Consider the following 115,343-nt stretch of genomic DNA (forward strand, 5'->3'; position numbering starts at 1 on the left):
CCACATCGCCAGAGGCGCGGTGCGTAATGCGCATGCTCACTTGCGCTAGTATGGTGGCGCATTGTTGGGTAGGGTATTGCTGCGCTACTTTGGCAAATAAAGGGTACGGGTTTTCAGGTTGAGTTAACGCATATTTTGTATCGTCAGTAAATGCTAAATCTAACTGATGAATAGCTAACGTGTAGTCACTGTTTTTGCTATCAGTCACTTCTAAGCCTTTATCGTTCAAGGCTTGGGTTATTTGCTTTAATAGCGTGTCTGTTACGCTTGCTTTATCGGTTGTAATACGCACTGTTTGGCCGCGTGTTACTTTGTGCGCCGGTAACTGTACAGACTTAACTTTTGGCGATGCGTGCTCTGTTTTGTACTCAAGCTGGTAAGTTTCGCTCTTTAATGTTGGCTTTAACGGTAAAGCCAAAGGCTCGGCCGGCTGTTTGGTAATTGCACAACCTGCTGATAATAATATAAAAAGTGATACAACTATAAAACGCATAAATACTTAACATCCACTTAAAAAGCCAATAATCGCAACATTGTACGTTAGTCCTATCAAAACTTCATGATATTATGCACATAGATGTAGTTAAAAAAAGAATAAATTTGTAACGAATGAAGTATCTCACTAATTTTATGTATGTTTGGGTCGCTATTTGTCTATCTTTACCGCTTCAGGCAATAGCTAAAGCAGACTCAAGCTGGGATGGATTCGTAAAACAGTATGGACGCTACGCAGAAAAAAAACTCAACAGTAAAGGTATTCCTGGCGCTGCGCTTTCGATAGTGAGTATTGGTAACGCTGATTATATCCACACCATGGGCCGCACTAAGGCAAGAAGTGGCACACAGGTTAACCGCCACACCCGCTTTAGGTTGGCTTCTGTGTCAAAAACATTTGCAGGGTCGTTAACTGCAAAGCTTGCAAGTGAAGGGTTAATAGATTTATTTAAACCGGTAAGTGAGTATATACCTGCCTTTAAAGGCACGGTTTATAAAGATAATTTAAAAGTGTTTCACTTATTAAGCCACTCCAGCGGTTTGGTTCCTAATGCGTATGATAATTTAATCGAATCAAGAATGAATTACCCCGATATTGTCGAAAAGCTATTAACAGTAAAGCCCATTTGCGAACCAGGCCAATGCTATGGCTATCAAAATGTGATGTTTAGTTTAATTGATGATGTAATTTACAGCAGTACCAATAAAAAATATGACCAGTGGCTGCAAGAGGGGATTTTTACACCATTAAAAATGAGCGATACCAGCTTAGGCTACGATGCAATGGTGCAGGATAAAAATTATGCGATGCCGCACGTTAGAGGCAAAAAACGTTGGTACACAGCCAAGCTGAAAAAAAACTATTATAAAGTCGGCCCAGCTGCGGGCGTAAATGCAAGTGCCACCGATATGGCAAAATGGTTAAATGCGCAATTAGGGCAAAACCTAGAAGTACTCTCTTTAGATGCACTTGCTACACAAACACGTCCTTATACACTTACAAAAAAAGAGCGTTATAGACGAGTATGGAAAAAGGAATTAGAACAAGCTTATTATGGATTAGGCTGGCGTGTTTATAACTATAACGATGAAACGCTTTATTATCATAGTGGCTGGGTGCAAGGCTATCGCAGTGATTTGGTGGTTTTACCGCATTTAAATGTGGGTTTTAGCTTGATTGTTAACGCGGAAACAGGCGTGATAAATGAATTAACTACTGAATTTTTAGACCGTTTATTAAAATACAAACGCACTAAATAAAACAGGCCTAAAATTGCTTAAAAAGCGCCGTGCTTTAAATTTATTGTTTAAAGGTAAAAAGCATAAATAAGCGCATATAATAAAAAAACCAGCTTAATGCTGGTTTTTTTATAAAAAGACTCACTGCACAATTAACTTATGCGCGTGGTAATTGAATCTTTTTTTCTGCACTTTGACGATACAATACAACAGTGTGACCTATTGTTTGTAGCTTAGTAGCGCCGGTTTCACGAACGATTGCATCAAAAATAAGTGCTTTTGTTTCACGATCGTCAGTAGGTACTTTTACTTTAATCAATTCGTGAATTTCTAATGCACTTTGAATTTCGACTACTACGCCCTCGGTTAAACCGTTAGAACCTAGTAAAACTACAGGCTTAAGGCTATGCGCCTGACCTTTTAAAAACTGCTTTTGTTTGTTTGATAATGTCATGTTTATACAAATTTTGCTGAATATGGCTTGAATTAAGGGTATTCTAACGCCATCTAAAGAATATTACTAATTAGTTGCGTGTTAATTTATGACAAATAAAAAACATTCAGCCAGTTCAAAGCGATGGCTGAAAGAACATTTTGATGATCAATATGTTCAGCAAGCGCAAAAAAAAGGCTGGCGTTCTCGAGCTGTTTTCAAATTAGATGAGATCCAAAATAAAGATAAACTGCTTCGCCCTGGTATGACCGTTGTTGATTTAGGTGCTGCACCTGGCAGCTGGTCACAATACTTAGCCGAGAAAGTATCTGATAAAGGTCAGGTTGTTGCGTGTGACATATTACCTATGGACTCACTTGCGGGGGTTGACTTTTTACAAGGCGATTTTCGTGAAGAAGCCGTACTTGATGCATTGTTAAAACGCATTGATGGTAAAAATGTTGATGTGGTACTCTCTGACATGGCACCAAATATGAGCGGTAATAACTCGGTAGATCAAGCGGGTAGCATGTATTTGGTAGAATTAGCACTTGATATGTGTCATCAAGTATTAAAGAAAAATGGTGCATTTGTTGTTAAAGTGTTTCAAGGTGAAGGCTTTGATCAATACTTGCAAGACGTTCGTAATAGTTTTAAAGCAGTGAAAATACGCAAACCTGATGCCTCACGTGCCCGTTCTCGGGAAGTATATATAGTAGCGACCGGCTACAAACTGTAGTACAGTTGCTTGGCGTTTAGTTGAATTTAAATTAATTGGATACAAGAGGTTAACCCCTTGAGCGATATGGCGAAAAATCTAATACTCTGGCTGGTTATTGCAGTTGTGCTAATGTCAGTATTTCAGAGCTTTAATGGCGGCGATCAAGTTGATCGTCAAACAAGTTACACTCAATTTGTAAAAGACGTGCGTAGCGGCTCTTTACAAGAAGTTATTATTGACCGTGGAACAGGTAATATTACAGGTACTAAAAGCAGTGGTGAGCGTTTTCAAACCACAATGCCAATGTACGATGAAGACTTAATTAATGATTTACTTAAAAATGATGTAAATGTGAAAGGCGTTCAGCCTGAAGAACAATCGTTTTTAGCAAGTATTTTTATCTCTTGGTTCCCAATGTTGCTGCTTATAGGGGTATGGATATTCTTCATGCGTCAAATGCAAGGCGGTGGCGGTAAAGGCGCAATGTCGTTTGGTAAAAGCAAAGCGCGCCTGATGAGCGAAGACCAAGTTAAAACAACTTTTGCTGATGTAGCAGGTTGTGATGAAGCAAAAGACGACGTAACAGAGTTAGTAGACTTTTTACGTGACCCTTCTAAGTTCCAAAAACTTGGTGGTAGTATTCCTAAGGGCGTACTAATGGTAGGTCCTCCTGGTACGGGTAAAACATTACTTGCAAAAGCCGTAGCCGGTGAAGCAAAAGTACCGTTTTTCACCATTTCAGGTTCTGACTTTGTTGAAATGTTTGTTGGTGTGGGCGCATCGCGTGTACGTGACATGTTTGAGCAAGCTAAAAAGGCTGCACCATGTATTATCTTTATAGATGAGATTGATGCTGTAGGTCGTAAGCGTGGCGCTGGCATGGGCGGTGGACACGACGAACGTGAACAAACACTAAACCAAATGCTAGTAGAAATGGATGGTTTTGAAGGTAACGAAGGTATTATCGTTATAGCGGCAACTAACCGCCCTGACGTACTAGACCCTGCATTACTTCGTCCTGGTCGTTTTGACCGTCAAGTAGTGGTTGGTTTGCCTGATATTCGTGGCCGTGAGCAAATTCTTAAAGTACATATGCGTAAAGTGCCATTAGGCGATAACGTAGAAGCGGCAGTTATTGCACGTGGTACGCCTGGTTTCTCTGGTGCTGATTTAGCAAACCTTGTAAACGAAGCTGCACTTTATGCCGCACGTGGTAATAAACGTGTTGTAAGTATGGCTGAATTTGATGCTGCTAAAGATAAAATCATGATGGGTGCAGAGCGCAAGACCATGGTGATGAGTGAGCAAGAGAAAGAAATGACGGCTTACCATGAAGCGGGCCATGCTATTGTTGGCCGTATGGTGCCAGAGCACGACCCAGTTTATAAAGTGTCGATTATTCCACGTGGCCGTGCCCTTGGTGTAACTATGTACCTGCCTGAACAGGACCGTGTTAGCCATTCTAAAGAGCTTTTAGAGTCAATGATTTCAAGCCTTTACGGTGGCCGAATTGCTGAAGCACTTATTTATGGCAAAGACAAAGTAACAACGGGTGCGAGTAACGACATTGAGCGTGCAACAGATATTGCACGTAAAATGGTAACGCAGTGGGGCTTGAGTGAAAAACTAGGTCCGTTACTTTACGCTGAGGATCAAAACGAGATGTACATGGGTGGCGGCGGTGGTCGCGCAATGAGCATGTCTGATGAAACAGCTAAAGTAATTGATGCCGAAGTACGCTTATTCTCAGACCGTAATTATCAAAGAGCAGAAGATATATTAAAAGAAAATATTGATATTCTTCATGCGATGAAAGATGCATTAATGAAATATGAAACAATTGATGCTAAACAAATTGATGATTTAATGGCGCGTCAGCCTGTGCGTGAACCACGTGATGCACACGACCGTTTAGACGATAAGCCAACTAAAACAGTCGCACCTCAAGAAAAGCCGGTTGATGAAAGCCAAAAACCGGATGATTCATCAAAAAAAGATGAAACAAACCTTGATGATAAAGCTGAATAATCGTTAAAATAATACTTTAAAAGCCCCGTACTTCGGGGCTTTTTTGTATCAAATAACTAAAAGGTTGGCGATGACTAACATAATAAACCTTCCCCGTGGGCGTAAACTTAATTTGGAAAAACCATGTGTGATGGGTATTTTAAATGTGACCCCTGATTCATTTTCTGATGGTGGAAAGTTTTTAGATACAGCGCACGCGGTGCAACAGGCAATGCAGTTGCTAGACGAGGGTGCAACTATCATTGATATTGGCGGGGAGTCTACACGTCCAGGCGCGCCAGATGTTGATTTAGACGATGAACTTAATCGTGTGATACCTGCAATAAAAGCAATTAGAGCTAAAAGTGACTGCGTTATATCGGTAGATACCAGTAAAGCGCAGGTCATGGAGCAGGCGATTTTAGCAGGTGCTGATATAGTTAACGACGTACGTGCATTACAAGAGCCCCACGCACTTATCACACTTGCTAAGTATCGCGACGTAGCAATTTGTTTAATGCATATGCAAGGGCAGCCACGGACAATGCAAAGTGAACCCACTTATACTGACTTGCTAGCGCAAATTAACCTCTTTTTTGAGCAGCGCATAAGCGCATGCGAAACAGCGGGTATTAAGGTGGAGCAACTTATCCTCGACCCAGGTTTTGGCTTTGGCAAAACCCTAGAGCATAATTTTGAAATACTTGCTAAATTTAATGCATTTAATAAATTTGAACTACCGCTTTTAGCAGGTCTTTCACGCAAGTCGATGATAGGTAATTTGCTAAACAGAAAAACAGATGAGCGATTAGCGGGCAGCTTGGCCGGTGCGCTAATTGCCGCGCAAAATGGCGCAAAAATTATTCGTGTACACGATGTAAAAGAAACAGCAGATGTGCTTGGTGTACTCCAAGCTTGCGAAAAAGGAGCTTTATAATGAGCGAAAGAAAATATTTTGGTACCGATGGGGTACGTGGTTTAGTGGGCACAGCTCCAATTAACCCTGAGTTTGCAATGAAATTAGGCTGGGCCGCAGGTCGAGTTTTGTCTCTAAGTGGAACAAAAAAAGTAATTATAGGTAAAGATACCCGTATTTCAGGTTACATGCTAGAAACCGCGCTTGAAGCTGGTTTAATTGCCGCAGGAATAGATGTCGTACTGCTTGGGCCAATGCCAACGCCCGCTGTTGCATATTTAGCGCAAACGTTCAGAGCCGAAGCAGGTATTGTAATTAGTGCATCGCATAACCCATATTACGATAACGGGATTAAGTTTTTTAATGGCCAAGGCTTAAAATTGGATGACGACGTTGAGCTACAAATTGAAGCGATGCTTGATGAACCAATGACCTGTGTTGCCTCAGATAAACTTGGTAAAGCCTCGCGCTTAGTAAGTGCTGATGGGCGCTATATTGAATTTTGTAAAAGCCAATTTCCACAAGGCTTATCACTTGAAGGTTTAAAAGTTGTACTAGATTGTGCCAATGGCGCAACCTACCATATTGCTCCGTCGGTAATGCGTGAGCTAGGCGCTGAAGTGATTACTCATGCATGTGAGCCTAATGGGGTGAATATAAACCATGAATGTGGTGCTACACACGTTGATACGTTAAAGCGCAAAGTGCTAGAGCACAAAGCTGATGTGGGTATTGCTTACGATGGTGATGGTGATCGCGTAATGATGGTTGATCACAACGGTCGCGTATTTGATGGTGATGACTTAGTTTACATTATTGCCTGTCAAGCGGCTGAAGATCATATGCTAGGTGGTGGTGTTGTTGGCACGGTTATGTCGAACATGGGGCTTGAAAATGCATTAAAAGCAAAAGGAATTGAATTTGCGCGCAGTAAAGTTGGCGACCGTTATGTAATGGAAATGCTGCAGCAAAAAGGGTGGAGAATTGGCGGTGAAAGCTCAGGCCATGTATTAAACCTCGATTTAATCACCACGGGTGATGGTATCATTTCAAGCCTTCAGGTATTGGCTGCAATGGTGGCTCAAAATCGCACATTACAAGATTTAGGGGCTGGTTTTACAAAGTACCCAATGAAAATGATCAATGTACGTTACACACCTGGCACAGACCCTACACAAGCACCAGAAGTACAAGATGCGGTTGCGCAAGTAGAGCAAGCTTTAGGCGAAAAAGGCCGTGTTTTACTTCGTAAATCAGGCACTGAACCGGTAGTACGTGTTATGGTTGAAGCCGAACAAGAAAAAATAGTCATAGACAGCGCGCAAAAAATTGCAGCAGTTGTCGAATCTATGAGCAAATAAACTGATTGAGAACAATAACCTCTTGTAACTTAGGGCGAGAAAAGTTAATATCTCGCCCGCTTTCTAATCTGGAGTGGAAAATGGCAATACGTAAGGCAATGGTCGCAGGCAACTGGAAAATGAATGGCTCTTTAGAGCTTGTCACTCAACTGTCTGATGCCATTAACAGTGTTAAATCAAATGAGATAGACATTGTTTTATTTCCTCCATTTCCATTAGTATCAGCACTGGTTGACAGTGGTGTTACCACGGGTACTCAAACGCTAAGTGAAAATACCCCAGGCGCCTTTACCGGTGAAGTGGATGCTCAGCTTATTAAAGATTTAGGTGCTAAGTATGTACTCGTAGGTCATTCAGAGCGACGCAGTATTTACAAAGAAAGCAATGCAACCGTAGCCGCAAAATTTGCCCGTGCACAGCAAGTGGGACTAACACCTATCTTGTGTATTGGCGAAAGCGAGAGCGAACAAGAAAACGGTCAAACCGAACACGTGGTTGCTGCACAAATTGATGCAGTAATTGAGAAATTAGGTGTAGCAGCACTGAAAGATTCTGTGATAGCATACGAGCCCGTTTGGGCCATAGGCACAGGTAAGACTGCATCGCCAGAACAGGCACAAGCTGTTCATAAATTTATCCGTGACAAAATTGCATCATTAGATAGCGATTTAGCACAAGGGCTTACCATCTTGTATGGTGGTAGCGTTAACGAAAAAAATAGCGAATTATTATTTGCACAACCAGATATAGACGGCGGCCTTATTGGCGGTGCTAGTCTAAAAGCAGATTCGTTCACTGCAATCTGTAACAGTGCAAAAGGGACCGTATAAGATGTACGAAATTTTATTAGTAGTTTATTTAGTTGTTGCTTTAGCTTTAGTTGGTATGGTTTTAATCCAGCAAGGTAAAGGCGCAGACATGGGTTCTTCATTTGGCGCCGGTGCTTCGGGCACAGTTTTTGGCTCATCAGGTGCAGGTAACTTCATGACCAAAACAACAACAAGCTTAGCAACAGTGTTTTTTGTTTTAAGTATTGTGTTAGGTAACTTAACTGCCGGTCAAATTAAAAAGACCGATGAGTGGGAAAACCTTGAAGCAGCACCTGCAGTAGAAACTGTAGCGCCAGCAGAAGAAGACGTACCTGTTACTCAACAGCAGAGCTCTGACGTACCAAACTAATTTAGCGTAAAGCTAACGTTAAACGACTTATACTCCTCAAGTAAGTCAATAAGTTTAACACCTAAGCGAAAGCTTAAAAATGCGGATGTGGTGGAATTGGTAGACACGCTACCTTGAGGGGGTAGTGCTTTCGGGCGTGGGGGTTCAAGTCCCCCCATCCGCACCAAATTATAAAACCAGTAGCAGCAATGTTACTGGTTTTTTTATGGGAAATTTTCAACCTGCTCGCTTATTAATCGCTTATTCCTTTTAAGGTTTATTAACTTACAATGCTTTGTAGGCACATAATTTAAAAAGCATAATTTACTGTAGTATTGTTTAATGAACTAGCCTGCGTACATTGCTTCTCATTGGCTCCCTCATCAGATAATAAAGCGCTGCTATCACTATATTTATAAGTAACTTACACCTAATCAAAAGTAACGCCATAGCTATCTTTATCACGCACAATTATTTCCGCTGATCATTTCCTGAAGATTGGCAGATAACTATTAATGCAAATATACCCACATTTTTAAATGAGATATCGTCATCAGACCCGTATAAAGTTTGATCCCTGTCTAGACTTTTGCCACCCACTATAGATGCAAAGCCATTTATACAAACTTCAGCACTCGTGTAACTAGGTGCAAGTACGGCATATCTTGCTACTGCTACAGATAGTTTTTTAATATATATTTCTTACTTGTCATTTAGCTGTTGATTTCATGGGGATTATAGAAGTGATTTTAGTTTTTATCTAATAATTTTAGCTAGTTAGTAAAAAAGAATTAAGCATTTTGTTTATATTGAAGTTTACAATTGTTGGTTATCGGCTTTTGGCAATCAAAGTTGTTGATTTTATTGAAGTTAAAAATTACTTAAATTTATCAAAGTTGTTTATCTAATTATTTATAAAGTTGTAACTGTTGTTTAATTGGTTGTTTATCCTTTATTCAACTTATGTTTTGCTTGTTTATAAACATTAAACATAGCGCTAAAGCGGACTTTAAGAGAGTGATAATAATAAAGAGGCTACCTTTATCGATTACGAATCACTTAAATGTTTATACCAAACGGTATGCTTAGCTACAGTGTATTTAGTCTTACCCTCTGTTTTGTAATCAAATAACAACTTTCTAAACCTGAATTTTAGCTTAACATTACCACTGTATTAGCAAGGTAGTTCAAAGGAAGTGACAGTGATGAAGAGGCTTGCATGGTTAGTATTATGTTGCTTTGCATCCAATGCATACAGTAACGATGAAGTAAGTATTACATTGTTGGGGCATATTTCTCCGGTGTGTGAATTTACCTCACAAAATAATAACCTAGAGTTTTCTTCTAGTGGCGTTGCTAATACAACATTAGAGATTAACTGTAATTCGCCAATAAGAATATCAATGCAGTCTCTTAATGGTGGTTTAAGTCATGAGCAAAGCAGTAGAGTAAGTTCATATAATATTAACTGGTCATTGGAAGGTGCCAACAAAAGTGTGTCTGTATCGGCACAGGCAACCAAATCGACATATAGTTTTAATATTAATGATATTTTATTTGATAGCATTGCTGAGATTCAGTTAACTCTAGATGACCCCTTGATATATGCAGGAAGCTACCAGGATGTGATCCGCATAGAAATGACACCATCAGTAGTATCGGGTGGCGTGCTTTAAACGCACATTTATTTAACAAAACAAACTATATGTCACATGGATAAGGAATATAACAATGAAAAAACTAATCGTAATTTCAGCAATCGCAGCAATCTCATCTGGTTCAGCACTAGCAGATAACTTAAACGTAGGCGGTGCAGTCGCATCCGTATGTGAAGTAAGTAATATTGCAACAAATCACTACTTTCCAACTCTTGCAATGGGGGATACAACAAGCGTTAACTTTGATTTGAAATGTAATGATGTGGATGGTGCAACACTTACTTTAACCACTTCTGAGGGTCATCTTCAAAACGCTGATCATGAAGACAGAGGGATAGGGTACACCGCTCGCTTAACAGCAGGCGCATATGACTTTACTTTGACAGCTGATAATGGCATCAATGATCAAAGCGTTTCTCAAAGTAATGGCGGCAACAATACATTAGCAACGTCGGGCGTTGCAGGAATGATTGACTTAGAAGTAATTGAGACACCGGTATACGCAGGTACTTATGCTGATACTCTAATGCTAACTGTTACAGCAAACTAAAGTTAAATAAATTAAATAAAAAGGCAGTGACTATGCACTGCCTTTATTTAGGAGGGAATTCTATGCATGTTTTATTTATCTTTATATTTTGTTTGCTTTCTTTTTCAGTCAGTGCCTTTCAGGTGATACCCATGGTAGCCGATCTCAGCTCGCAGGGGAGTCAGTCACAGCAAACACTTCGAATTACAAACCCATCTGATAAACCATTAACTATTGATGTTTCAGCATTTAATATGAATATAAGTGATACTGGTGTTGAGTCTTTAGAGATAAATGAAGAAGATTTCTTGATTATTCCTATGACAACAATTATCCCACCAGGAAATAGCCAGTCGGTTATTGTTAGATATATTGGCGAACCTATTATTGAACACTCCAAATCTTATCGAATTACAGTAGAGCAAGTGTCGGTTGATTTGAACGATAATGCGCAGTCTGGGGTTGGTATGTCACTCAGTTTTCGAACGCTATTTAATGTTGTGCCAGATAACGCTGAAGCAAAACTAATAATCAAAGACAAAAAGCAGTTAGCAGAAAATCAATGGGGTGTGTTGCTAGAAAACCATGGAAATAAATATGTACGCCTTTCTAAAGCTCAGTGGAATATTAAATCTAAGGGTAAAGTGTTAATTTTAGAAGGAATGGATCTAAGTAGAGCCCTATCAGGTAAGATTTTACTTCCAAATTCAAAAAGCAATATTTCAATTTCAATACCAAAAGAGTTTCAAGCTGCTGATAGTGAGTTAGAGGTTATATTCTAATGTTTTGTGTTCAGTGGTTCTCCCGATGTTTAATGATACTAATATGTAGTATTTCTATTTCGGTAGAGGCTCTGGAAGTAACACCTATGGTGATCACATTATCACCGGATAAACCCTCAAAAATACCTTCTAGTTTTATTTACAATCAATTACCTAGAGAGATTGCATTTGATATTGAAGTGTTTGAAATTAATTTTTCTGAATCTAGCCCATCGTTAAAAAAGTTGGAAGATTCTCCATTATGGGTCTTTCCTCCCTCTTTATTTTTACAAGAGGGGCAAGGTCAGAAAATTCAATTTAGGTGGGTTGCTGAGAGTTTTCCGAAATATGATAAAAGTTATCAAGTAAGTTTAGTTGAGCAGCCTTTGGCTTCTAATATTGGTAGTGATACCTCGCAACTTAAAATATTAATGAATGTAAATTTAGTTGTTCATGTAGACAGAGATATATATTCACCTAGCTTAAAAATACTGACTTCTAAAATAGAAAGTGGGGAGATTTTAGCCCAAATCAAAAATGAAGGAGAAGGGGCTGCGCGGCTCAGTGACTATAAAATTAAAGTAACTACAAATAAATCCGTTGTAACTACTTTTGAAAAACAAGCTTTATTGGAGAAGGGGTACGATGTTTTTTTTGCGCCTTATGCCACACAGACCATAAAAGTTAAGCTACCTGAAAATATTGAGAGCCGTGAGGTAGGGCATTTAAGTTTAGATCTGGTGCAATGAAAACTTCAGCAGTGTTCCTCTTCGCTATATTTTTTTTACCACTTAGCGTGTTAGCACAAATAAACCCTTCTAGCAGGACAATTGAACTTAATGTGTCAGTTCAATTAAATAATAGTCCAATAGGTCAAGTCTCACTTAAAGTCGATAAAGATGATGCACTTTTTTTACAGTGGAACGAGTTAGAGCCACACCTTAGCGAAATTTTACTTGAAGAAAAAGAGAGAGAACTATTTAAGGTATTAAAAGACAATACTTTAGCGGTAACTTCATTAAGGGAACTGGGTTTTAGCGTTGAGTTTGATATGAGCGATTTTAGTTTGGACGTTGTTGTTCCCGTAGAGTTAACTCGCCCACAAAAATTAAGTGCACAAAAACGAAGGAAAAAGTTAAAGGCTATCGAGCCAGCTAACACTAGTGGTTTTATTAACGCTTATGCAAGCTACGTACATCAAGATGATAAGGAACAGCAGCAAGTTCAAGAGCAATATGCATTACGCTCAGAAATTGTAGCTAGTTGGCAAGGGTGGGTGTTAGAAAATGAATTTGAATATAATAAAATATCGCAGCCTGCTTCATCAAACTTTAAGCGGCAAGGAACTAGGCTTATTCATGATCTACCTAGCTTAGGCATGCGCCTTTCTCTAGGGGATAACTTTAGTTCAGGCGGTTATTTCCAAAACTCCTCTCGCTTGTTAGGTTTTTCAATAGCACATGACTTTTCTCTATTATCAGACAGGCCCATAAGGCCAACCGCTTCACGTAGCTTTATTCTTCAAAGCCCTTCAAGTGTAGAGGTATATGTCGATGAACGAATTATTCAGCGCCTTAATTTGGTTGCGGGTATTTATTCTTTAGATGACATACCTTTGAGCGAAGGCAGCAATAATATCTCTCTAAAAATTACTGATATAGCTGGCGTTGTGCGCTATGTAAACTTTGATGTTGCAACTGGCTTAGATCTATTTGCACAAGGGCAGCTTGAATATGAAATTCACTTAGGCGTTCCTGCTGAGGCTGGCGATAAACTCGAGTATGAACCAGATTCTCCCTTCCTCAGTGCCTATCTGGATTATGGCCTGACCCCAAGTTGGACTGCAGGGGTTACAGCGCAGGGAGATAAATACGCGCAACAAATTGGCTTTAAACAAATCTATGCAGCTCAAATAGGCCAACTGGCATTTGAGGGCGCATTTAGCTTCGCGGAACGCCAAGGATACGCTTACCGTACTGTTTATAGTAGCTATAATATGAGCAACTTAGGAAGTGAGCTAACGCTCGGTTATGAATACAGTTCAAAAGACTTTACAGCTTTAGGTTTTAGGTCTCAAGATACGTTTAATAACCGCTATAGAGAACACTATGCACAGGCGAGTTATAGTTATTATGTTAACGATAGAACGTTAGCCTCTTTTTTTACAAATATTTCCCGAGATCATCAAAGTGTTCAATTTGATAAATCGCTGGGAGTCAATTTCTCAGGCGACTTGGTAAATAGTCAGTGGAGATATACTGCAGGGGCGCAATGGGATGAGTTAAAAGGTGAGCGAGAGTGGGGTATAAATTTATCATTTACCTATAAATTTAATAATCAGCATAGAGTTAAACTATCCCACCAGTCTAGACGTGATAAAACGAGACTAGAATTTACTCAAGACAATAATCAGCGTTTTGTCGGTGCTTTGAACTTTCGAGCTGGCTTAGAGAGCAACGAATTAAATAAAACTATCTTTGATTTAAACATGCAATATAACGCAAACCGTTTTGCTGCTAACCTTGAACATGCAAGTTTTTATAAAGATTTAAATGCTCGCTCTGCTTATCATCAAAGTCGTGTAAGCCTCTCATCTAGTATAGCTTTTGCAGATGATGCATGGGCATTTGGAAAGCCTATATACGATAGCTTTGCTTTGGTTAACGCCCACAAAAGTTTAGAAAATAAAGTGATTACATTAGGCCGAGTTGAAAATGACTATAGAGCTGATAATAGAGATTTCAAAACTATATTACTTAATGATTTGAGCTCTTATGACAATATCAACATTCCTGTTGATATTGATGATCTAGCCCCTGGCTATGATATAGGCTCTGGCATGCTTAGCTTTTACCCTAAATACAAAACTGGACATAAAGCAATAATTGGGACTGCAGCAAATATTTCTGTTATTGCAACTCTTCGGAGTAAGGACGAGATCCCCTTAGCCTTAATGGTGGGAAAGGCTATTTGTCAAGATAAAGCATCGGCCAAAGAGTATACATTCTTCACAAATAAGCGGGGCCGCTTTGCAATAACTGGCCTTGCTCCTTGTCAGTATAAAGTGACCTTACAAAATAAAGATAGTACTACATTTTTAATAGAGGTTCATGATGCAGAGCAACTTCAACGAAAAGGGGTTATTTATGTTCATTAAAATTGTGTATTTAGCAATAAGTATATTTTTACTAACTATGGCAAGTAGAGTTCATGCTCAGTGTGATGCAAGTATTGGTGAAATTGAATATTTGTTCGATGACCTGTCATTTTATCACGTAAAATCACAAGTCGATGCTGAGAAGACAATTCGAGTAGACACAATAAATACGTCGGATTGTACTTTGTATTTTAGTCTTTCTTCGCAAAACCAAGGATACCTTAAAAGTAACTCTCAATTTATTGACTATCAAATTCGTCTAGAAAATCAGTTGTTAAGTAGGAGCATTAATCAGGTTAAGCTTAACAATAGCAAAGTAGATATCAGGCTAGTGATCCCCGCAGGGACGCCAGTAAAAGCAGGGTATTACACTGATAGGCTTGAGTTGAGGCTCTATGATGAAAATAAGCAAACCGTAGATGAAATAGAAATCGAGATTGAAACTAATATTCAACCCCGAACTAGTTTATCTTTATTAGGTTATAACACTTTTTCTAATACTGTTTATTTGGGAGAATTGAAGCCAGCAGAAAAATACACCATGTTACCTAGCTTACAAATAGTGACTAATACGGATGTTCAACTTAATGTAACCTCAGAGAATAAAAGTCGTTTATTACACTCTATTTTTAGTAATAAATATGGTATTAGCTATACATTGCAGTTAGGCTCAGAAGAAATTAACTTAGTAAAAGCTTCAAGTCTAAACTTTTCGTATTCTGGCCAGACTGAGTTTTACATTCCGCTTAGCATTCAATTGGAGGACTTCACACGTCAAGCCGCTGGAGAGTATTCAGATGTTATTCGTTTTCAAATAAGCCCACTCAATTATTGACTTTACTTAAGTTTTTTTGGCACCACAGCAATGCTTGTTGTTTGTTTTTTACAGATATTTTTTGATAAATTTTATGTAAATGCACTCTGACAGTGGCTTCACTTATAAATAAGCTATCTGCAATAGCGGTGGAGTGTAGACCGGAGAAAAGCAAGTTTAATACTTTAATTTCTTTACAAGTAAGGTTACTTGATTGCAGGGTGGTTTGCTGTTCACTGGCTAACATTTGTCTCATCCAGCTGTCTGTCACATCACGGGGAAACCAGAGCTTACCTTGTTCAATAGCTTCAAGGCCTTGTTGAAAAAGTGAGTCATCTGAACTTTCGTAAAAAAGTCCCTTTAAATTAGGCCATTCTTTTAAAGCTAATACGTCACTATTTTTTGGAACATCAAAAATAACTAAGCTTTTATAACCGTTATCTTGCATAAACTTATTGATAAGTTCATAAGTTGTGATTACATTAAGTGCTTGGTAATTAACCAATAAAATGTTGTAGTTAGCTGCTACACAGAAAAGTGAAGTATAGTCTGGACTATTAAAGCACTTTACATAGCGTATTGGAGTATTTTTAATATCCATAATTTCTGTCCCTAGATGCAATAGTAATACTATATTGCTATTTTTGGTTAATATCAATCATAGAGCGTAGTTTGATAAGCGATACGAAGCTGTGATTAATGTGCTTTATGGAATAATGGTTCTCTTATATGTAAACATAAAAGGTGCACGAAATTAGAATGTGTATAACGTGATTACTTTTTAGCAAAAGGCCCATTTTTTTGTGTAGGTTATCCAACAATAATCAAAGATTATAATTAATTTGTACCTGTATGTTTATTAAATGAAAATTTTTATACGTTTCTTCACAAATATGTAATATAATACCCTTCCAGAGGAAAGATGCTATTAGGCGTCTTTTTTTATGCCCAAAACTTATTGCCCAAGCCAATAAGTTCGCATAACTAAATTATACGGTATCCTTTGGAGAATATTTTGAAACTACGCAAACTCTCACAGTTAAGCCTCGCAGTTGTCGCTGCACTAACTACCTCAGTAAATGCTGAAGAAGCTAAAACAACAGCAAAACAAGACGCGTTTGAAAAAATCGAAGTTACAGCTCGTAAACGTACAGAGAGCTTGTTTGAATCTCCAACCGCTATCACATCAATTGGTGCTAACCTAATTGATAAAGCCAATATGAGTAACCTAGAAGATATTGGTAAATACGTTCCAAACTTAAATATCACTCGCTACGGTGTAGGTAATGCGGCGCATGCCTCTGTATTTATTCGTGGTATTGGTCTACAAGATCACATAATTACAACCGATCCGGGTGTAGGTGTTTATTTAGATGGTGTTTACTTAGGCCGTCAAATGGGGTCAAACTTATCGTTACCAAATGTAGAGCGTGTTGAAGTTCTACGTGGACCACAAGGTACATTATATGGTCGTAATACCTTAGGTGGCGCAGTAAATGTAATTACTAAGCAACCAGGTGATGAAGGGATTGTTTCAACTACAGCTAAAATTGGTAGCCGCGGACGTATTGCTGGCGATGTATACTTTAATAACTCGCTAACAGATGAAGTAAGTATGTCTGCAAGTGCATCATACAAAACGCGCGATGGTGTGGGTGAAGCTGTCAATTTAGCTAACCCAGAAAAAGAAATTGGTGAAGAAGAAGAGTTTAGCGGTCGCGTAGCCCTTAAATGGCAAGCCAATAGCGATTTAGCGTTTACTTTTTCACTTGACGGTGTTGATAATGAGTCGGGTCAATCGCCTTACACTATTGAGTTAACTGAGCCGCTTGATGCAAATGATGTATTTAATGGTGACTTTCCTTTATTAACACAGGATATGATCCCATCTGACCCCGATGATTTAGGCACTACCGTTGCTGGTATTGAATCTACGTCTTACTCAGGGTGGGGTACGTCATTTACTGCTGATTGGGCAATTGATGATACGTACACGGCTAAATTTATTTCAAGTTACCGTACTTCTGAATACGAAGGTGGACTTGATGATGATGCCTCACCACTTAATTTATCTGAGTTCCCAGAAGAGGGTGGTGCAGACCAATACTCGTTTGAAATTCAACTAAATGCGACTTATGACAATATGGACTTTGTATCAGGTCTTTACTTCTTTAATGAAGATGGCTTTACACGTTCAGGTCCATTTGTATTTAGCCCATTCAATACTCCTAATGGCTTATTAAACGATGGTGTTACACCTTCATTTGGTGGCTATGGCGATTTTGAAATTAACCAAGAAACAAACTCATACGCTGTATATTTTAATACAAGTTACGATTTAACAGATGATTTAAGTATTGGCGGTGGCCTTCGATACTCAAAAGATGAGAAAGATGCCGATGCGATTTTCCCAACATTTGCTGAACGTAAATACGTAAGTGCAGAGTTTGACGCTGTAACATGGGATGTAAACGCATCATATCAAATCAGCAATAACATGAATGTTTATGGTCAAATTCAAAAAGGTTACCAAACAGGCGGTTTCCCTCCACGTCCATTTGGCGGCCCCGATCAGTTTGTATCGTTTGATGAAACTAAAGCAATTAACTACGAAATGGGCGTAAAAGGCCAAGTACATGAAAATGTATCTATGATGTTAGCTGTATTTGTAACAGATTACACTGACCTTGCTTTACCATTTTCTGACCCTACTGCAGGCGGTGGTTTTGTAACGATTGTTGAGAATGCAGGTGAATCTAAAGCGCAAGGTATTGAGCTTGAAACTACCGTTGCCATTACAGACGATTTCACAATTCGCAGCTCTGTAGGTTACTTAGATTCTGAAATTACAGAAGTAGATGCAGGCGTACAAGGTATTGGTAAAGGTGATTCACCAGCATTAACACCACGTTGGACTGTAATGATTGCCCCTTCTTACTTTATGGATTTAGACAGCGGTGCAACCGTTGCATTTAACGCTAACTACTCTTTCAGAAGCGAAATGCAAGGCCAGTCGGTTTACAATGAAAGCGAGACTATTGATTCGCGTGAGTTAGTTGGTTTTAATATTTCTTACACTAATCCTTATGGCGATATGGAAGTAACCTTATACGGTGAAAACGTATTAAACGAGGTTTACGATGTAGGTCGTTTACAACAGTCAGGTTTTGTTGGTGTAATGCGCAGTAATGACCGTAGCGAGTTTGGTTTAAAGTTCAAAAAAGACTTTGAACTTTAATAACCCGCAATGAGTTAATTAAAAGGTAAGCTTAGGCTTACCTTTTTTTCACCTGTAAAAAGAAAAACTTAGATCAACAGTGAATCTCTTTAGAACAAGCGCTATACAAGCATGTAGTGCAATTGCTATTGTTATATTCCGTGTGATGCGAAGGCTAATCGCTAAGTATTAAAAAGCGCCACAGGCATCAACTAGCCTTATTTTTAGGCAATAAAAAAGCCCTCAGAGAGGGCTTTTAAACAATCAACATAGGTTTAAATAAAAACCTCTGCCATTCTTATTTGTTAGATTCATTGTATTCACGCGTTAGTCTTGCGTGCTCACTTAAATCTGTCAGGCCAAGCTTTTCGTAGCTTTTTTCCATCATCTCAAGTGCAGGCTCTAAATAGCTGCTTTGCGAGTAATGCTCAACAACGTACTTACCACGATTAGCGGCCGCTAGGTAAGCTTCACGTTCGTAGTAGTAATTAGCCACTTTTAGCTCGTAACGCGCCATACGGTTTAAAAGCCACACTAAACGGCGTTTAGCCTCTGGTGCGTAATCACTTTTTGGAAAGCGTTTTACAAGCGTTGATAAATCGGTAAATGCAACACGTGTACGGTTTGCATCGCGGTCAGCTCTGTCTATACCAAAATACTCTTGGAAGGCATTTTTATCTGCTTTAATGTTAACCAAGCCACGCATGTAGTACATGTAATCTAAATCTTTGTGGTTTGGGTTTAAACGAATAAAGCGGTCAATGGTCGCTAAGGCTTGCTCTGTATTACCTGATTGGTAATGGGCATACACTAAATCCATTTGTACTTGCTTTGAGAAAGGGCCAAATGGGTAGCGTGAATCAATAGCGGTTAACAGCTCAATTGCTCGGGCGTATAAACCAGAGTCGAGCGTTTGTTTTGCATCTTCATACAAAGCGTGTGCAGATTTGTTAGGAACGCGTTGGATATCTTCTTGGTCAGGCGCAGAAGAACAGGCCCCTAAAGTAAGTACAGAAGCTGAAAAAACAATGGCGAATGCACGTTTCCCTATTTTATTTATCATTTTATTTGTTACCTTCGATGTCTTCGGCTAGGCCACGGCGGTAAAACCGAGTAAACTATGCGTATTATATTATGCTTTTATTAAAAGCGATTCTAACCCAGTCAGGCACAGCTTGCACTGGTAAATTGGGTAAAGTTACTAATGTCAGAACAAATTTCACTTCAAGCCGAGGTTCCTACCGAGTTAGGTGGTAAACGTCTAGACCAAGTATTAGCGCAATTGTTCCCTGATTATTCACGTTCACGTATAAAAACATGGATATTGGATGATAAAATCACCGTTGACGGTGAAATCTATAACACACCTCGAGAAAAACTACTCGGTGGTGAAGTTGTAAATGTTGAAACCAGCATTGAAGCACCACGCGAATACGAAGCACAAGATATCAAATTAAACATTGTTTATGAAGATGATGATATTTTGGTTATCAACAAACCTATGGGCCTAGTCGTTCACCCAGGTGCAGGTAACCCAGATGGCACAGTGCTAAATGCATTGCTGCATCATTTTCCGGATATTATTAACGTACCGCGTGCTGGTATTGTGCACCGTCTAGATAAAGACACCACAGGCTTAATGGTGGTGGCTAAAACTATTCAGGCGCAAACACACTTAGTTAAAGCACTGCAAAAGCGCGAAAACTTCACACGTGAATACGAAGCTTTATGTAATGGTACCATGACCGCAGGTGGCATGGTTGAAAAGCCGATTGGCCGTCATCCAACGCAGCGTACACACATGGCAGTTCACGAAATGGGTAAGCCTGCTATTACACATTACCGTGTTGCTGAAAAATTCCGTGCTCATACACGTTTACGCCTTCGCCTAGAAACCGGACGTACACACCAAATTCGTGTTCATATGGCGTATATAAACCACCCGTTAATTGGCGATAGAGCCTACGGCGGCCGTCCGCGCCCACCTAAAGGTGCTACGCCAGAGCTGTTTGAAATGTTACGTACATTTAATCGCCAAGCCTTACACGCAGTAAAATTGAGTATTGCGCACCCTATTACGGGCGAGATGATGACCTGGCAAGCGCCTATTCCAGATGACATGGTGGCAATGACTCAGGTGCTTAGAGAAGATACCAAAGCTAACCCTAACATAGAGTATTAATGGCTTTTTTGTCAGCACCTTGGCCTAATTTAACCTCGGTAGGTACGCTCAGTACCACCCGAGAAGGCGGCGTGTCAAAGCCGCCTTTTAATAGCTTAAATTTAGGCCTACATGTTGATGATGATCCAGAGCATGTGCTAAAAAACCGTGCTTTGGTTGAGCAATCCCTGCCAAACCCGCCACTGTGGCTTAATCAAGTGCATAGTGGCGATGTGCTCTGCGTTGATGCAGATTTTAATTTTCAAACATTACACAGTGCTGATGCGTTGTATACAAAAGTTAAAAATCAGCCTCTTGCTATTATGAGTGCAGATTGCCTGCCTATTCTGTTTGCAAGTCATGATGGCCATGAAGTTGCAGCAGTGCATGGTGGTTGGCGCGGCCTTGAAAAAGGGATCATAAAAAATACGCTTGCCTGTTTTAGCGCGCCTAGTAAGCAAATATATGCGTGGCTTGGGCCTGCTATTGGTGCTGAGCAATTTGAAGTTGGTGCCGAGGTTGCTACGCGATTTATTGCAAAATCCTCGTTGTTTAAAGAGGCGTTTAAATTACAAAGCAATAATAAATACTTGTGCGATATTTACCTAATCGCTCGCATTGAGCTTGAGCAATTAGGCGTTATTAATATTAGCGGAGGCGATTATTGTACTGTTTCTCAGCCATCATTGTTTTTCTCTTATCGGCGAGAAGGTAAAACAGGACGTATGGCAAGTTTGATCTGGCGCAAATAAAACACTATTTCCCCACAATATTCTTCTTAACACCTTGAACAATTCTATTAACATACCCATTTATTAAGCAATTAGTTTATTAAATAGGTAAACCCTCATGCGTTTAGATAGATTCACAAGTAAATTTCAATCTGCGCTTTCAGATGCTCAGTCGCTAGCATTAGGGCGCGATCATCAATTTATTGAACCCGTACATTTAATGTATGCGCTTTTACAGCAAAATGGCTCTAGCGTACGCGCCTTGCTTGCCCAAGCAGGCGTGAGTGCGGATGAGCTCAACACCAAGCTTTCTCAAGAAATAGAAAAACTGTTTAAAGTCGAAGGAGTAGGGGGCGACGTACAGCTTTCTAATAATATGGCTTCGCTTATTAACTTATGTGATAAGTACGCGCAAAAGCGTAAAGATAAGTATATTTCGAGCGAATTATTTGTATTAGCTGCCTGTGACGACAAAGGCCCTTTAGGTGATATTTTTAGAGCGCTTAATATCACTGCAACTAAAATAGAAAGTGCCATAAAAGCAATTCGCGGTGGCCAAAAGGTCGATGACCCTAACGCCGAAGAAACCCGACAAGCACTTGAAAAATACACCATTGATTTAACCGAGCGCGCAGAGCAAGGTAAGCTCGACCCCGTTATTGGGCGAGATGACGAAATCCGTCGCACGATTCAAGTTTTGCAGCGCCGTACTAAAAATAACCCCGTGCTTATTGGTGAGCCAGGGGTAGGTAAAACGGCCATTGCAGAGGGGTTAGCGCAGCGCATTATAAATGGCGAAGTGCCAGAGGGCCTAAAAAGCAAGCGTGTTTTATCGCTAGATTTAGGCGCGCTGGTGGCGGGTGCTAAATACCGTGGTGAATTTGAAGAGCGTTTAAAATCGGTGCTCAACGAGCTGGCTAAAGAAGAAGGCCAAGTGATTTTATTTATTGATGAAATTCACACTATGGTGGGCGCAGGTAAAACCGACGGCGCTATGGATGCTGGCAATATGTTAAAGCCAGCGCTTGCTAGAGGGGAGCTACACTGTGTGGGCGCCACTACGCTTGATGAATACCGCCAATACATAGAAAAAGATGCCGCACTTGAGCGTCGTTTTCAAAAAGTATTGGTTGAAGAGCCCTCAGTTGAAGACACCATTGCCATTTTACGCGGCTTAAAAGAGCGCTACGAGTTACATCACTCGGTGGATATTACTGACCCGGCAATTGTCGCCGCTGCGCATTTATCGCACCGTTATATTAGTGACCGACAATTACCAGATAAAGCCATTGATTTAATTGACGAGGCTGGCTCGTCAATTCGTTTGCAAATAGATTCTAAGCCTGAGTCTTTAGATAAGCTTGAGCGCCGTATTATTCAATTAAAACTTGAAGATAACGCTTTAGCTAAAGAAAAAGACGATGCAAGCCAAAAGCGGCGCAGCGAAATGCAGCAACTCATCACCGACTTAGAAGCGCAATATCGAGAGCTTGATGAAGTATGGAATGCAGAAAAAGCCTCGTTACAAGGCACGCAAGTAATTAAGGCTGAGCTTGAACAAGCGCGCCTTGATTTAGAGGTTGCCCGCCGAGCAAGCGATTTACAGCGTATGTCGGAGCTGCAATACGGAAGAATTCCAGAGCTTGAGCGAAAACTTGATTTAGCCTCGCAAGCTGAAATGCAAGAAATGAGCTTACTAAAAAACCAAGTAGGCGAGGACGAAATTGCAGAAATACTTTCTCGTTGGACCGGGATCCCTGTATCGCGAATGCTGCAAGGTGAGCGAGAAAAACTGTTAAAAATGGAAGAGCAACTTCACAGTAAAGTGATAGGGCAGGACGAAGCAGTTGTTGCGGTCGCGAATGCGATACGACGCTCTCGTGCGGGGCTTGCCGATCCTAATCGACCAATAGGGTCATTTTTATTTTTAGGACCAACTGGGGTGGGTAAAACAGAGCTTACTAAAGCGCTTGCAGGTTTTATGTTTGATACAGAAGATGCCATGGTGCGTATCGACATGTCAGAGTTTATGGAAAAACACGCTGTAGCACGTTTAGTGGGTGCGCCTCCCGGTTATGTTGGTTACGAAGAAGGCGGTTATTTAACCGAAGCCGTTCGCCGTAAGCCTTATTCTGTAATTTTGCTTGATGAGATAGAAAAAGCGCATCCCGATGTATTTAATATTTTATTGCAGGTACTCGATGATGGCCGCCTTACTGATGGGCAAGGGCGCACGGTTGATTTTAAAAATACGGTTATTATTATGACCTCAAATTTAGGCTCAGATATTATTCAAGAGCAAGCGGGCACGAACGACTACGCAACGCTTAAGAGCAAAGTTATGAATGTGCTCGTTAATGAATTTAGGCCAGAATTTATAAACCGTATTGATGAAACTGTCGTATTTCATCCACTTGCCAATGAGCATATTAAAGAAATTGCCGATATTCAGCTTGTTAAATTGCGCGAGCGTTTAACAGAAATGGGCTACTTATTAGAGATCAGTGATGCGGCGCTTGAAAAAATAGCCTCTAGCGGGTTCGACCCTGTTTACGGTGCTCGGCCATTAAAACGAGCTATTCAGCAAACAATCGAAAACCCACTGGCTCAGCAGCTATTAGGGGGAGAGTACAACCCTGGCGATATTGTCGTGATAGATGCAAACGAGCAGGGCCTGATTTTTTCAAAACGCTAATCTAGACGCACAATAAGCCGCCAAGCAGGCGGCTTATTGCATTGCTTTATACTTTAAATGTATAAAGTAGGTTGTTTACTTTTTGAGAGCCGGCAACTAATTCTGCGGCATCTTTAGCAACGTCAAAACTTAAAGCTAAGTTTTCGTTACTCACCTCTTTTATATTATCTACATTATTAGCAATATCATGGCTCACCATCTGCTGCTCCTCTGCAGCCGTCGATATACTATTTGTTAGCAAAGCTATTTCACTAATTTGATTGAATATACTATCGAGCTCTTGGTGTGTTTGCTCGGTTGTTTGTACGCAGCCCTCAGCTTGTAGTTTTGTACTTTGCATTACCTTTGACCAATTAACCAATGTATCTTGTATATCTTTAATCGAGCTGTGAATTTGCCCCGTAGCACTTTGCGTACGAGAAGAAAGGGCACGTACTTCATCAGCAACTACGGCAAAACCACGGCCATGCTCGGCTGCTCTTGCGGCTTCTATTGCAGCATTAAGCGCTAGTAAATTAGTTTGCTCAGCAATACCTTCTATCTCATTCATTACTTGGCCTATTTTATCTGCTTCCTGCGCGAGGTTATTAGCCGTATTGGCAGCATGATCTACGTGGGTTGCCAGCTCCGATACCATTTTTTTGTTATCAGCAATATGTTGTTTTATATCCGCGCAGCTGTGCTGAGTCGAATTAACTTTGTCGGCGGTAGTTGTTGTACTATTCGAAATCTCACCAATAGTGGCGGTCATTTGCGCCATAGCAGTGGCGATTTGTGTAAGCTGTGTGCTTTGCGCCTCAATGCCTTTTTCGGTGAGCGTCGATTTATCATCTAGGTTTTCAGCAATGTTATTAAAGGCATAGGTAGCATCTTTTACGCGCCCCAATACAGTTCTGAGCTTAGCAAGTAACATTTGCTCTTTATAGTCACTCACACTTAGCGGCGAGTTATCGCAAAAAACATAGCGCGAGATAGAGTCAGAATGCTGTTTATAGGTGTTTAATTTAGCAGGGGTTGCCACTAGCTCTTGATAATTTAAGGCCAAAATAAACACGCAAATTAATACGTTGATAACCGCTGCCATGGTTGAAAAGGCAAACCCACTCATTATTAGCCAGCTAAATACAACGGCTAACGTAAGCATTTGGCGCAAGTGTGTGCGCTCTTTAAAATTAAAAGCGGCTTTACCGCTATTTAATTTTTCGTATAGTTTATGGGCTGTTAAAACATGTTTTTTATCTGGTTTTGTACGTACAGATTGATAGCCAACTAACTGATCACCTTCAAAGATAGGGGTTACAAATGCATCAACCCAGTAATAGCGCCCATCTTTACATCTATTTTTTACTATGGCGCGCCATGAGTGGCCGCTTTTTAGCGTACTCCACATTTCTTTAAATGCTGCTTTGGGCATATCTGGGTGACGCACAATATTATGATTTTTACCAACGAGCTCCTGGGCATTAAAGCCTGCTACATCGCTAAATGCCTTATTTGCATACGTAATGACTCCTCGTAAATCGGTCGTGGATACCAATTGCTGAGCATCACTAAAGTGAACCTCTTCATTTATTAAGCTTTGATTATGACGCATGTTAGTTTTAACCATCCTTTTTAATTAACTTGTCATTGTATTGGGTAAACAAAAGGAGGTGAAGTAAAGGCGCTGCGCTAAATAAAATTGTCATCAAAATTGCGACTTTTTATGATCTATATCAAATACTGCGTTTAAAATGTTAAAGCTTATGAAGTGAAATCTATTAATTCAGGGTCTTTATGTTTGGGGCGTGAGGGTTTTTGGTGGCTGAATTTACAGCAGTGTGTTTGGTTTTTAGGCAAGGGGTAAGAGCAGGACGCGAAAGCTTTGTTCGGTTTTTACTTATTCTTACATGGATGTAAGTCATTAGAATAACGCAATCGAGCCCATTAGGTTACAAATATCGCGCCGCAATTGAATCGCCCTTAGTTTGGACAAATTTCAATTCACAAAGGCCAACACGCCCTAGCAAAGCGATTGTATATTAGCGTGAGCAGTGGCAAGATTAGCTTGCTGGTTGATGCTTATTGTATCAAGCGCATGCTCAACAGGGTAAATAGCTAAAAATTTTGAAAAATTATATTGTTCTTAACAATTTAATCTTGAGTATGGGCAATTAGCCCCCATAACCCTATGATTAAGCCACGTGGCCGAGGAAGCATTTTTTGACTATACATGATTTATCTAGCGCGCTAAACGCGTTATCAGCAACACCGCATCAGCACGCAATTAAAGGGATCAAACGGGGTATTGAGCGAGAGTCGTTGCGTATTAAAGGTAATGGCGCCATTTCCACTTTAGGACATCCTAAAGGCGTAGGTAGTGCATTAACAAACGGACATATTACTACCGACTTTTCAGAGTCATTACTTGAATTTATTACCCCTGTTAGTGAATCAGCAACAGAAACCTTAGCGCAATTAAAAGACCTGCAAAAGTTTACACTTGAGCACATGGGTGATGAGCTTTTATGGCCCATCAGTATGCCATGCTTTATTGAAGATCAAGATGACATCGTACTGGCTCAATTTGGTAACTCAAATACTGCGCGTATGAAAACCCTATACCGTGAAGGATTAAAAAACCGTTACGGTAGTATGATGCAAGCGATTGCGGGTGTTCATTTTAATATTTCTTTTCCAGAAACACTTTGGCAATCTTTACACACCTTAAAGCAAAGTGAGCAAAGCCTAGAAGCATTTATTTCGGATGGTTATTTAGCGCTTATTCGTAATTTTAAACGCGAGCTTTGGTTAATTAGTTACTTGTTTGGTGCCTCACCTGCATTATGTAATTCTTTTTTACAAGGTCGCAAAACTGACCTACCGTTTAAAAAGCTAGGTAAAGGCACACTTTATTTAGAAGTAGGCACCGCGCTACGCTTGGGTGATTTAGGTTACACCAACAGTGCGCAATCTTCATTACGCGTAATGTATAACTCGCTTGATGAGTACGTTGCTGGGCTTAAAAAAGCAATCAACACGCCTTCTGACTTATACGGCGATATTGATGACTACACCACAGCAACACCTAAGCAGCTTAATAAAAATATTCTGCAAATCGAAAACGAATTTTATTCGCCGATCCGCCCTAAACGTAATGCTAAAAGTGGTGAAAAACCAACGGATGCATTATTAAGAGCAGGCATTGAGTATGTTGAAATTAGAGCGCTGGATGTAAACCCGTTTAGTGAAACGGGCATTGATATAGAGCAAATTCATTTTTTAGATGTGTTTTTAACGTATTGTTTGTTGAAAGACTCTCCAGAAATGCAGTGGAAAGAGCAAGCCCGCAGCACCGAGAATTTAGACACAGTGGTTAATCAGGGGCGTCAGTTAGGTGTTATGCTTAACGACAACAACCAACAGCGTACGTTACAAAGTTGGGGGGGAGAAATTTTTGACCAACTAAGTGAAGTCGCTGAGCATATGGATAAGGCGTATGGGGTGACCTATTACAGCGAAACCATCGCACAAATGGCTACTTGGGTTGATAACCCTGCGCTGACTTTTTCAGGGCGTTATGTGCGCGAGCTAGAAAGTGCGGGTATAGATAACGGTTTATTTGCTATTCAATTGGCTAATAAATATAAGCAAAGCCATGCGCAAGCCAACTACAATGTGTTTTCTAAAGAATGGCTAGAGCAACAAGTTGTTCTCTCGGATAAAGCGCGAGAAGAAATAGAGCGCGCCGACAAGCTAAGCTTTACTGACTTTTTAGATGAATATTTTAATGCCAAAGCACCCGCTTAAGTTTTTTTAAGCAAAAAAAACGCAGCCCAAGGTGGCTGCGTAAATATTCTTCAGGGATGAAACAATGCTATACTGCTGCATTCATATACTCAGACCCACGCTTTTTTAAAAAGTTCAGTGAGATAGATCTTATAAAAATGAAAAAAAATGCAATTATTTTATCTTTTGCCCTCTCTTTAGCTGGGTGTGCCACTGCGCCGCCAAAGCAACCTAATGATCTTTGTAAAATTTTTGAAGAAAAGTCAGATTGGTACTTTGATGCAAAAGATGCACAAGAAAAATGGGGCTCACCTAAACATGTTCTTATGAGCATGATGTACCAAGAAAGTTCGTTTCGTCATGATGCCGCACCACCCATGGAGTATTTTTTATGGATAATTCCTACTGGGCGTGCCAGTGATGCTTACGGGTACTCACAAGCAAAAACTCCAACTTGGTCTGACTATATTCGTGAAACGGGTAACAGTGGGGCTGACAGAGATGATTTTGACGATGCAATCGACTTTATGGCATGGTTTGTTTATAAAACACATAAAGTAAATGGTATCTCTAAATGGGATGCTTATGCCCAATACTTAAATTATCACGAAGGGTGGGGCGGTTATAAACGCGGTACCTATAAAAAGAAAAAGTGGCTAATGAGTGTGGCTAATAAAGTAAAACACCGTGCAAGCCGTTATGGTGCGCAGCTTAAACGTTGTGAAGAGGAGCTTGATAAAGGCTGGTTTGAGCGACTGCTTTTTGGCTAACAACATATCTTAAAAGCAAAAAAAGGAGCCAAGGCTCCTTTTTTAATGCATTATTTACACTTACAACTTACGTTGATTTGGCTTAATTTTTACCTGTTTTATCATATTCTCTTTTACCTCTAACACCTCAACAGGGTAGCCGGCTATTTTAAGGCTTAAATTAGCATCTGGAATATCTTCTAGGTATTCCACAATTAAACCGCTGAGTGTCTTAGGGCCATCAAGAGGAAACTCCCAGCCCATCTCTTTGTTTAAGTCGCGCACGTTAGCGCCGCCATCAACAAGGTAAGAGCCATCGCTTTGTGTGGTCACTTCTTCACTTGGCGTACGTGTTTGCGTGGTAGTAAAATCGCCAACCACTTCTTCAAGAATATCCTCAAGGGTTACGAGACCTTGTATGTCGCCATATTCATCAACCACTATACCAATACGTTCTTTTGATTGTTGGAACTTTAATAGCTGGGTATTTAGGGATGTCCCCTCAGGAATAAAGTAAATCTCACGTACAGCACGCAATAATGACGGTTTATCAAATTGCTCTTTGGTTAAAAGACGAAGAGCGTCACGCGAATGGATAAAACCTACCGCGTCATCAATATTGTCGCGATAAAGTAATACACGGGTGTGCTGAGCATGAGTTAATTGGCGGCTAATGAGCTTCCAATCGTCGTTAATATCAATCGCCACTATTTCGTTACGAGGGATCATAATATCTTCAACGGTCACTTGCTCTAAGTCTAAAATAGAGGTCAGCATGCTTTGGTGACGAGCTGGCAGTAATGCGCCTGACTCATTTACCACTGTTTTAAGCTCTTCTTTACTCATGCTGTGCTCATCTATTTGTGCTGAGCTGATACCAAATAGACGTAAAATACCGTTGGTCATCCAGTTAACAACAACCACGAATGGGAATAGTATTTTGAGTAACCCTTTGAGAATAATAGAGCTTGGAAAGGCTACTTTTTCAGGGTACAACGCAGCAAGCGTTTTTGGGGTTACTTCTGCAAATATTAGTACCACTAGCGTTAACACACCGGTTGCAATACCAATACCTAAATCACCGTATAAACGAATACCAATGATAGTGGCTACCTGGGCGGCAGCGATATTTACAAGGTTGTTACCAATTAATATTAGGCCAATGAGTCTATCAGGACGGCTAAGTAATTTACTGACTCGTTTAGCTGCGCGATGTTCCTCTTTTGCAAGGTGGCGCAAGCGTATACGATTAATTGACATGATCCCGGTTTCTGAACCCGAGAAATAAGCAGAAAAAAGCACCAATAAACCTAAAATGATAAACAAGGTACTTGTCGATATGTCGTCCAACGATGGATCCTTTTTTTATAAACCAATGCGTATTAAGCTAGAGTGAGCTGACAGAGTCAAGTTAAAACTTATTTAACACCACTTCTTGTATAAAACGGCTGCCAAAATAAGCAAGTGTGAGGATAAATGCAGCGACCATGATGGTAATAACCACAGGTTTACCACGCCAGCCTTTTTTCATGTGCCCAAGCGCAACAGTGACAAAAATAACCCATGCGACAAGCGATAAAATGGTTTTATGGATAAATTCTTTTGCAAACATCCCATCTAAAAACACAAACCCTGTTAATAAGGCAAAGGTAAGTAACACCGTACCTAAGTTTAATAGTTGATAGAGCTGACGTTCTACCACCATTAATGGTGGTAAATGGCTATGCACAATTGCTAAATCTTTACGTTTTAAGCGTTTATCAATAAAGTAAAACTGCACGCCGTATAAAGTGGCAATAATTAACACGCAATATGCTAACAGTGATAGCGATATATGTGTGATAAGGCCTATTTCAATATTAAAGCTTTGTAATAAAATATGGTGCGGTATAAACAAACTCGCAATGGTGAGTAGGGCTGCAAAGCCATAGACGACCGGTAACAGCAATGTAGCAGGGAACTTTAACGACACCGCAGTAACCGACACCACAATAACCCAGCAGGTCAGCAGTGCAACATTAACAATACTTAAATCTTGCCCGTCGGAGCGAAACACCGAATTAACCAACAGCAGCATGTGCGCTAGTATAGCCACGGTACTTAAAATAACCGTTACCTTTTGGCTAGGACCTTGTTGATGAAACAGGCGTGTTAACACGTGAGACGTTGCTAACACATAAAATAAACTGGCAATAATAGTTAAACTAATAATCAGCATTGTGCTTGGGCCACTTATAATTAGAGTCAAATAATTCTTGTTGTTATAAGCACATTGTATTTTATAGCAAAGCAATTGCATAGACCTAAAAAAAGAAACTCAATAAGCTGTGCTTCAATACTGTATTGTGCGCCATCATTTACGGTATACTGTTTTTAATTGAAATTTAATACTATTGCTCCCATCTAATAAGTAAAATGCAAATAAGCGTGAGCTTATTGGGTCAATATAAACGTCTTATCGGAACCGTTACATGTTTGAGAACCTCCAAGAACGATTAGGTAAAACCTTAAAAAATATTAGTGGCCGCGGCCGTTTAACAGAAGACAACATTAAAGACACGCTACGTGAAGTACGTATGGCGTTTTTAGAAGCTGACGTTGCGCTGCCTGTTGTTCGCGAGTTTGTAAAGCAAGTTAAAGAACGTGCCGTAGGTGTTGAAGTAACTAAAAGCTTAAGCCCTGGCCAAGTATTTATAAAAATAGTGCGCGAAGAGCTTGAAAAAGCGATGGGTGAAGCCAACGAAGAGCTTAGCCTAAATGCACAGCCGCCAGCCGTTGTTATGATGGCTGGTTTACAAGGTGCGGGTAAAACAACCAGTGTTGGTAAGCTTGCTAAGTTTTTAAAAGAGCGTAAGAAAAAGTCAGTGCTAGTTGTTAGTGCCGATGTATACCGTCCGGCTGCTATTAAACAGCTTGAAACACTTGCCAGCGAAGTTGACGTGGATTTTTTCCCAAGTGATATTTCGCAAAAGCCAGTAGATATCGCCACCGCTGCTATTTCTCATGCTAAAAAGAAATTTATAGACGTAGTTTTAGTCGATACCGCCGGCCGTTTGCACGTGGATAACGAAATGATGGGCGAAATTAAAGACCTTCATAAAGCAATCAACCCAATCGAAACATTATTTGTGGTTGATGCAATGACGGGTCAAGATGCGGCGAATACCGCTAAAGCATTTGATGAAGCGCTACCTCTAACCGGTGTTATTTTAACTAAAACAGATGGTGATGCACGCGGTGGTGCTGCTTTATCTATTCGTCATATTACCGGCAAGCCAATTAAATTTATGGGTGTGGGTGAGCGTACAGATGCACTAGAGCCGTTCCATCCCGATCGTATCGCATCGCGTATATTAGGCATGGGGGATGTACTTTCATTAATCGAAGAAGTCGAAATGAAAGTCGATAAGGAAAAAGCAGCTAAGGTCGCTGAAAAAGTATTTAAAGGCAACGGCTTTACCCTTGATGATTTTGCAGAGCAATTAAAGCAAATGAAAAATATGGGTGGCATGATGTCGATGCTAGATAAGCTGCCTGGTATGCAAAACTTACCCGATGCTGTAAAAGGCCAAATGGGTGACAAAACCTTCATTCAAATGGAAGCAATCATCAGCTCTATGACCAAACAAGAGCGTGCGCGTCCTGAGATTATTAAAGGCTCTCGTAAAAAACGTATAGCCGCAGGCTCTGGTACACAGGTACAAGAGATAAATAAACTGCTAAAACAGTTTACGCAAATGCAAAAAATGATGAAAAAAATGAAAGGTAAAGGCGGCATGCAAAAAATGATGCGCGGCATGAAAGGCATGTTACCACCTGGAATGATGGGTGGCGGTGGCCCTAAATTTTAATGTAGCGCTTAAATAGCCGCTATATAATGTATAACAAAAGGGCTAATTGGCCCTTTTTTGTTGAATAAATTATGCGCGTGGTGCATGATAATCTATTAATTGTGGCTCAGATCACAGTTTAACCTACTAAAGTGGCTTTTTGCTTCACTTCTTACTTGCATTGTTGCTAAAAACTCGTACAATTCCCCAGCTCCCCATACTGGGGAGTAAATCTTATTAATGAAAACAGTCAATCTATTTAGAGGACGGTATGGTAACTATTCGTTTGCAACGTGGTGGCGCTAAAAAACGCCCTTTCTATCAAATTGTGGTTGCGGATAGCCGTTTCTCGCGTGACGGTCGCTTCATCGAGAAAATTGGTTTCTTTAACCCAATTGCTTCAGGTCAAGAAGAAAAACTTCGTTTAGATTTACCTCGTGTTGATCACTGGGTAGGTCAGGGCGCAGGTCTTTCTGATCGTGTAGCTAAGTTAGTTAAAGACGCTCGTAAAGCGGCTTAATAGGCGTAAGTGTAACCATGAGTCAAGAGAACACCTCATCAATTATTGTCGTAGGAAAGCTCGGTGCCCCATATGGTATAAAGGGCTGGCTTAAGGTACATTCATTTACTGATGATCCCCAAGGGATCTTCGATTTCAGCCCGTGGTTGATAGGGCAACAAGGTAAATGGCAGACCTTAGAAGTGGTCGACTGGCGTCGCCACAACAAAGGCTTTATCGCTAAAATTGCGCAAGTAAACGACAGAGACGAAGCAATGGCTTATACCCATGCAGAAATATCTGTTGATTCAGCGCAATTACCAGAACTCCCGCAAGGCGAGTTTTATTGGCGAGATCTCATTGGCATGTCGGTTGTAACTGATAAAGGTTACAATTTAGGCACTGTTGATGACCTGATGGAGACAGGATCGAATGACGTACTGGTTGTTAAGGCAAACAGTAAAGATGCATTTGGTCAAGCTGAGCGTTTGATTCCTTTTTTAACTGATTCAGTAATTAAAGAAGTTAAATACGAAGCGAGAGAAATTACCGTAGACTGGGATCCTGGGTTTTAATGACTCAAACTAGTTCATTATGGGTAGGGGTGATAAGCCTTTTCCCAGACATGTTTGATGCTATTACACACCAAGGTGTCACTGGTCGCGCAGTGAAAAATGGCTTAATTGACTTTAACTGCTGGAATCCACGTGACTATGCTTTAGATAAGCACAGAACCGTAGATGACCGTCCTTACGGGGGCGGCCCAGGTATGTTAATGATGGTTGAACCATTAAAACAAGCCATTCTTGACGCTAAAAAAGCGGCAGGTGATGGCGCAAAAGTAATTTATATGTCCCCGCAAGGGCGCAAATTAGATCAGCAAGGGGCTAGCGAACTCGCAAACTCTGAAAAGCTGATTTTGATTGCCGGTCGCTATGAAGGTATAGACGAGAGAATAATAGAGTCATACGTTGACGAAGAATGGTCAATTGGTGATTTTATTTTGAGTGGTGGTGAATTACCTGCCATGACATTAATTGATGCAGTAGCGAGATTAGTGCCAGGCGTGTTAGGTCATAACCAGTCAGCAGAGCAAGACTCATTTTCGGATGGCTTGCTAGATTGTCCTCACTATACACGGCCAGAAACATTGGACGACAAACAGGTGCCTGCTGTACTACTCAGTGGAAACCACCAAGAGATTGCAAAATGGCGGCTTAAGCAGTCATTAGGCAGAACTTGGCTACGACGTCCTGACTTGTTGCATAACCTAGCTCTGACTGAGGAGCAAGCGGTATTACTCGCACAATTTCAGCAAGAGTACCAAAAAGCTTGTGGCTAGAAGACAGTTACACCTAGGAAAGTGAGAAACATAATGGCAAAAGTAAACCAAAATATTATTAAAGCGCTTGAAGAAGAGCAGCTTAAAACAGACGTACCAGCATTCGGCGCTGGTGATACAGTAGTTGTACAGGTACGTGTAAAAGAAGGTAACAAAGAGCGTCTACAGGCCTTTGAAGGTGTTGTAATCGCTAAGCGTAATCGTGGTCTTCACTCAGCATTCACAGTTCGTAAAATTTCGAGCGGTGAAGGTGTTGAGCGTGTATTCCAAACGCACAGCCCTCTTATTGATAGCGTAACAGTTAAGCGTCGCGGTGCGGTTCGTCGTGCTAAGCTTTACTACCTACGTGAGCGTTCTGGTAAATCTGCACGTATTAGAGAAAAACTTAACTAATACGCGCTGTTTATCAACGCAAAGAAAACGGGTTGCAGCCTCACGGTTGCAACCCGTTTTGGTTTTTAAGCATTAAATAACATACTACCTCTTCACAAAAGCATCCCTCAGTATTACGTAATCTTCACTCGCGTTGCTACATTAGCCTTTTAACCCATACTTGATCCTGTTAGTATTTAACGTATTGATTAGTTTACTTAAATGTAAATATATATTTACGAAATGAGTTGTTTATAGGTGGAATGAGAAACGTGGCTGAATTAAGTGATTTATCACAATTACGAGATGGCATAGATGAGTGCGATGCGCAATTAGTTGCTTTACTTGCAAAGCGAAATGCAATAACCCAAAAAATTGGTGCTATTAAGCAGCAAAATGGCGCCCCCCTGCATGCCCCTGAAAGAGAAGCTGCTTTGCTCGCTGCTCGTCGTGATGAAGCGATTAAACAAGGAGTCAGCCCTGAACTTGTTGAAGACATATTAAGGCGCATGATGCGCGAAGCCTATCAAAACCAACAAGCTAAACTTGCCTGTGCAGCTCCTGATTTATCACCTATTGTAATTGTAGGTGGGCAAGGGGCAATGGGCCAGTTATTTGCTCAGCAGTTTATTCGTTCAGGTTATGAAGTTAAGATTTTAGATAAAGATCAGCAAAACGATGCTAAAGCCATTTTAGCTGGCGCAAAATTAGTGATGATCAGCGTGCCTATCAATGCACTTGTGGCCGTTGTTGCTAAGCTACCTAAACTTGATGATGACTGTTTGCTTGTTGACATTACCTCAGTTAAGCAATCACCCATTAAGGCATTAAAGGCGGCGCACTCTGGGCCCGTTGTTGGCCTGCACCCTATGTTTGGCCCTGATATTTCTCACTGGGTTAAACAAACTGTTGTTGTGTGTGAAGGCCGAGCGCATGATGCTGCAAAAGGCTTACTGCAGCAGTTGCAAGTATGGGGTTGCCAACTTGTTGAGCTAGATGCTAAAAAGCATGATGAAGCTATGCAAATAATACAAGTAATGCGCCACTTAACGACCTTTGTTTATGGGCAGTTTTTAGCAAAGCAAAGCCATACGCTTGAGGAACTAAGAAGCTGCTCGTCTCCTATTTATCAGTTAGAGTTGATGATGGTAGGGCGCTTATTTGCGCAATCTCCTGAGCTATACTCAGATATAATGTTGGCCCAGTTTGATAATGTTGAGAGTTTATTAGCGCAGTATCAAGAGACCTTTGCACAAACTCTTGAAAAGCTAAAAGCGGGAGATAAAGGCGCACTCATCGATGCATTTGCTGATGCTAAAGCGTATTTTTCAGACTCTACCGCGCACTTTTTAACGCAAAGCCGTAGCCTGCTAAATAAAGCAAATGACGCCAAGGTATTAGATTAAAAGGGTTAAAAATGTGTAGTTACTTAAGCTATACGTTGAAAGCATTTTAAATGAGCGATTAAAAAAGGGCCTACTTAGGCCCTTTTTAGTATTTGCGTGTTAGGTTAGGTATTTACACTCACAGCTTGTAAAGACTCACTTTGATAACAGCCTAAAACGCGCACATATTGAGTATGCTCTTTTAGCTCCTCTAAGGCATGTTGTACTTGGCTATCGGCAAGGTTTGCCTCTAAGTCTACATAAAACACTTCTTCCCACGGGTTACCCGGTACAGGACGAGACTCTAGTTTAACTAAGTTTATTTGATGTTGCTTAAACACCATTAACGCATCAGCCAATGAACCTGCTTGTTGTTTAGTAGCCATTATAAGGCTGGTTTTAGTCGGTATTTGTTTAGATACTTGCAGAGGTTTGCGCGCCACAACGATAAAGCGGCTGTGGTTTTCACTTTGATTCGCAAGGTTTGATTTAATCACTTCAAGGCCAACGTTTTTACCTGCCTGCGCTGAGCCAATAGCCGCACTATTTGGCGTATTTAAAGCTGACTGTAGAGCACTTGAGGTTGAATCACAGGTTTCATGTTGTAAATCACCGAGGCCTTGTAAAAAGCGACTACATTGAGCAAATGGCTGAGGATGAGCATAAATTTTGGTTAATTGGCTTAATTCAGTATCTGGGGTAGCAAGTAAGCAGTGCTCTACACTGTGTGTAACTTCACCTACAATTGATACTTGAGCATGTTGTAATAAATCAAATACTTCGTTAATACTGCCCGAGCTCGTGTTTTCTATAGGCAGCAAACCAAAATCTGCTTGGCCATTTTCTACTTTGCCCGTAATTTCATCAAACGAGGTACAGCCAATTTCGACTAACTTGCCAGGGCGGCGGCTAAAGTATTTATGACATGCTAGTTGACTGTACGTGCCTTGCCCGCCTAAGTAAGTAACGCGATGTGTTTCGCTTAATGCATCGGGGTTTAAGTTTTTTTGCAGCATGGCTTGCTGATGCAGCACAGAGTCTTCCAAAATGGTTTGAAAAACGTTATTTACATAATACGCATCTAGACCAAGCGACTTGCCATAACCAATCAGCTTTTCGAGTAAGGCTAGTTCGCGCGCTTCATCACGAATCGGTTTGTTATTCGCAATTTTATACTCAACAACACCGTGGCTAATACGGCGGCGCTTAGCTAATAACACCAATAGATCAGAGTCTATTTCGTTAATATCGTGTCTGAGCGCGTTTAAAACATCGTTGGTCATTTTGGTTTCCTCATTCCAAAAATAAGTTGCTTAGTGCAACTAAAACAAAAAAGCCTCCCAAGTGGGAGGCTTTGCTATTCGATTGATTTTATCTCACAAACAGTTCAGCCTCTTTTATATAAAGAAGCTAAAAAAAGAAAAAAAAGTGCAAGATAAGATAATTTTCATGCTGTTAATGTATGAGGTGTTACTAGCAAAGTCAACAAGCAAGCCAGTTTAAATAGACATAATGAATAATTATCAGCTCCTAGCTAACATTTAGATAAAATTTACAAATAGTTTATAAATATGAATAGGGATCTGGTATATTTCAGGTATTAGCTAAAAATAACAACAACTAAAATAGTAAGGTTGGCCTGTGGTGTATAGACGCCCTCCATCGCGTTTTGGACTAAATTCTTTAAGTGTAAAGCTGTCGTTGCTTATATCTGCAATTTGTTTAATTGCCGGTGTGTGTGCTGCCGCGCTGATGCTTAAATCTGAAGAAAAACAATTAGTTTTCGAAGAGCATGAAGTACTTAAAAGCTCCACCGAATTACTTATCAGGCAATTTGACGCACTAATCAAAACAAAATCAGCCGTTGCCAAACAGGCTAATAATGTTGTGTCGGAGCAGCTATTTAGTGATAGTTCAGCAATCAATTTATCTAACAAAACCCAGTTACAATTTAATAGCGACGGCACTATACGCAGTGCATCGAGCGACGGCCTTTCAGCCGCATTTCTTCCTCAGCAGCATTATTCTCCTTTTTATAAGCGTTTATTTAATAACTCAGAGTCGTTATGGAAAGTCATTTCACCAACCTTAATTCACGACTTTTTTAATTTTTATATGATCACCAAAGACGATTTCATCCGTGTCTCGCCTCCCAATTGGGCGTTAAACGCACCGGCTGAACTCAGAGGCTCTAATGGTGCAACATTTAAGTATGTACAAAGTGATTTAAACCCCAGCAGAGAACCTGTGTGGTCTAAGGTTTATTACGATAAAGTATGGCATAAATGGGTTATTAGTTTGCTTGTCCCCTTGTATGTTGATAATGAATTTTTAGGGGTGACCGGCAGCGATATAGATTTAAACACGTTGATTTCATTTTTACCTGTGGGCGATAAAGAAAAACATTTACTGGTATTTGATAAAAAAGGCCAACTGCTTGCGCACCCGAGTCTTAACCCAGCGCTACAAGCAAGTTATGGCAGCAAAGATAAAACAATAACAACAAACGAATTTGTTAATCCGCAATTGCAAGCCATTATAAATGAAGCAATTACCATGAAATTACCAGAGTATGCTAATTCGTTTGTACAAAACGATGAAGCACACATTATTAATATTCGTAAAATTGATAAATTAGACTGGTATATTGGGGTTTATAAAAAACGCTCATCAACGCTCTCTGCTCTGCAAGATTTAAAACTGAAGTTTTTTGGCTTGTTTGTGCTTTATGCGGTCTTGGTTGCCTTATTGTTACACCAAGCGCTGTATCAGCTAGTGCTTCGCAGAATTCACACATTAGTACATGCAGTTACTGGCTTTGGTAAAGGGCAATTACTAACCGAATTCCCGCCAGAGAACAAAGACGAAATAGGCACGCTAAACGGCTCATTTAGAGATATGACCGTAGAAATTCGTAAGCTTATAGATGGGTTAAACCAGCGAATTACAGAAAAAGAAATTGCCGAGAAAGCCGCTAATAGGCTCTCTAAAGCCGTTGCCTTCTCAGGAACCGGTGTGGTGATCACCGATGAAAACTTTGTTATAGAATACGTTAACCCCAAAATGCTTGAGATGACAGGCTACCCAGAGAGCCACTTTAACCGCGCGCCGCTGTTGAATATTATCGCATCTGAGATGGCCATTTTGGTTGAAGATATCAATATCGACCTTCGCAGTAGAAACTACTGGCGTGGTGATACCTTGATTCAGGGCAATGATAAACAGCCTATTTGGGTATCGTTAAGTGTTTCTCCTATTCGCGAAGATGGCGGTGAGATCACCAGTTATGTAGCCTCCGCACAAGATATTTCGTTTGTTAAAGAAAGCCAGCGCAAAATGGAGCAGCTTGCGTACTTTGACACGTTAACGGGCTTAGCAAACCGAACATTTTTTAGAATGCAGCTGCGTAAATCAATGGCTTTGGCTGAGCGCGGCCATTATGCGTTTGCACTTTTTTACTTTGATTTAGATGAATTTAAGCGCATTAACGATACGTTAGGCCACGATGCAGGCGATCAGTTACTAATTGAAGTTGCTAACCGCCTTAAAGCACGCTTACGCGCCGAAGATACAATTGCCCGCCTAGGGGGCGACGAATTTGCTGTATTACTCAGTGGTATTGAAAGCCAAGAGCATGCCAGTGATGTCGCAAATACTATTCAAAAAACACTTAATGTGCCTATAAAGCTTGGCAATAACGAAGTAATAGTCAGCGCTAGTATTGGTATTACAATGGCCCCTTACGATAGCCTAGAAGAAGATCAGCTTTTAAAACATGCTGATTTAGCAATGTATGAGGCAAAAGCCAAAGGGCGTAATACTTACCACTTTTATAGCCAAGAGCTTAACGCGGCTGCCAATGAAAGGCTGTTCATTGAAAACGAATTACGCCATGCGATTAAAGAAAAACAGTTTGAGGTTTATTATCAGCCGCAAATAAACTCTTTAACTCAGCACGTTGTAGGCTATGAAGCGCTACTACGCTGGTTCCACCCAGTAGAAGGGCTTATATCGCCGACCAAGTTTATTCCTATTGCTGAGGCAACAGGGCTCATTGTGGAACTCGGTGAGTGGGTATTACAGCAATCGTGCGAGTTTGCCGTGCGTTTAGCGCAAGCTGGACGAGATAACAACGTATCTATTAATTTATCGGCACGTCAGTTTAAAGACGCTAATTTAGTGCCCATGCTCAGCAGTATTATAAAACAAACAGGGGTAAGTGCTAAGCGGTTACACTTGGAGCTTACCGAAAGTATGCTAATGGGCAATGTTGAAGCTGCCATTACGCAGTTACACGAACTAAAAGCACTGGGTATTTCAATATCGATTGATGATTTTGGTACTGGTTATTCGTCGCTAAGTTACTTAAAACGATTCCCGGTCGACATATTAAAAATTGACCGCTCGTTTGTAAAAGATATCCCTGCAGATTCTAATGACATGGAAATTACCGCCGCTATTATAGCCATGGCGCAAAAGCTTAAATTAGACGTAGTTGCAGAAGGGGTTGAAACGATTGAACAAGTAGAGTTTTTGCAAAATAATAATTGTTATATTGTGCAAGGGTTTTATTACAGCAAACCGATTGCTGAGAGCGAACTGCCAGCGTTATACAAAAAACTAAACGATACGCCTAACATTGCTAGTAGCAAATAAAAGATTGCGGGTTTAGCCACCCGCAATTTTTACTTTAAATTTAAGGGTTTCTAAAATCCCTTTTAATTTTTCGCGATCATCGCCTTGAACTTCAATAATGCCTTCTTTTACCGCGCCACCTTGGCCCATTTTACTTTTTATGGTTTTAGCTAGCTTTTTTAGATCGTGCGCTTTTGGATCTATACCCACAACCAACATCACCCCTTTACCTTTTCGGCCCTTAGTTTGGCGCTCTATGCGGATAAAGCCATCTTTAAATAGTTTTGCAGTGGGTTCTTGCTCAACCTTTGGCTGGCTAATTCGGCCCATATCGGTTGAATATACTAAGCGGTTATCACTCATAATTTACCTAAATAAACGTTTTTATTGATGTATGAAATAATAACAAATTTGCTGGCGAGTGTTTTTATTTTTGCTAAATACTTTTAACAGGTTATATTTAGGTCAAAGGAAATATTATTGGAGTTTATAATGAGTTTAACAAAGAGTTTATCGGTTGATGAAAGTACTTTAACGATACAAATTAAAGGCAAATTTGACTTTAATTTAGTGCAATCATTTCGCCAAGCCTATGCCCAAATTGAGCCTAAAACAAATAAAGTGATTATCGATTTAAGAGAGACCGACTACATGGATAGCTCTGCTCTTGGTATGTTGCTTAACATGAAAAAAACCATTGAAAGCCAGGTACAAACAATAGAGATCAGTAATTGTCAGCCTCAGCTTAAAAAAATACTGCAAATATCACGTTTTGATAAGAAGTTTGATATTAACTAATGACCCACGTACTTATTGTTGACGATCAGGCGCTTAATCGCATCCTGCTCGAAAAAATGCTGCTCGAAGAAAACTATAAAATATCAATTGCGTTTAACGGCCTAGAAGCACTTGAGGTGTTAGAAAAAGAAGCGATTGATATTGTTCTACTCGATGTACTTATGCCGGTAATGGATGGCTTTGAAGCTGCAAAGCTGATAAAGCAGCGATACAACGACGTTTATCTTCCCATTATTTTTATTACTTCGCTTGAAGATCAAAGCAGCTTTGAGCGTTGTTTAGAAGTAGGCGGGGATGACTTTATTCAAAAGCCGTTTGAAAAAGTAATTTTAAACGCAAAAATTAAAGCGCACAGTCGTACGCGCGAATTAAGTAAAAAAGCCCATCAACAAAACTCCTTACTTGAGTATCATCGCAATCAAATAGAGCGCGAGCACGAAATAATTGAGCACATTTTTAATAACTCGCTCGAAAACCAAGATAAGTTTAAAGACCATTTAGACTTTAGCCTTTCTCCTGCTTCTATGTTTAACGGTGACATGTTTTTAGTCGCGCAAAGCCCAATAGGCAATCTATATTGCATGTTGGGTGATTTTACCGGGCATGGGTTAGCGGCCGCGATTGGAGCATTACCTGCCTCACGGGTGTTTTACACTATGGTGCAAAAAGGCATGGCTGTTAACGATATCGCCTCTGAGATCAATATATTACTGCATAACTTACTGCCAGAGCACATGTTTTGCGCGGCGACTATTATTGAGCTCAGTGCCTCGGGCAAAAGTATTTCAGCCTGGCTTGGTGGCTTACCAGATGCGTACTTAATAAATACTGATGGTGAAGTAAAGCAAACGCTTGAGTCGCAACACATGGCACTGGGGATTTTAGACAGCGATGAATTTGAATATGAGCTAATTAATTTAGAAGTTGATAAAAACACCCGCTTGGTGCTTTCAACCGATGGCATAATAGAAACTAACAACGACGCCGATATTTTTTATGGTGAGCAGCGCTTTTTAGCAGCACTTAAAAGCAAGCCGATGATCAGCAGTCAGCGTGTTATAGATAATGTAAATACCTTTGCCAATGGCAGTGAGCAATTAGACGACTTAAGCTTAGTGCTGCTTAATTGTTTGCCGCTAACCCCAGAGCCTGAGGCCAAAGAGGCGTATTCTAATTTGGCATTTAACTTTTCACTTAGCTTGAACGCGCAGCAAATTAAATGCACAGACCCTGTGTATGATGTTGTTAATGTATTAAGCAGTGTTGAGGGGCTTAGGTCGCATCGCTCAAATATATTTTTATTGCTTTCTGAGGCGTATAACAATGCACTTGATCATGGTGTGTTAGGCCTTGATTCAGACATAAAAAAACAAGACGATGGCTTTTTTAAATACTATGAATTAAGAGAGCAAGCACTGAGTAAAATGAAAGAGGCGATGATTATTATTGATATGCGTTATTGCCCAGATACCTTGTGCTTGTACTTTATTATTTGTGACTCGGGTAGGGGGTTCTCAAGTGACTCCTCTACACGTACCGAACTCAACGCAGAGTTTGGCCGTGGCTTATCGTTACTCGAAGAAGTGGCAGAAAAAGTCACGTATAACGCAAGTGGTAACCAAGTCGAAATGTGTTACAAGTTGCTATAGCTCAGAAAAAATTTCCATGTTATTATCTAGAAAATTTTAGATGTATGGATGGCCAAATGATTTCTTCTTACCTTGATATTGCGCAATTAAATATAGACCCACAATTAATTGCCAAAGAGCTAGAGCAGCTAGAACAGTATATTGCTGCAAGCGCGCTGCCGTCTGTACGTTGGGAATATCAAATTCCTGAACTCGGTGAAGGCGGTGCGTGTAGTTTGTTTGGTTATTTACAAGATGAGCCATTTAAACTTACTGATCACGTGAGCGCGACTTCTCAAAACGAGCAAAAACTAGCAAACCTACAAAATATAGTTAATTACATAGAGCAGCAAACACAGGTCGATTGGTATGGTATTTATCAAGCGGTTGACACTGAGCAAGGTCCGCAATTATTAAAGCTGGCGTATCAAGGTGCGCCAAGCCGTCCACTGTTTCCTCTTACTGAAGCATTTGCAGCAGGCAGCAATAATGTACAAGTTGCATTGTCTAAGCGCGGGCGTGTAATTAACAACGTAGAAAACTATTTAGCACAAGGTGGCGAGTACTATACGTGCGACCCTAAAGTGAAAGCTGAAACCTGTTTACCCTTATTTAATGAGCAACATGAATGCGTCGGTATTATAGATGCAGAGGCATTTAGTAACGACTTTTTTGATAGCCGTACACTGGCTGTATTAGTTGCGTGCTGCATTAAAATTCCTCACTTTCTAGTGTAAATATCACTAGCCAAGAAGGTAAGCTTTTATGTTAAGCTTACTACAACAGCCAACCCCTAATTAATGATAAGAGATAGCTAATGTTCTCAGAATTAAAACCATTACCAACAGATCCTATTCTTGGCCTTATGGCAGCCTATAAACAAGATACAAACCCTAACAAGATTGATTTAGGTGTAGGTGTCTATAAAGATGAGCAAGGCAACACACCGGTATTAAAAGCGGTAAAAAAAGCTGAAGCATTTCGTTTAGAAAACGAAACAAGCAAATCTTACATTGGTTTAGCGGGTAACTTAGACTACTGTCAAAAAATGGAAAACCTATTACTAGGTGAGCATCAAGCACTTTTAGCAAACCGCGTACGTACTGCACAAGCACCAGGTGGTACAGGTGCACTTCGCGTTGCCGCTGAATTTGTTAAGCGTTGCAATAAAGACGCAACAGTGTGGGTAACTACGCCAACATGGGCAAACCACATTAGCTTGTTTGAAGCTGCGGGCTTAAACGTTAAAGAATACCCGTACTACGATTACGAAAACAAAGATTTATTGTTCGACGACATGATAAACACCCTTAAGCAAGTACCAAAAGGGGATATTGTGCTACTTCATGCTTGTTGTCATAACCCAAGTGGTATGGACTTAAACGAGACACAGTGGAACACAGTTGCTCAGCTTGCAAAAGAAGTTGGCTTTACACCACTTATTGATATTGCTTACCAAGGCTTTGGCTCATCACTTGAAGAAGATGCACGTGGACTGCGCATTTTAGCTGATGCAGTAGAAGAGCTAATTATTTGTTCATCATGTTCTAAAAACTTTGGTTTATACCGTGAGCGTATTGGTGCGTGTTCAATTATTGCAAAAGACACTGCAACCGCAGATATTTCAAATTCAGTGCTATTAAGCGTTGTTCGCAGTATTTACTCAATGCCTCCAGCGCACGGTGCTGACATTGTAAACACTATTTTAAGCAGCACAGAGCTTACACAAATGTGGCACAGTGAGCTTGATGAAATGCGTAATCGTATTAATGGTTTACGTAGCTTAATTAAAGAAAGCTTAGCAGCAAAAGAGATAGAGCAAGACTTTTCGTTTATTGAACGTCAACACGGTATGTTTTCTTTCTTAGGCATTAATAAAGAGCAAATTGCGCGCCTACAAAAAGAATACGGTATTTACATTGTTGGTTCTAGCCGCGTAAATGTAGCGGGTATTAGTGATACTAACATTGAGTATTTCGCAAACGCCGTTGCTGACGTTTGTAAATAACGCTTTTACTTAGCAGTAATAAAAAACCGCCCAGCCTAAACTTTAGGCTGGGCGGTTTTTTTAGCTGTTATTTATACCAATTAGCTAATACCAATCCGCAATAATACTTAATTATTTTGCGGGGCTAAACGTGTCGCTACCTGCGTTAAAAAGCTCTCATTTAGAACACCTAAATAGCGATTTTTTTGCAGAGCTATCAACACGTTTATCTACTCTCAAAGTAGATCACTTAATTAAGCGAATTGGTATAACTATAATTACAGCACTATTCGCTATCGATTAAGTCTTCTACGCCTACAATCAGCCACGGTGCATCTGAGGTGGTAGCACGCTCAAGGTGCCAAATCTCTAAAATAGGCTCTTCTTTTTTATCGTCTAAGTCGCGGTATTTGCCTTTAAATTGCACACTTACTTGCCACGAATTTGCTGTTGTTTCAGCGCGTACAAGCTCGGCATCAATAAACATCACCTCAGTCGCTACCCGTTCAATCGCTTCGCGCTCAGTTTTAAACTCTTGAGCTAACGATGGGCTTAAATACTCAGCCATCGTGGCGTAATCGGCATTATTCCACGCAGTTTGCATAGTGTGATAGTGGCTACGTGCGCCTTGTAAAAAGCCATTTACGTCAAAATTAGGGGGTAAATTGAAAGGTACTTGCTCAGTGTGTGCGCTTTGCTGGGTAAAACCACTGCTGGTAGGTTGCTCTGTGGCTGCTTGCTTAAAAGCAGTGTGCCCCGTAGCGTGAATACCGGCTAATTGCGGGGAGTGGCGAGCGCGCATAAACCCCGTAATAAGTTTAAACAAAATAAAGGCAACGCCTGCTAATAAAATAATTTCTAATAGCTGCATGCCCTCAAAATTATCTCCTAGCATAGCGGCAATTAAACCGCCGGCTAACAATCCGCCTAATACGCCGGCCATAATGCCTTTTTTACTGCTTTTTGTCTTGGCTGCAGGTGCTGTGGTATCGGCTTTTTGCTTTTGTGTGGTTTGTTGTGTTGCTGGGGTTGTACCGCGTTTACTACTACCAAACTTTTTGCGTGCGTGTGCATCAAAACTTGCTGTACACAGTAGTGCAAGTAATGAAAATATAACGATGATGTTCTTCATGTAATTCCCTAAGTTAAACTGAGCGGTGAGTATAATTAACTTTTCAGTAAAAATTAATAATTACATTTAAAATCAATTGTTTTGGATGAAAAATGAGCGCAGAATAGGCACAAAAAAACCGCTCAGTGTTACTCAGCGGTTTTTAGTCGTTAAGCGCTAGTTACAGCCAGCGAATAGCATTGGTAACCCGTTCGTTGTAAACGTTAATTGGCGCGCCGGTATTAGCCACTAAAATAGTATCGGCTTTGTCGCCTCGATTAATATGACCTGCAAAGCGCGCATCATGAAAATCATCTTCGCCAAACCCAAACGACTTATTCTCAGAAGGAACAATAAAGACCGTCATGGGGCCAAAGTCCGACTCAAAAATTAAGTGCAGACCTTTTTCGCCTTTAAAGTCGCAAAACATCGCATAAGTAATTTTACCTGGCAGCTCTTCTATATGAGCGCCTAGCAGTGCAAGCTTATCGTTAACGCTTTGTAGGCTAATAGCATTGGTTTTTTCAAGGGCGGTAATTTCATGGTAAACATGGGTTAAAGCATGTTCGCCTGCTTCATGGGCAATGTGTTGCTCTGTGCTAAAAAAGAATGCGCCAATAGCTACAAAAAAAGACGCGGCTAGGGCTAAGTGAACACGGTCAAACTTAAAACGTGAGCGTGCATCTACAACGTTATCCCCAGTTGCTTGCTCTTCTTGCATTGCTTTTTCTTTTAACGAGGTGTTTAAAAGAATACGCTCAGCAAGATTGTCAGGCACAGGCACATCTAACGCATCTTGAATTTGTTTATCAAAGTCTTTCATATCGCTTATAAAGTTTTGTCGCTCAGAGCTCTCTTTAGCAAACTCTAAAAGCTCCTTATCTAAATCGTTTGGCTGCGCAATAGTGCGTCGACGAAACTCAAGTTCATCCATTATTTTGATGCCCCTTTAAGTTGTTCATCATCACGGCTTAAAGCCTCTTTAAGTTGGTTTCTGGCACGGTACAAACGAGTCATAACCGTGTTTTTATTTAAATCGAGAATCTCTGCTATTTCTTCACCAGAGCACCCCATAACAACTTGCAGAAGTAAGGGTTCTCTGTATTCATCAGATAGCAGCGCAATTTGGCGTTGGATAACCGTTTGCTCCATTTCATCATCTAACGAATGGCTGGTTTCATCGACAAGTGTATCGTTTTCTACATCGCTGTAGTCAAACTGCTTGCGCTCAAAGCGACGTGCATTTTCTCTGCGCAAAATAGTCAGCAGCCACGGCTTGGCGGCTTTTTGATCCAATAATGAGTCAAGCGAGCGCCAAGCACGTAAAAACGTTTCTTGTACTAGGTCATCTGCAATATGTGGGTCACGGCATAACCAATAAGCAAAGCGATAAAGCTCCTTATTATATACATGGACCAAGGCTTCATAGCGCTTTTGTTTCTCTGCCATATCAACTAAGACCTGATTATTTGATTTTTTCTTTCCAAGCATAAGTACTTTTTTAATTAAAATTTATTATTTAATGCATGAAAAGACCTAAATTTATCAAACTAGTTAATAAAGGTCTTTTAATACAGCTTGTTGCGACTTTGTACGTTGAACTTGGTGCTGCTCAATTATGTTAATAATAGCATTAAGATCGACATCCGCACTGCTATTTGCATAAAGAGCTGACTGTAAACGGTTAACCTGAGTCGCCAGTTCATCATTATTGATGTTGTGTATTAACGTATCTATCGCAGTCACTTTTTTGCCCGTTAGCTTAATCGCTACCGCATTTAGTTCGCTATAAAATGCATTGAGATTATTTGATTTAGCTGTATTTTTAAGCGCGTTTAATGAAAGTGGCTGGGCTTTATTTACAGATACACTGTTATTTTTTAGCTCATTATTAGTAGAACGGCTTAACCAATAAAAAATTGCAGTGATTATCCAAAAAATATACCCAAGCACGGCAACAATAATTAACCAAAGCGGAATAACACTTTGCGGCGCGGCTATTGCTGTATTGGGCTGCTGTGTATTACTTACTTTATTAGCAGGCAAAGTTGGCTCACCTGTATTAAGGTTGTCGTTTGCAATAGCACCTGGGTGTATAGCATTGGCGCTTGGTGTTACCGTTATAGTGCGCTCAGGCAATGTAGCGTAGCTAATGCGGTTCATTTTGGTGTTATACCAAGGCAGTGTTATTTCTGGGAGGGTATAAGTGCCTGCTTTTTGTGGTAATAACGCAAATGACGCTGTTTGCTGAGATACAACCCGTCCGTTTCTTACGGCATTGTTTGTTTCTACATCATCGGGGTAACTGCGAATTCCCGCAATGCTTTTCATATCAATTTCGGGCAGTTGCTCTTTAGTAACCCCTAATGCGGTTAAGGTAATAGTGCGTGTAATAGGCGTGCCAACTTCTACTGTATTTTCATCAGGCTGCCACTGCTCATCAATATTAACTAACTCACTGGGTAGCCATGCGCCTTTATAGTTTGCCGGGATAGGTTTTATCTCAAGTTGCTGATCATCCCCTAAAGCCGACACCTCTAATTGGCGGTAATTTTGCTGTACACGGCCTTGAAACGTAGGGCCAACAATGGTGTATACACCACTTTTTTGCGGTTGTAGTAAGTATTCTCGGGTGATCACTAAATAACGTTTACCATCTACAAGCTCATAGCTTTCGGTTTGTTTACCTAATTGAGTAAGCTGTGCATCTTGCATACTGGGCGTACTTAGGCTGCCATCAAGCAGCTCTTTTGCTAGGTAGAGTTTAATCGTATATACGCCAGCTTCTTGAACAAACAACGAGTCACTTGAGAGCGATGTTTTTAAAAAAATATCGTTATTTTTATCAGCATCGGCAGCGCGTTTTGCCACTTTTAATTTTATTGGCTGAGAGCTTAAACCGGCCACGTTAAATGCCGGAATGGTGTATTCACCTTCATTACGGGTCATTAACTTAACAGACCAGGTTGTTTGCTTATTAATGCTGCCATTTATAATGTTGGTACGCGTGCTTAAACTTGTTGGCCCAACTACAAAGTCTTTAAGTAACACCGAGGTGTCGGGTTGCTCGCTTTTTATTGTGTCGTCAACTGAAATGTTAAGCATAAAAAATTCGCCAGCAAGGACTGGGTTTTTATCTACACTTGCCTCTAATTTGGTGGCGGCCCATGATGGCATCGCACTTAATAGCAATAAACAGCAAAATAATCGCATTACCATGATTTTTCTACTCCTGTAGGGCGACGTTGATATTGTCTTTTTTGGGCTTCTAATTGCATTTTATTCCGTAATAAAATTGCCGGATCGTCCGGTACTTTTCTTAATAACTGGTTAAGCTGCTGGGCTTTTTCTTTCTCTTCGTTGGTGAGCTCACGGGTTTGTGCTTGCGCGGCTTGTTGTTGAGCATTTTGCTTTTGCTCATCGGTTAACGTTTGCTGCTGCGCTGTTTGCGGCTGAGTATTTTCAGCCTGTTCTTCGTTTGTTTGCTCAGGCTGTTTTTGCTCTTGATTAGCTTGTGGCTGAGTTTGTAGTTCTGGCTCATTTTGTTTATCTGATTGTGAACCCGACTCAGCACTTTGTTGGTCTTGCTCAGTGTCAGACTCATCACCTGGCTCACCTTGCTGCTCTTGTGATTGCTCGCCTTGATTTTGCTCTGATTGAGAATCGCTATTTTCACCTTGTTGGTTTTGATCTGATTGCTGATTGTTTTGTTGCTCACTTTGATCAGATTGTTGCTGGTTATCTTGCGAATCACCCTCTTGCTGTTGCTGCTGTTGTTGCTCGAGCAACTGCTCAACCAAAGCTTGGTTATCAGCGGCTTCGCTAAAGTTAGGTTGTAGCGTTTGTGCTTGTTTGTAAGCATCTATGGCTTGTTCTAGCTGTCCTGATTTGGCAAGCGCGTTGGCATAGTTATAAAAACCAGTGGCTGATTTATCTTTACTAAAGGCTTCTAGTGCGGCATCAAAATTACCTTGTTGGTACAATGCAGACCCTTTTAAGCTGCTTGAGTCGGCATTGACGGCCCGTTCAAAATCTTTATTTTTATAAGCATCAAGCGCTTGCTGATCAGTGTTTTTTAAAAAAGAGGGGAGCTCTAATGCACTTGCCTGTTGGGTTGGCAAAACGCTGAGTACTAAAAAGGCACCTATAAATGCTGCACTTCTAAATAAATAAAGGCCTAAGGGCAGTAAAATAAGTAACCCATATATACCTGCGTCTATGCGCCACAGGGCATGGCTTTGTTTTTCATCTTTTAATAACTCACTGTTGGCACTTGGTGCAAAAGTGGCTATGTCACTGCTGCTTGGTTGGTAAAGGGCAAACTTTCCACCACTGCGGGTCGCTAGGCTTTTTAAGCGGCTTATGTTAATGGTGGGGATGACTATTTGACCGTAGCTGTCTTTTAAAAAACCGCCTTCAGGTAATTTAATAGGAGCGCCTTGCTCTGTGCCTACGCCATAAATATTTAGCCGATAAGAAGAATTACTGGTAAAGCTAGTAATATCGCTTTGCTCTTCTTGGTCTATGCCATCGGTGACTAATATTATATCGCCATCAATATAGCCTGCTTGCGTTAAAAGCTCGTTTGCCATATCAAGGCCAGCTAAAACATTAGAGCCTTTGTCGGGCATAATGTCTGGGCTTAAACTCGGAATTAAATTAGTAAGCGTAGTGGCATCGTTTGTAAGTGGCGAAATAGTAAATGCACTACCGGCATAGGCAACTAAAGCGGTGTCGCCTTCTTTAAATAGCTCAATCATATCGAGTGCTTTAAAGCGTGATTGCATTAAACGATTTGGTGCTATATCGGTACTGTACATTGAGTACGACATATCCATTACAATCACACGAGCACTTTTACTTTGAAATACAGGGACCTGTTTTTCTTCAAAACTAGGGCCTGCACTAAAAATAATAGCTAAACAGCAAAATACAGCGACCAGCCAAAGTGGCTGGCTGGCTTTAGTGTTTGACTCGTTCATAATAAACGGCGCCAAATGAGGGGCAATTAGGTTATCTGCGCTTTGTTTTTTATGCTTAATAAAGGCTATAAAAAACAACGCAAGTGCAGGTATTAAAAGCCACAAAACAGCGGGACGAATAAATGTAAAGTCCATTAGTTAGGCTCCTTTAATGCACGTAAGGTGCTTAACATTACTTTTAAACTAATGAGTAAAATAGCAATAAGTAGTGGGTAGTAAAACAATGAGCTTTGCGGGCGAAATGTTTGCTCATCTGCGCTAATTGGCTCTAACTTATCCAGCTCTGCGTAAATTTGCTGAAGGCCAGCAACATCTTTGGCTCTAAAATATAACCCACCGGTTTGTTCGGCAATGTCTTTTAACAAGCTTTCATCTAAGCTGCCCCCACTCATACCGCCCATATTAAATAGGCTAAATCCTCGGGGGTTATCTGAGCCAACACCTATGGTATATACTTTTATGCCTTCTTCGCGGGCAAGGAGTAGGGCATCTTCAGGTTTTAAATTACCAGCGGTGTTTTGACCATCGGTTAATAGCACCACAATACGGTTACTTTTATCTTTGTTGGCAAAACGCTTTACTGATAAACCTAGCGCATCGCCAATAGCAGTGGCACGTCCAACTAAGCCTATTTGAGACTCACTGAGCATTTTACTTACGGTTTTAACATCGCGAGTCAGTGGCGTTTGTAAAAATGCGGTGTCACCAAATAATATTAGGCCTAACCTGTCGCCTTGGCGCTGTTCTATAAAGTCACTCAATACCGCTTTTACCATAGTGAGGCGATCAACATATTGGCCGTTGTAAGCCATGTCTTGTTCGGTCATTGAGCCAGATAAATCGACCGCAAGCATTATATCGCGCCCTTCATTAGGTAATGAAATGGGGTCGTCTAACCATGTCGGGTTGGCTGCAGCAGTGACCAGTAATAGCCAAAGTAGCCATTCAAAAATAGTTAGTTTACGTGCGCTTTTTTCAAGGCTTTGGCTGGCTAAGTTATGTTTGGCAAAGCTTGGAATACGTAACCGGGTATGTGCGTTACTGGCAGCAGGTTTTAATAATAAAAGTAATAAGGGCAGCGGTAGTAATAAAAACAACCATGGCCAGCTAAATTCAAACATGTACTGGCTCCTTTAGTTTAAATTGCTTTATGCCTTGGCGTAATTTTTCGTTAAGCGCGTCATTGGTTTGCTGCGCATTATACAGGCTTAAAAGCTCATGCTCGGTAAAGCTTAAACCGGTTAAGGTATTAAGTGTGTTACACCAGTTAGCAGTTGATTGCGTTGCTAGGCGTTTATCGTAATACTCTATTACTAAGCGCTTTAAAATAATATGAAGTGTTTGCGCGCTTTGCTCGTTGTGGCTTAAATCGATTGCGTAGCGCTTAGGCTTTTTAAATTTATAATTTTTGTAAAACCAAAAAGCAGCTGCACAGATTGCTATAAACAACAGGGTAATAATAACCCACCAAGCAGGGGCGAGTGGCCACCAACTAACTTGGCTTGGCGCTATTATATCGTGCAGGCCATCGAGTGGATTGGTTTGCATGGTTATTTTCTCACTAATTGCAGCTCAAGCGGGCTCGCTGCATTGAATGATATTAAGTTAAGACCCGATTTAGTTAAGCGATTTAGACGTGTGCTAAATGCTTGCTCGGCGTTTTTTGCAAAGCGTTCTCTAAAGCTTTTATCCATAAGCGGTAGCGCAAAATCTTGGCCGTTGGCATTAACAGTGACAGCGTTTTTAAACGCGGGGAGCGTATGTTCAAACGGATCACTTATATGACAGCCTATCAGCTCACAGTGGCGGCTTAGTATTTCTAATTGTTTAAAGCTTGCATCATCTAAGGCATTAAAGTCAGAGACTAAATACACTAAGCTGCCAGGTTTAGCTAGGTGGTTAAGTCGTTTTAAATTATCGCTAAAGTTGTTGGTTGCTTGTTTATCTATATTGTTAAGTGCTTGCTGGTGGCTGTCGCATAGATTATGACACAGCTTTAATACCGCTTTTTCGCGGGCGCTGGGCTTTAGTTCTAAATGCGAGTGTTCATTAAACACAATACCGCCAATTCTATCTCCGCGTTGACACGCCGACCACGCAACTAGCGCGCTAATGTGCGCAGCCTGTACCGACTTAAGCAGCAGCTTTGAGCCAAATAGCATAGAGTTTGAAAAATCAGTAAATACAAAAACTGGGCGCTCTTTTTCTTCTTGAAAAAGCTTTGTATGGGTTTCGCCGGTACGCGCTGTTACTCGCCAGTCAATAGAGCGAATGTCATCACCTTGCTGGTAATGACGCACTTCGGCAAACTCCATGCCTCGGCCTTTATGGGGCGCAAGGTATTGCCCAGTTAAACTGTTTTTAATTTTAACTTTTGGTGCCAGCTCTAATAACTGTGCTTTAGCTTTGTAATACAGCAGTTCTTTTAGCGCTAAATTTACACCGTGGCTGTGGCTTTCTTTTAGCCACGCCTTTGAGTCTAATTGTGTTTGCATAACTTAGGGTACGGCTACAAGTTCAACAATGCGGCTTATAACCTGATCTTTAGTAATGCCATCAGCCTGTGCTTCGTAGCTTAAAATAATACGATGGCGCAGTACATTATGTACAACGGCTTGAATGTCATCAGGTGCTACAAAATCGCGGCCATGTAACCAAGCGTGGGCACGGGCACATTTATCAAGTGCAATGGTGGCACGCGGGCTTGCGCCAAACTCAATCCAACGGCCAAGTTGCTCATCAAATTTAGCCCCTTCTCGAGTGGCAATAATAAGCTGTACTAAATATTGCTCAAGCGGCTCGGCTAAATACAAACCTAAAATAGCTTGGCGAGCGGCAAATAAGTCGCTTTGGGTAATTTGTTGCATTACCGCTTGGTGTTCATTAAGTGCTTCACCACGGGTTAACCGGAGTATGTCTAGCTCGTGCTCTGCACCTGGGTAATCAATGCTTAGATGTAATAAAAAGCGGTCTAATTGTGCCTCTGGCAGCGGATAAGTCCCTTCTTGCTCCAGCGGGTTTTGGGTAGCCATTACCATAAACAAATCGCTTAGCGGGTAGGTGTTTTTGCCTACCGTTACTTGGCGCTCTGCCATGGCTTCTAGTAGTGCTGATTGTACTTTTGCTGGGGCACGGTTTATTTCATCGGCTAAAATAAGGTTATGAAATAAAGGGCCTTTCTCAAACACAAATTCACTGGTTTGTTGGCGGTAAATATCGGTGCCGGTTACATCGGCAGGTAATAAGTCGGGCGTAAACTGTACGCGCTGGAACGAGCCTTCAATACCTTTAGCAAGGGCGTTAACAGCACGGGTTTTTGCAAGCCCTGGCGGGCCTTCTACTAATAAATGGCCATCAGCTAAAATGGCAATAAGGAGTGCTTGAGTAAGCTCTGGCTGGCCAATAATTTGTGTATCTAAGTACGTTTTTAATTGTTTGAATGCGTTAGCTGCCATAATAAATAGACTTCCTCGTCAGCTGGGTTTGTACCTAATTTATTTTAGGTGATTAATACTGACCTAGTTATAAGGTTTATAAGTGAGTAACTCAAGAGTTAGACTGTATTTTTAAAAATAGTTCGTTATTTTTTAACGGTTTTTAGCGTACCACAAAACTTTGTAAAAACGCGTAAAAAAGCCTATTGTGGTAGTCAATATTAAGCACTATGTATATATCTACCTTTAGTGCTTTTGTATAAATTTGTGTTTATCTATTGGCTTTAGCACACGGGTTGTTTAGAATCGAGGAAAACAAACAGGTCAGACCTGTCAGCGGGAGAGCATAAATGTCTGAGCAAAACATACTAAAAACACCAAAAGGCGACCGTATTGCCATCGTTAGCGGCTTACGTACTCCTTTTGCAAAACAAGCAACAGCGTTTCACCATGTACCAGCCCTTGATATGGGTAAGTTGGTGGTTAACGAAATGCTTGAACGATTAAATTTCGACAAGTCAGAAATCGATCAACTTGTATTTGGTCAAGTAGTACAAATGCCAGAAGCGCCAAATATTGCACGTGAAATTGTTTTAGGTACGGGTATGCCAGTAGGCGTAGACGCGTATTCAGTATCGCGTGCGTGTGCTACCAGCTTTCAGGCCATTGCTAATGTAGCTGAATCTATTATGGCAGGCTCTGTAAATGTAGGTATTGCCGGTGGCGCCGACTCATCTTCAGTATTACCTATTGGCGTAAGTAAAAAATTGGCAGGTAGCTTAGTTGATTTAAACAAAGCACGTACCTTAGGCCAGCGTTTACAAATATTCTCAAAACTGCGTTTAAAAGATTTATTACCAGTACCGCCTGCGGTTGCTGAGTACTCAACAGGCCTTTCAATGGGGCAAACTGCTGAGCAAATGGCTAAAACACATAATATAAGCCGTGAAGATCAAGATGCACTAGCGCATCGCTCGCATTCACTTGCAACCCAAGCATGGGCCGACGGCAAGTTAAAAGATGAAGTAATGACGGCACATTTACCGCCATATAAAAGCTTTATTGAAGAAGATAATAACATTCGTAAAAATTCTACAGTTGAAGGCTACGCTAAGCTTAAACCAGTATTTGACCGCCAACATGGCTCGGTTACCGCTGCAAATGCAACACCATTAACCGATGGTGCAGCCGCCGTACTGATGATGAGCGAAAGCAAAGCAAAAGCACTAGGCTACGAAATTTTAGGTTATGTACGTAGCTTTGCGTTTTCGGCAATTGGTGTAGAAAAAGACATGCTAATGGGCCCAGCGCATTCAACGCCTATCGCACTTGATAGAGCAGGTATTACACTTGCTGATTTAGATTTAATTGAAATGCACGAAGCCTTTGCATCGCAAACACTCGCCAATATGAAAATGTTTGCATCAGATAAGTTTGCGCAAGAGCAACTTGGTCGTAGCAAAGCAATTGGCGAAATTAACATGGATAAGTTTAACGTTAACGGCGGCTCACTGGCATATGGTCACCCATTTGCAGCAACCGGTGCTCGCTTAATTACGCAAAGCTTACACGAGCTTAAACGTCGTGGTGGCGGTTTAGCATTAACAACAGCGTGTGCTGCTGGTGGTTTAGGTGCAGCCTTTGTATTGGAGAGCGCGTAATGACAGATTCAGTATTTAATTTAACGGTAGATGAAAACAAAATTGCCGTAGTAACCATTGATGTGCCGGGTGAGAAAATGAATACCCTGCGCGACTCATTCGCAGATGACTTAAAAGCTTTACTTGAACAAGCGAAACAAGAGTCAGTAAAGGGGATGGTATTTATTAGTGGTAAAAGCGATAACTTTATCGCGGGCGCTGATGTAAAAATGCTTGATAGCGTGCAAAAGCGTGAAGATGCGTTAGCAATTAGTGAACTTTGTCATCAAGCCTTTTTTGATATGACAAAACTACCTTATACAACAGTAAGTGCAATACATGGTGCTGCGCTTGGTGGTGGTTTAGAGTTTGCTTTAGCGTGTGATTACCGCGTAGGCACAGATAGCGATATGACTAAAGTAGGCCTGCCAGAAGTACAACTTGGTTTATTACCAGGTGGCGGCGGTACGCAGCGTTTAACTAAAATTGTAGGCATTCAAAAAGCACTTGAATGGATGCTAACAGGCAAGCAGATTCGCCCTAAGCAAGCTAAAAAAGCAGGCGTATTAGATGATGTAGTACCACAAAGCGTATTACTAAAAGTCGCTAAAGAATTTGCCGCTAAGAAAAAGCCAGCAGATAAAGAACCAAAGCTTGATAAAGTAAGTAAATTATTAGAGTCAAACCCGTTTGGCCGTAACTTTATCTTTAAAAAAGCCAAAGAAAACGTCCTTAAAAAAACCGGCGGACATTACCCTGCGCCGCTTGCAATTATTAAGGCTGTGCGTGCAAGTGTAGAGCTTGATAAATTAAAAGCATACAAAACAGAAGCTGAAAGCTTTGCAACACTTGTAATGAGTGATGAATCTAAAGCGCTTCGCGGTATTTTCTTTGCAACCACTGAAATGAAAAAAGAGTGGCGCAACGACGATGCGCCAGCAATCAGTAAAACAGCTGTTTTAGGTGGCGGCCTAATGGGTGCCGGTATTGCGCATGTAAGCGCAGTAAAAGCCAAAGTACCTGTACGTATTAAAGATGTAGCAGAGCAGGGCATTAGTAATGCTATGAACTACACCTACAAAATTTTAGATAAGCGCCTTAAACGCCGCATTATGTCTAAAGCTGATATGCAGTTAACAATGAACCGTATTACCGGTACTACCGACTACAGTGGCTTTAAACACATTGATTTAGTAGTAGAAGCTGTTTTTGAAGATTTAGCCTTAAAGCAAGGTATGGTTGCCGATATAGAGCAGCAATGCCAAAGCAATACTATTTTTGCAAGTAACACGTCATCACTGCCTATTTCACAAATTGCAGCACAGGCACAGCGCCCTGAAAACGTGATAGGCCTGCATTACTTCTCGCCAGTTGAAAAAATGCCACTCGTGGAGATTATTCCGCACGAAGGGACTTCACAAGAGACTATAGCGCGCGTAGTTAACTTTGCACGTAAGCAAGGTAAAACGCCCATTGTGGTAAAAGACATGGCAGGTTTTTACGTAAACCGTATTTTAGCGCCTTATGTAAATGAAGCAGCTAATTTAATGCTTGCCGGTGAGCCAATTGAAAAAATTGATGCTGCCCTTGTAGAGTTTGGTTTCCCAGTTGGGCCGCTTGCTTTACTTGATGAAGTAGGGATTGATATAGGCTCTAAAATAGCCCCAATTCTTGAAAAAGAATTAGGCGAGCGATTTAAAGCGCCTGATGCATTTTCTCGTATGATTGATTCAAAACGCCTAGGCCGCAAAACGGGTCGTGGCTTTTATGAGTACGATAAAAAGAGCAAAAAAGTTGACGAGTCAGTGTACGAGCTATTAGGTGTAACCCCTGCACCGCGTTTAAATAAAAGCGAAATTGCTAAGCGTTGTGTATCACAAATGCTTAACGAAGCCGTGCGTTGTTTAGACGATGGCATTATTGCCAGCCCACGTGATGGCGACATTGGCGCTATATTTGGTATTGGCTTCCCACCATTTTTAGGTGGACCGTTTAGCTATATGGATAAATTGGGTGCCAGCAAGGTTAGCTCTGAAATGTCTACATTAGCTAATAGCAATGCAAATTTTGCCCCATGCGACACGTTAGTAAGTATGGCTGAATCAGGCGCTAAGTTTTATCAAACGCAGCCTGTTGCAGATGAGCCAAGCCCAGCACCTGTTGCTGAACAAGCTATAGAAGCAGAACCTGCTGATGAGCAACCTCAAGAAGAGAGCGTTGACTCACCAAAACAAGACTCGTAAAACAGCTTGATTAAAAAAACCGCATTATATGCGGTTTTTTTATATCTGCTATTTGTAAATATAGAATACTAGGGCGCAATAATACCAACCCGCAATAATACTTAATCATTCTGCGGGGCTAAACGTGTCGCTACCTGTGTTAAAAACGTGCATTTATAAAACCTAAATTGCCAGTTTTTATTTAGTTATCGACAGGTTTTTACCCTCAAATAAGACTTATAATTAAGTGGCTTGCTATAAAGTATGTTAGCTTAATTTGCAGCTAAGTAGATAAGAGGTAAACCATCATGCAGTTGTTTACAGCACGATTGGCAATGCGCCCACTTCAAAGCAGTGATTGGCCATTATTTTTGCAGTTACATCAAAATCCTACCGTGATCCGTTATTGCTACGATATGCCCAGCGAAGCGTTTGTACGCAGCCGGTTTGAACAACGTTTAAAAAGTTGGGATAGCACTTCTACTCATCCACTTTGCCTTGTGGTATTTGATAAGCATTCAAATGAGCCCATGGGTGTAACGGGGTTTACATACGAACTTGAGCAAGCTGAGCTAGGCTATTTGTTTTTACCCGCGTATTTTAATCAAGGCTTTGCCAGTGAGTCATTGCGTGCCGTGATTGAGTGGGCATGGCAACAATGCGGTATTACACAGTTTAAAGCCGTGGTTACAAAGGGGAATATAGGGTCTGAAAAGGTATTACAAAAGTGTGGATTAACGTTAACTGGCATTAATACGCAAGCGCACACTATTAATAATACACGTTATGATGATTTGATATACACATTAAAATTGTAGCAAATAGGGCTAGCAAGCTAGCCCGTGATGGTGGTTTCTATAGATGTGCTTCAATTGCTTTACGGTCTTTTTCTGGCATATTCTCAACAACTAATTTGAACGAATTATCGATCATTCTTTCAATTTCGCCTTGTGGAATAGAGCCATCTAATATCACCGTATTCCAAAGCCGCTTGTTCATATGATAGCCAGGGATCACCGCAGGAAAAATATCACGCAATTTAAGTGCTTCATCGGGATCGCACTTTAAATTAAGCCACCAAATAGGATCTCCATCATCATTAACGTCTCCATCATTACCTAAGGCAAGGGTGGCAAACATTTTATGATTTACTTTATAAACATCAACCTCTTGAGCAAATGGTTTTGTCACTTGCACCAAGGGCTTCTTTACTAAATACTCATGTACTGTGTTTTGGTCCATGATCCAATCCTTGAAGTCATACTCGGTAGAGATACCATAGCAGTTTTTTTCGCTTTTGATTATAGGTATTTAGTTTTAAATTAAAAATTTGCAAGTCTATATCAAATGCAGCCCCAAATTAACGTATTTTTAGTTGAACAATACCCAGTTCGTGGTATGTTTCTGGCAATCAAAAAAATAATAGGAAAACCCCCATGCCAAAGGCGAGTGAAGTTAAAAAAGGAACCGCGATTGAGTTTAATAATCGCGTGTTGGTAGTTAAAGATATTGTACGTTCAGTTCCACAAGGCCGTGCAGGCGGTAGTTTGTACCGTATGCGTTTATACGATGTAGTAACAGGTGCAAAAGTAGACGAAACCTTCAAAGACAGCGACATGCTAACCCTAGCAGATTTAACTCGCCGCGAAGCAATGCTTTCGTACATTGATGGCGATGAATACGTGTTTATGGATAATGAAGACTACACGCCGTATAACTTAAACAAAGAGGCGATAGCAGAAGAAATTCAATTCGTTAACGAAGAAACGCAAGGCGTACACGTTATTGTGATTGATGGCTCGCCTGTAGGTTTAGATTTGCCATCAAGCGTAGAGCTGGTTGTTGAAGAAACAGACCCTTCAATCAAAGGCGCTTCTGCCAGTGCACGCTCTAAGCCTGCACGCCTGAGCACGGGTTTAACCATTTCGGTGCCTGAGCATATATCTACGGGCGACCGTATCCGTATTAATACGGTTGAGCACAAATTTATGGGCCGCGCTGAAAAGTAACCCAAGCTATACAATAAAGCTGGAAAGCTGGCGCTATGCCGGCTTTTTTTATGCCTAAATTTTTAAACTAGGGAATAGTAATTTGCATCAATACTTAATTTATATGCGCTGATAGCTAAAATGGCGACTCATTGGCTTATCAAGCTTGCTGCTTTAAAAGTGTGTTATTTGCCGTTAAAATGCGCAGCGTTGTTTTGAGCTCAGTTGGGGTGATGTTTGCTTTTCGTTTTTATTAACGCTCTATGTGCTTTGGCCATTTATGTTCAAGCGCTTAAAAAAGGTATGCCAATTAAACGGTGGATTTTATTAGGGGCGCTAATAGGCCCTGGCGCATGCTGCTTATTTGGTTTGCATTACAGGCGTGCTTTTATACGCAACGTAGGCGCCGGTGCGTGTATATGGCGCCCGTAACATTACCTTATTTGCGCTAAATGTTTATTAGCACTAATAAGGCTTGGCGTAGAGTTGCTTTGTTGCTGTTTTAAAAAGGCCGTAAATTCATCTTTTGAAAGCGGTTTTGAATAGAAGTAGCCCTGTACGGTTTCACAATTTAGCGTTTTGAGTATGTCAATTTGGCTTGCTTGCTCCACACCTTCAGCAACCACATGTAAATCGAGGTTTTGCGCAATCGTCACGATAGAGTCAACCATGTTGCGGCCACGTTCGGTTTTCATGTCATCAATAAATGCTTTATCTACTTTTAAGGTATTCAGCGGAAATTGTTTTAAGTACGCTAAAGATGAATAACCTGTACCAAAATCGTCCATGGCTAAATGAATACCACGCGCACTTAGCGAGCGCATAATTGCAATGGCTTCTTGTGGGTCGTCCATTACCGTGCCCTCGGTAATTTCCAGCTCTAAAAAGTAAGAAGGTAGCTCGTTTTTTTGCAATATCACGTCAATACGGGTCGTTAAATCTGGCAAGCTAAACTGCTTAGCCGATAAGTTAACTGCAACGCGGCCGCTAAATAGCCCATCGTCTAGCCATTGTTTTACATCGCGACACGCTTTGTTTAAAACCACTTCACCAATTTCTATTATTTGCCCGGTTTCCTCAGCAATAGGAATAAATACACCGGGGCTAATAACGCCTTTTTTAGGGGTTATAAAGCGCACTAATGCTTCCATTCCGGTAAGTTTACCTGTGCGAATATTCATTTTTGGTTGGTAATACACTTCAAAATGGTTTTCTTTTAGACCAAAGCGCATTAGGTTTTCTATTTGTAAACGTTTAACCGCTTGGCGGTTCATGGTGTCGTTAAAAAACAGGTAACTATTGCCTTTCTTTTTAGCATGATACATGGCGGTATCAGCGTTTTTTAACAGCAGCTCTGGGGTACTGCCATCTTCAGGGAATAACACTATGCCTACGCTTGAGGTAATAGCGAGCTCGTGGCCTGCCATTTTAAATGGGGTCGCAATTGCAGCTAAAAATTGCTTTGCCATGCGAGTAATAACATGAATATCATTAGTATCTGCCATAACTAAGGCAAATTCATCACCCCCTAAGCGGTAAAAAACATCATTCTCACGGGTTAATTTATTTAATCGCATAGCCAGTTTTGCTAACAGGCTGTCGCCTAGCTGGTGGCCTAATGAATCATTAATCTTTTTAAAATTATCTAAATCAAATACCAAAAGGGCATGGTGGGTATTTTGTTTTACTAGCTTTTGTAGGTCGGTAAAAAATAAATTTCTGTTAGGTAAACTGGTCGTACGGTCTCTATTTGATAAATTATGCAGTTGCGATTGTGCATTTTTACGTTCGGTTAAATCTGAATAAACCACTACATAGTTTGTTATTTGGTGTTGTTCGTTTTTTATCTCATCAATAGAAATCTCTATGGGCAGTAACACTCGCTCACTATTGCGCAGTTTTACCTCTTGTTGAATTCGCTCACGCTCTCGTACTATATTTTTAATGTTTTCTGTGTAGCTTTTATCGTAACCAGGTAAGTTAAAAGGCTTTTTGAGATATTGCTCTCTAACGCCACCAAAAAGCGTTAAAAAGCTGGGGTTAATATCAACTAAGTTAAAGTTTTTATCATATATAGCAAGTGCATCAGTGAGTGATTCTACACACTTAGCAAATAAATTGAGACGCTCTTGTGTTGATTTTAACACTGAAATATCGCGCACTGTGCCGGTCATTCTCAGTGGCGCTAAGTTGGCATCTTTTTCTATTATTTTTCCGCGGTCTAATACCCAGTGCCAGTGGCCAAAGGTGTCTTTAATACGGTAAGTGGCTTCAAAAAAAGCAGACTTTTGAGCAAAGTGTTTTTTTAATAAATGCTCTACTGAGGCAATATCGTGTGGGTGGATCAAGCTTTTATTTGGCGGAAAACCCATTAACGTTGTTGAATCCATCATGTATTTATCGTTAATACGAATAACTTCGCCAGTTTTTATATTCCAATCCCAAAGCGTATCGCCACTGCCTTCAACCGTGCTTTTTAAGCGCTTTTCCGAGAGGCTGTGCTGTAATCGAGAGCGCTTTAATTTATAAATTACAAATAATAGGTATGGCAAAGCCAACGCAAGTAGGGCACTGGCAATAATTAAAACGGTGTTGGTATTTATATTAAAGGCGTGTTCAAAGGCAACCGCTGCGGGTGCTAGGCTTAGCAGCAACCAGTAAAAACCACATTTTATTGTTGTTATTTTTATCATTTGTTTTATTACTACTAATTAACAAATGATAATTTAAATCATGCCACTTGCAGAGTCAAAGAGATTGCGAGCAAAGCGGCATTTTTTGCGATTTATTTACTTTTGCGCTACTTAATAACTCATACCTTGGCCTATCTTTAGAAAAAGTAGCTATGGCATAGCTTTTCATTTCTTCTAGGCTGAGGGCGTGCAGTGCCTCTAGGAGGCGTTTTTGCATATGAAAGTCATGATCTTTATTGCCTATTGCAAGCCAAAAGCGCTGTGAACGTAACCGTAAGTTTTTATCTTTTTCAGCAATATGAGTTGTCAAACCTTGTTTATGTTGCTGCCATGTTGTTTCATCTAGGGAGTCTAGGTTAGCAATAAACTGGCTTACAAAATGATTATGCCTGTGCAGTAGAGTCTGAGCTTCAAATTTTGGTGATTGAATATAAAAAGCAATACCGGCGCGGGTGTTAAATGGTGCATAGCCAGAGCCAACTAAGTAACCTAGCTGTTGTGTGGTTCTCAGCTCGTTAAAATAGTCTTGGTTAATTATATGGTTAAGTGCCATTAATTTAACTTTTTCATCCACTTCTGCAGTTTGTGCTTGGTAGTAAATGACCATGGCGTTATCACTGCATGGCAGTTCAAGTTCGCAGCGAGTCACTTGGTCTATCTCGTGCAGCGGGCGTGTTAAATCCTCAATAGCCGTGGCGTTTTTTAAATGCTCTGCCACTTTTTTATGAAATACCTTCGCGTCTGTTTGTTGCCAATTACCGTGTAAAAACGACTCAACATGTAAGGCTTTAAAAAAATCGGCTCTAAATTCGTTAAATTGCTGAAAACATGTATTTTTAAGTGCAGTGGCTAACTCATCGGGTTGTGGGTTCCATGGCATTATTTTGGCACCTAACACGCTAAATAATTCACTCACCGGTTTATTTTGGTTGCTGTTGCGCCAGTGCCTTACCAGTTGCTTTTTGTATTCGGCAAAGCGGCGTGCGCAAATATCAACATTAAACAGCGCATCAAGTAATTGCTCCACCAACTCTAGCTGACTAGTCGATAGCCCAGCAGTGTGCAACGTAAGCCCGCCTTGATGAGAGGTTAAATGATAACTTAAACCTGCCAATTCTGCGGGGTAAAATTGCTCGCCAACACTGTCCATAAATAAGTCACTAAAAAGGCGCGTTAATGCCATGTGCTTTACATCTTTTACTGCAAAGTGCGAGTCCATTGCTAAATAAAAATGACCTTTGGCCACTCTAAAGGTGTTGTCTTGTTTAAACCAAAAGTCAAACCCAGGCTCTTTAACTAACAGTAAAGGCTTGGTTTGAGGTTTTTCGACTTCGTATAGCACCACTTCTTTTGTTAAATAGGGGTTTGCTGTGGGCAGCAGCATAGTGCTCAGCGGTTTATTTATATGCGCAAGCGACTCCAGCCAATGCGGCGAAATTGGCTCAACTTTGTAAGGGGTGTTGTACCACGCGGTGGTGTGCTCTGCCTCTACGCCTGGATGAATAAGTACTAAGCGCATATTATGCGGGGTAAGCCATTGCATCGCCATTTCGTGAGTGGCTTTATTAAAGCCCTCCATTAAGTAATCGCCTTGCACATAGTTAGCTTCGTCGTAGTGTTGCATATTAATGCTTAGGTTACTTACCCAATCTATTAAGCGCGATTTTTCTTGGTTATCAAACGCAATTTGTAACAGGTTTTTTTTATCTTGATACAGGCGCGGTAGTTTGTCGGTGTTATCGTTGATTAGGCAAATATACTCAAACACAATTTCTATTATGTCTTCAAAGTATTCAATGCCTTCATCGGTAAGCGCCATGCTAATGTTAAAATCTTTAAAGTTACTGCCATTTATACCGCCGCCGGCAGAAAGTGCGTTAATCCACCCTTGCTCTTTTAAAATTGAGTACAACGAGCCTGCGCCTTCGTAGCCGAGTAAATGGGCTATAAAGCTGACGGTTTTGTGGCGATAAAAGTCATCGATATTTGGCATAGCAAAACTAATAATGAGTTTTTGCATGTGCTTGTGTGGTTCAATGTGCAGTACTTTGCCAATATCTTGCGCGCGATATAATGGCTCCTCAATAGGGGCTTTAAGCGCATCTTTATGGCCATTAATGCCACTAAAATAGCGATGTGTCCACTGCGCGAGTGTATCAAGCGGTTCGTTGGCACAAATTACCAGTGTCATCCACTGCGCTTGATAGTGCTTATTAAAAAAATCTCTTAACTCGTCACTTATGCAGCGCTCTCTATCGGCGAGGGTATGTAAATTACCCACCGAAAATTTAGCAAAGGGGTGGGCTGGGTTTACGGTTTCTTTATGAGCCTGATAAATACGACGCCCATCATCTTTTATTTTTAATTTAAACTCAGCCTCTATGGCATTACGTTCTTTTTCGGTTTCCGCTGGGTTTAATAATGGGGCAATAAAAAAACGGCTAAATTGCGCAAGGGCTTTTTCAATGGCTTGATTATTAATATCAAAGTAATAGCACGTGTGCTCAGTGCCGGTCCAGGCGTTGGTGTTTCCGCCCGATTGAGACACAAAATTATTAAAGCTTCCAGAATCAGGGTATTGGTCGGTACCTAAAAAAAGCATATGCTCTAAAAAGTGTGCAAGGCCTTGCCTGTCAAGGGGGTCATCAAAATGGCCAGCGTTAACCGCCATAGAAGCAGCGGCTTTAGTTGAATCTTTATCTTGCACTAATAATACTTTTAGCCCATTGTCGAGTGTAATGGCGCGGTATGCTCTGTTATCATTGCGGCTGATATTCAAATGATGCTCCTGAAACTAGACGTTTACTTGTTAACAACAGATGATAGCTTCAGGACAGCGAAAAAATAGCGAAAAGATTTACCTGAATATCATGAGAGAATTATTCTTTGGAATAATAGTTAATATAGCGGACAAATGGGCAAACTGGCTACTGTTTTATATTCATTAATCGGTTGATTTTTTATGAAAACAATCTTAATTATGCGCCACGGCGAAGCGACACCGATGCAAGCTAACGACGCAGCAAGAAACCTAACACCGAAAGGCCATGCAGAAGCAGAAAAAATGGGCTTATGGCTACACAAACACTTTTCTGTTGATGCGTTATTGGTAAGTCCTTACTCGCGCGCGCAGCAAACGGCTAAAGAAGTTGAAAAAAACAATGTATTTAAATTTAGTGAAACCTGTAGCGACATAATCCCCGAGGGAAAGCCACAAATAGCAGCTGATTATTTAGAAACACTTATTGCCATGCATCCTCAGTGTAATACCTGGTTAGTGGTCGCCCATATGCCTATTGTGAGCTATATAGTTGATCAGCTCAGCCCGGGTAATATGCCTATTTTTAACACCGCAGCAGTTGCTGTAATTCAGTATGACGAAACATCACAGCGCAGTGAATATGTAAATATTAACGCGCCTGCCAACATATAGAGAAAAGAGATAACAATGAGTATAGAACGCCTTGAAACGGGTGCGCGCATGAGCCGTATAGTTAAACATAATGGAACCGTTTATTTATGCGGACAAGTATGCAGCGATGCAGAGCAAAACATTACAGAGCAAACGCAAACTATGCTCGACAAAGTAGAGGCCTTACTTGAGCAGGCGGGGAGTTCTAAAAAGCATATGCTAAGCGCAACTATTTACGTTAAGAGCATGGAATATTTTTCCGATATGAATGCTGTATGGGATGCGTGGGTGCCAGAAGGTTATGCGCCAGCACGCGCCTGTGTTGAAGCTAAAATGGCGCGCGATGCGCTATTGGTCGAAATTTCGGTAGTGGCCGCACTTAAATAAGCGATTTTATAAAAGCACAGCAAGCCAAAACGAAAAGCTTACAACACTAAGCACCGTTGAAAGCACCACTGCACCGGCGAGCGTAACTTGATGCGTATTTAATTGGCTTGCAATTAAATACGCATTAACGCCAACAGGCGAGGCGCTCAGCAATACCAGTACGTTACGAATTTGCGTATCTAGTACAAACACCCACGTAGCTGCTACACACACAGCAGCAGGTAAAATCAGTATTTTTAACAGTGAAGAAATAAGGGCCGGCTGCCAATTTGCTGCCACCTTATAAAACACCAAATTAGCGCCTAACACAAATAAAGCACATGCAATAGCAGGGCTGGCGAGTAGCTCTAAGGCATTGGCTAAATTCGCAAATAATGTAATTCCCGACACATTTAAAAGTAATCCACAGCCAATACTTAACACTATAGGGTTAAGGACCATGTTTTTAGCAAATTTTGCCCACGAGAAGTCAGCTGTGTTTCCTTTCGCGCCTATTAAATAAGTTAACGCAAAAAGCAGCGTGCTATGAAATGTGATGATCATAAAGGCGATGGCAATCATGTCTTTGCCAAGTGAAGCAATAACAATGGGTATACCCACTAACACCATATTTGAATAACTACCGGCAAGACCAAACACACTATGCTGTTGATAATTTCCAGCATTGGCTTGTTTAGTTAAATAGTACCTATCAATAAGTATGCCCAAAGCAAATACCGCTAATACAGGAATATAAAAGCTTAAAAATGCTTCGAGGCTAATACTTTGATGCAAATTTATTTGCGACATATTGAGCATTAAAAAGGCGGGTAAGCTCACATAAAAAGTAAATTTGCTTAAGCCGGCAATATGCTGCTGATTAAAAAACTTAAAATAACAACAGGTGTAGCCCAGTGCGACAATAAAAATTAAGGGAAAAATAATCGAAAAAATTTGCACGTATTCTTCCTTTAATTAACGTCTAAACTCATCGCTTTGTGGTAAATCAATTAAAATCAGCACGGCACCGCGCCCGCCGTATTCTAGCGGTGCTTGATGCATGGCAATTACATCGGGGTGCTGTACCAAATACTGCGGTACTTTGTGTTTTAAAACACGCTCGCCAATGCCATGCACTATGCACGCGCAGTAATAATGCTGTTTTTTGCACTCGTGAATAAGCCCCGCGAGTTCATCTTTTGCACGTTCTTTATTAAGCCCGTGCAGGTCGAGTGTTAAATCGGGCGCAAAGTCGCCGCGTCGTAACTGTTTTGCTAAAAAAGAGTCGTGGCCATTTTGCACGTAATTAATGGTGCTATTTGTGTCTATATCGGGAATATATTCGTCAGAGAAGAAAAATTCAGACTCAACCTGCTTTTTTTGCTGGGCAAATTGCTTCGCTTGTGACACCTTAGGTTTTGTATCAAACCTATGGGTATCTTGTTTAAACACCTTAGCGCCTGTAATTGTTTGGCGAAAAAGGTCAATGTCGTCATTGCTTAGGGACGATTGTGATGAGATGTCTTTTTTCATAAATTTTACCTAAACAAAAAAACGTAAAAACGCAGCGCAAAAGGCGGTACAATATAAAGGTGAGGGGCAATTGTAATTTGCTCAGCACAGTTAGGCAATGCAATCGTCGCAAAGACTCAAAACAGTCAGTTAGCTAAAACAGGTAAAAAATATGAGTGATTTACAAATAGAAGAAGCAACACTTGATGAAGCTGTTGCAGAACTGTCAACGTTACATGACTGGTTACGCTGGACTACAAGCCAATTTGCAAGTAGTGGAATATTTTTTGGACATGGCACAGATAACGCGTGGGATGAAGCTGTTAGCTTATTACTTCCTGCACTAAGTTTACCTATTGATGCCCCCAAAGAGTTAATGCATGCGCGGTTAACAAGCACAGAAAAAAACCGCCTAGCAGGGTTAATCGCAGAGCGTATAAACGACTGCACGCCGGTTCCTTATTTAACAAACATTGCTTGGTTTGCGGGCATGCCATTTTATGTTGATGAGCGTGTGCTTATTCCGCGCTCGCCGTTTGCAGAACTTATTGCTAATAAGTTTTCACCGTGGCTTGAGCAGCCGCAAAGCGTTAACCGTATTTTAGATTTATGCACAGGCTCTGCTTGTATTGCTATTGCGCTTGCGCAGGCGTTTGAAACGGCGCAAGTAGATGCGGTTGATATTTCGTATGAAGCGCTTGAAGTAGCAGATATAAACATAAACGACTATATGCTAAGTGACCGCGTACTGCCTATTCAGTCAGATGTATTTAGTGGTGTACCAGGGCAAAAGTATGACCTAATAGTAGCCAATCCTCCGTATGTTGATGCTGAGGACATGGCTGATTTACCACGAGAATTTCATCATGAGCCTGAGCTTGGTTTAGCATCAGGGCATGATGGCTTAGACGTTACACGTACTATTTTAGAGCATGCTAGCAATCATCTAACTGATAACGGTTTGTTATTTGTAGAAGTTGGTAACTCTATGGTACATATGGATGCTTTGTATCCGGGCGCACCATTTGAGTGGGTTGAGTTTGAGCAAGGCGGCTTAGGTGTATTTGTAATAAGCAAAGCGCAGCTTGATACGTATTTTGCAAAATAAATTTTAGGCCGAGCGTATGCTCGGCAACTTTTGTAGTCATTAGGAATGAGGAAAGTTAATGGCAGGTAATAGCATAGGGCAGTTGTTTAAAGTGTCCACCTTTGGTGAGAGCCACGGCGTTGCCCTAGGCGGTGTTGTAGATGGTACTCCCGCAGGCCTTGAGATCACAGAGGCTGACTTACAAATTGATTTAGACCGTCGTAAACCTGGGCAAAGCCGCTATACAACGCAGCGCCGAGAAGACGATCAGATAAAAATTCTTTCAGGCGTTTTTGAAGGTAAAACCACAGGCACAAGCATTGGTTTACTTATCGAAAATACCGATCAGCGCTCAAAAGACTACGGTAAAATTAAAGATGTGTTTCGCCCAGGTCATGGCGATTACACTTACTGGCACAAATACGGCCTGCGCGATTATCGCGGCGGTGGTCGCTCTTCTGCGCGTGAAACCGCAATTCGTGTAGCGGCAGGCGCAATTGCTAAAAAATACTTAAAGCAGTTTCATGGTATTGAAGTAAAAGCATGTTTAAGCCAACTTGGGCCAATAAAAGCCGAAAGTTACGACTGGGATGAAGTTGAAAACAACTTATTCTTTTTCCCTGATGCAAGTAAGCTAGAAGCGCTTGATGAGTATATGCGAGACCTTAAAAAGCAAGGTGACTCGGTGGGCGCTAAAGTAAAAGTAGTGGCTAGCAACGTACCGGTAGGATTAGGCGAGCCTGTATTTGATAGGCTAGATGCTGAGATTGCGCATTCACTAATGAGCATTAACGCCGTTAAAGGTGTAGAAATTGGCGATGGCTTTGATGTGGTTGAGCAAAAAGGCTCCGAGCATCGTGATGAGTTAACCCCAGAAGGCTTTACCTCAAACCACGCGGGTGGCGTACTTGCTGGTATTTCTACAGGGCAAGATATTATTGCCTCTATTGCGCTTAAGCCTACATCAAGTATCACTATTCCAGGTAAAAGCATTAATACTGAAAACGAAGCAGTGGAGATGATCACCAAAGGTCGTCACGATCCGTGCGTTGGTATTCGTGCAATCCCTATTGCTGAGGCAATGATGGCCATTACCTTAATGGACCATTTACTGCGCCAGCGCGGGCAAAACCCACATGTTAACCACGAACATGGACCAATTAACGGCTCTGTTTAACCGTTAATATTTTAAAAAAGCGCGGGGTACCGCGTTTTTTTGTGCCTGTAATTTGCTTTTAAGCCTTTCAGGGGTTGTTCAAGTTTGCGCTATATACTGTTTTAAGGAGGAGAGTAATTATGAGCGATAATAAGCATGATAACACACACCTTGAAACTCAAGCTGCTATAGCAAGGCTAGAACGCTTTAGTAAGCTTACAGACAGCAGCATTGGCATTCCTTTTACTAAATTTAATATTGGCTTAGAGGCTGTGATTGGTTTAATACCCGTTATAGGTGATGCCGCAGGGCTTATTTTATCAAGCTATGTACTGGTAGAGGCGCAGCGATTAGGCGTAAGTAAACGCATAAAAACGAAGATGATCATTAATATGCTGATTGATTTTGTAGGCGGCTTAGTTCCATTTTTTGGCGATATATTTGATGCTTTTTTTAAAGCCAACACCCGCAATACCCGTTTATTAAAAAAACATTTAAATGCGCAGTTAGCTAATTGATAGTAATATTGTTTTTTTAGAGGCTTTAAATTTAGCATTAAGAATAAAAAACAAAGTGTTGTTGGTTGTTTAATCACCTAGTAAGGTAGGGAAGCCTATTCACTTTGGTATATACAAAATGCAATTATTTATCGGTAATAAAAACTATTCTAGCTGGTCATTACGCGCATGGTATTTAATGAGTAAATTTGATGTCCCGTTTGACGAAACCCAGCTTGTGCTCGACACCAGTAACTTTTACAACGAACTAAAACAACACTTCCACGTTCAAAAAGTGCCGGCGTTAATTGATGGTGATTTGCAAGTGTGGGACTCGCTCGCAATTTGTGAATATATTAACGATGCCCATTTATCGGGAGCAGGGTGGCCTAAATATATTACTCAGCGAGCTACAGCGCGCGCATTAAGCGCTGAAATGCATGCCGGCTTTATGGCACTGAGAAACGAAATGCCGATGAATATAAGAGCCACACGTAAAGTAACGCTTTCAAGTGCTGCACTAAAAGATATTCAACGTATTGATGAGATATTTTCCCAGCAGCAAGATATGTTTCCTAATGAATGGTTTTTTGGCGATTTTAGTATTGCCGATGCGATGTACGCCCCCATTGTACTTCGTTTAAAAACGTATCAGATTACCTTATCCCCAGCGGCGCAGCAGTATTGTGATTTTGTGATGCGTTGCCCTGTTTTGCAAAAGTGGATAACCCAAGCACTTACAGAAACCGACATAGTGCAGTGCGATGAGGCGGGAGTAGAGGTATAACTCGCTCATCACTTTTACTTTAAAGATAAAAGCCCGTACAATTCGTCTCGTTTTTAGTGCGCTAATTTTGCGCTGTAACCGAGACGAATTAATCAGTTTTTATGCATCATATAGCCGATCTTATATCTATTTTCGATAGTGTTTTTTATCAAAGCCATAACACTCGCTTAGTAAAAGGCGATGATGAGCCTGTTTATCTACCTGCCAATAATACCCATGGTTTTAATCAAATTGTATTTGCACACGGCTTTTACGCCAGTGCCCTACATGAAATAGCGCATTGGTTAGTGGCTGGCAATAAACGCAGAGAGCTTGAAGATTATGGGTATTGGTACTGCCCAGATGGGCGAGATAAACACCAGCAAGCTGAATTTGAAAACGTAGAAATAAAACCACAAGCCATAGAGTGGCTGCTCAGCACCGCTGCTGGCTTTGATTTTAATGTGTCGGTAGATAACTTGAACGGCGAGCAAACTTGCCGGTTTGATTTTCAGGCGCGAGTACACCAGCAAGTATTAATGTTATTAGAGCAGGGGGTTAACGCACGTACCCATGCATTATTAAAAGCGTTAAGTGATTTTTATAAAACACCGTGGCCGTTAACCGCTCAGCAATTTAATTGGCACCACCCTCAGGAGTTACAAAATGCAGTTTAAGTTAGGCTTAATTATTAACCCTGTTGCAGGACTTGGTGGCAGCGTTGCTTTAAAAGGCAGTGATGGCGAAAACACTGCTGCAAAGGCAATTGAGCTGGGTGCGCAAGCCAAAGCTAACAGCCGCACACAGGCAGCCCTAGAAGTACTTGTACCCTATAAAGAGCAGTTAACAATTTATACTGTAAATGGCGAGATGGGCGAAAAAGCAGCACGCGCACTAGGCTTCAATGTTGAAGTAATTTATACCGCCAATACCGTAACAAGCGCCGATGATACAGAGGCTAGCGCTAAACTACTTAAAAATTTAGGCGTAGATTTAGTCCTGTTTGCTGGTGGCGATGGTACTGCGCGCAATATTTGTCATGCCATAGAAGATACCGTACCAGTGCTGGGTATACCTGCTGGCTGTAAAATCCACTCTGGCGTATATGCAATTACACCTAAAGCAGCAGGGCGCGTAGTAGAAATGCTAGTAAAAGGCGAGCTAGTTACACTTGCAGATGCCGATGTAATGGATATTGACGAAGAGGCGTTTAGGCTAGGCACCGTAAAAGCTAAGCGCTACGGAGAAATGCAAATACCAAGCGAAGTACGTTATGTACAAGCGGTTAAAAATGGTGGTAAAGAAACAGACGAATTAGTACTTGCCGACATTGCAGCGCATGTAGTGAGCGAAATGGATGAAGACACCTATTACATTATGGGTAGTGGCTCAACTGTTGAAGCAATAATGCAAGAAATGGGGCTGGATAATACTTTATTAGGCGTAGATTTAATTAAAGATCAAACCCTAGTTGCGCAAGACTTAACTGCTAAACAGCTACTTGAGTACACGCATGGGCAAGCTACTCAATTAGTTATTACATTAATAGGCGGGCAAGGCCATATTTTTGGTCGAGGGAATCAGCAGCTAAGCCCTGAGCTTATTCGCACCATTGGCAAAGAAAACATTATTGTGGTGGCAACTAAAACCAAATTACACGCGTTGAACGGGCGTCCACTTATTTGTGACACCGGCGACAGCGCTTTAGATGATGAATTAACAGGTTACATTAAAGTAACCACCGGCTATAACGACCATATTATGTATGCTGTCGGTTATGAAAACCAGGAGAAGTAACACAATGAGTTTAGTGAATTATATTGATGCTGCGCAGCAATACTTTGATGATTTAGTGATTAAAGCAACAGATGATGAGCTGTTCGCTGGTGGTTACTTGCGCGGACATTACGACCTTGCAGTAGGCTATGCAGAAGTAGAAGAGCTGACAATCTCTATTGATGAGCTCAACGAAACCGTGGAACAAAGCTTAGTAAAAGCATACCGCAATGGCGAGCTAAACGAAGAAGATAAAACCTTGGTTGTTAGGCTTTGGGAAGAAGTGAAAGCCCTCGCTTAACCAATGTTTAGTTCACAATTATAAAAACGCGGCGACGATAACGAAGCCGCGTTTTTTTATGCTCTATTTGTGCCCATAATAGATTTATTAGTTAATTTACTGTTACACATTAATAGTATATTGTTACTTAAACCTATTTTGGGAGCTTTAAATGAACAATAATAATCAAGCTGCGGTACCTACTGGGTTAATCGCGCGTTTTTTAAACTTTGTGGAGCGAGTTGGTAACAAACTTCCCGATCCGGCGATTATTTTCTTATTCGCTATGTTACTTATTTGGTTGTGCTCGTGGTTACTGTCGGGGGTGAGCTTTGACGCGTTAGACCCACGGACAGGCCAAGCCATAGTTGTAAATAACCTATTAGAGGGCGACTCACTCGCCTCATTTTTATCTTCTATGGTAAAAACCTTTACAGGCTTTGCACCGCTAGGGGTGGTACTGGTTGCCATGTTAGGTGTGGGAGTGGCTGAGCACTCAGGTTATATCAATACAGGCCTTAAGCTAATGCTTAAAGTTACCCCAAGGCAACTGCTAACCCCTTCAGTCATTTTGGTAGCTATTGTAAGCCATACAGCAACCGATGCTGGCTACGTATTAGTGATCCCATTAGCGGGTGTTATTTTCTTTGCCGCAGGGCGACACCCATTAGCGGGTATTGCAGCCGCATTTGCTGGTGTGAGTGGTGGATTTGGCGCTAACTTTATTCCATCAGGAATAGACCCATTACTGCAAAGCTTTACCCAAAGTGCAGCGCAAATTATTAACCCCGATATGTCGATTAACCCCCTTAATAACTGGGCGTTCACTTCTGCCTCGAGTTTATTTATTGTGTTATTAGGCTGGTATATCACTGATAAAATAATAGAGCCTCGGTTAAAAAACACAGCACTTAATGAAGACACCCAAAACTTACCCGCGTTTGATGAAGCTAAAAGTGATGAAAAACGCGCTTTTTTTATAGCCAGTAGCGTAATGATTGCAGGACTTGCTTTACTTGCATTTGTATCCGCTCCTGCCGATTCAGCAATGCGCAATGCTGATGGCTCACTAACTAATTTTAGATCGCCCCTGATGCAATCTATCGTGCCTTTAATCTTTTTATTATTTTGGATACCCGGTGCCGTGTATGGTTTTACCGTTGGTACCTTTAAAACCTCAAAAGATATGATAGATGCGATGAGTACCGCGATGAGTGGCATGGCCTATTACATTGTAATGGCGTTCTTTTGTGCGTTGTTTATTGCTGCGTTTTCTAAGTCTAACTTAGGGGCATTAATGGCCATTGAAGGGGCGCAGCTTTTAAAAGCAATGGAGTTGCCCAGTGCGGTAACAGTTGTGGGTATTATATTTTTAACCGGCTTTGTAAACTTGTTCGTTGGCTCAAGCTCAGCAAAATGGGCATTACTGGGGCCTATTTTTGTACCAATGTTAATGCAGCTAGGTATATCACCCGATTTAACCCAAGCGGCTTACAGAATCGGAGACTCTAGCTCAAACATAATTACGCCACTTATGCCGTATTTCCCATTGGTTGTGGTGTACTGCCAAAAGTACGTAAAAGATACCGGTATAGGCACGCTCATCGCGCTTATGATCCCTTACTCAATCGCGTTTATGATTGGCTGGAGTATTTTCTTGCTAGGGTATTGGGCACTCGGTATTCCGTTAGGGTTAGATGCGAGCTACGTTTATCCGGCGTTACCTTAACTTAAACCTTAATTTATGAACCTCACTCACTGGAGTGAGGTTTTTTATATAAAAATGCAGCAATGTAAAAAGTACTGTTAATTACCTTTCTAATTCTCTCACTGTATAGCCAAATAAACTCGCCTCACCAACAATATACACATAATCGTTTTTGTTATTCACTATTGTAGATTTATCGTCGTACCATCTAAAATCGTGCGTTTTGTTAGTTGTAGGGTCTTTAAAGTATAAACGAGTACAACTATCTTCATAATCAGACCCACATTCTTGTACATCAGTGAGGATATATTCCTTATACCAATAATCGCCTTGCGTGTAGTAAGCCCATAATTTAATAGGATCAGAGATAAAAATATAGAGTATTCCATAGATTAATAAAGGGGATAATGGGTACATGAAAATGGATGCTAATTTCATTTTAGTATCTGAGAAATTGTATTTGAGTGATTCTCTATATTTACTGCAGCGTCTATATTTATTGAATATAAGTATATTTAAATAGATAAATAGTGCACAACAGATAATAGGGAGGGTTATAAAGAAAACAACGTCGTATAGTTCATTTGAGATGAATGGTGGGTCTGTAAAGTCCATTAAAATAGGTATAGTGATGCATAATAAAATGGGGAGTACTATTGCTACAAAGAGCAAGTTGTCGTAAATCTTTTTCAATTTTAATTCGTCCATGAATTATAGCATTTGCTTAGTTTACAGGATTTTTGTTATTACTGAAGCAGTGGCTTTAAAACAAAAAAACCTTGGCACTTTCGTGGCAAGGTTTTTTATAACGTAAGCTATAAAGCTTAGTTAGATGTGAAGCTCACAGGGCGACGTTCTTTACGAGGACCGCCACGCTTATCACCGCGTTGGTTGTCTTTGTTAAAGCTACGCTTTTTATCACCACTTGGGCGCTCAGCGCGTTCACCACGTGGCTCAGCTGGGCCTTGATCTTGTGTTAGTGTCATACCCATTGGGCGTTTACAAATAAACACTTTTTGGAAGTGATCAAGTACATCTTTAGGCATGTTTTGCGGTAATTGTACCGTACTGTGACTGTCGTGTAGACGAATGTCACCAATAAACTTGCTTGAGATATCAGCTTCGTTAGCAATCGCGCCAACAATGTTTTTAACCTGTACACCGTGCTCACGACCCACTTCGATACGGTAAGTATCCATAGGGCCTGCATCGCGGCTGTTACGCTCGCGAGGTTTACGCTCAGGGCGGTCACCACGTTCGTTACGACGACGGTCATTACGATCGCCACGCTCGTTACGTGTATTACGCTCGTTGCGAGGTTGAATCTTAACTTCTTCAACTTTAATTGGCGACTGTTGCTGTGCTAAACACAGTAATGCACCCGCTAGGTCTTCTAAAGATAAGTCTAGTTTTTGTGCCATGCTAGCAGCAACTTCATTGAAGAACGTAATGTCTTTGTTTTCAAGAGCAAGCGTAAGCTTTTCTTTTAACGCATTAATACGTTTTTCTTCAACTACTTTAGCTGTAGGTAGCTCAACTTGTGCAATTTCAGACTTAGTATGGCGAATAATATTTTTAAGCAAGTAACGTTCGTTATGCTTAACAAATAAAATTGCTTTACCAGTACGACCAGCACGACCTGTACGGCCGATACGGTGAACGTAGGCTTCTGAGTCTTGTGGGATATCGTAGTTGATAACTAAGCTTAAACGGTCTACATCAAGACCACGTGCTGCTACGTCTGTTGCAATAACAACGTTTAGCATACCGCTTTTTAAGCGATCTACCGTGCGTTCACGTGCTTGCTGGTTCATGTCACCATTAAGAGGCGCAGCAGAGAAACCTTCGCGCTCTAGTAACTCAGCAAGTTGCACAGTGTCGTTACGTGTACGTACGAAAACAATAGCACCTTCGTATTGCTCTGCTTCTAAGAAACGAACAATGGCTTTGTTTTTATGTACGTGTGCATTCCAAAACACTTGCTCAACAGATGATACAGTTGAGTTACGCGCAGATATATGAACCTGTTCAGGGTTATTCATATATTTGCTGCTGATGTTTTGAATTTGCTTAGGCATGGTCGCAGAGAAAAGACATGTTTGCTTTTCGCGCGGTGTTTTTTCCATGATGTTTTCAACATCATCGATAAAGCCCATACGTAACATTTCATCGGCTTCATCAAGTACAAGTGCTTGTAAAGCATCAAACTTGATAGTGCCACGGTTTATGTGATCGATTAATCGACCCGGAGTAGCAACAATAATTTGTGCGCCACGACGAAGTGCGCTTAATTGAATGCTGTAGCTTTGGCCACCGTACAGTGCTAATACTTCAACACCACGAGTACCTTTTGCATATTGTTCAAATGCCTCAGCAACTTGGATCGCAAGCTCACGTGTTGGTGTGAGTACAAGGATCTGTGGCTGTTTCACAGACGGGTCAATATTGTTTAGTAACGGCAGTGCAAATGCTGCAGTTTTACCTGTACCCGTTTGTGCTAGTCCCAGTACGTCCTTTCTTTCTAGCAATAACGGTATACATTGAGCTTGGATTTCAGATGGTGTCTTGTAACCCAACTCTTCAACTGCCTTTAAAATTGCAGGAGAAAGATTTAGAGATTCAAACGTGACTGGTTCTGACATTAATACGCCTCAACGAATTTAAAGAGGCGCGCATTGTATAGGAAATACGAGGCAATTGCTTGTATAAATTACAACTAATTTGTATGTGCTTGATGTTGGTCGAAATTTAACCAGTTTAAATTTTTGATTTTTTAAACTGGTTAACAAGCTATATACAAAGCGTTATTTATATAGGCCTAGATTTTCTTTTGCGTAAGCTTCAAATTCAGTAAAACCACCAATGTGAGTTTGATCTACAAAAATTTGCGGCACAGTTGGGCATGGTTTTCCTGCAGACTTTTCTAAATCCGCTTTGCTAATGCCTTCTTTGATAATATCGATGTAACGAAACTTAAAATCATCACGCTCATTTGATAGTTGCTCGGCAACGTCTTTAGCACGTACACAAAATGGGCAGCCTTCGCGGCCAAAAATTACTGTAAGCATAATACTCTCCTCAATTTAGTTGGGTTCATATTAAACGATTAATTAATAATTTAAAGCGCAAAAAATCGATTGGTTAATTCTGTTTTACTGTTAACTCGCTTAATTACTCATTTGCCATGCATTTTGAATTGCAATTTGCAAAAGCGCATTTATGTAAAGGATGTGTAATTTTTAAATTTAATGAATTCATCGTATTAGTAAAGGCGCTGCAAGTGGCATGTAAATTGATATTTAACTACAGAGCCATTCTTATTAGGAACGATGATGAGTAATAACAGCCATGTTTTAGAAATTATTCAAGGGGTAATTGCACGCTTTTGCAAAGCAGATAACACAAATGTGGCAATTACACTCATCAACAAATTACAGTGTAATTATATTTGTTTACAGGTGTCTCCTGAGCAAATGATTATCCAGTGTGAAGCGTTTATTTTACCTTCGCTAAAAGCCGCTAAAAGCCATTTTGTGCTAACAGTAGAGGCCAATTTACAGGGTATTAATTTAAATTACTGGGTAGATTCGAATCCTGAAATGCACACCATTGATATACACGGTTTACTTGCAACCCGTGAGCCAATTTCATCGGTAGATACAAACAATGAGCTTATTAGCGCAGCCAATAGTAAAGACGACTTAGAGCAAAGCATTCATTACCTAGTTAATTTAAGTGCGCAAAACTATGGTTTAAAACTCGCCGACAGCAACCACACCAACGCTTTAAAAATTGAAGATGCGCGTCACCTATCTGCAGAGCAACTTGCGATTGATTTTTTAAATAATGGGGCTTCTCAGAGTATAAAAATTTGTGCATTTGATGCGCTCAGTGAGCTGCAAAGCCATCACGCTATTTCTCAACCTGTATTGGCGTGGCCGTTTTTTGATACTGACTTAGTAAATGCGGTTAATAATTTAAATACCCACAGCAAATTATCTGTATTGGTTGCTGATGACAGCTTGCCAAGCCAAGTTGCGACCAAAGTCATGCTTGAAATGCTTGGTTGCGCAGTAACCTGTGCAGAAAATGGCTCAAGTGCCTTACTTATTGCCCAGCAAGAACCTTTCGATTTACTGCTGTTAGATGAGCGTATGCCAGGTATGTTTGGCAGTGATGTGGCTCAGCAGCTCATTAAACAAAACACCCCAAACGATAACACGCCAAAAGTTATTTTAACGGGCATTACTGAGGAGCAACAAATTGCTCAGTTGTTCGAAAAAGGGGTGACGCACTATCTTCAAAAACCGGTAACAAAAGCTGTATTAGAAGAGTTTATTAAGCCTTGGCAAGCTGCCTAAAGGCCCGTTTAGGAGAACGTTATGAACGATTTATCAAAAACAGCTTTACTGCTCATTGGTTTTCAAAATGATTACTTTTCGCCTGATGGCATTTTATACCAAGTGGTTGAAGAGTCATCAAGAGTAACCGGCGTGGTAAATAACACGTTAGCGCTGCTCGACAAATACATAGATAAATTTGCATTAGTGCTCAGTACGCCTATTCACTTTACACAAGATTATAGCGAGCTTAAAAACCCAATTGGTATATTAAAAGTGATTGCCGAAGTAGGGGCTTTTAAAGCCGACTCTTATGGTGCTCAAGGCATTAAAGAGTTTGATAAATATGGCAAACGTATTATGCAAATACCCGGTAAACGCGGGTTAAATGCGTTTACTCATACAGAGCTTGCAAATGTGCTTAATAAAAATGGCATCACTAACATTGTTTTAGCAGGCACGGTGACCTCTATTTGCATTGACTCTACGGCGCGCTCTGCGGTAGAGCTTGGCTTTAATGTGACGGTACTTAATGACTGTACATCAAGCAGAACGCCGTTTGAGCAATCATTTTACTGTGAAGAGGTTTTTCCGCTTTATGCCAAGGTGTGCAGCCATACAGAATTAGTAAATGAATGAGGCGCATATGGAAGAAAAAGACGAGCTACAAGTACAAGTTCATTACGCGCTAATAGAGCAGCTTTCTGCAAATACCCGCAGGCAAACTAAGTTACTTGCCTTACTTGATGAATGTGTATTTGAATGTGATAAACATTTAGTGTTTAGCTACGTGAACGAAGCATGGCTTAATAAGTTGGGTTTTACGCCGGCCATGCTCATAGGTAAAAAAATCACATCGCTGTTAGAGACCAAAGACTCGTTAAAGCTGTCAGCGTATATTGAGTCTATTTTTGAAGGCGTTTTTAGTGCCAGTATAGAGCTGCAAGTAAAAAATAATGACGGCCTTACTAACTGGTTTGAAATGCGCTTGGCCTGCGACGATAGCGGCGGGTTTATTGGCTCGTTACACGACATTCAACGACATAAAGACTACCAATACTTACTCACCCAGCAACAAGAGTACGCTAAGCGACTTTCTTTAGTGGCAAGCCACACCAATAATTTAGTTATAATTACCGACCGATTTGGCAAAATAGAATGGGTTAATAAAAGCTTTGAAACGCTTACTAGTTATAAATGTGAAGAAGTCATCGGGCTTAGCCCTGGCAAACTGTTGCAAGGGCCTAAAACAAGCCTAGAGTCGCGCCAGTTAATGGCTAAAGCGATTAAAAATGCCGAGCCTTTTCAAATAGAAACCGTTAATTATGATAAAAATAAAAACGAATACTGGGTTGCTATTGATGCCACCCCTGTAAAAGATGATGACGGTAATGTTAAGCATTTTATAGCCATAGAAACCAACATTACCCAGCGTGTAAAAGCTGAACAAGCCATGGCAGAAATAGAATATAACTACCACTCTGTGGTCGATAACATCCCTGATATTGTATTGAGGTTAGATGCGCAGGGCGGGTTATTGTTTATGAACAAAGCATGGCAAGATTTTTTCCAAACAGACATAAATAAACACCTTGGTTTACCCGTTGCTAATTTTGTAATGAGCGAGGATGTGGAAAAGCTAAACACAGCTCTTACAGGTTACAGTAGTGGCAATCGAGAAGTTAAGCGTTTAGATATTAGGTTAACCAACGCGCTTAATGAGCCAAATTGGGTTGAAATGACCCTCACACCCATTACCTCATTTAGTGGCACACACTTAACGTCTATAGCGGCAACCGTGGTTGATATTCAAGAACGTGTGATAGCTGAACAAATACTCTTAGATGCTAAGCACCAGGCTGAATCGTTGGCTGAGTCTAAAAGTCGCTTTATGGCCAATATAAGCCATGAAATACGCACACCTTTAAATGCAGTGATTGGCTGTGCAGATATCTTACACGACACTGGGCTTACAACAGATCAAAAACGTTACACCCAAATGATTAAAACAAGTTCAGATGCATTATTGAGTATCTTAGATGACGTGCTGACCTACTCACGCTTTGAAGCGCAAGCAATCTCAATAGATAATCAGCCATTTAGCCTCGATATTTGCTTAGAAGAGGCTATTGATATTGTAAGTGAAAGCGCCGTGCAAAAAGGCCTCGAACTTATTTTTGATCTGCACCCTGATGTTCCTGCGCAGGTGGTGGGCGATCATGGTCGTATAAGGCAAATTGCAATAAATTTACTCTCAAATGCCATTAAGTTTACTCAAAAAGGTTCACTTATAGTGACAGCACAGTGTGTTGAGTTTGAAAATAATAAATTTACGTTGCAGCTTAGCTTTAAAGATACAGGAATAGGGATTGCGCAAAACAAGCTCGAGAGTATGTTTAAGCCGTTTATACAATCGGATAACTCTATCACTCGGGAATATGGCGGCAGTGGCTTAGGTTTAGCCATATGTAAGCAAATATGTGATGCAGCAGGGGGCAGCATTACTGTTAACTCGCAGTTTGGTAAAGGGAGTGAATTTATTGTGAATTACCCTTTATTAATAGATACAAGCGAGCAGGTGCAAAGAGAAGGCTTTTCAGCCAGAACTAAAAAGCCCTATGTGTGTGTGATTAGTAAAAACTTGCAATTAAACACGGCGATAGAGCATATGCTTACTCGCCATTCGATAGATTTTTCACGCCTTGAAAACATCGAAAAGCTAGACAGTATCGATACGCCCGACGCTATTGTTACCACTAACAAAGCCGATTTAGACGCAGCGCAACAATTTTTAAAAAGTTACAAAAGCCTAAATAAACCGTGTTTATTACTCATAGACCTACTGGGTAAAAACCAAAAAACAGAGGCGCCGAGCTCTGGTATGTTGATGTTTAATGGGCCTTTTAAGCCCTCGCATTTACCCAGAGCGATTGCTGCGCTTGAGGAAGAGCTTTTTCATCTTGATATTATTTTTACTAATAAAAAAGAAACCACACTAAACACAGCCACTATTAATGCTCAGCCATTTAAAGGTACGCACGTACTCGTGGTTGAAGACAATAAAAATAACCAAATTGTGATTCAGCAATTTTTAGAGCAGCAAGGGTGCTTAGTTAAAATAGCCAGTAATGGGCAAGAGGCGATTGAAAAAGTTAAAACGCAAACAATAGATTTAATATTTATGGATATTCAAATGCCAATTTTAGATGGTATTTCTGCCACTAAAAAAATCAGAGAGTTAGCTATTGTCACCCCTATTATAGCGTTAACAGCGAATGCGATTCATGGAGATAAAGAGCGTTTTATTAAAGCAGGAATGAATGACTATTTAGCTAAACCAATTATTAGCGAAAAACTCAATTTGCTCTTAAATCAATACTTACCAAAACTTAATGACGCTAAACACTCTAAGTTAGAGCGCATTAACGAAATTTGGTCGTTATTAAAGTAACAAGCAATGCAACCGTGCTTTTAGGTTAATAGTTATAGATGGCCTTAAGGTATTTTGATTAAAGTTTTTAGTTGTTAAGTAAACAAACATAAATAGTGGGTTTAGCAAAAATTTAACCTCAAAAGGTTAAAATTGACTGTTTTCTCAAAAAAAGCGATGGCATTGAGTAATGCGTAGTCAATTACTTTTACTGCCTAAAAAGCCTTAATGTATTAAGCAAAACTGTAAATAATGCTGAAATACTAATCCTTTTTAATTGATTGGGTTGTGTAGGTTGGTTCTAAATAATTATTTTTAAATTGGTTTGCATTTTGCAAATCAAAATGAAATAGAAATCTCATAATGCAAATATCCGCTTAGCTATTTTTTATTATCCCTATCAAAGTAATTCATTTACCCATTGATTTATAAAGACTTAAATTTTTTATCATCATTAAATTTATTATGGCATGGCTTTCGCAATATAAACACCAAGTAGAGCGAAGTTATCATTGATATAAATTTGCTAAGTAGTTAAATAAATTTTAAGGGTGTCCATTATGCAAACTAATACTAAAGTTAAACAGCAACCAAAAAAAATGTCTTTTGTTCTTACTCCAGAGTTAATGGTGCTGTCTATTATTATTGTTGCAGCTGTTATTGTTGGTGCAACAGCACTGCGAGGCACCGTTACTATTGAACCTGTTAATAAAGGTAATACCGAGATGTTCACCAATAAATTTAGTAATAGTGATTTAGATAATGCCACTATTGAAAGCAACACATTAAACTACGCTCAAAACATAGATGAGCAACCTGCCCAATCAGGCACACAAGGTTTAAACAACTAAACAATACTTCTCCTTTAGTATTTATTTCGGCTGACTCTAAGCAATTAGGTCAGCCTTTTTATTTTTAAAGCCACTTTATACCCAAACCATCGCTTACTCCTGCTCCCACTTTAAATCAGCTTGCGTGTCAGTGTGATTTGCAAAATGCAAATATACCCATCAATAATTTTTGACTAACAGCCCGCCTTTAACTAATTGAATTTTATGTATTTATTTTTTATTTTGACGGGTCGTTTTGGTCTGCAATTTGCAATTTATGTAACAAGCTTACGGTGAGCCCTTATTTGTGGAGAAATTTATGAATGCTTTTAAAAGTTTAGAGCCTATCAATACGGTCAACATTGCACGCTGGCATGAACTTGAGCAAATTATGGCTCATGCAATGAAAAACCATTGTTTTAATATGGTGTACCAGCCGCTTGTATCTTTAACAAGTGGGCAATTAGTTGGCTTTGAATCATTAGTACGCTGCGAATCTTCACGCTATGGTGTTGTTGGCCCAGATGAATTTATTCCGCATGTAGAACAGTCAGGTATGATTTTAGATTTAGGTGATTGGATTTTTAAGCAAACCCTAAGCGATTTAAGCCAAATGAGAAAAATAGGTATGAATGATATAACTATTTCATTGAATATTTCGCCGGTACAAATTATTGAAGGGGATGTGTTTTCTAAAGTAATGAGCTTACTTGATAAGTATCAAATAGACCCCGCAGCCATAAAAGTAGAATTAACAGAAACAGCATTAATAAAAAGTCCGCAGCGTATTGCTAAAACATTTGAGCATTTTCATAAAGAAGGGGTAAAAATTTGGCTAGACGATTTTGGAACGGGCTATGCCTCTTTAGGCCTTTTAAGGCAGTTTAATATTGATGGGCTAAAAATAGATCGCAGCTTTATAAGTGGCATTACAACGAACAATGAAGACTTTACTCTGTGTAGTGCAATTATTGCTATGGCGCAAAGACTCGGGTTAGAAACCATTGCTGAGGGGATTGAACAGCGCGAGCAATTACAAATATTAGAGCAGCTAGGGTGTGATGTAGCACAAGGTTACTTACTCGGAAGACCAAGTAGTTTAGCTAATAATACGGCGACATGGGTAAAAATGTACACTTAACTTAATGTTTAGATTTGCAAAATGCGAAAAACGACTTACTCTAAAAGTATAAAAGCTTTGTATCACAATAATAAATAAAGGCCTAATATGCCAATACCTGAAGAATATATTGATAACACCATCACTCAAGCTCATGTGCTAGCGCAATTAGAGCAAGATGTTGGCTCACTCACTTTAGTAAGGCTGGTAAACTTATTTATTAATGAATTAGAAGAAATGCGAGTTCGTCTTAAAAATGCAATTGATGAGCAAGATGAAGATAATATTAAAGATATAATGCACGTACTTAAAAATTCTGCGGCGCTATATGGCGCATTAACTTTGGCAGCCCTTGCCAGTCAATTACATGATTACCCCCCCGTTACCATTGATGAAAATATTCACGCTGCTCAGATCGTTCAACATAATCTAGAAAAAACCCACGCTGCATACCAAGTTATTGCTAATAATATTACTTAAAAGGCTCTGCCATGAACGATTCTCAAAAAAAATCACTGGTTTATATAGTAGAAGACAGCATTGCAAGCGGGGCTCTTTATGCGAGTCAATTAGAGCAAGCAGGGCACGAATGTAAACACTTTACCGATGGCTACTCTGCCTTGGTAGGTATAAAAGAGATGATGCCTGATGTCATTGTCCAAGATGTTTGTTTACCCGACATTAGTGGCTTAGAAGTGCTGCAGTTTGTTAAAAAGCAAGAAAAGCCCGCTAACGTAGTCATGATCACCTCAAATAGCTCTATTGATGTTGCAGTAGAGGCAATGCGTTTAGGTGGTTTTGATTTTTTAGAAAAACCGTTTTCAGGCCAGCGCTTAGTGAGCGCCGTAGATAGCGCGCTTTCGCAAAAAGCACCTCCTGCAGTTAAAATTCAAGAACAAAAAGCGCAAAACACTTCTGGGTTTATTGGTGAATCGTTAGCAATGCAAACGGTGTTTAGGCTTTTAGATAGTGCAGCGCGAAGCAAAGCATGTGTTTTTATTACAGGTGAGAGTGGCACAGGTAAAGAGGTGTGCGCGCAAACTTTGCACGACACTAGCCCACGAAGTGAAGGGCCATTTATTGCAATTAACTGTGCTGCTATTCCAGGAGAGTTATTTGAGTCAGAGTTTTTTGGCCATGTAAAAGGGGCCTTTAGCGGAGCGCTAAGTGACAGAAAAGGGGCTGTAGAAGTTGCAAACGGTGGTACTTTATTTTTAGATGAGCTGTGTGAAATGGAGCTCAACCTACAGGCTAAGTTATTGCGTTTTTTACAAACGGGTGCGTTTAATCGGGTAGGTAGTAGCGAGATTTTACACAGTAATGTAAGGCTAGTGTGTGCAACAAATAGAAGCCCTGTAGTCGAAGTTGCCGAAGGGCGTTTTAGAGAAGATTTATACTATAGGCTTAATGTTATTCCTGTAAAGTTACCTCCGCTACGCGAGCGAGCTGGCGATATAATGTTGCTTGCAAAGCATATTTTAAAGCAAAAAAGTGAAAGTAACGCTAAGTTATTCCATCGCTTTTCAAAAGAAGTTGAAAACCTTTTTTGTAACTACGATTGGCCAGGTAATATCCGTGAGCTGCAAAATGTTATCGAAAATATCGTTGTTATCAACGAGGGTGACGTAGTTGAGTTAGATATGTTGCCAAGCTCATTTGGTGTTAATTCTGCTATTCCAATCAAAAATACCAGCTCGTCTCAATCTGCGGAGCAAATACAAACTAACTCGCTTATGGGCGTACACGACATAGAGCCCCTTTGGCAGGTTGAAAAAAGGGCAATAGAGTCGGCAATAGCCGTATGCGATGATAACATTCCACTTGCTGCGGCCTATTTAGGCGTAAGCGCCTCGACTATTTACAGAAAAATAAAAGGTTGGAGTTAGCTTTACGTTTCTTGCTCACATCTTCTTGGTGTTTATACTGTGCTAATGCTACTTAAAAAGAGCAAGGTGCCTGTTTTATCTAATATTTTATTATTCTGCTTACAGCTTATAATTCTCCTAATCACATTAAAGAAGGCTACTTAATAAAAGCGAGTCGCCTGTCATTTCGTTCTCAGTTACATTTTCATGGTTGAAATAAACAAAGATACCCTAAGCTCTATTACTACACCCTAAGTTTAATAGTAAAAGGAGATCACAATGAGTAACGTTAATTTACAGCCAGCGAGTGTAATGCAGCCTTTAGTGGTAAGCGATTTAGATAACAATGACGTGAATTTAGTTGACCGCGTAAGCGACAAACCTTGGAAAATGATAGTGGTGTACAGAGGCCAGCATTGCCCTAAATGTACCGAGCAACTCAACGAGCTTGCAACAATGCATGACGATTTTGCCAGCGCAGGTGTAGAAGTTGTAGCAGTAAGTGGCGATAGCGAAGAGCAGCTTAAAAAGCATCTTGAAAAAATAGACGTAAATTTCCCTCTTTATTACAATTTAACCATTGAGCAAATGACTGATTTAGGCTTATACATTAGTGAACCGCGCAGTGATGCTGAAACAGATCACCCATTTTCTGAGCCTTGTATTATTGTTTTAAACGAAGACAACCAAGTACAGATGCTTGATAAATCAAATAGTCCATTTGTTCGCCCAAGCCTTAAGCAGGTGCTAGGCGGTATTAAATTTTCACGCGAAAACGACTACCCAATTCGCGGTACTTTTATTAAGTAAAGTGTATTGAGTAATTTGATGAATATACGAAGAGGGCACTTTTTTGTGCCCTTTTTTATTTTTTTTCACTTTTTTTAATTTAATTACTTGAAAACTATTTTACTGCCCATAAATAGTTTAGTGAGGACGCCTGATGGGTCCCAAAAAAGACAGAAGTTATTGAAATTTATATTATTAATTTAATTGTGTTGTACTTGTTCAAAGGAAAAGTAACAACATTATATCGCTTAAATATGAGGATATTATTATGCGTACAGTAGACTTATCACCACTTTATCGTTCATTCATCGGCTTTGATCATTTAGCATCTTTAATGGATGCGGCAGCTCGCACAGACAAGCAGCCTAGCTTTCCTCCTTATAATATCGAAGCACTAGATAAAGACAAATACAGAATCACTATGGCCGTTGCTGGTTTTAGTGAAAATGAACTGACCATTGAGTCAGAGAACAACACTTTAAAAGTTGCAGGCACTAAACCAAACAAAGATGAAAATGAAGAGCGCAAGTTTATTCATCAAGGTATTGCGGAACGTAACTTTGAGCGTAAGTTTCAACTAGGGGATCATGTAAAAGTACTCGGTGCCGATTTGGCCAACGGTCTGCTTAGCATTGACCTGGAGCGCGAAATCCCAGAAGCACTTAAACCTCGTAAAATTGAAATTGGCGGTGGAAACCTAATCGAAGGTAAATAATCGCTAATAAACATTTTCCCTGATTGTAGCCGCCTCAACTGAGGCGGCTTTTTCGTTTTTATAACTCGTTTATATGCGTTAAATAATAATTTGCTTGGGCTAAGGTCTGCTGTTGAAGTTGGGGCGTTTGTGTATCCCAGTTTCTATAAACCATGCCAATGCGTGGGTTTTTTTCAAGTAATGCGCGGTGTTTATCCATAAATTGCCAATATAAGCTGTTGTAAGGACACGCCTTCTCACCTACTTTTTGCTTAACATCATAATGACAGTTTTTGCAGTAATCGCTCATTTTATTGATGTAATTACCACTGGCTGCATAAGGTTTAGTGGCAATAATGGCATCATCTGCAAATTGGCTCATGCCACGGGTGTTAGGCATTTCAACCCATTCAATGGCATCAATATAAACCCCTAAATACCACTGGTCGACTTTATTAGGGTCGATGCCTGTTAATAAGCAAAAATTACCAATGATCATTAATCTTTGAATATGATGAGCGTATGCGGTGTCTAAGCTCTGCGTTAATGCATGGCTTAAACAGTTCATTTTTACATTACCCTGCCAAAAGTACCCTGGTAACGACTGGTTGGCCTGTAATTGGTTTTTTTGTGCATAGTCGGGCATGTTTGTCCAATATATACAGCGAACATATTCACGCCAACCTAGGATTTGCCTAACAAAGCCCTCTACTTGAGAAATCGAAATTGTGTCAGGGTGAGCATTAAATTCGTCAATTACACGCCTAATAACGTACAGCGGGTGGATTAACTTGGCGTTTAAAGCAAATGATAAACGGCTATGGTACAAGCTGGCGTTATTTGTAACTTGGTCGGTCATTGCATCTTGAAACTGGCCGAAATTTTTTAGCAGGTGGGTACAAAAATACTCTAAACACGTTTTGGCTTGTTTGCGAGTGAGCGGCCATGGCAGCTGCTGAGGATTTATTTCACCAAAGTAATTTACGTTATGTTTTTTAAGTCTGCTAATGATAGAGCTTACATCGTTATTAAATAATTTTGGCGGGGGGATAGCGTTTAAATCTGCTTTTTTAAATTTGTTCCTGTTATTACTATCAAAGTTCCATTGACCTCCTTGCGGGCTACTCCCATCCATAAGAATAGCGTATTGCTTGCGCATAGCACGATAAAAGTGCTCCATAGTCACATGTTTGTTTTTTTCAAACCGCTCGTTAATACGCTCAAATGGCAGCATAAAATGCTCGGTGTCATAGGCTTTAACAAGAAGATCAGACTCTTTTTTAAATTTACTTAACTGTGCTTTAAGGCGAAATTCATCAGGGTATTGATAATGTATTTCACTGCAATGATACAGTTTAGCTATGCGCGTGAGTAAATCAGGCAAGGTTTTGTCTTGGTGGGTATCATCAAGGGTAAGGTGAAGTGTGCTGTAATCCGCGCTTTGTAAAGCTGTAGCAAAACGCTCCATCGCATAAAAAAAAGCACATAACTTTTGCACATGGTGCTTAACGTAATTGGTTTCTTGTTTTAACTCGGCAATTAAATAAAGCGTATCAGGCTCTTTTTCTTTAAACCACGAATGCGAAGCATTGAGTTGATCACCTAAAATTAGGCGCAACACTTTATAATGAGCCATAAACCACCTAAATTTAGTTGTACGTAAAAAGCGACAACGTGGATCTAGGTAGTTTGCTCATACGTGCATAAAAGCTAAAGCTTGTATTACTTAAAGCTTACTTGTGCGAAGTTGAGTGATTTTTTGCTCAAGCGAAATAACATTTGTTTTGTTAAACAAAGTTGTATTAGCAAAACTTTCAAAATAACGAAGCGCTTTTTGCCAAGCAAACTGTGTTTGTGCGGTGAATAAACGCCCTAAGTGCTCGTTTAAGGTATCGTAAAAGGCATCGCACAGTAACGATATTTCTTTTGGTGTAACGCCCATCTTTTTTAAGTATTGCAAGTGAAAGGTTAAAAATGGGGCAACAGAAGATGGGTTATCTAAATGCCTAACTATACGTTCTAAAACACAATATAAAATATAACTTTTTTCGTTAAAATAAGCGGCACTTGGGTACTGCATTGTTATATTTGACTCTTCAAGCTTTGCATGAAAGCGCGCGGTAAACGCATGAAAGTTTGGCTTAACTATATGCAAACTTTTAATTAACTGTGGCTGATAAGTATTCATTAGCAATCTCATTAAATTTTGTAATTTTTATTTTTATCCACATCGGTGAGCTTTTAGTATAGTGCGTTGCTCAAATATCGCACGTAATCTAAACGTAAAAAGCACAAAATTGTATCAGTTTTATGAATTTTAGATATTTTATTTATGAATATATGGCTTTTTACGTACATATTAGTGACGTTACGATTACCATTTTAACGTCTGCATAATCATAGTACATACTGGTGAAGCTTAAAATGGGGGGTCACTGATTTTATCAAACTTATTAGTTATTATGGTTGCTAATTACCCCGTATATCCTTATAATAGCCGCCATTGTTTAGCGGTTGATTAACCACTAACAGCGATATTGAATTTTAGGTTTAATATCTATTGGCGCGGGATGGAGCAGCCTGGTAGCTCGTCGGGCTCATAACCCGAAGTTCAAATCCGGCTCCCGCAACCAATTTTTATAGTAGGTATATCCTTACTAATTCTATATCGCGCATTCTAAGTAATGCGCGTTTTGCGTTTAAGCTAATGTAGTTTAATTTGGTCAGTGTAATGACCCGCAGCCAAGCTTGGCCTGAGGCCACACAGTTTTATGCTTTATTGGTGTGACGCCCCGCTTGGTTCGGGGCGTTGTTGTATCTGCACCATTGATTTATGGCTTTGTCATTAAATCAAAACTTAAACTCAGTATTTTAGGGCTATAAGCCCTTTTTTTGTTTGTATGGAGGATTTTCGTGACAAAACTTGAGCAAGATTTATTAACCATGCTTACGCCTGCAGTAGAAATGTTAGGCTTTGAATTACATGGTCTTGAGTTTGTACAAGCAGGCCGCCATTCTACCTTAAGGGTTTATATTGACCATGAGGATGGAATATCTGTTGATAATTGTGCGGATGCGAGTCGCCAAATTAGTGCGATTTTAGACGTCGAAGACCCAATTACAAACGAATATGATTTGGAAGTATCGTCTCCTGGTGTTGATCGTCCATTATTCAAACAAGATCACTACGAGAAGGCGCAAGGAGAGGAAGTACGCGTGCGTACTAAGCTTCCACAAGACGGTCGCCGTAATTTTAAAGGCGACTTAGTAGCAGTTAGCAGTGATATGATCACACTTAAAAGCGATGGCGAAGAGCACTTAATCATGCTTAGCAATATCGAACGTGCGAACATCATCGCAAAGTTTTAATTCGAGTGCGAAGGAATAGGGCAAGCGAGGCATTACCCATGGCAAAAGAGATATTATTGGTTGCTGAAGCCGTTTCCAATGAGAAAGCGGTTCCAAAAGAAAAGATTTTTGAAGCGTTAGAGTTCGCTCTAGCAACAGCGACAAAGAAAAAACACGATGGCGAAATTGAAGTACGTGTATCAATCGACCGTAAAACCGGTGATTACGACACGTTCCGTCGTTGGCAGATTGCAGAAGTTCAAGAAGATGGTTCTTTAGAAAACCCTTACAGCGAAATTACATTAGAAGCAGCTCAAGTTGAAGAACCTGACTTGCAACTGGGTGATTATGTTGAAGAACAGATTGAATCTATCAAATTCGACCGCATAACTACACAAATGGCAAAGCAAGTTATCGTACAAAAAGTACGTGAAGCTGAGCGCGCTTTAGTTGTAGAAGCTTATAAAGATCAAGAAGGCGAGCTAGTAACAGGTGTCGTTAAAAAAGCAACACGTGATGCAATCGTACTTGATTTAGGTAACAACGCAGAAGCGGTTATTTACCGTGACGATATGCTGCCACGTGAAAACTTCCGTCCAGGAGATCGTATCCGTGGTCTTCTTTACGAAGTTAAACCTGAAGCTCGCGGCGCACAGTTATTTGTAACGCGTTCAAAACCAGAAATGCTGATGGAATTATTCCGCATTGAGGTGCCAGAGATTGGCGAAGAAATGATTGAGCTTCGTGCTGCAGCACGCGATCCGGGTTCACGCGCTAAAATCGCCGTTAAATCTAACGACAAGCGTATTGACCCAGTAGGTGCGTGTGTTGGTATGCGTGGTGCACGTGTTCAAGCTGTATCATCAGAACTTGGTGGCGAGCGTGTTGATATCGTACTTTACGATGACAACCCAGCGCAGTTTGTTATTAACGCAATGGCACCGGCTGAAGTAGCTTCAATCGTAATGGATGAAGACACTCATTCAATGGATATCGCTGTAGAAGCTGATAACCTAGCACAAGCAATTGGTCGCAATGGTCAAAATGTTCGTTTAGCAAGCCAATTAACTGGCTGGGAACTAAACGTAATGACTGTTGAAGACATGCGCGCTAAAAACGAAGCAGAGTCAGATAAGTTAATTAACTTATTTACTGAAAACTTAGATATTGATGATGAATTTGCATCATTACTTATCAACGAAGGTTTCTCAACACTTGAAGAAGTAGCGTATGTGCCGGCTTCTGAGTTTTTAGAAATCGACGGCCTAGATGAAGAAACGGTTGATTTACTGCGCTCACGTGCAAAAGATGCATTAACCACTAAAGCGCTTAAAACGGAAGAAAGCTTAGAAGGTGTAGAGCCTGCTGAAGACTTACTTGCGCTTGAAGGCTTAGAGCGTCATCTAGCATTTGTTATGGCAAGCAAGGGTGTAATTACACTTGAAGACTTAGCTGAGCAAGGTATTGATGAATTGGTAGATGTTACAGAGCTAACACCTGAAAAAGCAGGTGAGCTAATTATGGCTGCACGTAATATTTGTTGGTTCGCAGACGAGTAATTTATTAACGGAGGTATTACACACTATGGCAGAAGTAAATGTTGAAAAACTAGCCGGCGATATAGGTACAACTGTTGATAAATTGCTTCAGCAATTTTCACAAGCGGGTATCACTAAAAAAGCAGGTGATAATGTAACTGAAGCTGAAAAAGCACAGTTACTTGATCACTTAAGCAAATCGCACGGTGGTACTGGTTCAGATGGCCCAGCACGTATGACTTTACAACGTAAGAGCAAAAGCACGTTAAGTGTAACGGGCTCTACGGGTAAGGCAAAAGCTGTTCAAGTTGAAGTTCGCAAAACACGTACTTACGTGAAAAAGAGCGCAATGGAGCAAGAGCAAGAACAGCAACGTCTAGCCGCTGAAGAAAAAGCGCGTATCGAAGAGCAGCAAAAAGCTGCACAAGAAGCCGCTGAATTAAAAGCGAAACAAGAGGCAGAACGTAAAGCAAAAGAAGACGCTGATCGTAAAGCCAAAGAAGAAGCTAAACGCAAAGCAGATGCAGAGCGTAAAGCTAAACAACAGCAGATGACCCCAGAGCAAAGTGCTAAGTCTGAGAAAGATCGCATCGAAGCTGAGCGTCTGCAGAAAGAAGCAGAAGAGGCCGCATTGAAGAAAGCTGAAGAAGAAGCGAAACGTCAAGCAGAAGAGGCAAGAAAGCTAGCTGAAGAAAATGAAGCTCGCTGGAAAAAAGAAGAAGAAGAACGTAAGAAACGCGAAGAAACCGCGGATCACCATCTTACGACTTCTACTTATGCACGTGAGGCAGAAGATGTTGCCGATGCACGTGATGAGCAAGGTTCACGCCGCGCGAAGAAAAAGAAAAAAGCCCCAGCAAAAGATAAATTTGCAGGCGCTAAAGGCCGTAAAGGCAAGCTAAAAGCACCTACATCATTGCAACATGGTTTCCAAAAACCAACTGCCGATGTTAAAAATGAAGTGCGTATTAGCGAAACAATTACAGTAGCTGAGCTTGCATCGCGCATGGCTGTTAAAGGCGCTGAAGTTGTTAAAACAATGATGAAAATGGGTGACATGGTTACCATTAACCAAGTGATTGACCAAGAAACAGCACAACTTGTTGCTGAAGAAATGGGTCACAAAGTTATCATCGTTAAAGAAAACGAATTAGAGCAAACAGTACTAAATGACCGTCATGAAGATGGTAAGTCTGAGCCGCGTGCGCCAGTAGTAACTGTAATGGGTCACGTTGACCATGGTAAAACATCAACGCTTGATTACATTCGTTCAGCTAAAGTTGCATCAGGCGAAGCCGGTGGTATTACACAGCACATTGGTGCATACCACGTTGAAACTAACGGCAACATGATCACTTTCTTAGATACACCAGGTCACGCCGCGTTTACATCAATGCGTGCACGTGGTGCTAAAGCGACAGATATCGTAATCCTAGTGGTTGCAGCAGACGATGGTGTAATGCCACAAACTAAAGAAGCGGTACAGCATGCTCGCGCAGCTGGCGTTCCTTTAATCATTGCTGTAAACAAAATGGACAAAGAAGGCGCAGATCCAGATCGCGTTAAAAACGAGCTAGCTCAGTTAGACGTTATCCCTGAAGATTGGGGCGGCGATACGCAGTACGTTCATATCTCAGCTAAAACAGGCTTAGGTATTGATGACTTACTTGAAGCTGTTCTTATGCAATCTGAGCTTTTAGAGCTTCGTGCTCCATCAGAAGGCATGGCAGCAGGTGTTGTAATTGAATCTCGTCTTGATAAAGGACGTGGTCCGGTTGCTTCTATCTTAGTTCAATCAGGTACCCTTAACCAAGGTGATATCGTACTGTGTGGTCTTGAATACGGCCGTGTTCGTGCAATGAAAGACGAAAACGGTAAAGACATTAAATCAGCGGGTCCTTCTATTCCTGTTGAGATTTTAGGTCTATCTGGTATTCCGGCTGCAGGTGATGAAGCGACTGTTGTTAAAGATGAGCGTAAAGCGCGTGAAGTTGCTTTATACCGTCAAGGTAAATTCCGCGACGTTAAATTGGCTCGTCAGCAAAAAGCGAAGCTTGAAAACATGTTTACTAACATGGCTGAAGGCGATGTATCAGAAGTTAACGTGGTACTTAAAGCAGACGTTCAAGGTTCAATCGAAGCAATTTCAGACTCACTAACTAAGCTTTCTACTGATGAAGTAAAAGTGAAGATTGTTGGTTCTGGCGTAGGTGGTATCACCGAAACTGATGCAACACTTGCTGCTGCATCTAACGCAATCGTAGTTGGCTTCAACGTTCGTGCTGATGCATCTGCACGTAAAGTGATTGATACTGAAAACTTAGACCTTCGCTACTACAGCGTAATCTATGCGCTAATCGAAGAAGTTAAGCAAGCCATGTCTGGTATGCTTGCTCCTGAGTTTAAGCAAGAGATTATTGGTCTTGCTGAAGTACGTGACGTGTTTAAGTCTCCAAAAATTGGCGCAATTGCTGGTTGTATGGTTACTGAAGGTACTATTAAACGCAGCGCACCAATTCGTGTACTACGTGATAACGTGGTTATTTACGAAGGTGAGCTTGAGTCACTACGTCGCTTTAAAGATGACGTTCAAGATGTTCGTAACGGCATGGAATGTGGTATCGGCGTTAAGAACTACAACGATGTTCGCGTTGGTGACCAAATCGAAGTATTCGAAACAGTTGAAGTACAACGTACACTTTAATTGCTCGTAAACTAAGATTGTAAATGGGGGCTTTGCCCCCATTTCTGTATCCATTATTTAATTAACTTATTATTTTAATTCAGTAAGTTATGATTTTAGGAAAACAATCATGAGAGAATTTTCTCGCACTGATCGTGTTGCTCAGCAAATTCAAAAAGAAATTGCTGTAATTTTACAACGCGAAATTAAAGATCCGCGCTTAGGCATGGTGACAGTGTCTGCGGTAGAAGTATCGCGCGATTTATCTTACGCAAAAGTTTTTATTACGGTGTTTAATACCGAAGATGAAAACAAAGCAAAAGAAAGCGCAAAAATACTTAACGAAGCAACGGGCTATATCCGCTCGTTACTGGGTAAGCGTATTCGTGCTCGTATAATGCCTGAGCTTAAATTTGTAGTAGATAACTCACTAATGGAAGGGATGCGTATCTCTAACTTAGTGGACTCGGTTATTCGCGAAGATAACGCTAAACATGTTGATGATGAAACTGATAGCGAAGAAGGCACTAAAGACTAATGGCAAGACGCAGTAAAGGCCGTCCGATTGATGGTATTTTGTTGTTAAACAAACCTCAAGGCATTTCATCGAACAAAGCCCTACAGCAAGCTAAAGGTATTTATTTTGCCCAAAAAGCTGGCCATACCGGTGCGCTAGACCCACTGGCCACTGGCATGTTACCTATTTGCTTTGGTGAAGCGACCAAGTTTACCCAATTTTTGCTCGATACAGATAAAACCTATGTGGTAAGAGCAAAGCTAGGTGAGCGCACAACTACCTCTGATTCAGATGGCGAAGTGGTTGAAACCCGTGATGTAAACGTTACCACTGAACAGTTAGCTGCAGAAATTGAAAAGTTTTTAGGCGAGTCAGATCAGTATCCATCAATGTACTCAGCGCTTAAATATGAAGGTAAGCCTTTATATAAATACGCGCGTGAAGGCATTGAAGTACCGCGTAAATGCCGAAAAATAAACGTGTTTAGCTTAACGCTTGATGAGTTTGATGAAGCAAATAACGAAGTACAAATGACCGCCCATGTATCTAAAGGGACCTACATTCGTACTATTGTTGATGATTTAGGTGAAAACCTAGGCTGTGGCGCACATGTTATTATGCTGCATCGCTCAGCGGTTGGCCATTACCCTAAAGATAAAATGGTATCGCTTGAGCACCTTGAAACTTTGTTAGCTAAGGCTAAAGAAGAAGAGGTTGCCCCTTCTACATACCTTGATGAATTACTATTGCCAATGGATAGTGCATTGGTTGATTTACCCGTTGTAGAAATTAGCAAAGAGCAGGGTGTTTCGTTTAGCCATGGCCAAGCAGTCGTATTAGGCATTGATTTACCCGACGGGGCAATTAAAGTCCTGGCCGATGGTGTGTTTATTGGTACCGGTGAGCGCAACCCTGACGGGCATTTAAAATCAAAGCGTGGCTTGTCTAATCAGCAACCCGAGTAAACTTTAACTTGTAGTTATTCTCATAGTTGGTAGAATACGCCCGCTTAATCGTTTTGGCTGAATTAGTGATCGGCTAAAGCACCTATTAAATTTAACTTTTGGAGTTATTATGTCACTAAGCAATCAAGAAAAAATCGATATCATTGCTAAATTTGCACGTGCTGAAGGCGACACTGGTTCACCTGAAGTACAAGTAGCTTTACTTACTTTTGATATCAACAAGCTTCAAGGTCACTTTGCTGACCACAAGCATGACTTCCACTCACGTCGTGGTCTGCTTCGTAAAGTAAGTACTCGCCGTAAATTGCTTGATTACCTTAAAGGTAAAGATATCTCGCGTTATACTGCGTTAATCCAAGAGCTTGGCCTACGTCGCTAAGAACTTGATTACGAGAAAAGGAGCTTTATAGCTCCTTTTTTTGTGCCTAAATTTAACGCTTCACACTCCATCGTTAACTTAATCTCCCTGCAATATAAATAACATCAACCTTTGCTAGCACTTAACAATTAAGGGTAGGCAACGCTTGCAACAACTGCGTTAAAATTATCTTTAAGAACAATTTAATAGCGAATTATTCACCTAGCTATCTAAAGGTTTTTAATAGCTAAAAATTACACGCTTAATTAAACGCTTTGCGATAAAACAATTAAAAAATAATGTGGCAAAAGCGATTACGTTTTATCTTTGGGTAGGCTCGCAATTTTACGTCGCTTTGGTATATACTATGCGCGTAGATAAATAGGTTATCTGCAGTCATTAAAAATTTTGCCAATTGTAGTACTTAATTGATTTCCAACTGAATACAATTATGTACTGTAATTGGCCCTTTTAATGACACTTATTAATGAAATATAAAAACATTTAAGGAATATTTTAAGTGCAAGCAATTATTAAAGAATTTCAACTAGGTCAACACACAGTTACCCTAGAAACAGGTGCAATCGCACGTCAAGCTGACGGCGCAGTATTAGCAAGCATCGGCGACACGTCAGTATTAGTTACTGTCGTTGGTAAGCGTGAAGCTCAACCTGGTCAAGACTTTTTCCCACTAACAGTTAACTACCAAGAGCGTATGTACGCTGCGGGTCGTATCCCGGGTGGTTTCTTAAAGCGTGAAGGTCGTCCTAACGATGGCGAAACACTTATTGCACGTCTTATTGACCGTCCAATTCGTCCGCTTTTCCCAAATGGTTTCGTAAACGAAGTACAAGTTATTGCAACCGTTGTATCTGTAAACCCTGAAATCCAACCAGATATGGTTGCGATGATTGGTACATCAGCAGCACTTGCTATCTCTGGTATCCCATTTAGCGGCCCAATTGGTGCTTCTCGCGTTGGTTACATCAACGGTGAGTACGTACTTAACCCAACACTAAAAGAGCTTGAAGAAAGCCAACTTGATTTAGTAGTTGCAGGTACTGATAACGCAGTACTAATGGTTGAATCAGAAGCTGACGTACTAGCTGAAGACGTAATGCTAGGCGCGGTTGTATACGGCCATGAGCAATCTCAAGCTATTATCAACGCAATCAACGAATTTAAAGCAGAAGCGGGCAAGCCTACATGGGATTGGTCTGCACCTGAGAAAAACGTATCGCTTGAAGAAAAAGTAGCTGAACTTGCAGCTGATAAAGTAGGTGAAGCTTACCGTATTACCGATAAAGTAGCGCGTAAAGAAGCATTAACTGCAGCAAAAGACGCTGTAATTGAAGCGCTTACAAGCGAGCTTGCTGAAGATGAAACACTTGATAAGCAAGAAGTAGGTAAAGTATTTGGTTCTTTAGAGAAGAAAATTGTACGTGGCCGCATCACTGCTGGTGAAAAACGTATCGATGGTCGCGAACCAGACATGATCCGTGCATTAGACGTAATGACAGGCGTATTACCACGTACTCACGGCTCTGCAATCTTTACTCGTGGTGAAACTCAAGCATTAGTTACAGCTACACTTGGTACAGAACGTGATTCACAGTTAATCGATGATTTAACGGGCACACACAAAAACCACTTTATGCTTAACTACAACTTCCCTCCATTCTGTGTAGGTGAAACTGGTTTTGTAGGTTCTCCTAAGCGTCGTGAAATTGGTCACGGTAACCTAGCTAAGCGTGGTATTTCTGCTGTAATGCCTACACTTACTGAGTTCCCTTACTCAATTCGTGTTGTATCTGAAATCACTGAATCTAACGGTTCGTCTTCAATGGCATCTGTTTGTGGTACGTCACTAGCTCTTATGAACGCGGGTGTACCAATTAAAGCGTCTGTTGCGGGTATCGCGATGGGTCTTGTGAAAGAAGATGAGAAGTTTGTTGTTCTTTCAGATATCTTAGGTGATGAAGATCACTTAGGTGACATGGACTTTAAAGTAGCAGGTACTACTAACGGTATCACTGCACTACAAATGGATATCAAGATTGAAGGTATCACACAAGAAATCATGCAAATTGCGCTTAAACAAGCAAAAGCTGCACGTTTACACATTTTAGGTGTGATGGATGAAGCGATTTCTGCTCCTTCTGAAGAATTATCAATGTTTGCTCCTCGCATCTACACTATGCAAATTCCTGCTAAGAAGATTGCTGAAGTAATTGGTAAAGGTGGCGCTACAATCCGTCAACTTACTGAAGAGACAGGCACAACAATTGAAATTGAAGACGACGGTACAATTAAGATTGCTGCAACAGACGGTGAAAGCGCGCAAAACGCAATTACACGTATTGAGCAATTAACAGCAGAACTAGAAGTAGGTACTATCTACACTGGTAAAGTTGTACGTATTGTTGACTTTGGTGCGTTTGTAAACATTCTTCCTGGTAAAGATGGCCTAGTGCATATTTCTCAAATCAGCACAGAGCGTGTTAACAACGTAACTGACCACTTAAGTGAAGGTCAAGAAGTTAAAGTTAAAGTACTAGAAGTAGACCGCCAAGGCCGTGTACGTCTAAGCATTAAAGAAGCAATGGAATCAGCAGCACCTGCAGCTGATGAGTCAAAAGACGCATAATTGCTAAACTTTAACCCGTTAATATACGCGGGATAATAAAAAAGGGGCTGTTTAGCCCCTTTTTTTATGCTTTAATGAAACCTTATTAGACAAGGTCTGTCTTATTTTTATTGCGATATATCTTGGTATTAAGGATTTTAATGATACTCAAACATTTAGCTTTGGCATCTTTTGCTATTTTGTCTTTAAGCGCTTGCCAAACCACGACTGAATCAAAACCTACGCCGATTGTTAATGTGCCTTTTACTGCACCCCTTGCATCTGACTTTAGAAGTGAAATTGCGATTGCACGTTACTCTGAGCTATTAAATCGAGCCGATTTAAGTACCGAGCAACAAGCTAAGCTTTATTATGACCGTGGGGTATTATTTGATAGCTTAGGAATGACCACGTTATCGCGCATTGATTTTAACCGCGCTATAAAACTAAAGCCTGATTTAGCTGAGGTGTATAACTTTTTAGGTATTCAGCACACTTTAATGCAGCAATACGAAAAAGCGTATGAGTTTTTTGACTCAGCCCTTGAGCTTAATGAAGAGCATGAATACGCTTATTTAAACCGTGGCATTGCACTGTATTATGGTGAAAGAGCAAACCTAGCGCAAAGTGACTTTGATGAGTTTTTAGCGCGTTCACCAAACGATCCTTATCGTGTGTTATGGCTTTACCTTGCACAATCACAAGAGGATAAACAACAAGCATTAGCGGCTCTTAAAACAAATGCTGCAGCCCTTGATGAATCGCAATGGGCTTCTCAGTTAATTTCGCTTTATACCGGCGATATGAGTGAGCATACGTTTTTATCGGGTATTAGCGAGGGCGTTAAGTCAGAGCAAGAATACGCACAGCGCTTGTGCGAGGCGTACTTTTATTTAGCCAAAATGCATCAAGCAGCCGGTGAGCAGTTTTTAGCTGCTGATTACTTTAGGTTGGCATTATCCACTAATGTGCATGAGTTTATTGAATACAAATATGCACGTTTAGAGCTTGAGCTTATGGCTGGTGCAGACGCTAGTTAAATACCTGTGTTATCTAATTGGTTTGCTATTTAGCCTGCTTATTGCAGGCTCTTGCAACCAGTTAAGCAGCATTAGCTTTTGGCATGTACTTCACGCTCAGGCTAATCCGCTGCAAAGTTATTGGCAATTTCCCCGTTACTTTTCAAATAATATTGCACATCTTCCCGAGCTGACCTTAGGCTTTTTAGCGCGTAAAAATATCCCATCAGCTCAGTACAATTATTCTTTAAAGCTGATTAATGCAAGCAAAAACGAGCAAGCAAAGTTATTTTGGCTACAAAGTATAGAGCATGTTGGGCACAACAAGCGCCAACAACTCGCGCATGCTCTTTTAAAGCAAGGTCGCTGGAATGACCTTCAACTATTGTTAACCCAAAACTTACTGCCTAAAGGCGCGGCATTTAACCATTTAGCGCTGCACAAAGGGAGTGACTATGAGCAAGTTTCGCCTTCCTTTTTACATCAACTTGGTTTTGCAGCGTTAAATACACGCCCGCCGATTAACAATAGCTGTAGTTACAATGTGCTGCTATTGGGTGTAAATAGAGAAGCCTTGTTTAAGTTATCAAGTTTTGCCGCGCAGTATAATAAAAAACCTGAGCCGCAAAGCGGGGCGTATTGCTTAAGTAAACCGGTTTACGCTGGGGGCGCAATTGACTGCGCTACCACCTCGGGCATGGCTAATTGCCTATGGCAAAACGCGCACTTAAAAGCGCAGTCTACTAACGGCTATGACTACACTGTAATTATGGGTACGAGCGGCAGCGCCAATGTAACAGGTAAAAAAATGCAGCTAAGTACCCAAGCAAACTATAATGTATTTTTGCATGAGCTAATGCACTTTAGTGGTTTTGAAGATGAATATACGCTACCTATTTCTAAACAGCGTTGGTTGTGTAAACGCCAAGGATACGTGGCCCCAAATTTATATATTTCGCAAGGTGAGGCTGCGCCAAATGGATGGCACAAAAGCTTAAGTTGCCAGCAAGGCGGCGTGGCATATAAGCCAGCTAAGCAATGGTCAATTATGCAGTATCAACAACTCGGTTTATCAAAGCGGTACAGGGCTTTGTGGGTTGATCAAATCAATGCTGCTAAAACCGCTCAGCTTGATTAAATTTAAATCGATTAGGCTTGCTATCTATAGACAAAATGGCCGTTTATAAGTATAACTGTACGTATTAATGTCGTTTAAAAACAGACAGTAAAAGCATCTTTTCGTGATGTATAAAACGTAAGGATAAACTTATGATTATAAAAGGCCCTACATTATGACTTTGCTCTGGATACCTTTGTTATCCTTAATTGGCAGTGTTATTTCTTCATGCACCGGCAAACTATCCCGTACGCAAGCTGCAGCTGTCACTGTACTTGCCCCTTTAGCAGCATTAGGTATTACGCTATACCACACCCCCGCTATTTTAGCAGGTGAAACGATTCGTTATGCTGTAACGTGGATCCCCGCTGTTGGACTGGACTTATCATTTCGTCTTGATGGCTTGAGCTTACTGTTTATGTTTATGATTTTAGGCATAGGCATACTGGTAATTACCTACGCACGTTATTATCTGAGTAAAAACGACTCCTTAGCTAAGCTGTATAGTTACTTATTGTTGTTTATGACCGCAATGCTGGGCATTGTTATGTCTAACAATGTTATTCAGCTTTGGCTGTTTTGGGAACTGACCAGCATTAGCTCGTTTTTATTAATTAGCTATTGGTGGCATAAAACAGAAGCACGAAAGGGCGCTCGCATGGCGCTAGCTGTTACTGGTGCCGGTGGCTTAGCATTGCTGGCAGGTTTAATGTTAGTGGCCGATATAGTTGGCAGTTACGACCTAGATGTAATTTTAGCTAGCAAGGCAATTGTTCAATCACATGATTTATACGAAATAGCACTGGTATTAGTTTTGCTAGGTGCATTTACTAAATCGGCACAGTTTCCATTTCATTTTTGGCTACCTCACGCTATGGCAGCCCCAACCCCTGTTAGCGCGTATTTACACTCTGCGACTATGGTAAAAGCAGGTATATTTTTATTAGCGCGTTTTCACCCAGTACTTTCAGGCACAGACACTTGGTTTTTACTGGTTGGTTTAACCGGTTTAACAACGCTTTTATTTGGTGCTTATATCGCCTTATTTAAACACGATTTAAAAGGCCTGTTAGCGTACTCAACCATTAGCCATTTAGGATTAATTACCCTGTTATTGGGCCTAGATACTGAGCTCTCTACTGTGGCGGCAATATTCCATATTATTAATCATGCCACGTTTAAAGCTTCGCTATTTATGGCAGCAGGTATAATTGACCATGAAACCGGCACTCGTGATATGCGTAAGCTTAATGGTATGTGGCGGTATTTACCGTATACGGCCACACTTGCCATGGTTGCGGCTGCTTCAATGGCGGGTGTGCCATTGCTTAACGGCTTTTTATCTAAAGAAATGTTTTTTGCCGAAACCTTACATCAGCAAGTGCTTGGCTCTATGTCGTGGTTAATCCCGGTGTTAGCCACTATTGCAGGGGCGTTATCGGTGGCTTATTCGTCGCGTTTTATTCACGATGTATTTTTTAATGGCGAGCCAATTGATTTACCACGCCAGCCGCATGAGGCTCCGCGTTATATGCGACTCCCTATTGAAGTATTGGTTGTGCTGTGTGTGCTGGTTGGTTTGTTCCCGCATTTTTCAGTCGATGGCATTTTATCTGCTGCGTCTTTGGCTGTACTTGGTCAAAAGGTACCAGAGTACGAACTGGCTATATGGCATGGTTTTAACTTACCGCTATTAATGAGCGCCATGGCGGTAGTGGGTGGTTTGTTTATTTATATAAATCGTAAATACCTATTTCAATTTCAAGCATCATTACCGCCACTTAATGCTAAAAAAACCTTTGAGCTAATTGTGCTTAAAGTTATTAATTGGTGCCAAAGCAGGGTAAACACTATCGAAAACGGCTCATTACAACGCTACATTTTTGTAATGCTGGCGGTGGTATTGTTATGTGCCGGTTGGCCATTATTTGAAATGCAACAATTAGCGGGCAGTATGCCGCGTATTCCGGTTGATGTGCATAACGCAATAGGTGCAGGCCTACTGATTATAGGTGCTTTTGCTACCGTTATTTGGCATCGCTCACGCGTAGTTGCGTTACTAATGATTTCTATTGTAGGACTTATGGTGTCGGTGGCGTTTACGCGTTTTTCTGCGCCCGACTTAGCGCTTACGCAATTAACGGTAGAAGTAGCAACCGTTATTTTATTAATGTTGGCGTTGTTTTTCTTACCACAACATACGCCTAAAGAGTCTAGTTCGTTACGAGTACTCAGAGATTTAGGGATAGCCTCAACATTAGGTGTTGTGGTGGCAAGTATATGTTATGCATTACTTACACGCCCACTCGAATCGATATCAGATTTTTTCATAGCCAATGCCAAAACAGGAGGTGGCGGTACCAATGTAGTAAACGTTATTTTGGTTGATTTTAGGGGCTTTGACACCCTAGGCGAAATAACCGTATTGGGTATTGCAGCGTTAGGTATATTTAAAGTGCTTTCTCGTATTCCATTGTTCATGCCAGCAAGTGATGGTGAAGGGCGCCCATGGGCACGCGAGCGACACCCTATACTACTTGCCAGTATTTCGCATAGCTTATTACCGCTTGCACTATTAGTATCGGCTTATATTTTCTTACGTGGTCATAACTTACCTGGCGGCGGCTTTATTGCAGGGTTAGTAACATCAATTGCCTTTATATTGCAGTATATGGCTCATGGCTCAGCTTGGATAAGCGAGCGCTTTGCAGTCAACTACCGGAAAATTATTGCATCAGGTATCGGTATTGCCTTGTTTACTGGAGTCGGTAGCTGGTTCTTTGAACGGCCGTTTTTAACTACGTGGTTTGATTATTTCGATATCCCATTTATTGGCAAAACAGAACTTGCAAGCGCAATTGTGTTTGATTTAGGCGTTTATTTAACAGTGGTTGGAGCCACGTTAATGATATTAGCAAGCCTTGGCAACATGACAGCAGATACCCAGAAAAAAGAGGTAAATATTTAATGGAGCTATTGTACGCATCTTGCGTTGGTGTATTAGTTAGTTGTGGTGTGTTTTTACTGCTAAGAGCCCGTACGTTTCCGGTAGTGCTTGGCCTTACTATGATTTCCTATGCCGTTAACTTATTTTTGTTTTCTGCGGGTCGCTTAACCATAAATAAAGCGGTTGTGCTTGGTACAGGGGCTGAATATGCCGACCCTTTACCTCAAGCACTAGTGCTTACTGCAATAGTGATAGGATTTGCAATGACTGCGTTTGTGGTTATTTTGGCTATACGTGGTAGAGCCGATTTAGGGAGCGATCATGTTGATGGGCAAATCATCAAAAGCGCAGCCGATAGCAAGGAGCAAAAATGATTCAACATTTAACCTCTTTGCCTATTTTATTACCTATGTTGGCAGCGGTAATATTGCTTTTGCCACCCTGTGGTAAAAGTTTACGTATTCGCCGTATTGCCTCATCAATTATGGCGGTGATCACATTTGTTGTTAGTGCATTGCTGTTAATCCATATATGTAACAGTGGTATCAATGTATACGCTATTGGTAATTGGTCTGCTCCTTTTGGCATAGTGCTTGTTGCCGATATGCTTTCTACTTTATTGGTTGCACTTACATCCTTTTTAGGAATGGGAGTCATTTTATATGGCTGTGCCGGCGATGATGCAAAAGGAAACTTTTTTCATCCATTAGTTCATTTTTTAATATTAGGTGTTAATGGGGCATTTTTAACGGGTGACTTATTTAATGTATTTGTATTTTTTGAGGTGTTGTTGATTGCCTCATACTCACTACTTATGCATGCCGGAGATAAACAAAATACCCGTGCAGCGCTCCAATACGTCATATTAAATTTGGTTGGCTCGAGCGTATTTTTAATTGGTCTAGGTATTTTATACGGCGTACTGGGTACATTAAACATCGCTGATATGACGCAAAAAGTAGCCCTGTTGACTGGCGATGATGTCTATTTGGCGAAGGCCGGCGGCTTACTGCTGTTAGTTGTATTTGCTTTAAAAGCCGCATTGCTCCCTTTGCACTTGTGGCTACCAAATACTTATGCCAGTGCAAAGCCTGTGGTTGCCGCTTTATTTGCTATTATGACCAAGGTGGGTGTATACGCCATGCTACGCGTTTATACCGTTATTTTTGGTGAGCAAGCCGGTGAGCTTGAACATATGGCGCAATCGTGGTTATGGGGCTTAGCCATTGCTACTATAGTGGTTGGTGCAATTGGTGTAATGGCTGCGCAAGATTTACGTAAGTTAACGGCAAATTTAGTAGTTGTATCAGTAGGGACGTTAGTCGCTCTAATTGCACTGCAAAACGTAACTGCAACAGCTGCACTGCTTTATTATTTAGTACACTCCACATTAGTCAGCGCTGCACTATTTTTATTAGCTGATTTAATTGCCATACAAAGGGGCAAAGTAGGGGATAGACTGGTTGCCGGGAGAGCCGTAAACCAACCTTACTTATTGGGAGCATGCTTTGTAATTGCTGCATTAACCGTAGTAGGTATGCCGCCGCTATCTGGGTTTGTTGGAAAAGTTTGGATCCTCAAAACAACCTTAAATAGCGAGCAAGCCTTACTATTTTGGCCTGTCTATTTAATTGCTAGTTTTGTTTTATTAGTTGCACTTTCTCGTGCTGGTACAAGTATGTTTTGGGAAAGAAAAGGCAATAAAACAGAAAGCGCCGAGGGCGAAAATGCTCACCCATTACAGGTGATGATAATTGTAGGGCTCCTTGCGTGCTCACCTTTGTTAGTTGTTTTTGGCGGACCAATAAGTGAATACATGGTTAGTGCTGCTACGCAATTGCATGACATAAGTGGTGGCATTAATGCAGTTATGAAGGGAGGTGAGTAATGAGGTTACAAGCCCGTTATCGTTGGTTGCCAACGCCGTTTCGTAGTTTGTTTTTATTCTTAATTTGGTTGTTGCTTAATAATAGTGTATCCGCAGGGCATATAGTATTAGCTACGTTTTTTGCGATATTTATACCGCTATTAAGTGTTTCATTACGTGACCCGCAACCCTTAATACTAAAACCAGGTTTGGCACTAAAACAATTACTCATTGTACTTTACGATATAGTGGTTGCTAATTTACAGGTAGCCTTATTAATCGTTGGCCCAGCTAAAAAGTTACGTCCTGCTTTTGTTAAGGTGCCTATAGATTTAATACACGATATGCCCATTACGATTCTTGCCAGTTGTGTATCTCTTACACCTGGTACAGTAAGTGCCGAGGTATATCCTATTCCTGAGTCACTAGACGAAGGCGAAAAGCCTAAACAGCGCTATTTACTTATACATGTGCTTGATTTAAAAGATGAAGAGGCACTTATTAAACAAATTAAACAGCGCTACGAAGCTCCCCTAAAGGAGATATTTCAATGTTAGATACTGTATTACTTATTGTATTTGCCATGATAGGTTTATCGTTACTGTTAAACCTATGGCGATTAATTATTGGCCCCTCAGTGCCTGATAGAGTTTTAGCCCTAGATACTATGTACATTAATGTTATCGCGTTAATTATTTTATACAGTATTAGTATGGGCACTGGTTTGTACTTTGAAGCAGCGTTATTAATCGCGATGCTTGGCTTTATAAGTACTGTTGCAGTTTGTAAGTATTTACTACGCGGCGATTTAATTGAATAGGATATTATAATGATAAGCGAGTGGGTTGTATCAATATTACTACTTTTTGGTGGGCTATTTATTTTAATAGGGTCGCTGGGCTTAATTAAATTACCTGATTTTTACATGCGCTTACACGGCCCTACTAAAGCAACAACATTGGGTATGGCCAGCATATTAATTGCTGCAATGGTGTTTTTTGCAACGTCGGTGCACACCATAAGCGTAAAAGAGATTTTAATTACCGTGTTTTTATTAATTACTGCCCCTATTAGTGGGTATATGTTAATAAAATCAGCGATTCATCATAAGCTTAAAGCAAAAGAAGGCACAAAAGGGCTCGATAACGTAGAAGACGATTAGCCCCTGTGCACTGATAAAAAGGCCAAATAAACATGTTTTATTTGGCCTTTTTAGTATGGGTTTACACATTTACAAACTATTTTATACCCGTTCGCATAATTAAGTAATTTATTCTGAGGCTGGTAAAACGTGTTGATAATTTAGTAAAAAAAATTAGCTATTTAGTTGTTCTGAATGAGCATTTTTTAACGTAAGTAGCGACCCGTTTAGCCCCGCAAAATGAGTAAGTATTATTGCGGATTGGTATTAATCATGTGAGTATGGTCTTACTTTTTATATTTAAGGATATGACAATGGCTAAGGCACTATTACTTTCGTTACTTATATTTTCTGGCAGCGTATTGGCTGACGAAGCAACTAAGCAGCAAAAAATAGACGAGCTGATAAACGTGATGAACATGGATGCTATGGTTGACTCAATGTACGGGCAAGTTGAAGGCATGATGAAAAATATGTCTGCACAAATGGGTGTTAAGCCCTCTGAGCAAGCTATTTTTGATAAATACTACGCAGATATGACCAACGTACTTAAAACCGAAATGAGCTGGAAAAAAATGCAGCCGATGATGGTTAACGTTTACGACAAACATTTTAACGAGCAAGAAATTGCCGACATGCTGGCGTTTTATAAAACTGAAACAGGGCAAAAAATTCTCCAAAAAATGCCCGTGGTAATGCAAGAGTCTATGCAAATGTCGCAAGGCCTAGTGCAAGATGCAATGCCAAAAATTCAGCAAATAGCCGGTGAGCTAAGTGAAGAGCTAAAAGCCTCTCGCCAACAAGAAAATTAATCTCTCTGCCTCCTTTTAAGCGCGCTCATTAGCGCGCTTTTATTTTATCAGCTCCAGTAAATTTAAATTATGCTTTAATGCTCCCCTCTATTGACCTGTGTGTCACACATAGGTTTACAATTGAGCTCTAAAATCTAAGGGGGCTAAATTATGTATGTTAAGCAATTAGCGAAGTTAATGGGTGTAACGCCTGATACAGTTCGTCATTACACACGAATAGGCCTTTTATCGCCCATACGTAGCCAAAGTAATGGTTATCAACAATATACAAAAGCAGACCGCCAACGTTTACAGTTTATTATAAGCGCCCGAAAGCTCGGGTTTTCCCTAAAAGATATACAGCATATCATTGGCGAGTCAGAACAAGGGCATTGCCCATGCCCCCTTACACGGCAAATTATTGCAAAACGTTTAGAAGAAACCGAAGCCTTGTTTCAAGAAACCCTTAAATTACGAGTGCGTATGCAAGCGGCGTTAAAACAGTGGGAAACATCGGCAGACGGCGCTGTTGCAAGTGATGTGTGTAGCTTAATAGAGACGTTTGTTGACCCACTTGTTGAGCCAAATAAAAGCGGAGATGTGCAATGAGTAGCAGTAAAACAACAGAGCAAAACTTTATTATTGAAGGTGCTAATTGTGGCAGTTGTGTAGCCAAAATAGAAAAAGCCCTCAATAGTGTGCAAGGCGCAAACAATGTCGAAATGAACTTTGCAGATCGCACCGTACGAGTAGAGGGTAGCGCGCAGCAAAGCACATTAATTAGCGCCGTTGAAAATATAGGTTACGGCGCAAAACCTATGGATAACACATCAGAGCAAGATGCGCTTGATGAAAAAGCCAAGTCAGACGAGGCACATTACAAAAAGCTAATGCGCAACATGATGCTGGCTTTAGGTGTGGGCGTACCGCTTATGATTTATGGGCTTATTTTTGATATGAGCGTGACAACCACTAACCAGCGAATTGCATGGGGTGTGGTCGGTATTATCACGTTTGTCGTTATGGCTGTAGCAGGTAAGCAATTTTATAAAGGCGCTTGGCAGTCATTTAAAAATCATGGTGCTAACATGGATACGCTTATTGCTTTGGGAACGGGCACTGCGTGGTTATATTCAATGTTTGTTGTACTTGCGCCTAGCTTACTACCTGAGGTTGCAAGGCACGTTTATTTTGAAGCTTCTTCAATGATAATTGGGTTAATTAGTTTAGGCCTAGCTTTTGAAGTGAAAGCGCGTGGACGTACTTCGCAGGCTATTAAGCGTTTAATTGGCTTACAAGCAAAAACAGCCCGTGTAATACGCGATGGCGCAGAGCAAGATATAGACATTAGTGATGTGCAAAAGGGCGACCATGTAAGGGTACGCCCAGGCGAAAAGATCCCGGTAGATGGTGATGTGCTCGAAGGTAGCAGCAGATTAGATGAATCTATGCTCACGGGTGAGCCTATGCCAGTGAGTAAACAAGCTGGCGATAAAGTGGTTGCTGGCAGCATTAATAAAAGTGGTACATTATTATTTGAAGCCACACATATAGGCCAAGAAACAACCCTTGCCAATATCATTAATATGGTAAAACGCGCGCAAAACTCTAAGCCTTCAATAGGGCGATTAGCCGATGTTATATCGGGCATTTTTGTGCCCACAGTAATGATGATTGCGATATTAGCAGCCCTTGCATGGTTGAATTTTGGCCCAGCCCCTTCAATTGCTTATGCAGTGGTAGCGTTAACCACCGTGCTGATTATTGCATGCCCGTGTGCGCTGGGTTTAGCAACGCCTATGTCGGTAATGGTGGGAATAGGTAAAGCCGCCGAGTTTGGCATATTAATTCGCAATGGCGAGTCACTGCAAACGACCTCTAAAATTACTACCATGATTTTAGATAAAACCGGGACTATCACCCAAGGTGCACCACAGGTAACAGATGTTGTAACGTTTAATAACGCAGATGAAAATAACGTAATGCAATTAGTTGCAAGCCTAGAGAGTAGCTCTGAGCACCCACTTGCGGAGGCGATTACACAGTACGCTCAAAAACAAAATGTAACCTTGAGTAAAGTTACCGACTTTGATGCGATTACCGGTAAAGGTGTAAGTGGAACGGTGAATGAGCAAACACTGTTATTTGGCAATAAAGCGCTTATGGATAAATACGAGATTGCAGTTGATGACGCCACAGAGCAAGCACACACCTTTGCAAATGATGCAAAAACCCCGATGTACTTTGCCTGTAATAACCAACTTATGGCCTTAATTGCGGTGGCGGACCCGCTAAAAGAAGACTCAGTACAGGCAATCAAGCGCTTGCAAAATGAAGGTATTCATCTAGTAATGCTCACTGGCGATAATAAAGCGACCGCACACGCTGTGGCTAAAAAAGTCGGTATTGATGATTTTATCGCAGAAGTGTTGCCAGAGGATAAAGTAAACGAAGTCACTAAACGCCAGCAGCAAGGCGAGATTGTAGGCATGACGGGTGATGGGATCAATGATGCCCCCGCGCTTGCTAAAGCAGATGTCGGTTTTGCAATTGGCACAGGTACAGATGTAGCCATAGAAAGCGCCGATATTACCTTAATGCGTGGCTCACTGCATGGCCTTGCCGATGCTATTGCCATTAGCAGCGCAACAATTAAAAACATTAAACAAAACTTGTTTGGTGCCTTTATTTATAACGTTGCGGGCATCCCTATTGCAGCCGGTGTGTTGTATCCGTTTATTGGTGTACTACTAAACCCAGTAGTGGCGGGCGCAGCTATGGCGCTTTCATCACTGACAGTCGTCACCAATGCTAATCGCTTACGTTTTTATAAACCCAATAAGCGCTAAGGAGTCGATAATGTTAATGATAAATTTACTTGGTGCAGTATTAATAGTGGCCATTATTTATTGGTTTTGGCTTTATAAGCCAAAGCAAATACACAGTAATGATAATACGCAAACCATAGTGGTAGATAACGGCGTTTATCAACCAAGTCATATAAAGGTGGCGGCCAATAAAAAAGTAACACTTACATTTGATAGAAAAGACAGTGCACCGTGCGCCGAAACTATGGTGTTCCCGCAGCTTGATGTAAGTGAAAGCCTTGCAATGGGAGATAATAAAATCATTTTGCCTGCACTTAAAGCAGGAGAGTACGACTTTCATTGCCAAATGAAAATGTATAAAGGTAAGTTAATCGCTGAGTAACCAGTAAGTTGATGAAGTAACATTAATACGGCCTAACTTTATGTTGAGCTAAACAACGGGTTATGTCGTATTAGTGTTAATTAAGCACACTAGATTATTTAATGAATAACTTAAACCCTAAAAAATTACTAAACAGTAAGTGGACTGCCACTCCAGCTATCAATAAAGAAAAACACTTTATCATTGTAGAAGTAGAATACGATGAAGAGGGTAATGTAATTGAATGCATTACCGAGTCGGTATTTTCTAAAAATCAGTACTCAATACGCTGGCGAGATTTAAAAGACACACAAAAATGGCGTCAAGGCTGGAAGTAGTTAAATTGTTTTTATACTTTAAAAACGCCAATTTGTTATGCCCAACTAAATGCAATGCGCTCCCTTTTTAATCCCTGCCTTTTACTAAATTCGCCATTTGGCAACAAATGCCTGTTTTTTACAGGCTTGCCATGCTTTTAAAAAATAAACGCTAAATATTTTTTAAATATCAATATATTTCAATTGGTTATGTTTTAGGTTTTATGACGTTTAATTGTTTTAATTAAGCTGTTCAGCTTTAGTTTATTCTTAAACTTCCCCAGATTATGTTTTTAGTTAGCTTTTAGCTCATGTGTGGCTTTTTTATAAATCATAAGCTGTTGATTCTAATGGTTTATTTTAAGTGGCTCATCTAGCTGTTGCTAAAAAGCAACAAAAATACCTCTCGAAATTTAACCTTTTCATATACTTATTGTATAACTCGTTGTTTATTAAGTAAAAATAAAACATGGCACTGAAGTTGTAATAGTTAAGCTGTATTAAGCAAAACGTGGGTAACGCCAATTGGCTACTCCCCTAACCCTATGAAGGATTTCATTATGAAAAAGGCACAATCAACATTGGTATTAATGGCTTTAGCCTCTTCATCAGCGGCTTTTGCAGTAACAGATTTTGACACACTCGATAAAGATGGCAGTGGCACATTAAGCCCGTTAGAAGCATCTGCGGATGCTGAATTAATGAGTCAGTTTACAAAACTTGATACTGACAAAAACAACGAGCTATCTAAGAGTGAGTTCGACAAAGCATAAGTGAGTGCTTTGAGTAGTTAACGCCCAGTGGCACGTTAATTCTGAGTTGCCAAAGACAACCTAAGTAGGCAAGGGAGCTTACCATAAAGAATAACAAGGACAGTGTAATACACAGGGCATTTTATTATAAACGCATAGCGAAGGAATCGATATGTAAAAGCGATACCCAACTTTGCTTGCAATAGCGCTGGTATTTTCTGGCACATTTGCAAAGTTTGATACCAACACAAACGGTAAACTTTTTAAAGCAGAGGTTTTACAAGCGTAGACGATTAATGCGCTGTGGTGTAAGCATAATTCTGAGTTGCCAAAGACAACCTAAATAGGCAAGGGAGCCTATTAAAAAGAATAACAAGGAAGTGAATTGTAACCACCTCAGTGCAAATTTATACAGGTAATGCATATTATTGAAGGATTACATTATGACTAAGCTGAAAACAACACTTGTACTTATCACCTTGGTGTCATCATCGGTGGTATTGGCAAATACAGAGTTTAAAACACCTATGCAAGGCGAAGGTGGTTTAACAAACCAAAGTGATCAATCAGCAGAACAAATAATGCAGCAATTAAATATGCAAAGCCGAAATGGCCTAACCGAAAACGATTTTTTTGAATACAAATAACCGATTCTCCCTTTATGGATCTCAGAAAAGGATTTCTTCCCCTTTGCCAGGCACTTAGCCTAAGGAAATGATTATGAAAAAATTTATCGCACTTCTAGCCCTTGCCTCTTCATCAGCGGCGTTTGCCGCGGTCGACTTTAACAGTTTTGATGCCAATGGCGATGGCGTAATTAGCAAAACAGAAGCACAAGCCAACGCACAGTTAGCACGGTTGTTTGATAAGCTCGATACAGATAAAAATGGTGAGCTTTCACAGCAAGAGTTTTCTAAAGTACAATAATTTTATGGCGTAGTTTTACGCGCTTAAAATTTATCAGGTCATACTCACAAAGCAGTTAAGTAACATTTACTTAGCTGCTTTTTTTGTGCATGGCGCAGGCATAACTGCTTTTTCACCAAATAGGTGCAAATGAGCGCAAGTTAAAACCTTAACCTGATGAATAAAAACACTTTTTATACTTGGTTTTAAACTTGCTTAGTTAACGCTATAGCAACTGAGTGAGTACACAATTATGGCGCGAATGAGTTATATAAGTAGTGTTGAGCGCTACCATGAGTATGAGCAAGTAATACACAGCTTGCTTGACTCTATTTTAATGAGTATTGAAGACGGGCTTAACAAAAATCGAGATACGCGTTTTTTAGTAAAGCAATATCCCTTTTTAGAGCTGCAATATTGTTTAAACGAATCTGGGCTTCAGCAAGGCAATAACGTTTGCTTTAAGCGTGCCTATAAAAAATTAGCCGAGCAAGGCAATCAGCAAGACTTAAGTGAGC

At 40.6% G+C, this 115,343-nt stretch carries 105 protein-coding genes, 2 tRNA genes and 1 pseudogene (2 of these 108 cut by a window edge); 80 read left to right on the forward strand and 28 right to left on the reverse strand.

Annotation, left to right across the window (positions count from 1 at the left end):
- Positions 1-493 carry the 5' portion of a hypothetical protein gene (locus AN390_RS03770; protein WP_029773447.1) on the reverse strand. 311 nt of this gene lie to the left of the window's left edge, so the window shows 493 of its 804 coding nt (coding positions 1-493); the start codon lies at positions 491-493; its stop codon lies off the left edge, out of view.
- Between the two features lie 137 nt (positions 494-630).
- Between AN390_RS03770 and AN390_RS03775 the strand changes: the two genes are divergently transcribed.
- Entirely contained in the window at positions 631-1,755 is a 1,125-nt protein-coding gene (locus tag AN390_RS03775; RefSeq protein WP_408003168.1) for a serine hydrolase domain-containing protein, read from the forward strand.
- Between the two features lie 136 nt (positions 1,756-1,891).
- On the opposite strand, the gene yhbY is transcribed toward AN390_RS03775, so the two are convergent.
- Positions 1,892-2,188, reverse strand: a complete 297-nt coding sequence (gene yhbY / locus AN390_RS03780; RefSeq protein WP_004587346.1) for a ribosome assembly RNA-binding protein YhbY — start codon at positions 2,186-2,188, stop codon at positions 1,892-1,894.
- Between the two features lie 88 nt (positions 2,189-2,276).
- On the opposite strand from yhbY, the gene rlmE reads away from it, so the two are divergent.
- The 7 genes from rlmE (at position 2,277) to AN390_RS03815 (ending at position 8,517) form a co-directional block, all read left to right on the forward strand.
- A complete protein-coding gene (rlmE, locus tag AN390_RS03785; protein WP_004587345.1) occupies positions 2,277-2,906 on the forward strand; it encodes a 23S rRNA (uridine(2552)-2'-O)-methyltransferase RlmE in 630 nt (209 codons plus the stop codon).
- 66 nt (positions 2,907-2,972) lie between these two features.
- A complete protein-coding gene (gene ftsH / locus AN390_RS03790) occupies positions 2,973-4,916 on the forward strand; it encodes an ATP-dependent zinc metalloprotease FtsH (RefSeq protein ID WP_055253185.1) in 1,944 nt (647 codons plus the stop codon).
- A 70-nt stretch (positions 4,917-4,986) separates the two neighbouring features.
- Complete coding sequence (gene folP / locus AN390_RS03795) at positions 4,987-5,832, forward strand: dihydropteroate synthase (protein WP_055253014.1); 846 nt, start codon at positions 4,987-4,989, stop codon at positions 5,830-5,832.
- Positions 5,832-7,172 carry a phosphoglucosamine mutase gene (gene glmM, locus AN390_RS03800; RefSeq protein ID WP_004587342.1) on the forward strand — a complete coding sequence of 447 codons (1,341 nt, stop codon included), beginning with the start codon at positions 5,832-5,834 and terminating at the stop codon, positions 7,170-7,172. The genes folP and glmM overlap by 1 nt, the downstream gene beginning before the upstream one ends.
- A gap of 80 nt (positions 7,173-7,252) precedes the next feature.
- Positions 7,253-8,002 carry a triose-phosphate isomerase gene (gene tpiA / locus AN390_RS03805; protein WP_055253015.1) on the forward strand — a complete coding sequence of 250 codons (750 nt, stop codon included), beginning with the start codon at positions 7,253-7,255 and terminating at the stop codon, positions 8,000-8,002.
- 1 nt (position 8,003) lies between these two features.
- A complete protein-coding gene (gene secG, locus AN390_RS03810; protein WP_004587340.1) occupies positions 8,004-8,351 on the forward strand; it encodes a preprotein translocase subunit SecG in 348 nt (115 codons plus the stop codon).
- A gap of 81 nt (positions 8,352-8,432) precedes the next feature.
- Positions 8,433-8,517: transfer RNA gene (locus AN390_RS03815), tRNA-Leu, on the forward strand.
- Positions 8,518-8,809: 292 nt separating this feature from the next.
- Here AN390_RS03815 and AN390_RS19845 read toward each other — a convergent pair.
- Positions 8,810-9,023, reverse strand: a pseudogene (locus AN390_RS19845) (hypothetical protein); the annotation flags it as partial.
- A 512-nt stretch (positions 9,024-9,535) separates the two neighbouring features.
- On the opposite strand from AN390_RS19845, the gene AN390_RS03820 reads away from it, so the two are divergent.
- From AN390_RS03820 to AN390_RS03845, 6 genes are all read left to right on the forward strand, one after another.
- Complete coding sequence (locus AN390_RS03820) at positions 9,536-10,006, forward strand: hypothetical protein (protein WP_055253016.1); 471 nt, start codon at positions 9,536-9,538, stop codon at positions 10,004-10,006.
- 55 nt (positions 10,007-10,061) lie between these two features.
- Positions 10,062-10,538 carry a hypothetical protein gene (locus tag AN390_RS03825; RefSeq protein ID WP_029773456.1) on the forward strand — a complete coding sequence of 159 codons (477 nt, stop codon included), beginning with the start codon at positions 10,062-10,064 and terminating at the stop codon, positions 10,536-10,538.
- A gap of 62 nt (positions 10,539-10,600) precedes the next feature.
- Positions 10,601-11,299 (forward strand): molecular chaperone, encoded by a 699-nt coding sequence (locus AN390_RS03830; RefSeq protein ID WP_054982169.1) that lies wholly within the window; start codon positions 10,601-10,603, stop codon positions 11,297-11,299.
- Between the two features lie 86 nt (positions 11,300-11,385).
- Entirely contained in the window at positions 11,386-12,027 is a 642-nt protein-coding gene (locus AN390_RS03835; RefSeq protein ID WP_164488075.1) for a hypothetical protein, read from the forward strand.
- A complete protein-coding gene (locus AN390_RS03840; protein ID WP_055253017.1) occupies positions 12,024-14,435 on the forward strand; it encodes a fimbria/pilus outer membrane usher protein in 2,412 nt (803 codons plus the stop codon). Before AN390_RS03835 ends, AN390_RS03840 begins: the two co-directional genes overlap by 4 nt.
- Entirely contained in the window at positions 14,425-15,270 is an 846-nt protein-coding gene (locus AN390_RS03845) for a hypothetical protein (RefSeq protein ID WP_055253018.1), read from the forward strand. Before AN390_RS03840 ends, AN390_RS03845 begins: the two co-directional genes overlap by 11 nt.
- Here AN390_RS03845 and AN390_RS03850 read toward each other — a convergent pair.
- Positions 15,260-15,850 carry a LuxR C-terminal-related transcriptional regulator gene (locus AN390_RS03850; protein ID WP_055253019.1) on the reverse strand — a complete coding sequence of 197 codons (591 nt, stop codon included), beginning with the start codon at positions 15,848-15,850 and terminating at the stop codon, positions 15,260-15,262. The genes AN390_RS03845 and AN390_RS03850 overlap by 11 nt on opposite strands.
- 414 nt (positions 15,851-16,264) lie before the next feature.
- Here AN390_RS03850 and AN390_RS03855 point away from each other — a divergent pair, with 414 nt between their 5' ends.
- Complete coding sequence (locus AN390_RS03855) at positions 16,265-18,487, forward strand: TonB-dependent receptor (RefSeq protein WP_055253020.1); 2,223 nt, start codon at positions 16,265-16,267, stop codon at positions 18,485-18,487.
- A 277-nt stretch (positions 18,488-18,764) separates the two neighbouring features.
- Here the strand turns inward: AN390_RS03855 and AN390_RS03860 are convergent, their stop codons facing one another.
- Entirely contained in the window at positions 18,765-19,529 is a 765-nt protein-coding gene (locus tag AN390_RS03860; protein ID WP_024031852.1) for an outer membrane protein assembly factor BamD, read from the reverse strand.
- 141 nt (positions 19,530-19,670) lie between these two features.
- On the opposite strand from AN390_RS03860, the gene rluD reads away from it, so the two are divergent.
- The 3 genes from rluD to clpB all read left to right on the forward strand — a co-directional run bounded on the left by rluD (position 19,671) and on the right by clpB (position 24,053).
- Positions 19,671-20,648, forward strand: a complete 978-nt coding sequence (gene rluD / locus AN390_RS03865) for a 23S rRNA pseudouridine(1911/1915/1917) synthase RluD (protein ID WP_004587336.1) — start codon at positions 19,671-19,673, stop codon at positions 20,646-20,648.
- Positions 20,648-21,379 carry a peptidoglycan editing factor PgeF gene (gene pgeF, locus AN390_RS03870; RefSeq protein WP_055253021.1) on the forward strand — a complete coding sequence of 244 codons (732 nt, stop codon included), beginning with the start codon at positions 20,648-20,650 and terminating at the stop codon, positions 21,377-21,379. Before rluD ends, pgeF begins: the two co-directional genes overlap by 1 nt.
- Positions 21,380-21,476: 97 nt before the next feature.
- A complete protein-coding gene (gene clpB / locus AN390_RS03875) occupies positions 21,477-24,053 on the forward strand; it encodes an ATP-dependent chaperone ClpB (protein ID WP_004587334.1) in 2,577 nt (858 codons plus the stop codon).
- A gap of 46 nt (positions 24,054-24,099) precedes the next feature.
- On the opposite strand, the gene AN390_RS03880 is transcribed toward clpB, so the two are convergent.
- Positions 24,100-25,647 carry a methyl-accepting chemotaxis protein gene (locus AN390_RS03880; RefSeq protein ID WP_055253022.1) on the reverse strand — a complete coding sequence of 516 codons (1,548 nt, stop codon included), beginning with the start codon at positions 25,645-25,647 and terminating at the stop codon, positions 24,100-24,102.
- Positions 25,648-26,255: 608 nt separating this feature from the next.
- Here AN390_RS03880 and gshA point away from each other — a divergent pair.
- Together gshA and AN390_RS03890 are read left to right on the forward strand one after the other, a co-directional pair.
- The gene (gshA, locus tag AN390_RS03885) at positions 26,256-27,842 is read left to right on the forward strand and encodes a glutamate--cysteine ligase (protein WP_055253023.1); all 1,587 of its coding nucleotides are present in this window, start codon (positions 26,256-26,258) and stop codon (positions 27,840-27,842) included.
- A 137-nt stretch (positions 27,843-27,979) separates the two neighbouring features.
- Positions 27,980-28,591, forward strand: coding sequence for a transglycosylase SLT domain-containing protein (locus AN390_RS03890; RefSeq protein ID WP_024031857.1), 612 nt, complete (start codon positions 27,980-27,982; stop codon positions 28,589-28,591).
- Positions 28,592-28,651: 60 nt separating this feature from the next.
- Here the strand turns inward: AN390_RS03890 and AN390_RS03895 are convergent, their stop codons facing one another.
- Positions 28,652-29,920 carry an HlyC/CorC family transporter gene (locus AN390_RS03895; RefSeq protein WP_004587330.1) on the reverse strand — a complete coding sequence of 423 codons (1,269 nt, stop codon included), beginning with the start codon at positions 29,918-29,920 and terminating at the stop codon, positions 28,652-28,654.
- A gap of 61 nt (positions 29,921-29,981) precedes the next feature.
- Complete coding sequence (locus AN390_RS03900; protein ID WP_024031858.1) at positions 29,982-30,788, reverse strand: inner membrane protein YpjD; 807 nt, start codon at positions 30,786-30,788, stop codon at positions 29,982-29,984.
- Positions 30,789-31,041: 253 nt separating this feature from the next.
- Between AN390_RS03900 and ffh the strand changes: the two genes are divergently transcribed.
- From ffh to tyrA, 6 genes are all read left to right on the forward strand, one after another.
- A complete protein-coding gene (gene ffh / locus AN390_RS03905; RefSeq protein WP_024031859.1) occupies positions 31,042-32,421 on the forward strand; it encodes a signal recognition particle protein in 1,380 nt (459 codons plus the stop codon).
- Between the two features lie 250 nt (positions 32,422-32,671).
- Complete coding sequence (gene rpsP / locus AN390_RS03910) at positions 32,672-32,920, forward strand: 30S ribosomal protein S16 (RefSeq protein WP_004587327.1); 249 nt, start codon at positions 32,672-32,674, stop codon at positions 32,918-32,920.
- A 17-nt stretch (positions 32,921-32,937) separates the two neighbouring features.
- Positions 32,938-33,474 carry a ribosome maturation factor RimM gene (gene rimM / locus AN390_RS03915; RefSeq protein WP_004587326.1) on the forward strand — a complete coding sequence of 179 codons (537 nt, stop codon included), beginning with the start codon at positions 32,938-32,940 and terminating at the stop codon, positions 33,472-33,474.
- Positions 33,474-34,241 carry a tRNA (guanosine(37)-N1)-methyltransferase TrmD gene (trmD, locus tag AN390_RS03920; RefSeq protein ID WP_004587325.1) on the forward strand — a complete coding sequence of 256 codons (768 nt, stop codon included), beginning with the start codon at positions 33,474-33,476 and terminating at the stop codon, positions 34,239-34,241. The genes rimM and trmD overlap by 1 nt, the downstream gene beginning before the upstream one ends.
- A 33-nt stretch (positions 34,242-34,274) precedes the next feature.
- Complete coding sequence (rplS, locus tag AN390_RS03925; protein WP_004587324.1) at positions 34,275-34,634, forward strand: 50S ribosomal protein L19; 360 nt, start codon at positions 34,275-34,277, stop codon at positions 34,632-34,634.
- A 251-nt stretch (positions 34,635-34,885) separates the two neighbouring features.
- Positions 34,886-36,019 carry a bifunctional chorismate mutase/prephenate dehydrogenase gene (tyrA, locus tag AN390_RS03930; protein WP_055253187.1) on the forward strand — a complete coding sequence of 378 codons (1,134 nt, stop codon included), beginning with the start codon at positions 34,886-34,888 and terminating at the stop codon, positions 36,017-36,019.
- Between the two features lie 104 nt (positions 36,020-36,123).
- On the opposite strand, the gene AN390_RS03935 is transcribed toward tyrA, so the two are convergent.
- A complete protein-coding gene (locus AN390_RS03935; RefSeq protein ID WP_055253024.1) occupies positions 36,124-37,281 on the reverse strand; it encodes a chorismate mutase in 1,158 nt (385 codons plus the stop codon).
- 358 nt (positions 37,282-37,639) lie between these two features.
- Between AN390_RS03935 and AN390_RS03940 the strand changes: the two genes are divergently transcribed.
- Positions 37,640-40,654 carry an EAL domain-containing protein gene (locus AN390_RS03940; RefSeq protein WP_173644025.1) on the forward strand — a complete coding sequence of 1,005 codons (3,015 nt, stop codon included), beginning with the start codon at positions 37,640-37,642 and terminating at the stop codon, positions 40,652-40,654.
- A 12-nt stretch (positions 40,655-40,666) separates the two neighbouring features.
- On the opposite strand, the gene AN390_RS03945 is transcribed toward AN390_RS03940, so the two are convergent.
- Positions 40,667-40,996 carry a translation initiation factor gene (locus AN390_RS03945; RefSeq protein ID WP_024031864.1) on the reverse strand — a complete coding sequence of 110 codons (330 nt, stop codon included), beginning with the start codon at positions 40,994-40,996 and terminating at the stop codon, positions 40,667-40,669.
- Between the two features lie 129 nt (positions 40,997-41,125).
- On the opposite strand from AN390_RS03945, the gene AN390_RS03950 reads away from it, so the two are divergent.
- From AN390_RS03950 to AN390_RS03965, 4 genes are all read left to right on the forward strand, one after another.
- Entirely contained in the window at positions 41,126-41,431 is a 306-nt protein-coding gene (locus AN390_RS03950) for an STAS domain-containing protein (RefSeq protein WP_004587319.1), read from the forward strand.
- Positions 41,431-43,080: a fused response regulator/phosphatase gene (locus tag AN390_RS03955; protein WP_055253025.1), complete on the forward strand. Its 1,650-nt coding sequence runs from the start codon at positions 41,431-41,433 to the stop codon at positions 43,078-43,080. The genes AN390_RS03950 and AN390_RS03955 overlap by 1 nt, the downstream gene beginning before the upstream one ends.
- A gap of 56 nt (positions 43,081-43,136) precedes the next feature.
- Positions 43,137-43,796, forward strand: a complete 660-nt coding sequence (locus tag AN390_RS03960; protein WP_055253026.1) for a GAF domain-containing protein — start codon at positions 43,137-43,139, stop codon at positions 43,794-43,796.
- A gap of 80 nt (positions 43,797-43,876) precedes the next feature.
- Positions 43,877-45,067: an amino acid aminotransferase gene (locus AN390_RS03965; protein WP_004587316.1), complete on the forward strand. Its 1,191-nt coding sequence runs from the start codon at positions 43,877-43,879 to the stop codon at positions 45,065-45,067.
- Between the two features lie 265 nt (positions 45,068-45,332).
- Here AN390_RS03965 and AN390_RS03970 read toward each other — a convergent pair whose 3' ends face one another.
- The 9 genes from AN390_RS03970 to AN390_RS04010 form a co-directional block, all read right to left on the reverse strand.
- The gene (locus tag AN390_RS03970) at positions 45,333-46,178 is read right to left on the reverse strand and encodes a Tim44 domain-containing protein (protein WP_055253027.1); all 846 of its coding nucleotides are present in this window, start codon (positions 46,176-46,178) and stop codon (positions 45,333-45,335) included.
- A 160-nt stretch (positions 46,179-46,338) separates the two neighbouring features.
- Positions 46,339-47,091, reverse strand: a complete 753-nt coding sequence (locus AN390_RS03975) for a DUF3379 family protein (protein ID WP_024031868.1) — start codon at positions 47,089-47,091, stop codon at positions 46,339-46,341.
- Positions 47,091-47,648 (reverse strand): sigma-70 family RNA polymerase sigma factor, encoded by a 558-nt coding sequence (locus tag AN390_RS03980; RefSeq protein WP_039972214.1) that lies wholly within the window; start codon positions 47,646-47,648, stop codon positions 47,091-47,093. The genes AN390_RS03975 and AN390_RS03980 overlap by 1 nt, the downstream gene beginning before the upstream one ends.
- 63 nt (positions 47,649-47,711) lie before the next feature.
- Positions 47,712-49,376: a BatD family protein gene (locus AN390_RS03985; protein WP_055253028.1), complete on the reverse strand. Its 1,665-nt coding sequence runs from the start codon at positions 49,374-49,376 to the stop codon at positions 47,712-47,714.
- Positions 49,370-51,274 (reverse strand): VWA domain-containing protein, encoded by a 1,905-nt coding sequence (locus AN390_RS03990; protein WP_055253029.1) that lies wholly within the window; start codon positions 51,272-51,274, stop codon positions 49,370-49,372. The genes AN390_RS03985 and AN390_RS03990 overlap by 7 nt, the downstream gene beginning before the upstream one ends.
- Positions 51,274-52,260: a VWA domain-containing protein gene (locus AN390_RS03995; RefSeq protein ID WP_024031872.1), complete on the reverse strand. Its 987-nt coding sequence runs from the start codon at positions 52,258-52,260 to the stop codon at positions 51,274-51,276. The genes AN390_RS03990 and AN390_RS03995 overlap by 1 nt, the downstream gene beginning before the upstream one ends.
- Positions 52,253-52,687 carry a DUF4381 domain-containing protein gene (locus AN390_RS04000; protein ID WP_055253030.1) on the reverse strand — a complete coding sequence of 145 codons (435 nt, stop codon included), beginning with the start codon at positions 52,685-52,687 and terminating at the stop codon, positions 52,253-52,255. The genes AN390_RS03995 and AN390_RS04000 overlap by 8 nt, the downstream gene beginning before the upstream one ends.
- A 2-nt stretch (positions 52,688-52,689) precedes the next feature.
- The gene (locus AN390_RS04005) at positions 52,690-53,634 is read right to left on the reverse strand and encodes a DUF58 domain-containing protein (RefSeq protein WP_055253031.1); all 945 of its coding nucleotides are present in this window, start codon (positions 53,632-53,634) and stop codon (positions 52,690-52,692) included.
- 3 nt (positions 53,635-53,637) lie between these two features.
- A complete protein-coding gene (locus tag AN390_RS04010) occupies positions 53,638-54,594 on the reverse strand; it encodes a MoxR family ATPase (protein ID WP_029773481.1) in 957 nt (318 codons plus the stop codon).
- A 329-nt stretch (positions 54,595-54,923) separates the two neighbouring features.
- On the opposite strand from AN390_RS04010, the gene fadI reads away from it, so the two are divergent.
- The 3 genes from fadI to AN390_RS04025 all read left to right on the forward strand — a co-directional run bounded on the left by fadI (position 54,924) and on the right by AN390_RS04025 (position 59,253).
- A complete protein-coding gene (fadI, locus tag AN390_RS04015) occupies positions 54,924-56,234 on the forward strand; it encodes an acetyl-CoA C-acyltransferase FadI (protein ID WP_024031879.1) in 1,311 nt (436 codons plus the stop codon).
- A complete protein-coding gene (fadJ, locus tag AN390_RS04020; RefSeq protein WP_055253032.1) occupies positions 56,234-58,456 on the forward strand; it encodes a fatty acid oxidation complex subunit alpha FadJ in 2,223 nt (740 codons plus the stop codon). The genes fadI and fadJ overlap by 1 nt, the downstream gene beginning before the upstream one ends.
- Before the next feature lie 287 nt (positions 58,457-58,743).
- A complete protein-coding gene (locus AN390_RS04025) occupies positions 58,744-59,253 on the forward strand; it encodes a GNAT family N-acetyltransferase (RefSeq protein ID WP_024031882.1) in 510 nt (169 codons plus the stop codon).
- Positions 59,254-59,290: 37 nt separating this feature from the next.
- Here the strand turns inward: AN390_RS04025 and AN390_RS04030 are convergent, their stop codons facing one another.
- A complete protein-coding gene (locus AN390_RS04030; RefSeq protein WP_004587303.1) occupies positions 59,291-59,677 on the reverse strand; it encodes an MmcQ/YjbR family DNA-binding protein in 387 nt (128 codons plus the stop codon).
- A gap of 194 nt (positions 59,678-59,871) precedes the next feature.
- Between AN390_RS04030 and yeiP the strand changes: the two genes are divergently transcribed.
- A complete protein-coding gene (gene yeiP / locus AN390_RS04035; protein WP_004587302.1) occupies positions 59,872-60,444 on the forward strand; it encodes an elongation factor P-like protein YeiP in 573 nt (190 codons plus the stop codon).
- 231 nt (positions 60,445-60,675) lie between these two features.
- Positions 60,676-60,855 (forward strand): hypothetical protein, encoded by a 180-nt coding sequence (locus AN390_RS19850; RefSeq protein ID WP_408003169.1) that lies wholly within the window; start codon positions 60,676-60,678, stop codon positions 60,853-60,855.
- A 2-nt stretch (positions 60,856-60,857) separates the two neighbouring features.
- Here AN390_RS19850 and AN390_RS04040 read toward each other — a convergent pair whose 3' ends face one another.
- Together AN390_RS04040 and AN390_RS04045 are read right to left on the reverse strand one after the other, a co-directional pair.
- Positions 60,858-63,116 (reverse strand): EAL domain-containing protein, encoded by a 2,259-nt coding sequence (locus tag AN390_RS04040; RefSeq protein WP_055253033.1) that lies wholly within the window; start codon positions 63,114-63,116, stop codon positions 60,858-60,860.
- A 55-nt stretch (positions 63,117-63,171) separates the two neighbouring features.
- Positions 63,172-65,895 carry an insulinase family protein gene (locus tag AN390_RS04045; RefSeq protein ID WP_055253034.1) on the reverse strand — a complete coding sequence of 908 codons (2,724 nt, stop codon included), beginning with the start codon at positions 65,893-65,895 and terminating at the stop codon, positions 63,172-63,174.
- Positions 65,896-66,078: 183 nt separating this feature from the next.
- On the opposite strand from AN390_RS04045, the gene sixA reads away from it, so the two are divergent.
- Positions 66,079-66,549: a phosphohistidine phosphatase SixA gene (gene sixA, locus AN390_RS04050; RefSeq protein ID WP_004587298.1), complete on the forward strand. Its 471-nt coding sequence runs from the start codon at positions 66,079-66,081 to the stop codon at positions 66,547-66,549.
- Between the two features lie 15 nt (positions 66,550-66,564).
- Positions 66,565-66,915, forward strand: coding sequence for a RidA family protein (locus AN390_RS04055; protein ID WP_055253035.1), 351 nt, complete (start codon positions 66,565-66,567; stop codon positions 66,913-66,915).
- A gap of 6 nt (positions 66,916-66,921) precedes the next feature.
- Here AN390_RS04055 and AN390_RS04060 read toward each other — a convergent pair whose 3' ends face one another.
- Complete coding sequence (locus tag AN390_RS04060; protein WP_055253036.1) at positions 66,922-67,854, reverse strand: AEC family transporter; 933 nt, start codon at positions 67,852-67,854, stop codon at positions 66,922-66,924.
- A 15-nt stretch (positions 67,855-67,869) separates the two neighbouring features.
- Positions 67,870-68,427, reverse strand: coding sequence for an endonuclease SmrB (gene smrB, locus AN390_RS04065; protein ID WP_024031888.1), 558 nt, complete (start codon positions 68,425-68,427; stop codon positions 67,870-67,872).
- A gap of 151 nt (positions 68,428-68,578) precedes the next feature.
- Between smrB and prmB the strand changes: the two genes are divergently transcribed.
- The 8 genes from prmB (at position 68,579) to AN390_RS04105 (ending at position 75,697) form a co-directional block, all read left to right on the forward strand.
- Complete coding sequence (gene prmB, locus AN390_RS04070; protein ID WP_004587294.1) at positions 68,579-69,514, forward strand: 50S ribosomal protein L3 N(5)-glutamine methyltransferase; 936 nt, start codon at positions 68,579-68,581, stop codon at positions 69,512-69,514.
- Between the two features lie 58 nt (positions 69,515-69,572).
- Positions 69,573-70,670, forward strand: coding sequence for a chorismate synthase (aroC, locus tag AN390_RS04075; protein WP_024031890.1), 1,098 nt, complete (start codon positions 69,573-69,575; stop codon positions 70,668-70,670).
- Positions 70,671-70,789: 119 nt separating this feature from the next.
- Positions 70,790-71,167, forward strand: a complete 378-nt coding sequence (locus AN390_RS04080) for a DUF4112 domain-containing protein (RefSeq protein WP_004587292.1) — start codon at positions 70,790-70,792, stop codon at positions 71,165-71,167.
- A gap of 118 nt (positions 71,168-71,285) precedes the next feature.
- Entirely contained in the window at positions 71,286-71,933 is a 648-nt protein-coding gene (locus AN390_RS04085; protein WP_055253037.1) for a glutathione S-transferase family protein, read from the forward strand.
- Between the two features lie 101 nt (positions 71,934-72,034).
- Positions 72,035-72,589 carry an elongation factor P hydroxylase gene (locus AN390_RS04090; protein ID WP_055253038.1) on the forward strand — a complete coding sequence of 185 codons (555 nt, stop codon included), beginning with the start codon at positions 72,035-72,037 and terminating at the stop codon, positions 72,587-72,589.
- The gene (locus AN390_RS04095) at positions 72,579-73,709 is read left to right on the forward strand and encodes an ATP-NAD kinase family protein (protein ID WP_055253039.1); all 1,131 of its coding nucleotides are present in this window, start codon (positions 72,579-72,581) and stop codon (positions 73,707-73,709) included. Before AN390_RS04090 ends, AN390_RS04095 begins: the two co-directional genes overlap by 11 nt.
- 4 nt (positions 73,710-73,713) lie before the next feature.
- Positions 73,714-73,989, forward strand: a complete 276-nt coding sequence (locus AN390_RS04100) for a YfcL family protein (RefSeq protein ID WP_004587288.1) — start codon at positions 73,714-73,716, stop codon at positions 73,987-73,989.
- 151 nt (positions 73,990-74,140) lie between these two features.
- On the forward strand, positions 74,141-75,697 hold the full coding sequence (locus AN390_RS04105) for an AbgT family transporter (RefSeq protein WP_055253040.1): 1,557 nt from the start codon (positions 74,141-74,143) through the stop codon (positions 75,695-75,697).
- Positions 75,698-76,500: 803 nt separating this feature from the next.
- Here the strand turns inward: AN390_RS04105 and AN390_RS04115 are convergent.
- Positions 76,501-78,318 (reverse strand): DEAD/DEAH box helicase, encoded by a 1,818-nt coding sequence (locus AN390_RS04115; protein ID WP_004587284.1) that lies wholly within the window; start codon positions 78,316-78,318, stop codon positions 76,501-76,503.
- Positions 78,319-78,480: 162 nt separating this feature from the next.
- The gene (locus AN390_RS04120; protein WP_004587283.1) at positions 78,481-78,744 is read right to left on the reverse strand and encodes a GrxA family glutaredoxin; all 264 of its coding nucleotides are present in this window, start codon (positions 78,742-78,744) and stop codon (positions 78,481-78,483) included.
- A gap of 261 nt (positions 78,745-79,005) precedes the next feature.
- Between AN390_RS04120 and AN390_RS04125 the strand changes: the two genes are divergently transcribed.
- From AN390_RS04125 to AN390_RS04165, 9 genes are all read left to right on the forward strand, one after another.
- Positions 79,006-80,037: a response regulator gene (locus AN390_RS04125; protein ID WP_236695070.1), complete on the forward strand. Its 1,032-nt coding sequence runs from the start codon at positions 79,006-79,008 to the stop codon at positions 80,035-80,037.
- Positions 80,038-80,058: 21 nt separating this feature from the next.
- Positions 80,059-80,655, forward strand: a complete 597-nt coding sequence (locus AN390_RS04130) for an isochorismatase family cysteine hydrolase (protein ID WP_004585874.1) — start codon at positions 80,059-80,061, stop codon at positions 80,653-80,655.
- A complete protein-coding gene (locus AN390_RS04135; RefSeq protein ID WP_095206726.1) occupies positions 80,648-83,467 on the forward strand; it encodes a PAS domain-containing hybrid sensor histidine kinase/response regulator in 2,820 nt (939 codons plus the stop codon). The genes AN390_RS04130 and AN390_RS04135 overlap by 8 nt, the downstream gene beginning before the upstream one ends.
- A 539-nt stretch (positions 83,468-84,006) precedes the next feature.
- On the forward strand, positions 84,007-84,297 hold the full coding sequence (locus tag AN390_RS04140) for a hypothetical protein (RefSeq protein WP_054982201.1): 291 nt from the start codon (positions 84,007-84,009) through the stop codon (positions 84,295-84,297).
- 298 nt (positions 84,298-84,595) lie between these two features.
- Positions 84,596-85,417, forward strand: a complete 822-nt coding sequence (locus AN390_RS04145; protein ID WP_235207553.1) for a bifunctional diguanylate cyclase/phosphodiesterase — start codon at positions 84,596-84,598, stop codon at positions 85,415-85,417.
- A gap of 87 nt (positions 85,418-85,504) precedes the next feature.
- Positions 85,505-85,876: an Hpt domain-containing protein gene (locus tag AN390_RS04150; RefSeq protein ID WP_024033793.1), complete on the forward strand. Its 372-nt coding sequence runs from the start codon at positions 85,505-85,507 to the stop codon at positions 85,874-85,876.
- An 11-nt stretch (positions 85,877-85,887) separates the two neighbouring features.
- Entirely contained in the window at positions 85,888-87,282 is a 1,395-nt protein-coding gene (locus tag AN390_RS04155; RefSeq protein WP_055253042.1) for a sigma-54 dependent transcriptional regulator, read from the forward strand.
- A gap of 258 nt (positions 87,283-87,540) precedes the next feature.
- Positions 87,541-88,071: a peroxiredoxin-like family protein gene (locus AN390_RS04160; protein WP_004585879.1), complete on the forward strand. Its 531-nt coding sequence runs from the start codon at positions 87,541-87,543 to the stop codon at positions 88,069-88,071.
- Positions 88,072-88,318: 247 nt separating this feature from the next.
- Positions 88,319-88,765, forward strand: a complete 447-nt coding sequence (locus AN390_RS04165) for an Hsp20 family protein (protein WP_004585880.1) — start codon at positions 88,319-88,321, stop codon at positions 88,763-88,765.
- Between the two features lie 58 nt (positions 88,766-88,823).
- Here the strand turns inward: AN390_RS04165 and AN390_RS04170 are convergent, their stop codons facing one another.
- A complete protein-coding gene (locus AN390_RS04170; protein WP_055253043.1) occupies positions 88,824-90,380 on the reverse strand; it encodes a cryptochrome/photolyase family protein in 1,557 nt (518 codons plus the stop codon).
- A gap of 90 nt (positions 90,381-90,470) precedes the next feature.
- The gene (locus AN390_RS04175) at positions 90,471-90,932 is read right to left on the reverse strand and encodes a globin (protein WP_004585882.1); all 462 of its coding nucleotides are present in this window, start codon (positions 90,930-90,932) and stop codon (positions 90,471-90,473) included.
- A gap of 376 nt (positions 90,933-91,308) precedes the next feature.
- Here AN390_RS04175 and AN390_RS04180 point away from each other — a divergent pair.
- From AN390_RS04180 to AN390_RS04300, 25 genes are all read left to right on the forward strand, one after another.
- A tRNA-Met gene (locus AN390_RS04180) sits at positions 91,309-91,377 on the forward strand.
- 280 nt (positions 91,378-91,657) lie between these two features.
- Positions 91,658-92,113, forward strand: coding sequence for a ribosome maturation factor RimP (gene rimP / locus AN390_RS04185; RefSeq protein ID WP_004585883.1), 456 nt, complete (start codon positions 91,658-91,660; stop codon positions 92,111-92,113).
- Between the two features lie 38 nt (positions 92,114-92,151).
- Positions 92,152-93,651 (forward strand): transcription termination factor NusA, encoded by a 1,500-nt coding sequence (gene nusA, locus AN390_RS04190; protein WP_055253044.1) that lies wholly within the window; start codon positions 92,152-92,154, stop codon positions 93,649-93,651.
- 25 nt (positions 93,652-93,676) lie between these two features.
- Positions 93,677-96,334, forward strand: coding sequence for a translation initiation factor IF-2 (gene infB / locus AN390_RS04195; protein ID WP_004585885.1), 2,658 nt, complete (start codon positions 93,677-93,679; stop codon positions 96,332-96,334).
- Between the two features lie 109 nt (positions 96,335-96,443).
- Positions 96,444-96,851, forward strand: a complete 408-nt coding sequence (rbfA, locus tag AN390_RS04200) for a 30S ribosome-binding factor RbfA (RefSeq protein ID WP_004585886.1) — start codon at positions 96,444-96,446, stop codon at positions 96,849-96,851.
- Complete coding sequence (truB, locus tag AN390_RS04205; protein WP_055253045.1) at positions 96,851-97,795, forward strand: tRNA pseudouridine(55) synthase TruB; 945 nt, start codon at positions 96,851-96,853, stop codon at positions 97,793-97,795. The genes rbfA and truB overlap by 1 nt, the downstream gene beginning before the upstream one ends.
- A gap of 109 nt (positions 97,796-97,904) precedes the next feature.
- Positions 97,905-98,174, forward strand: coding sequence for a 30S ribosomal protein S15 (gene rpsO, locus AN390_RS04210; RefSeq protein ID WP_004585888.1), 270 nt, complete (start codon positions 97,905-97,907; stop codon positions 98,172-98,174).
- A gap of 499 nt (positions 98,175-98,673) precedes the next feature.
- Positions 98,674-100,800, forward strand: a complete 2,127-nt coding sequence (gene pnp / locus AN390_RS04215) for a polyribonucleotide nucleotidyltransferase (RefSeq protein WP_004585889.1) — start codon at positions 98,674-98,676, stop codon at positions 100,798-100,800.
- 140 nt (positions 100,801-100,940) lie between these two features.
- Positions 100,941-101,819, forward strand: a complete 879-nt coding sequence (nlpI, locus tag AN390_RS04220) for a lipoprotein NlpI (RefSeq protein WP_055253046.1) — start codon at positions 100,941-100,943, stop codon at positions 101,817-101,819.
- Positions 101,803-102,936: a hypothetical protein gene (locus AN390_RS04225; protein ID WP_055253047.1), complete on the forward strand. Its 1,134-nt coding sequence runs from the start codon at positions 101,803-101,805 to the stop codon at positions 102,934-102,936. Before nlpI ends, AN390_RS04225 begins: the two co-directional genes overlap by 17 nt.
- A 154-nt stretch (positions 102,937-103,090) precedes the next feature.
- On the forward strand, positions 103,091-105,883 hold the full coding sequence (locus AN390_RS04230; protein WP_055253048.1) for a monovalent cation/H+ antiporter subunit A: 2,793 nt from the start codon (positions 103,091-103,093) through the stop codon (positions 105,881-105,883).
- Complete coding sequence (locus tag AN390_RS04235; protein ID WP_004585893.1) at positions 105,883-106,236, forward strand: Na+/H+ antiporter subunit C; 354 nt, start codon at positions 105,883-105,885, stop codon at positions 106,234-106,236. Before AN390_RS04230 ends, AN390_RS04235 begins: the two co-directional genes overlap by 1 nt.
- Positions 106,233-107,750 (forward strand): monovalent cation/H+ antiporter subunit D, encoded by a 1,518-nt coding sequence (locus AN390_RS04240; RefSeq protein WP_055253049.1) that lies wholly within the window; start codon positions 106,233-106,235, stop codon positions 107,748-107,750. Before AN390_RS04235 ends, AN390_RS04240 begins: the two co-directional genes overlap by 4 nt.
- A complete protein-coding gene (locus tag AN390_RS04245) occupies positions 107,750-108,286 on the forward strand; it encodes a Na+/H+ antiporter subunit E (protein ID WP_055253050.1) in 537 nt (178 codons plus the stop codon). Before AN390_RS04240 ends, AN390_RS04245 begins: the two co-directional genes overlap by 1 nt.
- A complete protein-coding gene (locus AN390_RS04250) occupies positions 108,280-108,549 on the forward strand; it encodes a K+/H+ antiporter subunit F (RefSeq protein ID WP_004585896.1) in 270 nt (89 codons plus the stop codon). The genes AN390_RS04245 and AN390_RS04250 overlap by 7 nt, the downstream gene beginning before the upstream one ends.
- Before the next feature lie 9 nt (positions 108,550-108,558).
- Positions 108,559-108,891 carry a Na+/H+ antiporter subunit G gene (locus AN390_RS04255; protein ID WP_004585897.1) on the forward strand — a complete coding sequence of 111 codons (333 nt, stop codon included), beginning with the start codon at positions 108,559-108,561 and terminating at the stop codon, positions 108,889-108,891.
- A 293-nt stretch (positions 108,892-109,184) separates the two neighbouring features.
- Entirely contained in the window at positions 109,185-109,682 is a 498-nt protein-coding gene (locus tag AN390_RS04260; RefSeq protein WP_055253051.1) for a DUF2059 domain-containing protein, read from the forward strand.
- 150 nt (positions 109,683-109,832) lie between these two features.
- A complete protein-coding gene (locus tag AN390_RS04265) occupies positions 109,833-110,270 on the forward strand; it encodes a MerR family transcriptional regulator (RefSeq protein WP_055253052.1) in 438 nt (145 codons plus the stop codon).
- A complete protein-coding gene (locus AN390_RS04270) occupies positions 110,267-112,510 on the forward strand; it encodes a heavy metal translocating P-type ATPase (RefSeq protein WP_055253053.1) in 2,244 nt (747 codons plus the stop codon). The genes AN390_RS04265 and AN390_RS04270 overlap by 4 nt, the downstream gene beginning before the upstream one ends.
- Before the next feature lie 10 nt (positions 112,511-112,520).
- A complete protein-coding gene (locus tag AN390_RS04275; protein WP_055253054.1) occupies positions 112,521-112,871 on the forward strand; it encodes a cupredoxin domain-containing protein in 351 nt (116 codons plus the stop codon).
- A gap of 101 nt (positions 112,872-112,972) precedes the next feature.
- Positions 112,973-113,188, forward strand: a complete 216-nt coding sequence (locus tag AN390_RS04280; protein WP_024033778.1) for a TIGR02450 family Trp-rich protein — start codon at positions 112,973-112,975, stop codon at positions 113,186-113,188.
- A 539-nt stretch (positions 113,189-113,727) separates the two neighbouring features.
- Positions 113,728-113,940 carry a calmodulin-like protein gene (locus AN390_RS04285; protein ID WP_004585903.1) on the forward strand — a complete coding sequence of 71 codons (213 nt, stop codon included), beginning with the start codon at positions 113,728-113,730 and terminating at the stop codon, positions 113,938-113,940.
- Between the two features lie 422 nt (positions 113,941-114,362).
- On the forward strand, positions 114,363-114,566 hold the full coding sequence (locus AN390_RS04290; protein ID WP_024033777.1) for a hypothetical protein: 204 nt from the start codon (positions 114,363-114,365) through the stop codon (positions 114,564-114,566).
- 73 nt (positions 114,567-114,639) lie between these two features.
- Positions 114,640-114,846 carry an EF-hand domain-containing protein gene (locus AN390_RS04295; RefSeq protein WP_029772194.1) on the forward strand — a complete coding sequence of 69 codons (207 nt, stop codon included), beginning with the start codon at positions 114,640-114,642 and terminating at the stop codon, positions 114,844-114,846.
- A gap of 232 nt (positions 114,847-115,078) precedes the next feature.
- Positions 115,079-115,343: the 5' end (the start) of an EAL-associated domain-containing protein gene (locus AN390_RS04300; RefSeq protein WP_055253055.1), read on the forward strand. It continues 680 nt past the right edge of the window; the window shows 265 of its 945 coding nt (coding positions 1-265); the start codon lies at positions 115,079-115,081; its stop codon lies off the right edge, out of view.

The organism is Pseudoalteromonas sp. P1-11, assembly GCF_001399995.1.
Lineage (GTDB): Bacteria > Pseudomonadota > Gammaproteobacteria > Enterobacterales > Alteromonadaceae > Pseudoalteromonas > Pseudoalteromonas atlantica.

What these genes read in the sequence shown, in the direction of transcription:
- AN390_RS03775 (WP_408003168.1), top strand. Translation starts at nt 631, where the DNA reads ATGTATGTTTGGGTCGCTATTTGTCTATCTTTACCGCTTCAGGCAATA.
- yhbY (WP_004587346.1), bottom strand. Translation starts at nt 2,188, where the DNA reads ATGACATTATCAAACAAACAAAAGCAGTTTTTAAAAGGTCAGGCGCAT.
- rlmE (WP_004587345.1), top strand. Translation starts at nt 2,277, where the DNA reads ATGACAAATAAAAAACATTCAGCCAGTTCAAAGCGATGGCTGAAAGAA.
- ftsH (WP_055253185.1), top strand. Translation starts at nt 2,973, where the DNA reads ATGGCGAAAAATCTAATACTCTGGCTGGTTATTGCAGTTGTGCTAATG.
- folP (WP_055253014.1), top strand. Translation starts at nt 4,987, where the DNA reads ATGACTAACATAATAAACCTTCCCCGTGGGCGTAAACTTAATTTGGAA.
- glmM (WP_004587342.1), top strand. Translation starts at nt 5,832, where the DNA reads ATGAGCGAAAGAAAATATTTTGGTACCGATGGGGTACGTGGTTTAGTG.
- tpiA (WP_055253015.1), top strand. Translation starts at nt 7,253, where the DNA reads ATGGCAATACGTAAGGCAATGGTCGCAGGCAACTGGAAAATGAATGGC.
- secG (WP_004587340.1), top strand. Translation starts at nt 8,004, where the DNA reads ATGTACGAAATTTTATTAGTAGTTTATTTAGTTGTTGCTTTAGCTTTA.
- AN390_RS03820 (WP_055253016.1), top strand. Translation starts at nt 9,536, where the DNA reads ATGAAGAGGCTTGCATGGTTAGTATTATGTTGCTTTGCATCCAATGCA.
- AN390_RS03825 (WP_029773456.1), top strand. Translation starts at nt 10,062, where the DNA reads ATGAAAAAACTAATCGTAATTTCAGCAATCGCAGCAATCTCATCTGGT.
- AN390_RS03830 (WP_054982169.1), top strand. Translation starts at nt 10,601, where the DNA reads ATGCATGTTTTATTTATCTTTATATTTTGTTTGCTTTCTTTTTCAGTC.
- AN390_RS03835 (WP_164488075.1), top strand. Translation starts at nt 11,386, where the DNA reads ATGGTGATCACATTATCACCGGATAAACCCTCAAAAATACCTTCTAGT.
- AN390_RS03840 (WP_055253017.1), top strand. Translation starts at nt 12,024, where the DNA reads ATGAAAACTTCAGCAGTGTTCCTCTTCGCTATATTTTTTTTACCACTT.
- AN390_RS03845 (WP_055253018.1), top strand. Translation starts at nt 14,425, where the DNA reads ATGTTCATTAAAATTGTGTATTTAGCAATAAGTATATTTTTACTAACT.
- AN390_RS03850 (WP_055253019.1), bottom strand. Translation starts at nt 15,850, where the DNA reads ATGGATATTAAAAATACTCCAATACGCTATGTAAAGTGCTTTAATAGT.
- AN390_RS03860 (WP_024031852.1), bottom strand. Translation starts at nt 19,529, where the DNA reads ATGATAAATAAAATAGGGAAACGTGCATTCGCCATTGTTTTTTCAGCT.
- rluD (WP_004587336.1), top strand. Translation starts at nt 19,671, where the DNA reads ATGTCAGAACAAATTTCACTTCAAGCCGAGGTTCCTACCGAGTTAGGT.
- pgeF (WP_055253021.1), top strand. Translation starts at nt 20,648, where the DNA reads ATGGCTTTTTTGTCAGCACCTTGGCCTAATTTAACCTCGGTAGGTACG.
- clpB (WP_004587334.1), top strand. Translation starts at nt 21,477, where the DNA reads ATGCGTTTAGATAGATTCACAAGTAAATTTCAATCTGCGCTTTCAGAT.
- AN390_RS03880 (WP_055253022.1), bottom strand. Translation starts at nt 25,647, where the DNA reads ATGCGTCATAATCAAAGCTTAATAAATGAAGAGGTTCACTTTAGTGAT.
- AN390_RS03890 (WP_024031857.1), top strand. Translation starts at nt 27,980, where the DNA reads ATGAAAAAAAATGCAATTATTTTATCTTTTGCCCTCTCTTTAGCTGGG.
- AN390_RS03900 (WP_024031858.1), bottom strand. Translation starts at nt 30,788, where the DNA reads ATGCTGATTATTAGTTTAACTATTATTGCCAGTTTATTTTATGTGTTA.
- ffh (WP_024031859.1), top strand. Translation starts at nt 31,042, where the DNA reads ATGTTTGAGAACCTCCAAGAACGATTAGGTAAAACCTTAAAAAATATT.
- rpsP (WP_004587327.1), top strand. Translation starts at nt 32,672, where the DNA reads ATGGTAACTATTCGTTTGCAACGTGGTGGCGCTAAAAAACGCCCTTTC.
- rimM (WP_004587326.1), top strand. Translation starts at nt 32,938, where the DNA reads ATGAGTCAAGAGAACACCTCATCAATTATTGTCGTAGGAAAGCTCGGT.
- trmD (WP_004587325.1), top strand. Translation starts at nt 33,474, where the DNA reads ATGACTCAAACTAGTTCATTATGGGTAGGGGTGATAAGCCTTTTCCCA.
- rplS (WP_004587324.1), top strand. Translation starts at nt 34,275, where the DNA reads ATGGCAAAAGTAAACCAAAATATTATTAAAGCGCTTGAAGAAGAGCAG.
- AN390_RS03935 (WP_055253024.1), bottom strand. Translation starts at nt 37,281, where the DNA reads ATGACCAACGATGTTTTAAACGCGCTCAGACACGATATTAACGAAATA.
- AN390_RS03945 (WP_024031864.1), bottom strand. Translation starts at nt 40,996, where the DNA reads ATGAGTGATAACCGCTTAGTATATTCAACCGATATGGGCCGAATTAGC.
- AN390_RS03950 (WP_004587319.1), top strand. Translation starts at nt 41,126, where the DNA reads ATGAGTTTAACAAAGAGTTTATCGGTTGATGAAAGTACTTTAACGATA.
- AN390_RS03955 (WP_055253025.1), top strand. Translation starts at nt 41,431, where the DNA reads ATGACCCACGTACTTATTGTTGACGATCAGGCGCTTAATCGCATCCTG.
- AN390_RS03960 (WP_055253026.1), top strand. Translation starts at nt 43,137, where the DNA reads ATGATTTCTTCTTACCTTGATATTGCGCAATTAAATATAGACCCACAA.
- AN390_RS03965 (WP_004587316.1), top strand. Translation starts at nt 43,877, where the DNA reads ATGTTCTCAGAATTAAAACCATTACCAACAGATCCTATTCTTGGCCTT.
- AN390_RS03970 (WP_055253027.1), bottom strand. Translation starts at nt 46,178, where the DNA reads ATGAAGAACATCATCGTTATATTTTCATTACTTGCACTACTGTGTACA.
- AN390_RS03975 (WP_024031868.1), bottom strand. Translation starts at nt 47,091, where the DNA reads ATGGATGAACTTGAGTTTCGTCGACGCACTATTGCGCAGCCAAACGAT.
- AN390_RS03980 (WP_039972214.1), bottom strand. Translation starts at nt 47,648, where the DNA reads ATGCTTGGAAAGAAAAAATCAAATAATCAGGTCTTAGTTGATATGGCA.
- AN390_RS03985 (WP_055253028.1), bottom strand. Translation starts at nt 49,376, where the DNA reads ATGGTAATGCGATTATTTTGCTGTTTATTGCTATTAAGTGCGATGCCA.
- AN390_RS03990 (WP_055253029.1), bottom strand. Translation starts at nt 51,274, where the DNA reads ATGGACTTTACATTTATTCGTCCCGCTGTTTTGTGGCTTTTAATACCT.
- AN390_RS03995 (WP_024031872.1), bottom strand. Translation starts at nt 52,260, where the DNA reads ATGTTTGAATTTAGCTGGCCATGGTTGTTTTTATTACTACCGCTGCCC.
- AN390_RS04000 (WP_055253030.1), bottom strand. Translation starts at nt 52,687, where the DNA reads ATGCAAACCAATCCACTCGATGGCCTGCACGATATAATAGCGCCAAGC.
- AN390_RS04005 (WP_055253031.1), bottom strand. Translation starts at nt 53,634, where the DNA reads ATGCAAACACAATTAGACTCAAAGGCGTGGCTAAAAGAAAGCCACAGC.
- AN390_RS04010 (WP_029773481.1), bottom strand. Translation starts at nt 54,594, where the DNA reads ATGGCAGCTAACGCATTCAAACAATTAAAAACGTACTTAGATACACAA.
- fadI (WP_024031879.1), top strand. Translation starts at nt 54,924, where the DNA reads ATGTCTGAGCAAAACATACTAAAAACACCAAAAGGCGACCGTATTGCC.
- fadJ (WP_055253032.1), top strand. Translation starts at nt 56,234, where the DNA reads ATGACAGATTCAGTATTTAATTTAACGGTAGATGAAAACAAAATTGCC.
- AN390_RS04025 (WP_024031882.1), top strand. Translation starts at nt 58,744, where the DNA reads ATGCAGTTGTTTACAGCACGATTGGCAATGCGCCCACTTCAAAGCAGT.
- AN390_RS04030 (WP_004587303.1), bottom strand. Translation starts at nt 59,677, where the DNA reads ATGGACCAAAACACAGTACATGAGTATTTAGTAAAGAAGCCCTTGGTG.
- yeiP (WP_004587302.1), top strand. Translation starts at nt 59,872, where the DNA reads ATGCCAAAGGCGAGTGAAGTTAAAAAAGGAACCGCGATTGAGTTTAAT.
- AN390_RS04040 (WP_055253033.1), bottom strand. Translation starts at nt 63,116, where the DNA reads ATGATAAAAATAACAACAATAAAATGTGGTTTTTACTGGTTGCTGCTA.
- sixA (WP_004587298.1), top strand. Translation starts at nt 66,079, where the DNA reads ATGAAAACAATCTTAATTATGCGCCACGGCGAAGCGACACCGATGCAA.
- AN390_RS04055 (WP_055253035.1), top strand. Translation starts at nt 66,565, where the DNA reads ATGAGTATAGAACGCCTTGAAACGGGTGCGCGCATGAGCCGTATAGTT.
- smrB (WP_024031888.1), bottom strand. Translation starts at nt 68,427, where the DNA reads ATGAAAAAAGACATCTCATCACAATCGTCCCTAAGCAATGACGACATT.
- prmB (WP_004587294.1), top strand. Translation starts at nt 68,579, where the DNA reads ATGAGTGATTTACAAATAGAAGAAGCAACACTTGATGAAGCTGTTGCA.
- aroC (WP_024031890.1), top strand. Translation starts at nt 69,573, where the DNA reads ATGGCAGGTAATAGCATAGGGCAGTTGTTTAAAGTGTCCACCTTTGGT.
- AN390_RS04080 (WP_004587292.1), top strand. Translation starts at nt 70,790, where the DNA reads ATGAGCGATAATAAGCATGATAACACACACCTTGAAACTCAAGCTGCT.
- AN390_RS04085 (WP_055253037.1), top strand. Translation starts at nt 71,286, where the DNA reads ATGCAATTATTTATCGGTAATAAAAACTATTCTAGCTGGTCATTACGC.
- AN390_RS04090 (WP_055253038.1), top strand. Translation starts at nt 72,035, where the DNA reads ATGCATCATATAGCCGATCTTATATCTATTTTCGATAGTGTTTTTTAT.
- AN390_RS04095 (WP_055253039.1), top strand. Translation starts at nt 72,579, where the DNA reads ATGCAGTTTAAGTTAGGCTTAATTATTAACCCTGTTGCAGGACTTGGT.
- AN390_RS04100 (WP_004587288.1), top strand. Translation starts at nt 73,714, where the DNA reads ATGAGTTTAGTGAATTATATTGATGCTGCGCAGCAATACTTTGATGAT.
- AN390_RS04105 (WP_055253040.1), top strand. Translation starts at nt 74,141, where the DNA reads ATGAACAATAATAATCAAGCTGCGGTACCTACTGGGTTAATCGCGCGT.
- AN390_RS04115 (WP_004587284.1), bottom strand. Translation starts at nt 78,318, where the DNA reads ATGTCAGAACCAGTCACGTTTGAATCTCTAAATCTTTCTCCTGCAATT.
- AN390_RS04120 (WP_004587283.1), bottom strand. Translation starts at nt 78,744, where the DNA reads ATGCTTACAGTAATTTTTGGCCGCGAAGGCTGCCCATTTTGTGTACGT.
- AN390_RS04125 (WP_236695070.1), top strand. Translation starts at nt 79,006, where the DNA reads ATGATGAGTAATAACAGCCATGTTTTAGAAATTATTCAAGGGGTAATT.
- AN390_RS04130 (WP_004585874.1), top strand. Translation starts at nt 80,059, where the DNA reads ATGAACGATTTATCAAAAACAGCTTTACTGCTCATTGGTTTTCAAAAT.
- AN390_RS04135 (WP_095206726.1), top strand. Translation starts at nt 80,648, where the DNA reads ATGAATGAGGCGCATATGGAAGAAAAAGACGAGCTACAAGTACAAGTT.
- AN390_RS04140 (WP_054982201.1), top strand. Translation starts at nt 84,007, where the DNA reads ATGCAAACTAATACTAAAGTTAAACAGCAACCAAAAAAAATGTCTTTT.
- AN390_RS04145 (WP_235207553.1), top strand. Translation starts at nt 84,596, where the DNA reads ATGAATGCTTTTAAAAGTTTAGAGCCTATCAATACGGTCAACATTGCA.
- AN390_RS04150 (WP_024033793.1), top strand. Translation starts at nt 85,505, where the DNA reads ATGCCAATACCTGAAGAATATATTGATAACACCATCACTCAAGCTCAT.
- AN390_RS04155 (WP_055253042.1), top strand. Translation starts at nt 85,888, where the DNA reads ATGAACGATTCTCAAAAAAAATCACTGGTTTATATAGTAGAAGACAGC.
- AN390_RS04160 (WP_004585879.1), top strand. Translation starts at nt 87,541, where the DNA reads ATGAGTAACGTTAATTTACAGCCAGCGAGTGTAATGCAGCCTTTAGTG.
- AN390_RS04165 (WP_004585880.1), top strand. Translation starts at nt 88,319, where the DNA reads ATGCGTACAGTAGACTTATCACCACTTTATCGTTCATTCATCGGCTTT.
- AN390_RS04170 (WP_055253043.1), bottom strand. Translation starts at nt 90,380, where the DNA reads ATGGCTCATTATAAAGTGTTGCGCCTAATTTTAGGTGATCAACTCAAT.
- AN390_RS04175 (WP_004585882.1), bottom strand. Translation starts at nt 90,932, where the DNA reads ATGAATACTTATCAGCCACAGTTAATTAAAAGTTTGCATATAGTTAAG.
- nusA (WP_055253044.1), top strand. Translation starts at nt 92,152, where the DNA reads ATGGCAAAAGAGATATTATTGGTTGCTGAAGCCGTTTCCAATGAGAAA.
- infB (WP_004585885.1), top strand. Translation starts at nt 93,677, where the DNA reads ATGGCAGAAGTAAATGTTGAAAAACTAGCCGGCGATATAGGTACAACT.
- rbfA (WP_004585886.1), top strand. Translation starts at nt 96,444, where the DNA reads ATGAGAGAATTTTCTCGCACTGATCGTGTTGCTCAGCAAATTCAAAAA.
- truB (WP_055253045.1), top strand. Translation starts at nt 96,851, where the DNA reads ATGGCAAGACGCAGTAAAGGCCGTCCGATTGATGGTATTTTGTTGTTA.
- rpsO (WP_004585888.1), top strand. Translation starts at nt 97,905, where the DNA reads ATGTCACTAAGCAATCAAGAAAAAATCGATATCATTGCTAAATTTGCA.
- nlpI (WP_055253046.1), top strand. Translation starts at nt 100,941, where the DNA reads ATGATACTCAAACATTTAGCTTTGGCATCTTTTGCTATTTTGTCTTTA.
- AN390_RS04230 (WP_055253048.1), top strand. Translation starts at nt 103,091, where the DNA reads ATGACTTTGCTCTGGATACCTTTGTTATCCTTAATTGGCAGTGTTATT.
- AN390_RS04235 (WP_004585893.1), top strand. Translation starts at nt 105,883, where the DNA reads ATGGAGCTATTGTACGCATCTTGCGTTGGTGTATTAGTTAGTTGTGGT.
- AN390_RS04240 (WP_055253049.1), top strand. Translation starts at nt 106,233, where the DNA reads ATGATTCAACATTTAACCTCTTTGCCTATTTTATTACCTATGTTGGCA.
- AN390_RS04245 (WP_055253050.1), top strand. Translation starts at nt 107,750, where the DNA reads ATGAGGTTACAAGCCCGTTATCGTTGGTTGCCAACGCCGTTTCGTAGT.
- AN390_RS04250 (WP_004585896.1), top strand. Translation starts at nt 108,280, where the DNA reads ATGTTAGATACTGTATTACTTATTGTATTTGCCATGATAGGTTTATCG.
- AN390_RS04255 (WP_004585897.1), top strand. Translation starts at nt 108,559, where the DNA reads ATGATAAGCGAGTGGGTTGTATCAATATTACTACTTTTTGGTGGGCTA.
- AN390_RS04260 (WP_055253051.1), top strand. Translation starts at nt 109,185, where the DNA reads ATGGCTAAGGCACTATTACTTTCGTTACTTATATTTTCTGGCAGCGTA.
- AN390_RS04265 (WP_055253052.1), top strand. Translation starts at nt 109,833, where the DNA reads ATGTATGTTAAGCAATTAGCGAAGTTAATGGGTGTAACGCCTGATACA.
- AN390_RS04270 (WP_055253053.1), top strand. Translation starts at nt 110,267, where the DNA reads ATGAGTAGCAGTAAAACAACAGAGCAAAACTTTATTATTGAAGGTGCT.
- AN390_RS04275 (WP_055253054.1), top strand. Translation starts at nt 112,521, where the DNA reads ATGTTAATGATAAATTTACTTGGTGCAGTATTAATAGTGGCCATTATT.
- AN390_RS04280 (WP_024033778.1), top strand. Translation starts at nt 112,973, where the DNA reads ATGAATAACTTAAACCCTAAAAAATTACTAAACAGTAAGTGGACTGCC.
- AN390_RS04285 (WP_004585903.1), top strand. Translation starts at nt 113,728, where the DNA reads ATGAAAAAGGCACAATCAACATTGGTATTAATGGCTTTAGCCTCTTCA.
- AN390_RS04290 (WP_024033777.1), top strand. Translation starts at nt 114,363, where the DNA reads ATGACTAAGCTGAAAACAACACTTGTACTTATCACCTTGGTGTCATCA.
- AN390_RS04295 (WP_029772194.1), top strand. Translation starts at nt 114,640, where the DNA reads ATGAAAAAATTTATCGCACTTCTAGCCCTTGCCTCTTCATCAGCGGCG.